This window comes from Pseudomonas sp. RT4P38 (assembly GCF_054897765.1).
The window spans coordinates 5,940,528-6,053,674 of sequence record NZ_CM142703.1 but is presented as its reverse complement, the minus strand read 5'-3'; the positions used below and the strand labels follow the sequence as shown (position 1 = coordinate 6,053,674).

The window sequence follows — 113,147 nt, the reverse complement described above, 5'->3', positions numbered from 1 at the left end:
TGACGTTGTTGCGATGGTCTGTGAGCGTAAAAATTGTCGGGTTGGTGGTGTCGGATTTTTTCGCGCCAAGAAGATCTAGTGCGCCTTTGCATATTATCTTATTGTGATAGTTGCCTTTATTTTTGATGGAAATAATATAGCCGTTATCCGTATGTCCAAAATGCAGCGTTAAGGATTCGAGGGTTTTGCCTTGGCCTTTCGGGCGCATGCCAAGCAGGCTAGAGTGATCGCTGGCGAAGGTGAAAGTGTTATTGGAATAGATGGGGGAAGTTTCAGCTGTTGTTGTGTTGTGGCGATAATCAGCGCAAAAAAATGCCCACATCGTTTGATGTAGGCATTTTTTATCGATCAACTGATTACAGTCTTTCGCCCGGCTTATTAAGCGCCGTACACCGGCAGCTTCTTGCAGATGGCTTTGACTTTCTCGCGAACGGCGTCGATCACCGCTTCGTTGGAAAGGTCAGCCAGGATGTCGCAGATCCAGCCGGCCAGCTCTTTGCACTCTGCTTCCTTGAAGCCACGAGTGGTCACAGCCGGAGTACCGAAGCGCAGACCGGAGGTGACGAACGGGGAGCGTGGATCGTTTGGCACGGAGTTCTTGTTCACGGTGATGAAAGCCTTGCCCAGAGCGGCGTCAGCGTCTTTACCGGAGATTTCCTGCTTGATCAGCGACAGCAGGAACAGGTGGTTTTCAGTACCGCCCGATACCACGTCGAAACCGCGCTCGATGAACACGCCGGCCATGGCCTTGGCGTTCTTCACCACTTGTTGCTGGTAGGTCTTGAACTCAGGCTGCAGCGCTTCCTTGAAGCAGATCGCTTTGGCGGCGATCACGTGCTCCAGCGGGCCACCCTGGGCGCCCGGGAATACTGCGGAGTTCAGTTTCTTCTCGATGTCGGCGTTGGCGCGAGCCAGGATCAGGCCGCCACGTGGACCGCGCAGGGTCTTGTGCGTGGTGGTGGTCACGACGTCAGCGAAAGGCACCGGGTTCGGGTAGACGCCAGCGGCGACCAGACCGGCCACGTGGGCCATGTCGACGAACAGGTAGGCACCCACCTTGTCGGCGATTTCGCGGAAACGCGGGAAGTCCAGGATCTGCGAGTAGGCAGAGAAACCGGCCACGATCATTTTCGGCTTGTGCTCAACGGCCAGACGCTCGACTTCGTCGTAGTCGATCAGGCCATTGGCATCGATGCCGTACTGAACGGCGTTGTACAGCTTGCCGGAAGAGGAAACGCTGGCACCGTGGGTCAGGTGACCGCCGTGAGCCAGGCTCATGCCCAGGAGGGTGTCGCCCGCTTGCAGCAGAGCCAGGTAAACGGCGCTGTTGGCTTGCGAACCTGCGTGCGGCTGAACGTTGGCGTAATCGGCGCCAAACAGTTCTTTTGCACGGTCGATGGCCAGTTGCTCAACCACGTCGACGAACTCGCAACCACCATAGTAGCGCTTGCCCGGGTAGCCTTCGGCGTACTTGTTGGTCAGTACCGAGCCTTGAGCTTCCATGACCGCAGGGCTGGTGTAGTTTTCCGAAGCGATCAGCTCGATGTGTTCTTCCTGGCGCTGAGCTTCTTGCTCCATGGCGGCAAAGAGATCGGCGTCGTACTTGGCAATAGTCAAATCACGGCTGAACATGGCGGTCCTCAAGGATCGGGGCAGAAAAGGGGGGCATTCTAACCCAATGGGTTTTAGATGGCATATGAAAGGACATCATGTCGCAGACAAGTGGGCTTCATGACGGGATATGCGGTGATCATGCTGGCCTCTTCGCGGGCAAGCCTCGCTCCTACGGTCGGTGAGATCTGTAGATACTCTGTTCACGGTCAAGCTTTCGCGAGATGTTTTTCGCTAAAAAGCTTGGCCGTATCAAATTCTTCGCCGGAGCGCATGCAAGCCCATAAACCCGTCAGGTACTTGCGCATCACTGCTCCGATGGCTTGCATTTTCTTCTTGCCCCGAGCCACCAGAGCTTCGTAGAAGGCTTTCACGTTCTCATCGCAACGGATTGCCGTCATTGCCGGCATGAACATCGCTGCGCGTAAGTAGGCGTTGCCACATTTCGACATTCGGCCAGGGCGGTTCACACTTGTTCCTGACTGGGTCAATCTCACGTCCAGCCCCGCATAACGGCTCACCTGTGCCGATTTGAGCGTTACAGGTAGCGTCGTCAACTCAGCCAGTGCAGCAATCGCTGAAGCCTCTCCCACGCCGGGTGCCGCCATCATGCAGCGAAACTGCAAGGTCAGGTTCGGGCACTTGGCGATGGCGTCGCGCGCAGCCTTTTTCAAACGGTCAACGCGTATATCCAATGCAGCAATCGCGTCTTTCTCATCTGCGATTAGCAACTCAATACTCGTATCTGTCGCTTGTAGCGCATGCAGCTCATTCTTGGCTCTGGTCCGATGGCCAATCAGTCGATTGATATGACGGCCAATCGCACGCAGCATCATTTGATCCGCCGTAGGCGGGACCCAAAGCCTGGGTGCCATGCGCTCGCCATATTCAGCCAGCAACTGCGCATCGATCTGGTCAGTCTTGCTGTTTTGCAACATCAACTTGGCAAAGTTGTGGAAGCTTTTTGGGTTGATCACCGAGACCGGTAAGCCGGCGGCATGCAACTCCAACGCAAGATCCAGGTAGTAAATACCGGTGGCCTCCATGACCACGCTCAGCGGTTTGAGGCCCATCATCTTATTCACCGCGGCCTTACGACCCTTGGGCGTGTGCTGAATGTCCCACTGGCCGACTGTTTTGCCGTTCTGCCGCCATCCCATGGCAGACGTTTTGGCACCAATGTCTATGCCGACATGAGTATTCATGCTTTTCACTTCCCTGACTTTAGGTAAGATTGCTTCCGGTTCCCCCGACCTCGAACTTCATGCCACTGCAACCTTGTAATGCGAAGTCCGACTTGTCGGCTTCTCGATACTCTTCGTGGTGGGCAATGAGGCGGGGGGGCCTCTCTACAGACAAGGTCAGGAGCAAATCCTGCCTTCAGGAGCGATCGGCCTCCCCCAGAAACGCACTTGCTGTTGAATGAATCCTTGAGCGTAACCTCTCTCGCTGGAGTCAGGGTCAACATACAAGGAGCGAGGCTTGCCCGCGAAGACGTCATGACAGACGCCGCTGAACTTCAGTCGAACATGAACAACGCATCATTGCTGAACTGCGCTTCAAACCGGCTCGCCGGCATTGGCCGCCCGAACAGATACCCCTGAACCTCATCGCAACCATGCTCTCGCAGGAAGTCGAGTTGCTCGTGGGTTTCCACGCCCTCGGCGATAACCGCCAGATTGAGGCTGTGGGCCATGGCGATGATCGCGCGGGCGATCTGCGCATCCTGCTCACCCGACGGCAGGCCGTCGACGAAGGTGCGGTCGATTTTCAGCACGTCGATCGGGAATTGCTTGAGGTAGTTGAGCGATGAGTAACCGGTGCCGAAGTCGTCGACCGCAATGCTCAGGCCGAGATTTTTCAGCCCGGCGAGAATCTGCATCGCTTCACTGACTTCGCGCATCAGAATACTTTCGGTCAGTTCCAGCTCCAGGCATGCCGGCGGCAGGCCGGTTTCCTTGAGGATGGTGGCGATCCGCGTCCCGAGTTGGCCGTCGGAGAATTGCCGGGCCGAAATGTTCACCGACACCTTCGGCACCCGGACCTTGGCCTGATGCCAGGTCTTGAGTTGACGGCAGGCCTCGCTGATCACCCAGTCGCCGACATCCACCACCAGACCGAGCTCTTCGAGCACCGGAATGAAGTCTCCCGGCGGCACCAGACCGCGTCGCGGATGGCGCCAGCGCAGCAAGGCTTCAGCGCCGGTCAGGCGTTTGCCATCGCCGCTGAACTGCGGTTGGTAGTAGAGGACGAATTCGTTCTGCTCCAGGGCGTGACGCAAGTCGCTTTCCAGCTCCAGACGCTCCAGGGCACTGGCGTTCATGTCGGCCTGATAGAACTGGAAGTTGTTCTTGCCACGCTCCTTGGCGTGATACATCGCGGTGTCGGCGTTTTTCATCAGCTGGCTGAGTTCGTTACCGTCCTGAGGGCTCAGGGCGATGCCGATACTGGCGGTGACGAAGAATTCGCGGCCTTCAAGCACGAACGGTTTCACCAGGCTGGCGAGAATCTGTTCGGCCACATGAATCGCCCGGTTCAAGGCAATTTCACGGTTGGCCCGCGGTTGTAGCAGCAAGGTGAATTCATCGCCGCCCATGCGCGCCACGGTGTCGTCATCGTCGACACAGCCGAGCAGGCGCGTGGCCATTTCCTTGAGCATGCGATCACCGGCGGCGTGGCCCAGGGAGTCGTTGATCGGTTTGAAACGATCCAGGTCGAGGAACATCAGCACCACCCAGGACTTCTGCCGTTCGGCGGATTGCAGCGCCGTGTGCAGGCGATCCTGGAACAGCGTGCGGTTCGGCAGGTGGGTCAGGGCGTCGTAATAGGCCAAGCGGTGAATCCGCTGCTCACTGGCCTTGCGCTCACTGATGTCGCTGAAGAAGCACACGTAGCTGGCCAGATCGCCTTCGTCATCCAGCACCGCCGTAATCCCGACCCAGGCCGGGTAATGCTCGCCATTGCGTCGTTTGAGCCAGACTTCACCTTCCCACGTGCTGTGCTGATGCAGCTGCTTGAGCACGTAACGCAGATGGGCTTCCTGCTGCTCATCGACCGTCAGCATGTTCGGCAACTGGTCGAGCACCTGCTCCACCGCATAACCGCTGACACGGCTGAAGGCTTCGTTAGCCTGGACGATGTAGCCGGCCGGGTCGGTGATCAGGATCGCAGACGTCGAATGCTCAAATACTGTCGCGGCCATGCGCAGGTCTTTTTCGGCCCGGCGTTGCTGGCTGATGTCGCGACCGACGCCCAGCACGCCTTCGAAGGCACCGTGTTCGTCCCAGACCAGCACCAGCCGCAGTTCGATGGGGATCTTGCGCCCGTCGGCCCGCAGGCAGTCGAACAAAAACAGTTGGGTCTGCACCTGACTGCGCAACAGCGCCAGTTGGTCGGGTTTATTCAGCGCTTTGCTGACCCGGTCCATCAGGTTGTAAATGCCGGTCAGTTGTTGCGGATTGGCTATGGTTGATTGCCAGCCGTTCTGGAAAATCCAGTCGGCGTCGTAGCCCAGCACGGCTTGCACCGACGGGCTGACGTAGTTGAGCGCCATCTTGCTGTCGGTTGAGAAAATCACGTCGCTGATGCTTTCGGCGAGCATCCGGTAACGCTGCTCGCTGTCGCGCAGGGACTCACTGGCTTCAATCTGATCAGTGATGTCCTTGGCCACGCCGATGATCCGCGTGACCTGATCGTGCTTGTCCCGCGCCAGCGCCTGTTCGCGGATGTCGAAGCGCCGCCATTTACCGTCCCGGTGGCGGAAGCGCAGCTGGCATTGCATCAATTGTCTGTAACCGGCCTGGCGCTGGGTTTGGCGAGAGCGGTGGTAGAAGTCGGCATCTTCGGGATGCAGGAGGATTTCCCAGAAATACTCGCCCATCTGGTGCAGTTCGGTACGGTTGTAACCGAGCGTCTGCCCCAGGTGGTGGTTGCTGTAAATCATTCGCTGGCTGATCACGTCCTGCACGTACAGATGATCCGGCACGGTGCGCACCACGTCGGACCAGAATCCTTCGCGCTCCAATAGCGACAGTTCGACAAGCTTGCGACTGGTGATATCGGTGATGCTCAGGATCACCGCTTTATAGTCGTCCTGGTCTTCCGGCAGACGCAGGACCAGCCACAAGTGCTGGTCGCGGCCATTGGCGTCCTGCAATTTGATTTCCAGTTCAAGCTGTTTCTGCTGGTTGAGCACCGCTTCGAGCACTTGATTGCCGATGGCGGTGCCGTCCTGCGGATTGCCGTCGATCAGCAGTTTCCAGGCTTGATCGCAAGCGTTGACGTTGAGCAGTTGCAGGGCGACCAGGTTGACCTCGGTGATGCGCAGTTCCTGCAGCAGGTGCTGGCGTTGTTGCGGCGTTTCGAGCCAGGCCTTCAGTTGTTCGCTGCTGTGCAGCTGAGCCTTGTCGAAGAGGCTTTTAAGCCCGGACACGTCGAGCACACACAGGGCGACGCCGGTGCCTTCGAAAATATCCTGGTAGCGCCGACGGCCTTCGTGCACCTGGCGCTGGCGGCGGCGCATGTTCAGCAGGGCGATGAACGGCAGGAGCGAGAAGGCCAGGCCCAGAAGGCATTTGCCGATGAACGCCGGCAACAGGTGTTCGATCATCCGTTGCCGGTCGAACAGCCCGCGCAGTTGCCAGTCGCTGCTGCTCAGGGGCACTGTCAGCACGCTGTTGGCCAGTTCATCCGGTGTCATCACCGCCGGAGTGGCCGAGGGCTGCCCATCGTCGCGGCTGATGATCTGGTGATTGACGCGGTTTTCCACCACCCACAGCGGGCGAATACCGGTTTCGTATTGTTTGCTCAGCGACGAGAAAAATGTCGGCGTCAGGCGCAGAACCCAGTAGCCGCGGGTGCTACCGCTGGCTTGATGCAGGAGCAGATGCACCACCGAGCCGTCATTGGCATTGCTGAAGTAATGGGCCTGGGCGTGACTGCGCCGGACCAGTTCGCTCAGGTAGTCGGCATCGTCGCTGTTGTCGGCGCTGTCGGTGAGGACTTTCCCGGAAGGGCTGAGCAACGCGAGGCTGCGCAGGTCAGGCAAGGATTTTTGCAGTTTGCGAAACAGCGCCTGCTGTTCGTCGGCGCTTTGCGGTTGTTCGACGATCGGTAGCAGGTTGAGGGCAATCTGGGCGTTGAGCGCCATGTTCAGGCTGACTTGCGAGGCTAGATCGGCGGTGTAGTCGATGGTGTACTGACGCTGGTGTTGTTGGGCATCGCGCAGCTGATCCAGCAACTGCCAGAACAGCAGCGCGAGCAACAACAGGACGAGCGCCGCCAGCGCGCCCTTCAAGGACCCACGCAGGGGTGAGCCGGTCGCAGGATTGAGTGCGCTCACGGAAGATGAGGGAGTGACATTAGACAAACTGTAATCCTGCGGTTTGGCTGGACTGGCGCGACGTGCACTATAAGCCGGACGCCCGGAGGGCGGCTAGCATGCCTTGAGTTGTGGCAAAGTGCCAGTCCCGCTCGGCTGGACTGCCTCTCGTCATTAAGGTAGCTTTGCCGGTTACGCGGGAGCGTTCCAGCTCCTAGAATCAGGCTTTTTCAGCGCGCACGTATTGATACCCATCAATCGGCCGACGCGCACAGCCTGGCCAGGCATCGCCTGCGCTCCAATCATTCATCAGTCACTGACCCTAGGTTCTCCATGGCTCAATACGTATTCACCATGCATCGGCTGGGTAAAGTTGTTCCGCCGAAGCGGGAAATCCTCAAAAACATTTCGCTGTCGTTCTTCCCGGGCGCCAAGATTGGCGTACTCGGCCTTAACGGTTCGGGTAAATCCACGCTGTTGAAAATCATGGCAGGCGTCGACACTGAGTTCGACGGCGAAGCTCGTCCGATGCCGGACCTGAACATCGGCTACCTGCCGCAAGAACCGATCCTGGACCCGACCAAGACTGTGCGTGAAGTGGTCGAGGAAGCGGTCAGCGTGATCAAGAACGCCCAGGCGCGCCTGGACGAGGTCTACGCGGCTTACGCTGACGAGGATGCCGACTTCGACAAACTGGCCGCTGAACAAGCCAAACTCGAAGCCATCCTGCAGGCCAGCGACGGTCACAACCTGGATCGCCAACTGGAAGTCGCCGCCGATGCGCTGCGTCTGCCAGCGTGGGATGCCAAGGTCGAATTCCTGTCCGGTGGTGAAAAGCGTCGTGTGGCCCTGTGCCGTCTGCTGCTGTCCGCCCCTGACATGCTGCTGCTCGACGAACCGACCAACCACCTGGACGCCGATTCCGTCGCCTGGCTGGAGCATTTCCTCCACGATTTCCCGGGTACCGTGGTAGCGATCACGCACGACCGTTACTTCCTGGACAACGTCGCCGGCTGGATCCTCGAGCTCGACCGCGGCGCCGGTATCCCGTACGAGGGCAACTATTCGGGCTGGCTTGAAGCCAAGTCCAATCGTCTGGCTGCCGAATCCAAGCAGCAGTCGGCCCATGAAAAAGCCATGAAGGAAGAACTGGAGTGGGTGCGCCAAGGCGCCAAGGCCCGCCAGTCCAAATCCAAGGCTCGTCTGCAACGCTTCGAAGAAATGCAATCGCAGGAATTCCAGAAGCGCAGCGAAACCAACGAGATCTACATCCCGGCCGGTCCGCGCTTGGGCGACAAGGTCATCGAGTTCAAGAACGTCTCCAAGGGCTATGGCGATCGCGTGTTGATCGACAACCTGTCGTTCTCCATGCCTAAAGGCGCCATCGTTGGCGTGATCGGCGGTAACGGTGCCGGTAAATCGACCCTGTTCCGCATGCTGATGGGCAAGGAAACTCCGGATTCTGGCAGCATCGAAGTCGGCGAAACCGTGCAACTGGCATGCGTCGATCAGAGCCGCGAAGACCTGGACGGCAGCAAGACTGTCTTCCAGCAAATCGCCGACGGTTCCGACCAGATCCGCATTGGCAACTACGAGATCCCGTCGCGCACCTACGTCGGTCGCTTCAACTTCAAGGGCGGCGATCAACAGAAGTTCGTCAAGGACCTGTCCGGTGGTGAGCGCGGTCGCTTGCACCTGGCCCTGACCCTGAAAGAGGGGGGCAACGTCCTGCTGCTTGACGAACCGTCCAACGACCTCGACGTTGAAACCCTGCGTTCCCTGGAAGAAGCCCTGCTGGATTTCCCGGGCGCTGCCATTGTGATCTCTCACGATCGGTGGTTCCTTGACCGCGTCGCGACTCACATCCTGGCGTACGAAGACGACTCGCAAGCGGTGTTCTTCGAAGGCAACTACACCGAGTACGAAGCCGATCGCCGCAAACGCTTGGGCGAAGCCGCGACTCAGCCGCATCGTGTACGGCACAAGAAACTGGCCTGATTTCAGGTTGGTTGCATGAAAGAACGGAGCCTTCGGGCTCCGTTTTTTTTGGGTATCAGATAGGCCGCAGCGCGGCCATCGTCGGAACGCCGCCCGGGGCAAGCTCGCTCCCACATGGATTTATGTAGGCCGAATATCTTCAATCCAGTGGAGATCTACTGTGGGAGCGAGCTTGCTCGCGATGGCGATTCTCAAATCAGTGCAGACCTGGATCTGATAATCCCTAATTGGGTGCAATAACGAGCTTTTCAGGTACGTATTTATATCAGGCGCACCATTTAATTTCACAATTGCGACATTTTGCGCTGTCATGGTGCGCAATCAGTTTGCTAAAGTCCGGCCCAATCTCTTCCAACGACAATAAATTTGCCGAGACTTTTCCATGATTGAATCCGTTGAATCCTTCCTTGCCCGTCTGAAAAAACGCGACCCTGACCAGCCGGAATTCCATCAGGCCGTGGAAGAAGTCCTGCGTAGCCTGTGGCCGTTTCTTGAAGCCAATCCGCACTATCTGACCTCCGGCATTCTGGAGCGGATTTGCGAACCGGAGCGAGCAATCGTTTTCAGGGTTTCCTGGGTCGACGATCAAGGCAGCGTGCAGGTCAATCGCGGATTCCGCATCCAGATGAACAGCGCCATTGGCCCGTACAAGGGTGGGCTGCGTTTCCATCCTTCGGTGAACCTTGGCGTGTTGAAGTTTCTTGCCTTCGAGCAGACCTTCAAAAACTCGCTGACTTCATTGCCGATGGGCGGAGGCAAGGGTGGTTCGGATTTCGATCCCAAAGGCAAAAGCGACGCTGAAGTCATGCGGTTCTGCCAGGCCTTCATGAGCGAGTTGTATCGTCACATCGGTGCAGACGTTGACGTTCCGGCCGGTGATATCGGGGTCGGTGCCCGCGAGATCGGTTTCCTGTTCGGCCAATACAAGCGCCTGAGCAACCAGTTCACCAGCGTGTTGACCGGCAAGGGCCCGAGCTATGGCGGCAGCCTGATTCGCCCGGAAGCCACCGGTTTCGGCTGTGTGTACTTCGCTGAAGAAATGCTTAAGCGCAGCGGTGAAACCGTCGAAGGCAAACGTGTGGCCATTTCGGGTTCCGGCAACGTTGCGCAATACGCGGCGCGCAAAGTCATGGACCTGGGCGGCAAAGTGATTTCGTTGTCTGACTCCGAAGGCACGCTGTACTGCGAAAGCGGTTTGACCGAAGAACAATGGCTGGCCGTACTGGAGCTGAAAAACGTCCAGCGCGGGCGCATCAGTGAACTGGCCGGCCGTTTTGGCCTGGAGTTCAAGGCTGGCCAGCACCCATGGGCGCTGAGTTGCGACATTGCACTGCCCTGCGCTACACAAAACGAACTGGACGCCGAGGCGGCCCGCACGTTACTGCGCAACGGCTGCATCTGCGTGGCGGAAGGCGCGAACATGCCGACTACCCTTGAAGCCGTAGACCTGTTTATCGAGGCGGGGATTCTGTTCGCGCCGGGCAAGGCTTCCAATGCCGGTGGTGTCGCGGTGAGCGGGCTGGAGATGTCGCAGAACGCCATGCGCCTGCTGTGGACCGGTGGTGAAGTGGACAGCAAGCTCCACGCGATCATGCAGTCGATCCACCACGCTTGCGTGCATTACGGCGAAGAGAATGGCCGGATCAACTACGTCAAAGGCGCCAACATCGCGGGCTTCGTCAAAGTCGCCGACGCGATGCTCGCCCAAGGCGTGGTTTAAGCCGGTTCGATACGGATGATCTCGATCAACTGATCGCCAGCCGGACGTTGCCACAGCACCTCGTCGCCGAGTTGCGCCCCGAGCAATGCCCGGCCCAGCGGTGAACCCCAATTGATCAGGCCCGCCGACGCGTCGGCCTGATCTTCACCGACCAGTTGTACGGTTTGCTCGGTGCTGTGTTCGTCGGCGAAGGTCACACGGCTGCCGATCTGCACTTTTTGTGTTGAGTTGGCGACGGTCACGACCTGAGCGCTTTGCAGACGCAGGTTGAAATACCGCAAATCGCGTTCAAGGTCCGCCAGGCGCTGCTTGTCGGCGTGCTCACCTTTGGCCGATTGCTCGCTGTGCAGGTGTTGCAATTCGGCGACTTTCACCTGCAACTGGGTTAGCCCCGTGGGCGTGACGTAATTGGGCTGCGCGCTGACTTGCCGTTCGACGGGCTGATCGGCTTGCGCGGCGGCATTATCTTCATTGACGAAGGCGCGACTCATGGTTTTCTCCCGTTATAGGGTTTGGGCCATGGTCGCAGGCTTTTAGTTTCGACAGATGTCTGTGGGCGACTTATTGCGAGCGAAAAGCACGAGCGGCGTCCTGATCCTTCTGCTGCTGCCAGGCCTTGTCCCGGTCGTCCCAATGGTGGCTGCGATAATCCTCACGGTCCTCGCTTTCGCGCATGGCCTGACACTGGCGGAAGCCATCGCTCCAGCCCTCGGCGTACTGCTTGTCCTTGAGATAACGCGGGACGTTTTTGCGAAACTCACCAGTGATTGCGCCAGCGGCTTGCCGGCCACTGCTGCAACCGTCATCGAAGCCATCGGCGAACGCCGGTGGATAGCCCTTGGCGATCAGATCCTCGTGGGTCGTCTGGCAACCCGCGATCAACATCAGCAAACCCGCCACACCCACGCAACGCCACATCTCAGACTCCCGACCGTCAACGGCCTATGGGAGAAGTCTAGGAGTGGAGTCGTGAGGCGTTTGTGTAAGGGGTGTGAAAAATCTATTGATCACCACAAAACCAATGTGGGAGCGAGCTTGCTCGCGATGGCGGCGTAACAGGCAACATAGATGTTGAATGTTATTGCCTCATCGCGAGCAAGCTCGCTCCCACAGGGGTAGTGGTGTGTCAGGTCAATAGTGATACCACTTCAACTCAAGCATTACTTCGTTCTCGGGCGAAGCCAGGTGGCTGAATTCGCGCTGGGCACTCAGGCGCAAACCCAGGTTGCGCGACAATTCCCACTGCTGATTCAGACTCACGCTACGGCGCACTTCGCCGTTGGTGAAAAAATCGCCCTTGGCTTCCAGACTGAAGTTGCCCAGCGGGTTTTTCCACAGCACGCCACTGTTGAAGCCCGCCGCCGGCGCGATGAAGCTGGCGAAGTCGTTGTTGTGTTCAACGCGCACGGTGCCCAAAGCAAAGCCAAGCATGTCGTCGCCCAGTTGCCAGGTCCCGCCGCCACCGCCATTGACGTGGCTGACCAGGGTTTCGTCGTCATGCTTGCCCGGCACGCGCTCCAGGCCGCCGGTGACTTGCCACGAGAGTGGTTGCAGCAATTCATTGCGCGGGGTCAGGGAGCGGATGGTCGCCAGGTCCAATTGCTGCAACTGCCAGTGATTGCCTTCGTACTGGCGAAGTTTCATTTGCAGGATTTCAATCTGCGCGCCGAGGGGGAAACTCTCGGCGTTGTCGTTGAGGTCGTGATAAGCCATGCGCAAGCCATACTCGCCAAAGGCCTTGTCGCCTCGAGTGCCGATGCCGGCCTGCCAGGTGCGCGATTCATGGCCGTCCTCGGGTAGACCGGGTTGCGGGATGTCCAGTTCCGGTGGCGGATTCTGGTTGATCGCCCGCAGCAGTTCGAAGCTACGCTGCGCCCGTTGCGGGTCGCGTTCCTGGCCGTTGGCGCGGTAGCGCTCCAGGCGATAGGCCGCGTCGATGATCAACGCCTGACGATCCTTGGGTTGAGTCTTGAACGCCGGTTCCTGCAACTGCTTCTGGTCGGCGCTGACTTTCAGTACCCAATCCTGTTCTTCATGGGTCAACGGCTCGGCGCGGCTCAGCAGTTCACGTTCGCGAGACGGTCGATACTGAATGGATTCCACCAGTCCGGCTTCTTTCACCGCTTTGACGGTGTCCGTAGGAATCGCGGTCAGCGGGAACTGTTCGGTTAATCGCAGGCTCGGGCGGGCGACTTGCAGCAATTCCAGCAGTCGATAAGAGCAGTTTTCGTCGAAGAAGAAATAGTCGAACTGGATCTGTTTCAGTTCCCAGACATGCTCGACCATGCGCTCGGTTTCTGCCTGGGTCAGGTTCAGGCGATATTCCCACAGATCGCGGTTCTCGAGACTGCGGTATTCCGAGAGCTTTTCCTGATAAGGCACCAGCGCAAACAGACCAGGATAGCCGCCCATCAAGCCTTTCCAGGCATACAGGATGCTGTTGTCGGAGCCTTCGATGTACGCGCCGAAGTTGATCGCATAACTGAGCAGGGCGGTTTGATCGCTCTGCACATTGGCCTGGTCGATGCGCAGCAACGTGTGGCCGAACATCGATGACGGGCTGTTCAGATACGCCGCCGGGAAAATCATCACCGCACTGTGAGGCGAAACATCCTTGAACCATTGCTTGAATTCAGTGCAGGGAAGCTTCGGCAGATCGCTCAGGTTGAGCTGTGCCTTCAGCCAGCGGGTGCGCGCGGGGTAGACGCATTGCGCATGTTTTTCGCCGGCACTGGCCGGGGCGTACAGCGCTTGCACGGTCGCCGCCAACTCACGGTCAGGGTGTTCATTGCCGTCGGCGGCTAGGAAGAATTTCTTGTCGCTGACATAACTGCGCCAGCCGCCGAGTTTGGCGGTTTCGTAGTGGACCAGGGAAATCCAGAAGGGGTCGTTGGCCAGTTGCTGCAAACGTTGATTGTCTATGTGAGGCGCGGCGGACAGCGGGGCGCAGACACAGAGCGCCAGCCAGGCAAGGCGTTTGAGCATAGTGGGCAACTTAAGTCGAAAGAAACAAAGACCCAAAGGGGCAGGCCAAAAAGGGCCAGGTTCAAAAAATAAAACCCGCTCCCCAAAGAGAGCGGGCGGGTCGAGCTTAAGCTTGAGTAGCGTACTTAGCCAGACGAGGATCGCTCTTCAGAACGGCGAGGGTGTTGGTATGCACGTCGTCAGCGGTCACGTCAGCCTTGCTGAAGATCTGCTGGAAGTGCTCATGAGTGACAGCGGCGAAATGCGCACGGTCTTCCGGCGCCACGCCCAGTACCACGGCGTAAGTGGTCAGCGCTTCGCCCTGACCTTTAGCCATGTCTTCAGACAGCTCGTTCATCATGCCATTCATGGCAATCCAGGATTTGCCGCCATAGGTCAGCGACGCATTGGTCGAGCAACCGTTGGTACCAGAGGTCATACCGAAAGTTGCGTTGCCGGAAGTGCCGTTGGTGGTGGATGCCAAGAAGTGAGCCGGGGTGCCACGCTGACCTTCGAACAGCATGTTGCCCCAACCGCAATCCGGGCCGCCTGGCGCCTGAGCCATGGCATTGAGGGATACAGCGGTGAAGAGAGTACCCAGAAGAATCCGTTTCATAGCTTTGTTCTCTTTATGTGCATACCAATGGAGAAGGGGTCTGGCCCGATCTGGCGCCAGTGGGCCGGTTATTGTTCCAGCCGCGCAGTTTGGAGTTTAGGCACGTTCCTGAGGTTCAGTTATTTTTTGCATAACATTCGTTGAAAACATTGATTTAGACCCGGCCCGCTTAGCGATACCGCTTTGTCTATGCTTTGGCTAGAGGCGCGCCTTGCAAGTGAGGTATGGGCAGCGCCAGAATGCCGCTATCTGCCCCGCCTGATGTAAGGAAGCCCGATGCCTGATCCTGTTGCTGCCAGCTTGCGTTTAGCGCCTGAAGCGCTGACCCGTCCGTTTTCCGCTGAACAGTTCAGCTTCTCTACCACCAATGATTTGGAGCCCTTCCGCGGTGTGCTTGGCCAGGAACGTGCGGTCGAAGCCTTGCAGTTCGGTGTGGCCATGCCACGCCCCGGTTACAACGTCTTCGTCATGGGTGAGCCCGGCACTGGCCGGTTCTCGTTCGTCAAACGCTACCTGAAAGCCGAAGGCAAACGCCTGCAGACTCCGGCGGACTGGGTCTATGTCAACAATTTCGATGATCCTCGCGAACCTCGCACCCTGGAATTGCCCTCGGGCACTGCCGGTGCCTTTATCGATGACATCAACGGCTTGATCGACAACCTGCTGGCGACTTTTCCGGCAGTGTTCGAGCACCCGTCCTACCAGCAGAAGAAAAGCGCCATCGACCGCGCCTTCAATCAACGCTATGACCGCGCGCTGGATGTGATCGAGCGCCTGGCGCTGGAAAAGGAAGTTGCGCTGTACCGCGACAGCACCAATATCGCCTTCACCCCGATGAGCGAAGGCAAGGCCGTGGACGAAGCCGAATTTGCCCAGTTGCCGGAAGCCGATCGCGAGCGTTTTCATGACGACATTGCGTGGCTGGAGGAGCGGCTGAACGAAGAGCTCGCCAGCCTGCCGCAGTGGAAGCGTGAGTCGAGCAATCAACTGCGCCAGCTCAACGAAGAAACCATCACCCTGGCCTTGCAGCCATTGCTCGCACCGCTGTCGGAAAAGTACGCGGAAAACGCCGGTGTCTGCGGTTACCTGCAAGCGATGCAGGTGTACCTGCTCAAGACGGTGGTCGAGCAACTGGTGGACGACAGCAAAACAGACGCCATCGCCCGCAAGCTGCTGGAAGAGCAATACGCGCCGAGCCTGGTGGTCGGTCATCCGTTCAGCGGTGGTGCGCCAGTGGTCTTCGAGCCACACCCGACTTACGAAAACCTGTTCGGCCGCATCGAGTACACCACCGATCAGGGTGCGCTCTACACCACGTATCGCCAGTTGCGTCCGGGTGCGCTGCACCGCGCCAATGGCGGCTTCCTGATTCTTGAAGCGGAAAAAATGCTCAGCGAGCCGTTCGTGTGGGATGCGCTCAAACGCGCCCTGCAATCGCGCAAATTGAAAATGGAATCGCCGCTGGGCGAGATGGGCCGTTTCGCCACCGTGACCCTGACTCCGCAACATATCCCGTTGCAGGTCAAAGTCGTCATCATCGGTGCCCGCCAGCTCTATTACACGCTGCAAGACCTCGATCCGGACTTCCAGGAGATGTTCCGCGTCCTGGTGGACTTCGACGAAGACATCCCGATGGTCGACGAAAGCCTGGAGCAGTTCGCCCAGTTGCTCAAGACCCGCACCTCCGAAGAAGGCATGGCGCCGCTGACCGCTGATGCGGTGGCGCGCCTGGCGACTTACAGTGCTCGCCTGGCTGAGCACCAGGGGCGTTTGTCGGCGCGGATCGGTGATCTGTTCCAACTGGTCAGCGAGGCGGATTTCATTCGCCAACTGGCCAGTGACGAAATGACCGACGCCGGGCACATCGAACGTGCGCTCAAGGCCAAGGCCACGCGTACCGGGCGCGTCTCGGCGCGGATTCTCGATGACATGCTGGCCGGGATCATCCTGATCGACACGGACGGCGCGGCGGTGGGCAAATGCAACGGGCTGACAGTGTTGGAGGTTGGCGACTCGGCATTCGGTGTGCCTGCGCGGATTTCCGCCACGGTGTATCCGGGCGGTAGCGGCATCGTCGACATCGAACGCGAGGTCAACCTCGGCCAGCCCATACACTCCAAAGGCGTGATGATCCTCACCGGGTATCTGGGCAGCCGTTACGCCCAGGAATTCCCGCTGGCGATTTCCGCGAGTATCGCCCTGGAGCAGTCCTACGGTTACGTCGATGGCGACAGTGCGTCGCTGGGCGAGGCTTGCACCTTGATTTCGGCACTGTCGAAAACCCCGCTCAAGCAGTGTTTTGCGATCACCGGCTCGATCAACCAGTTCGGGGAAGTGCAGGCGGTGGGTGGGGTCAACGAGAAGATCGAAGGCTTCTTCCGACTCTGCGAAGCGCGCGGGTTGACCGGGGAGCAAGGGGCGATCATTCCTCAGGCCAACGTTGCCACGCTGATGCTCGACGAGAAAGTGCTGGTGGCGGTGCGCGCGGGGCAGTTCCACGTCTACGCCGTGCGCCAGGCCGATGAGGCGCTGAGCCTGTTGGTTGGCGAGCCGGCCGGTGCGCCAGACGCCGATGGCCAGTTCCCTGAAGGCAGCGTTAACGCGCGGGTGGTGGAACGCTTGCGGGTCATCGCAGAAATGATCAGCGAAGAAGACCTCAAGGAAGCCGAGAAAGAAGCTGCGCAGGAAGCACTGGTCGAGGCCAAGCCGGCCTGACACAAACCTGAGCCCACCTCAATCCCCTGTGGGAGCGAGCTTGCTCGCGATGAGGCACTGACATTCAACATCTCTGTTGGCTGACAGTCCGCTATCGCGAGCAAGCTCGCTCCCACATTGACTTGGGTTAACCACAAAAATGTGCCGTCGGTCTGACGTCAATATTCACACAATGACCATTCGGCGCCTTTCGGTCTCACCTGACGTACAAGTCAGACTTTTCTTCTATTCTCAGCTCAAGGATATCGACAGTAATCACTGGATCGAGACAGTCCCCCCGTGGGGGCTGAATACCGGATCTACCGAGGGTCGCCGCCATGTCGCGCAACCTCTGCCTCACCCGTCAATGCCTGGGCCTTGTGACCCGTATCGAGTGTGCCATCCGCCCATTGGCGGGAGATACGGGCATGTGGACCTTACTCTTTGCCGCCGGAATGGCCGGCGAACAACCTTCTGCCATCAAAGCCCAGGGCCCGTTTCATGGCCCCTTTGTGGCTGAGTCGATCCTCGACACCATCGTTGAAAGTCTCACCCTGCACGGCTATGAGCTGGCCGATGATCCGCAAATCTGGTGCCTGCACCTGCAAGCTCAGCTGCGGGAAATCAATGGTGGTCGTTGCCGCAATCCTGGAGGTTTCGAGTTTCACCCCGAGCACTGAACAGGCTATTGGGCAAAGTGGGACGTGTCCGCCTTGTCGAGTTTGACCTCGAAACCATATTGCACGGTGGCGAGGTCGGTTCGTTGATAGGTTTCCAGTCGGGCAGGCTGCCCGTAGAAGTAATGCACGCCCAATAATGCCGGGCCTTCTGCGCTCGCATCGTGAATGACCGAAAGAATCTCCTTCAGATAATTGCCGCTGTCGTCCTTGGCGAAGAAACGCCAGTCCTGGGCGGGAAACAGCTTCAGATCAACCACCAGCGCATTGCCTTTGAGCGCCAGGCCTTTGGGCAACTGGTGGGCGTCGATGGTTTTCTTTTCGACGGTGGCGAGGAACAGCGGCATGGAGCCCACCGCGTAAGCCGGGGTTTGCGGGAACAAGTTCAAGTCGTAGGTAATGGTGCCGCGCAGGGGATCAACCTGGTAAGCCTCTGGCGGCAATTCAATCGGTTCATCGCGTTTGCCATTACCGTCCTCGGTAAAGAAGCTGACCGGACTCTCACCGGGGTTGAAGGATGTGCCGAGCAACTCGTCATTGAAGCTTTTGGAGTGATAGAACTCGATACGCGCGGCGCTGGGGTCTTCGACCGACTGACTGATACTGACATTCTTTTTCAGTTGTTCCTCGCCAAGCGTTGCGCCCTTGAGCCAGATCGGGGCCTGGTCGTCGTACACCACCACCGGCAAAGTCAGTGGCTGGATGGTCTTTTCCGTGGTGTGTGAGTCGAAGCGTCGGACTGACAGGTCCAGGTCCTTGCGGGTCACTGTGGCGGTTGAAAAGTCCAGTACGCTGACCTCGAGGGTCTCGATCGGCCCGTTGAAGTACACCTTGGAATAATGGTGGCTCTGTTGCTTCTCAAACGCGCGCTGCTCTTCATCGATCTGTTTTTCGAAGCTCTCGCTCCAGGCTTTCTGCTGCTGCATTTTCGCCAGTTGCTGTTGATAGAAAGCAATTTGTGCGCCGGTTTCATTGATCGAGCCTGAGCGCGAGAGAAATTGCCCGGTGCTGTCCTTGGCCTGAACGATCAGCGGGTTCAACGGTGTTTCGCTGACCTCGGGGGCCAGTGGTGCGCTGTTGTTGAATTCGATTTCGGCGTAGTTGTTGGCAAGGTTCAGCAGGGTGACGCTGAGGTTGTCGTTGGTGCGAGTCTGGCCAACGTCCTTTTTCGTCAGGTCGAAGCTGTAGAGTCGGCGCGGTGCGATCACTTCCACCTTGCCTTGCAGGCTCACCGGTTGTGGCTGGTTCTTGTTGTCGACGTCCAGGCCATCGATGAAGGGGTAGGTCACCGTCAGGTCGTCGGGGTTGGTCAGGTTTGAGCTCGACGGGCTTAACTGTATACCGGGATCGGTTTCCGACCATTCCGGCTGAAACGGGATGACGCGTTTGTTGCTCAGGGTCACCGATTGCCATTCCAGGCCATGGGGAAAGAGAAACGCAGCCGGAATGTTGAAGTTAAAAGGGAACACCGGTTGCAGATCGGTCAGGTAGTCGGAACTGGAGTCTTTGTGCAGCACGAACAGACCGTTGATGTACGTGTCGACCAAGGCTTGTGGCGTGGGGTAGTGCTTGAGCACGGCGAGGGCGTCTTCGCCGTATTCTGTTTCCACCGGTTTGCTGTCGAGCTTGAGTTGCGCGCGCTCGAACAACAACAGTGAGCCGCCGAGTTCAGCCACGGCATCCTTGAGTTTCGGATCCTGAATCGCATCCAGAGACTTCTCGAACTGCGCAGTCTTTTCCTCGAGGCTGACCTGGCGTTTCTCATCGCTGGGAGAACAGGCGCTCATCAGCAAAGCCAGGCAAATTCCGGCGCTCGTTAGAGGCAATCGCACATCCATTTCCCGTCTTCCTGTCCGATGTCGCTGAGCTGTCAATGCTTTGGACACTAGCAGAAAAACCTTGTCACACACGCGCAGGTTGCGGATTTCCCGACGGTTTCTGGGTGTAACGGGTGGCTGATATACTCGCGGCCATTTCCAGCCCACATGTGAGATTTAATGGAACGCTTTATCGAAAATGCAATGTACGCCTCCCGCTGGCTGCTGGCGCCGATCTACTTCGGTCTGTCCCTCGGGCTGCTGGCGCTGGCGCTGAAATTCTTCCAGGAAGTGTTTCACGTCATCCCTAACGTGTTCTCGATGGCCGAGTCGGATCTGATTTTGGTGCTGCTGTCGCTGATCGACATGGCGCTGGTGGGCGGCCTGCTGGTGATGGTGATGATCTCCGGGTACGAGAACTTTGTTTCCCAACTGGATATCGACGAAGGTAAGGAGAAGCTCAACTGGTTGGGCACCATGGATTCCTCTTCATTGAAGATGAAGGTGGCCGCTTCCATCGTGGCGATTTCGTCCATCCACCTGCTGCGGGTTTTCATGGACGCCAAGAACGTCGATCCCGAGCATTTGAAGTGGTACGTGATCATCCACATGACCTTCGTGATTTCGGCGTTTGCCATGGGTTATCTGGATAAGTTGACCAAGCATTGATCGCTTTTTATCGCTATGCCAAACCGCCCGTCTGTTGCGAAACAGACGGGCGGTGTCGTTTATGGCTTGTACTTTGATGCGCCGAGGCCTATGCCTGTAAGGATCTTGGCTCGCCCTTGCGTGAGGTGCGTTTATGGACCTGAAAGAGTTGAATGCTTATGCCATCGCCGGGAAGGTTGATGAGCTCAACCTGATCTCGATGGAAGGCGGGATCTACCTTTTAGAGGCGCGGATGCATGGCGCGGCGTATCCATTGAGTGATGCCCACGGCCAGATGTTTCACCTGCGTTCGGTCGAGCATGCGCGTGAAGTGCTTCATGCCTTTCCCAGCTTGCCATTCAACCTTGTGCACGTTTCGGTTCATGACGAGATGTGTGGACTCGGTGCTAGCTCCGAGGGAAGCCTGAAGGTACCGATCGCGTGGCAGCACTGACACCCCTCATCAACGCGATGGCATCTGTGCTAGTCTGCTGGCCCTTTTGGTTCCGGGCGCTCCGGGATGCGCTGTGCACGCACGGCAAGTTCCAGGGCCGTCCGCACAGCGGAGCAGTGTCATGTCCGAAGTAAATCTGTCCACCGACGAAACCCGCGTCAGCTACGGTATCGGCCGTCAGCTGGGCGACCAACTGCGCGACAACCCGCCACCGGGCGTTAACCTGGACGCGATCCTGACGGGTCTGACCGACGCATTCGCCGGCAAGGAAAGCCGTGTGGGTCAGGAAGAAATGTCCGCAAGCTTCAAGGTTATCCGCGAAATCATGCAAGCTGAAGCAGCCGCCAAAGCTGAAGCAGCTGCTGGCGAAGGCCTGGCATTCCTGGCTGAAAACGCCAAGCGTGACGGCATCACCACCCTGGCGTCCGGCCTGCAATTCGAAGTGCTGACCGCCGGTGAAGGCGCCAAGCCAACCCGTGAAGATCAAGTGCGTACTCACTACCACGGCACCCTGATCGACGGCACTGTGTTCGACAGCTCCTACGATCGTGGTCAGCCTGCAGAATTCCCGGTCGGCGGCGTGATCGCTGGCTGGACCGAAGCCCTGCAACTGATGAACGCCGGTAGCAAATGGCGTCTGTACGTGCCGAGCGAACTGGCTTACGGCGCTCAAGGCGTTGGCAGCATTCCACCGCACAGCGTACTGGTATTCGACGTCGAGCTGCTCGACGTTTTGTAATACATGAGCCTGTAGGAGCGAAGCTTGCTCGCGAATGCATCACCTCGGTTTCAAGTCGGAACCGAGTTGCCTGTTTCGCGGGCAAGCCTCGCTCCTACAAGGTTTTGTGTTTTTCATATCTCGATCTTGTGGTGCAGTTCGCTTGCCGGGCGCAATGCCCGGGCATAGCAGAACAGAAACAGATTGCGCACCAGTTCCTTGAGCACCACCGGCTCGCTGGAACTCAAGCCGTTGACGTCCAGATCACCCTGATCCTGCAGCTCGTTCAAGGCTTCTTCTTCAAGCACCGCACAGACTTCCCCGGTTTCCCGATGCAGGATCCTGAGGTAAGGGTGTGGCCGGTCCAGCCAGGCATCGATCAAATAAGTCATGGGTCTCATCTCCATTGATTGGTTTCAATGAGAATAATTCTTATTCATCAAATAGCAAGGACCTATTGGCGGTTTGTGTTTTTTTCCGGGTAAGGATTGCGTAAGGTCAAAACGGCTGGCGTTTGGCTATTGCGAAGGATTGTTGGGTATAGCGGGGGAGGTGAACTACCATCCCACGCAGGGCGCAGGATGGAAGACAACAGGCTCAGACTTTTCTGACGAACTCGGATTTGAGCTTCATCGGGCCGATGCCGTCGATCTTGCAATCGATGTCGTGATCGCCATCGCACAGGCGGATGTTCTTGACCTTGGTGCCGACCTTGACCACCAGCGACGTGCCTTTGACCTTGAGGTCCTTGATCACGGTGATGGTGTCGCCGTCCTGCAGGACATTGCCCACCGAATCCTTTTTCACGGTGTCATCGGACACTGCTTCGGTTTCGCCGCTGGCGGACCACTCGTGGGCGCACTCAGGGCAGATCAGCTGGGCGCCGTCTTCGTAGGTGTATTCGGAATTGCATTTTGGGCAGGGTGGCAACGTGCTCACTAAAGCTCCTTGGCGTCAGGGTCGCTAAAAGTCGCACATTGTATAGGGTTTTTAGGCGGAGGAGGGTGAGGGAGCAAACCTGTGGGAGAGGGCCCCCACAGGTTGAGGTCTGTCAGTGCGTGCGCGCGACCGCAAACTCGCTCAACTCGACCAGCGCATCGCGATACTCGCTGGCTGGCAGCGCATCGAGGCATTTGATCGCGCGGGCCACGTAGTCGCGAGCCAGTTGGGCGGTGTAATCCAGCGAGCCTGACGCTTCCACGGCTTCGCGGATGCTTTCCAGGTCTTCGATACCGCCTTTCTGGATCGCCTTGCGAACCAGTGCAGCCTGCTCCGGCGTACCTTCACGCATGGTATAGATCAGCGGCAGGGTTGGCTTTCCTTCAGCCAGGTCGTCACCGACGTTCTTGCCCAGGGTTTCAGCGTCACCTTTGTAGTCCAGCAGGTCGTCGACCAGTTGGAAGGCTACGCCCAGGTGATCGCCGAACGTACGCAGCGCTTCGCTCTGTTCCGGTGTGGCTTCGCACAGGGCTGCGGCGCTGTGGGTCGACGCTTCGAAGAGCATCGCGGTCTTGCCGCGGATGACTTCCATGTAGGTTTCTTCAGTGGTGCTGGCGTCACGAACCTTGGACAGCTGCAACACTTCGCCTTCGGCGATGATGCGCGTGGCTTGCGAAAGGATCTTCATTACCGGCATGGAGCCCAGTTCGACCATCATTTCGAAGGACCGCGAATACAGGAAGTCGCCCACCAGCACGCTCGGAGCGTTGCCCCACATGGCGTTGGCAGTCGAGCGGCCACGGCGCATGCCGGACATGTCGACCACGTCGTCATGCAGCAGGGTCGCGGTGTGCAGGAACTCGATGGTCGCGGCCAGCAGGCGCAGGTCATCGCCTTCGCGGCCCAGGGCCTTGCCACACAGCAACACTAACAATGGACGCAGGCGTTTACCGCCAGCCGAGGTTATGTAGTCGCCGATTTTCGATACCAGCGGCACTCGGGAAGTCAGCTGCTTCTTGATGATGCCGTCGACGGCGCTAAAATCGTCCGCCACCGCGCGGTAGAAAGCTTGGGGTTGCATCAGCGACAGTTGCTCCAGAAGGGTTGCGCGGCATGCTAGGACCCACGTCGGCGGGTGTCAAGGTACGATGGACGGCCTCTTGCAACGTCCCGGCAGCTTGCGTACAATCGCGCACCCTGAACTTCCTGGGCAGCACCTGCCTTACGCAATTGCAAACAGGCCTTCCAGCCTTATGCAGCCATGCCAGTCAATACCTCTTCTTATAAAGAGCTGGGTGAGCAGGATTATCGGAGAAATACCATGTCGTACGCAGTAATTGTTACTGGTGGCAAGCAATACAAGGTCGCCCCAGGTGAATACCTGAAGATCGAAAAACTGGAAATCGCTACTGGCGAATCCGTTACTTTTGATCGCGTTCTGTTGGTCGCCAATGGCGATGACGTGAACATCGGCGCTCCAGTTGTTGCTGGCGCTACCGTTGTGGCTGAAGTGATCTCCCAAGGTCGTCACGATAAAGTCCGCATCATCAAGTTCCGTCGTCGTAAGCACCACATGAAGCGTATGGGCCACCGCCAGTGGTACACCGAGATCAAAATCACCGGTATTCAGGCTTAATTTCAGCCTAATTCCTCACTAGGAGAATTGACTCATGGCACACAAAAAAGCTGGTGGTAGTACCCGTAACGGTCGCGACTCAGAAGCCAAACGCCTTGGCGTGAAGATGTATGGCGGCCAGGTTATCATTCCGGGCAACATCATCGTGCGTCAGCGCGGCACCCAATTCCACGCTGGCTACGGCGTTGGCATGGGCAAAGATCACACTCTGTTCGCTAAAATCGACGGCGTGATCAAGTTCGAAGTAAAAGGCGCTTTCAATCGCCGTTACGTAAGCATTGTCCCGAAGACTGAAGTCGTCGCGGCATAATTACGTAGATGCTGGAAAAGCCCTGTCTTGCGACGGGGCTTTTTCGTTTGTGGGGTGAGTCTCTTGCAAAGCTGTTTGTGATGGGCTCCAGCGCTGGATTTGCGGTCGTTGATTGAGGTCGCTGCGCTCATTTTTGCAAGAGTCTTATGTCTAGGTTTTTTCGGCTCGTCCGTATGGCGAGAGGCGTTGTGTTATGAAGTTTGTTGATGAAGTATCGATTCGAGTAAAGGCCGGTGACGGCGGCAACGGTTGCATGAGCTTCCGTCGCGAAAAATTCATTGAAAACGGCGGCCCGAACGGCGGTGACGGTGGTGATGGCGGCTCGGTCTATATGATCGCCGACGAAAACCTCAACACCCTGGTGGACTACCGTTACACCCGGCACTTCGATGCCGAGCGCGGTTCCAACGGCGGCAGCACTGACTGCACCGGCAAGAAAGGTGAAGAGCTGGTGCTGCGTGTCCCTGTCGGCACCACCGTCATCGACTCCGCTACTCAGGAAGTGATTGGCGACCTGACAAAAGCTGGTCAGCGTCTGTTGGTTGCTCACGGCGGCTGGCACGGTCTGGGTAACACCCGATTCAAGTCCAGTACCAACCGTGCACCGCGTCAGACCACTCCGGGTAAACCGGGTGAGGCGCGTGATCTGAAGCTGGAAATGAAGGTGTTGGCTGACGTCGGTCTGCTGGGCTTGCCGAATGCTGGCAAGAGTACCTTCATTCGTTCGGTGTCGGCCGCCAAGCCGAAAGTCGCCGACTACCCGTTCACCACGTTGGTGCCGAACCTGGGCGTGGTCAGTGTCGATCGCTGGAAAAGCTTCGTGGTCGCGGACATTCCGGGTCTGATCGAAGGCGCTTCCGACGGCGCGGGCCTGGGGATTCGTTTCCTCAAGCACTTGTCGCGTACCCGTTTGCTGCTGCACCTCGTGGACATGGCGCCGCTCGATGACGCCAGCGCGCCGGATGCTGCTGAAGTGATCGTCAGCGAACTGACCAAGTTCAGCCCGTCCCTGGCTGAGCGTGATCGTTGGCTGGTGCTGAACAAGTGCGACCAGATCCTTGAAGAAGAGCACGATGAGCGCGTCAAGGAGATCGTTGATCGCCTGGAATGGACCGGTCCGGTCTACGTGATCTCGGCCATCTCCAAGCTGGGCACTGAGCGTCTTTGCCACGACATCATGCGTTACATGGAAGATCGTGCCGATCGCCTGGCTAACGACCCAGTCTACAAAGAAGAGCTGGCCGAGCTCGATCAGCGCATCGAAGACGAAGCCCGTGCTCAGCTGCAGGCCCTGGATGACCAGCGTGCCCTGCGCCGTAGCGGCGTGAAGTCGGTCCACGACATCGGCGACGATGATTGGGATGAAGAAGATGTGGATGACGAAGACGGTCCGGAAATCATTTACGTGCGTGACTGATTCGGTAGGAGCGAGGCTTGCCCGCGAAGGCGGTCTATCTGCCTGATCGCGGTGTTATCATCGCTGGCAAGCCGGCACTTTAGGCGCCGCTCAATCGAGCGGCGTTTTAGTATCTGGAAATCGGTAGTCACGAATAACGTCACGGGCAGCGCTGGGTCGCGCTGTCCTCAAGCTAAGGTTGAAGATGATGCGGAGCAAGGTGACAGGTGCGCAGCGTTGGGTCGTGAAGATCGGCAGCGCTTTGCTGACAGCGGACGGCAAGGGCCTGGATCGCGCGGCAATGGGTGTTTGGGTCGAGCAGATGGTGGCTTTGCATGAGGCTGGCGTCGAGCTGGTGCTGGTGTCCTCCGGGGCGGTGGCGGCCGGTATGAGCCGCTTGGGCTGGACCGTACGACCCAGTGCGATGCACGAGTTGCAGGCCGCTGCCGCCATCGGTCAGATGGGGCTGGTGCAGGCCTGGGAGTCGAGCTTTGCCGAGTATGGCCGGCATACCGCGCAGATTCTCCTGACTCACGACGACTTGTCCGACCGCAAGCGCTACCTGAATGCCCGCAGCACCTTGCGAGCGTTGGTTGAGTTGAAAGTTATTCCGGTGATCAACGAAAACGACACCGTGGTCACTGACGAAATCCGTTTCGGCGATAACGACACCCTGGCGGCGCTGGTGGCCAACCTGGTCGAAGCTGACTTGCTGGTGATCCTCACCGATCGCGATGGCATGTTCGACGCCGATCCGCGCAACAACCCTGACGCCAATCTGATTTACGAAGCGCGCGCCGATGATCCGGCGCTGGATGCGGTGGCGGGCGGTACGGGTGGCGCGCTGGGTCGTGGAGGCATGCAGACAAAATTGCGTGCTGCGCGGCTGGCGGCTCGTTCCGGTGCGCATACCATCATCGTCGGCGGACGTATTGAGCGCGTGCTGGATCGCCTCAAGGCGGGCGAGCGCATCGGCACCTTGCTGTCACCTGAGCGCGGCATGTTGGCGGCGCGCAAGCAATGGTTGGCCGGGCATCTGCAAACCCGCGGCACGCTCGTGCTGGATGCCGGTGCGGTGACGGCGCTGTCACAAGGCAACAAAAGTTTGCTGCCTGTAGGTGTCAAGCTGGTTCAGGGCAGCTTCCGTCGTGGCGAGATGGTGGTTTGCGTGGCGCCGGACGGTCGTGAAATCGCCCGAGGACTGGCCAACTACAGCGCGCTGGAAGCACAAAAAATCATCGGTCAGTCGTCTGAGGCGATTGTCGGTCTGTTGGGTTACATGGCGGAACCGGAACTGGTTCACCGCGATAACCTGATCCTGGTCTGAGGGAATACCTGAATGCGCGTTGCAAAAGGATTGTTGGGCCTGCTGTTGGCGATGCCGCTGCTGGTCTCGGCCGAGGAGATTGGTCAGGTGTCGACGGTGTTCAAGTTTGTCGGCCCGAACGACCGTATCGTCGTTGAAGCGTTTGATGATCCAAAGGTCGAGGGTGTGACTTGCTACCTGTCGCGAGCCAAGACGGGTGGCGTGAAGGGTGGCTTGGGGTTGGCTGAAGATCGCGCTGAAGCGTCTATCGCTTGTCGTCAGGTCGGGCCGATCAGCTTCAAGGGCGAGTTGAAGGATGGTGACGAGGTGTTCAAGGAGCGCACGTCGCTGGTGTTCAAGACCATGCAGGTGGTGCGGTTCCTCGACAAGAAGCGCAATACGCTGGTGTACCTGGTCTACAGCGATCGGGTGATCGAAGGCAGTCCGCAGAATGCGGTGACGGCGATTCCGATTTTGCCGTGGGCGCAGGCACAGTAATCTAAAGAAGATCAAAAGTATGGGAAGGGGCTGCCCTTCCCATTTTTTTGGTGCGCCAGGCATGGCGCGTTGCGCGAAGCGCAACCAGCTTGGCTGTGGTGGCCACGCTGGTGACTTGGAGGTGAAAGTCCTCTACACACCCGGCAAGGGGAAGTGTTAGCCAGAGGCAAGGGTGTCGCGGGTGACTGCGAATCTGAAGGAAGCCCGAGGCAAAATGCTGGCCTGACGAACAGGAAGCGGATTAGGCGGTGCAGCGGGGTAAGGTAGCCAAAATTGCCAAAGCCCAATACTTGCGTGTGTCACGAACGCTGGCGTAAGCCAGCGATGCTGTATCGAAGATGGGAGTAGGCCTCCCGAAGTCCGCTTGCAGGAGCTGGCTTCAAACCGCCCGGTGCTGCTGCGTTCAAAAGGCGTGGTGGTGAGCGACCGTGGAAAAGGCGTCAATAAAGGCGTCAGGTACGTATTGAGCAGATGAGCGAAAGCAAACCGTCCGAAGACGCATCGTTAAGGGCTCAAGCGCTGTCAGAACCGAGGCTGGCAAGTAGCCTTGGGAGCAAGTCTGGAGGACACCTGCTTACCGTCCAGATGGCAGCCGGTGTATAGGCGGCATGAGCTCAATACAGGCTTTGATATGGAGCGTGAGAACCTCGCCTTTGATGCCAAGGGAAATGACAAGCGGCTATCACCGCAAGAAAGAATACCGATGCAAAGGCCGAGGGGCGGAGCCATTCGTAGTAGTGATGAAGTTCTTGTAATGAGAATGGAGCGAAGGGATGGCGTTGCCCAGCTCGCCTATGTCGTCAACCGGCTTCGGCGGGGAAGAGCGGCATGAGCGCAGCAAAGTCGTACAGCATTTCCAAACTGATAGTTTGGGAGGCCTTCCAGCGAGTGAAAGCCAATCGAGGAGCCGCTGGGATAGATGAACAATCTATTGCCCAGTTCGAGCAGAAGCTGCAACGGAACCTGTACAAGGTTTGGAACCGCATGTCGTCGGGTTCCTATTATCCGCCACCGGTTCGGCAGGTGGAAATTCCGAAGCAATCAGGAGGCAAACGCAAGCTGGGTATTCCGACAGTAGCCGATCGGGTGGCTCAGACCGCCGTCAAGCTGCTTATAGAGCCGCGTCTGGACTGTCTTTTTTCATTCGGATTCCTATGGATACCGGCCGGGAAAATCAGCCAAACAGGCGGTCGAGATCACTCGCAGGCGCTGCTGGAATATGAATTGGGTGGTGGAGTTTGATATCAAGGGGGCTTTTGATCATATCGATCATGAGCTGCTGCTCAAAGCTGTGAGGCATCATGTGAAGGATGTCTGGATTCTGTTGTATATCGAACGGTGGCTTAAAGCGCCGTTTGAGACTGCTGACGGCGTTCAGGTACCACGTGAAAGCGGTACACCCCAAGGTGGGATTGTCAGTCCCTTATTGATGAATCTGTTCATGCACTATGCGTTCGATGCCTGGATACAACGGACTTTTCCAGGTTGTCCATTTGCACGCTACGCCGACGATGCGGTGGTTCACTGCCGTAGCGAAAAGCAGGCGTGTGAGGTCATGGCGGCAATCAAGGCCCGTCTGGAAGAGTGCCTACTGACCATGCACCCGGAAAAGTCGAAGATCGTTTATTGCAAGGACAGTAACCGCAAGGCAGCGTACCCAACGACGCAGTTCACGTTCCTGGGGTTCACCTTCCGGCCACGGGAGGCATGGGGCAATAATGGACGCCGGTTTACCAGCTTTCTGCCCGGAGCCAGTAATGAGGCGTTAAAACGAATGCGTCAACGAACTCGCAGCTGGAATATCCAACGGCAAACACCAGCCAGCCTTTTTGAACTGTCAACGCAGTACAACGCCATTCTTCGTGGATGGTGGAATTACTATGGAGCTTTCTACAAAACGGTGATGCACAAGGTCTTCAATCACTTTGATTTGAAGCTGCAACGCTGGGCCCGTCGGAAATACAAGCCATTGGCGGGGCGCAAGCGCCGCAGTGCTGACTGGCTCAACCGAATGAAGGAAGCATGTCCATCGTTGTTCGTGCACTGGCATGTCTATGGAGATGAGTCTCGACTGGGCAACGGGAGCCGTATGAGTTGAGAGGCTCACGTACGGTTCTGCGAGAGGCTGAAGGTGAAACTCCTACGGCCTACTTACCACGGAACGCTGTGACGTAGATCCGACAGGCATAAGCAGGAAGGTCGCGCGAATTACCCTGGGAGATCTGCACGTTTGCCTGAGTGCTACCGAGCGCCGCGAGGATGGGCTTGGGGATCAACGAAGGACGTGCTCGTAGATCAGCGTCCAATGGGCAGGGCCCATGGTGGAACTCGGGAGCGTCACATATGAATCAGGCGCTGCCGAAGAAACTGTGGGATCGACTCGGTTTGATCTCGATACTGGATACGATAAACGGCTTAATCGCATAACCTGAACCGCCGTATACGGAACCGTACATACGGTGGTGTGAGAGGACGGCGGATGTAAATCCGCCTCCTACTCGATCGCTGTGTTTACTCAAATCGCAGGCAATAAAAAACCGACCTCAGGGTCGGTTTTTTAACAAGCTTATCGCTTATGCGGCAACAGCAAGGTTCAGAGCCTTGACGTGACCGTTCAGGCGGCTCTTATGACGAGCAGCCTTGTTCTTGTGGATGATGCCTTTATCGGCCATACGGTCGATAACTGGCACGGCCAGAACGTAAGCAGCTTGAGCTTTTTCAGCGTCTTTTGCGTCAATGGCTTTAACTACATTCTTGATGTAGGTACGAACCATGGAACGCAGGCTGGCGTTGTGGCTGCGACGCTTCTCAGCCTGTTTTGCACGTTTTTTGGCGGAAGGTGTGTTGGCCACCGTCGAGCTCCTCGAAAGACTTTTTAGGAAATAGCAAACAAAATAGGCCGCGAATCATGCCGATGAGTTGATGTCTTGTCAAGGGCGGTTGAGACGTTCCGCTAAGTGGTAGGTATAAAGAGGCGGGATATTTATTTCCGGCGCTTGACCTGTAAACTCGCGAGCTTTGGCTCTGTGCTGCTGCGGCGCGGAGTATCGCATAAGTAGGCGCTTTGTTCGCCTGCTGTTTATCGACAGGCACAAACTCTTTCAATGAATCTGCTCAAATCGTTGGCCGCCGTCAGCTCTATCACGATGCTTTCCCGGGTTCTGGGGTTCGTACGTGACACCCTTATCGCGCGTGCATTTGGCGCGGGGATGGCGACCGACGCCTTCTTTATCGCCTTCAAACTGCCCAATCTGCTGCGGCGGATCTTCGCCGAAGGGGCCTTTTCCCAGGCGTTCGTGCCGATTCTTGCTGAATACAAAAGCCAGAAGGGCGAGGAGGCGACGCGAACCTTCATTGCTTACGTATCGGGCCTGCTGACGCTGGTGCTGGCGCTGGTCACCGCTTTGGGCATGATCGCCGCGCCGTGGGTCATCTGGGCGACCGCGCCGGGTTTCACCAATACGCCGGAAAAATTCGAGCTGACGTCCGATCTGCTGCGGGTGACCTTTCCTTATATATTGCTGATCTCCCTGTCTTCATTGGCCGGGGCGATCCTCAATACGTATAACCGTTTCTCGGTGCCGGCCTTCGTGCCGACCCTGCTCAACGTCAGCATGATCATCTTTTCGTTGTTTCTGACGCCGTATTTCGATCCGCCGGTCATGGCGTTGGGCTGGGCAGTACTGGTGGGCGGCCTGGCGCAATTGCTCTATCAGTTGCCGCACCTGAAGAAGATCGGCCTGCTGGTGTTGCCACGACTGAACCTGCGTGACAGCGGCGTCTGGCGGGTCATGAAACAAATGCTTCCGGCGATTCTCGGCGTGTCCGTGAGCCAGATTTCGCTGATCATCAATACCATTTTCGCCTCGTTCCTGGTCGCCGGTTCCGTGTCCTGGATGTACTACGCCGACCGTTTGATGGAGTTGCCCTCCGGCGTTCTGGGTGTGGCGCTGGGTACGATTCTCCTGCCGACCCTGGCCAAGACTTACGCCAGCAAGGATCGCCAGGAATACTCGCGAATCCTCGATTGGGGTCTGCGTTTGTGTTTCGTGCTGGTGTTGCCGTGCTCGCTGGCGCTGGGGGTTCTCGCCGAGCCGTTGACCGTTTCGCTGTTTCAGTACGGCCAGTTCAGCGCGTTTGACGCCTCCATGACGCAACGGGCGCTGATCGCTTATTCGGTCGGTTTGCTCGGGATTATCGTGATCAAAGTGCTGGCGCCAGGCTTTTATGCGCAACAAAACATCCGCACTCCGGTAAAAATCGCGATTTTCACCCTGATCATTACCCAATTGTTCAACCTGGTGTTGATCGGCCCGCTGGCCCATGCCGGTCTGGCTTTGGCCATCAGCATCGGTGCGTGCATTAACGCCGGGCTCCTGTTCTATCAACTGCGCAAACAGCAGATGTATCAGCCGCAACCGGGTTGGGCGAAGTTCTCTGCCAAACTAGTGATCGCGGTGTTGGTGATGTCTGTTGTGCTACTGGTCGGGATGCACTTCATGCCGACGTGGGATCAGGGCCATATGCTTGAACGGTTCCTGCGTCTGGGCGCATTGGTCGTTGCCGGTGTGGTGGCTTATTTCGGCATGTTGCTGTTGATGGGCTTCCGTTTGCGAGACTTCAATCGCAAAGCGCTGAGCTGAGGTCACGACCTCGATAAACACGGGCGAATCGACGGTTTTGTCGGCTCGATCACTTTGGGTTACGGTGTTGCCTGTCGTCGGCCGCCGGGTGTGGTTATAATCGACCACTTTATGAGCAAGAAGCGCGTTATGCAGCTGGTTCGAGGCCTCCACAATCTGCGCCCCCAGCATCGGGGCTGTGTCGCCACTATTGGCAACTTTGACGGTGTTCACCGTGGCCACCAGGCGATCCTGGCGAGGCTGCGTGAGCGAGCGCTCGAGTTGGGCGTGCCCAGCTGCGTGGTGATTTTCGAGCCGCAGCCGCGAGAATTCTTCGCCCCTGACACGGCTCCGGCCCGTCTGGCCCGACTGCGGGACAAACTGCAGCTGCTGGCTGAGGAAGGTGTCGACCGGGTCCTGTGCCTGGCCTTCAATCAGCGCCTGAGCAAGCTCAGCGCCAGCGAATTCGTCGACACCATCCTGGTGGACGGTCTCGGGGTCCAGCATCTGGAGGTCGGTGACGACTTTCGGTTCGGCTGTGACCGGGTAGGGGATTTCGATTTCCTGCAACAGGCCGGCGTGATACAGGGCTTCACCGTCGAAGCGGCGCAAACCGTTGAACTGGACGGCATTCGCGTCAGCAGCACTCAGGTGCGAAATGCCTTGGCCGCCGCCGATTTCGCCTTGGCCGAACGGCTGCTCGGTCGTCCTTTCCAGATCACCGGGCGGGTCCTGCATGGCCAGAAGCTGGCACGGCAACTGGGCACGCCGACCGCCAACATACAACTCAAGCGTCGTCGCGTGCCGCTGACCGGGGTTTACCTGGTCAACGTCGACATCGACGGCAAGACCTGGCCAGGCGTCGCCAACATTGGCGTGCGGCCAACCGTTCAAGGTGATGGCAAAGCCCACCTCGAAGTGCATCTTTTAGATTTTGCCGGCGATCTGTATGACCGGCGTTTGACGGTGGTTTTCCACCACAAGCTGCGTGAAGAGCAGCGTTTCGCCTCTCTGGAGGCGCTTAAGACGGCGATCAATGCGGATGTTGCCGCCGCCCGTGCCCTGTCGCACCTAGCGCCAATCGCTAATGAAGAGCCTTAAATGACCGACTATAAAGCCACGCTAAACCTTCCGGACACCGCCTTCCCAATGAAGGCCGGCCTGCCTCAGCGCGAACCGCAGATTCTGCAGCGCTGGGACAGCATTGGCCTGTACGGTAAGTTGCGCGAGATTGGCAAGGATCGTCCGAAGTTCGTACTTCACGACGGTCCTCCGTACGCCAACGGCACGATTCACATCGGTCATGCGCTGAACAAGATTCTCAAGGACATGATCATCCGCTCGAAAACCCTGTCGGGTTTCGACGCGCCTTATGTTCCTGGCTGGGACTGCCACGGTCTGCCGATCGAGCACAAAGTCGAAGTGACCCACGGCAAGAACCTGGGAGCGGACAAGACCCGCGAACTGTGCCGTGCGTATGCCACCGAGCAGATCGAAGGTCAGAAATCCGAATTCATCCGTCTGGGCGTGTTGGGCGACTTTGCCAACCCGTACAAGACCATGGACTTCAAAAACGAGGCCGGTGAAATCCGTGCCCTGGCTGAAATCGTCAAGGGCGGTTTTGTGTTCAAGGGCCTGAAGCCTGTGAACTGGTGCTTCGACTGCGGTTCGGCCCTGGCTGAAGCGGAAGTCGAGTACGAGAACAAAAAGTCCTCGACCATCGACGTGGCGTTCCCGATTGCCGACGAAGCCAAGCTGGCTGCCGCTTTCGGTCTGCCTTCGTTGGGCAAACCCGCTTCGATCGTGATCTGGACCACCACCCCGTGGACCATCCCGGCCAACCAGGCGTTGAACGTTCACCCGGAATTCAATTACGCCCTGGTCGACGTCGGCGACAAACTGCTGGTGCTGGCTGAAGAGCTGGTCGAGTCGTGCCTGGCGCGCTACAAGCTGGAAGGCTCGGTTATCGCGACCACCACCGGTTCGGAACTGGAACTGATCAACTTCCGTCACCCGTTCTACGATCGTCTGTCGCCGGTTTACCTGGCCGAGTATGTCGAACTGGGCGCCGGCACCGGCGTGGTTCACTCCGCACCGGCTTACGGCGTGGACGACTTCGTGACCTGCAAGAAGTACGGCATGGTCAACGACGACATCCTCAACCCGGTACAGAGCAACGGCGTTTACGCAACGTCGCTGGAGTTCTTCGGCGGCCAGTTCATCTGGAAGGCCAACCCGGCCATCGTCGACAAGCTGACCGAAGTCGGTGCGCTGCTGCACACAACCGTCATCGAACACAGTTACATGCACTGCTGGCGTCACAAGACTCCGCTGATCTACCGCGCCACCGCGCAGTGGTTCATCGGCATGGACAAAGAACCGGTGACCGGCGACACCCTGCGCAAGCGGGCGATCAAAGCCATCGAAGAGACCAAGTTCGTCCCGGCGTGGGGCCAGGCGCGCCTGCACTCGATGATTGCCAACCGTCCGGACTGGTGCATCTCCCGTCAGCGCAACTGGGGCGTGCCGATCCCGTTCTTCCTGAACAAGGAAAGCGGCGAACTGCACCCACGTACCGCCGAACTGATGGAAGAAGTCGCCAAGCGCGTCGAAGTCGAAGGCATCGAGGCCTGGTTCAAGATGGACGCCGCCGAGTTGCTCGGTGACGAAGCGCCGCAGTACGACAAGATCAGCGACACCCTGGACGTCTGGTTCGATTCGGGCACCACGCACTGGCATGTTCTGCGCGGTTCGCACCCGATGGGCCACGAGACCGGCCCGCGTGCTGACTTGTACCTGGAAGGCTCGGACCAACACCGTGGCTGGTTCCACTCGTCGCTGCTGACCGGTTGCGCCATCGACAATCACGCGCCGTACCGCGAGCTGCTGACTCACGGCTTCACCGTCGATGAGTCCGGTCGCAAGATGTCCAAATCCTTGGGCAACGTGATCGCGCCGCAAAAGGTCAACGACACCCTGGGCGCCGACATCATGCGTCTGTGGGTTGCTTCCACCGATTACTCGGGTGAAATGGCGGTTTCCGAGCAGATCCTGCAGCGCAGTGCGGACGCCTACCGGCGGATCCGTAATACCGCGCGCTTCCTGCTCTCCAACCTGACCGGTTTCAACCCGGCCACCGACATCCTGCCGGCCGAAGAAATGCTGGCGCTGGACCGTTGGGCCGTGGACCGCACCCTGCTGCTGCAACGCGAGCTGCAAGAGCACTACGGCGAATACCGCTTCTGGAACGTCTACTCCAAGATCCACAATTTCTGCGTGCAGGAGTTGGGCGGTTTTTACCTGGACATCATCAAGGACCGTCAGTACACCACTGGCGCCAACAGCAAGGCCCGCCGCTCGGCGCAAACCGCGCTGTACCACATCAGTGAAGCGCTGGTGCGCTGGATCGCGCCGATCCTCGCCTTCACCGCTGATGAACTGTGGGAATACCTGCCGGGTGAGCGCAACGAATCGGTGATGCTCAACACCTGGTATGAAGGCCTGACCGAACTGCCGGACAACGTCGAACTGGGCCGCGCCTACTGGGAGCGGATCATGGCGGTGAAGGTTGCGGTCAACAAGGAAATGGAAATCCAGCGCGCGGCCAAGGCCGTCGGTGGCAACCTGCAAGCCGAAGTGACGCTGTTCGCCGAAGAGGCTTTGAGCGCCGACCTGGCCAAGCTGAGCAACGAACTGCGCTTCGTATTGATCACCTCGACCGCCAGCGTTGCGCCTTTTGTTCAGTCACCAGAGGACGCGGTAGTCACCGAAGTCAGCGGCCTGAAGTTGAAAATCGTCAAGTCGGCCTTCGCCAAGTGCGCCCGTTGCTGGCACTGCCGTGAAGACGTCGGCGTGAACCCGGAGCATCCGGAAATCTGCGGTCGTTGCGTCGACAACATCAGCGGCGCTGGCGAGGTTCGTCACTATGCCTAATGCTGCTGGCCGTTTTGGACGGCTGAGCTGGCTCTGGTTGAGTTTGCTGGTCCTGGTCATCGACCAGGCCAGCAAGTTCTACTTCGAAGGCAAGCTCGAGATGTACCAGCAAATCGTGGTGATCCCCGATTTGTTCAGCTGGACACTGGCCTACAACACAGGCGCGGCGTTCAGCTTCCTGGCCGACAGCTCTGGCTGGCAGCGCTGGTTGTTTGCCCTGATCGCTGTGGTGGTCAGTGCCGTGCTGGTGGTCTGGCTCAAGCGTCTGGGGCGCAACGAAACTTGGCTGGCCATTGCGCTAGCCCTGGTGCTCGGTGGTGCGCTGGGCAATCTGTATGACCGCATCGCCTACGGCCATGTGATCGATTTCATCCTGGTGCATTGGCAGAATCGTTGGTACTTCCCAGCGTTCAACTTTGCCGACAGTGCAATTACTGTCGGTGCTGTGATGCTGGCGCTGGACATGTTCAAAAGCAAAAAGACCGGAGAAGCCGTTCATGACTGAACAGGTATTGGCTGAGCAACGCATCCGCCAGAACACGGAAGTCACCTTGCACTTTGCACTGCGCCTGGAGAACGGCGACACCGTCGACAGCACCTTCGACAAAGCCCCGGCGACCTTCAAGGTCGGTGACGGTAACCTGTTGCCAGGTTTCGAAGCAGCGCTGTTCGGCTTCAAGGCTGGCGACAAGCGTACGCTGACGATTGCGCCGGAAAACGCTTTTGGCCAACCCAACCCGCAGAACGTACAGATCATCCCGCGCTCGCAGTTCAAGGACATGGACCTGTCGCCTGGCTTGCTGGTGATCTTCAACGATGCGGCGAATACTGAGTTGCCCGGTGTAGTGAAGGAATTCGATGACGAGCAAGTGACCATCGACTTCAACCACCCGCTGGCCGGCAAGACATTGACCTTTGACGTCGAGATCATCAACGTCATAGCGCTGTAACTGAAGGAACACGGTCAAATGTGGGAGCGAGCTTGCTCGCGATGGCTGAGTGTCAGTCAACATCAACGTTGAATGTTAGGCGCCCATCGCGAGCAAGCTCGCTCCCACATTGGTTTTTCACTGTTTTCGCGCGCAAGACACGAGGCACAGCATGCAAATCAAACTCGCCAACCCCCGTGGCTTCTGCGCCGGTGTGGACCGGGCGATCGAAATCGTCAACCGAGCCCTGGAAGTCTTTGGGCCGCCGATCTACGTGCGCCACGAAGTGGTCCACAACAAATTCGTCGTCGAAGACCTGCGTGCTCGTGGAGCGATTTTCGTCGAAGAACTGGATCAGGTGCCGGACGACGTCATCGTGATCTTCAGTGCCCACGGTGTTTCCCAGGCCGTGCGCACCGAAGCTGCCGGTCGTGGCCTGAAGGTGTTCGACGCTACCTGTCCGCTGGTGACCAAGGTGCACATCGAAGTGGCGCGCTACAGCCGCGACGGTCGTGAGTGCATCCTCATCGGTCACGCCGGTCACCCGGAAGTCGAAGGCACCATGGGCCAGTACGATGGCAGCAACGGTGGCGCGATCTATCTGGTTGAAGACGAGAAAGACGTCGCCGCCTTGCAGGTGAACAACCCTGAAAAACTGGCGTTCGTGACCCAGACCACCCTGTCCATGGACGATACCAGCCGTGTCATCGACGCACTGCGTACGCGCTTCCCGGCGATCGGTGGCCCGCGCAAGGACGACATCTGCTACGCCACGCAAAACCGTCAGGACGCGGTCAAGCAACTGGCCGACGAATGCGACGTGGTGTTGGTGGTCGGCAGCCCGAACAGCTCCAACTCCAATCGCTTGCGTGAACTGGCCGAACGCATGGCCACTCCGGCCTACCTGATCGACGGTGCCGAAGACCTGCAAAAGAGCTGGTTCGAGGGTGTCGAGCGAATCGGCATCACCGCTGGCGCCTCCGCGCCAGAAGTCCTGGTGCGTGGCGTGATCCAGCAGTTACAGGCATGGGGCGCTACCGGCGCCGATGAACTGGCCGGTCGCGAGGAGAACATCACCTTCTCTATGCCTAAAGAGTTACGCGTCCGCTCCCTGCTTTAACGCTTTTGCCCCCCGGGCACAGCGCCTGCTCAGCCTTATGGCTGCGCAGGCTGACGCGACCGGTCGCGGCCAGCACCACCTGGAGCTGAGTGACCGGTTCGCGGGCTGCGCAAATGTGCAATGTCCCCGCTTGAAAGGCCCGTCCAGGCATCTGTGGCTCGCCAATACTGTTGAAACGTATGTATCGCCTGACCGGCCAATTGCCGACAATCGGCACCCGAGTGCCACTCGCGCGCTCAACCAGCAGCGGATTGCTGTTGTCCTCCGCCCCTTTGCCACTGATATCCAGAATGATCCGCCAGCCCTGACTCCAGTCGCCGTTGATGGCGTGAATCACGACACTCTGGTTGCGTGTGATGGCAACGGTTCTGGCGTTGCGTATACCGCTGATAAGCGACTCTGCCACCTGCTCGCGATGGTTCGATTCAGTCAGTGCTGCAAACGCCGGACTGACCAACAGCAGAACAATCCCGACAATTGTCAGTCCCATGAGCAGTTCGATCAGGCTGAAACCTCGCTGATGCATGTCATCTCCCTCCCTGGAGTGCTGCGGCCCGCGCGATCCCAGCGCGAGTAATGGCAAAACAACCGAACCCCTGCCGGTCGAATGTTCTAGCGTGTAGAAGCAGGTATAGCCGACGGCGACGGAGGGCACTGATGGATCATCGTACAAAAGGTTTCACGCTGATCGAGTTGCTGATCGCGCTCGCGGTGCTTCTGATCCTGATCACACTGGCCGTACCAGCGTTTACCCGTTCGGTGCAAATCACCAAGGCCGACACCGAAATCGGCGATCTGCAACGTGGTCTGAATTTCGCCCGACTTGAGGCGATCAATCGAGGTATCACCACCCGGGTTCGTCCGACGGCGGGCGGCAGTGTCTGGACCGGGGATCTGTCGGTCTATGACGGTACTGGCAATCCGGCCAATGTATTGCGGGTTGTTCCAGCGATGAGCAGCGGGGCGACTCTGACGCTAACCTCAGGAGTGACCGCCATCGATTTCAACAATCTGGGCGGGTTGTCGGCACCGTCCACGGCGGTGGTGATCAGCTATGTACAGGGGGCGCAAAGCAGGACGCTGAATGTGTGTTTGAACGGACGAATTCTATTGGGTGGTAGTTGCGGATGAGGGGATGGAGCAAGCGTGCACAGGAGGGCATGACGCTGATCGAGGTTTTGGTTGCGTTGTTGATTCTGGGTGTGGGGCTGTTGGGGGCGGCGGCGATTCAGCTCAATGCGCTGAAGTACACGGACAGCTCGCGGATGACCAGCCAGGCGAGTTTTATCGCCTATGACATGATGGACCGCATTCGCGCCAACTCCGGCGCCGACTACACCGTCACGCCACCGACCTCGGGCAACTTGAGCGTCGCCCGGGATCAGGACCTCTACGACTTCACGACCAACATCGTCAATTTCGGCGGCGCCACGGCTACTGGCAGCGTTACGCTCAATCAGCGGGTGTACACCATCACCATCATCTGGGATGACTCGCGGGCCGCCAACACCGCCAATTCCCGTCGCAGCTTTGTGCTGACCAGTCGCGCCACCGTCGATCCGGTGGCGACGCCATGAACCGGCTCAATCGAGGTTTCGGCCTGATCGAAATGCTGATCGCCCTGGCGTTGAGCCTGGTCGTGGTGCTCGGTGTGGCGCAGATTTTCATTGCGGCCAAGAACACCTACGTCAGCCAAAACGCATCGGCCAACCTGCAGGAAGATGCTCGATTTGTGCTGAGTAAAATAATTCAGGAAATTCGCATGGTGGGGATGTTTGGTTGTCTGGGAACGATCACTGACGCAAGCGCCGGGGGGAGTTTCAATGCCAGCCAGGTAACGCCGATCAGTTGGGACAATGCCAATCTCAAGCTGACCTTGGTGACCGCCGATGTGGGAGCAGGTGGCGGTACGCCGACCTGGACGGTGGTCTCCGATTGTCGAAACACGGCGACGGCTTATTCAAATTTGCAGGCTCCCGCATCGGGACAGTTGGCGTTTCCGATTAGGCGACTGGTTTACAGCCTTAAGAACAATCAGCTGACGATGGGAAGCGGCACCACGCCTACCCAAGCGGTGCTGGTCGACAATGTCAGTGCCTTCAACGTGAGCTTCGGTCTTGCTAGTTCGGCTACCGATGCGTCCGCTTCCAGCTACAGCAGCAATCCGTCGGACCCTGCTCGAATCCGCAGCGTACGCCTGACGTTGACTCTCACCGACCCGAACAACCGGGTACGCAATCAAACCTTTAACGTGGTTGCCGCTCTGCGCAACCGCTTGCCATGAGGGGAGGGCCGGTGAGTATTTCTTCCGAGACCCCTCACTCCCAGCGCGGCATGGCGCTGCTGATCAGCCTGGTGTTTCTTCTATTGCTGACACTGATCGGCCTTTCATCGATGCAAAACGCCACCTTGCAGGAAAAAATGGCCGCCAGTGTGACCCTGCGCAATCAGTCGTTCCAGGGCGCCGAAGCCGCGCTGCGCATCGGCGAAAGCGCGGTGCAACTGGATACCTACGCATTGCCGGTTTGCAGCGGCACCAGCCAATGCGCACCGCCGGCCGAGGCGTCGGCCCTCACCGCCGCCGGGTTCAATTCCACCTCGGGTGTCACCTGGATCGCGGCCGCCAACGGTTTCTACGGGGTGCAAAACATAGGCGCCACGCTGAACGCCGTGAATGTGCCGAGCAACACGTCGGCAACGCTGTACCGGGTGACCGCTGTGGGCATCGTAGGCAACTCGCGCAGTGTGGTGGAGAGTATCTATGCGAAGTACTGAGGCCCGCACAGGCTGGCGCCGTTGGTTGTTGCAGCTGCTCTACGGCGCGTCGTTGAGTCTTTATCTGGCAGCGCCGGCTTACGCCTTCACGCCCTCGGATTCGCCGCTGTTGAGCGCCGCCGCCGTCGCACCCAATGTGATGCTGTTACTCGACGACTCGGGGAGTATGAACAACATTATCTGGGCGGCAGGCTTCAACCCGACGGTCGCACGCCCCACAGTGACTATTTGCCTCTCGAATGGTTCGTGCTTGAAAGGCCGCGAGCTTGACATGACCGATACCAATATTGCTTTGTCGAGTTTGACTCGAGGAAAATGTTCGAAAGGGTGGTACGGTTTTTATAACAACAGCTCTTCCGGTCCGGATTCGCTTTGCCTCAAACTTCCCGATCCGGTGGGGAGCGAGGACACGCGGTATACGGCAAATTACTTGTCCTATCTGATAAATCTGGCCAACAATTCAGATCGGGATTTCACTGATGGCTCGATCCCCAATGATTACCGGATGAACGTGGCGCGCAACGTTTCCAAGATGTTGGTGGCTGGCAACCGCGCGCTACGCATCGGCCTGTCGACGTTCAATCTGGCGGTCGGCAACCACAAGAATGACGGCGGTTACATTGCCCGTTCGGTCAGTGATATGTCGGTGGTCAGCGGCACCGTGACCCAGGCTCAGGCCAATACCAACTACAACGCACTGATCGACGCGATTGATGGACTGAGCGCGGAAGCCAATACACCGCTGGCAGAAGCCTATTACGAAATCACCCGCTATTTCCGTGGTATGGCGCCATACAACAACTCGACGCCCACCACCTATACCAGTCCGATTCAGTACCGTTGCCAGAAAAATTACGGGGTGGTGATTACCGATGGTCTACCGACCTACGACCGAACCTTTCCGACCAACGATCCGCTGGGTGGCAGCCGGTTACCGAACTGGGACGGGATCAGCAATAACGATGGCGCCAACCTCGCCGGCGACGATGAGGGCGACGATGAGGGCGACACCCTGTACCTGGATGACATCGCCAAGTTCGCCTTCGACATCGACATGCGCTCCACAGGGACAGATGCCGCGGGTAAAAGCTGGAACGAGGTGGATTTTTCCAAGCAGAACATGAACACCTACACTGTGGGTTTCGCCGTCGCTAACCAGATGTTGTCGGATGCGGCGACCTACGGACAGGGCCGATACTACCAGGCGAGCGATAGCGCGGAACTCATCAGTGCACTGGCTGCAGCCTTGAGCGACCTCACCGCCAAGGCCGGCTCAGGTGGCAGCGGCGTTGCCAGCGGCACCACTCTTGCCAGCAACTCAACCTACTTCCAGACCACCTACGACCCCAAGGACTGGCGGGGCACCATCAAATCCCTTGGCTTCACATCGGCGGGCGCGGTTAACACGGCCGCGGTGCTATGGACGACCGATACCACTATCGTGCCCGGTGCTACTGCGCCGACCTACCAGTCCTGGAACACCCTGACCAACGCCGCTGTTACTCTGGCCTACGGCAATTTTTCCCCGATCCAGCAGACTTCCCTCAGCCAGAACTTGCCCATCGGGATCACGGGCAGCGATTTGGTGGAGTGGAGCAAGGGCACCAACAAAACCGGGTTGAAAGCGCGTAGCGTGTTGCTCGGCGACATTATCAATTCGCCACTCGTGCTGGCCGCGCCCACGGACCAAACCGCGTCCGATCTGGTGGGGGATACTACCTACAGCACCTACCTGGCCACCAAAGCCGCCAACATGAATGCCAGCCTGGTGGTGAACGCCAACGACGGTTTTGTGAACGTCGTCAACTCGGCCAATGGTGTCAGGCGTTATGCCTACATGCCTTCCAGTGTGTTGCCTTCGCTGCGTTTGATCGCCGACACCAATTACATCAACGGCGTCAGCCACAAGTTTCTGGTTGACGGTCAGGTCGCGGTATTCGATGCCCAACTCAACAGCGCCTGGAAAACCCTGGCATTGGGTGGAACAGGGGCGGGGGGCAGGACCTTCTACGCGTTGCAGCTGTTCGACGCCTCGGTCGGTAACGTGACCAAGGCGTTGTGGGAGATCAGCGCACCGTCCACAGCAAATACGGCGAACGTTTTCAATGATCTGGGTTATGCCTATGCACGACCGGAAGTGGCACGCTTGGCCGACGGTCGATGGGCCGCATTCATCTCCAACGGTTATGGCAGCAACTCCGGGGTGGCAGCGTTGTACGTGGTCGACATTCGCGACGGCACGCTGATCAAGAAAATAGTGGTCGACGGCGCCGAGACTAACAACGGCCTGTCGTCGGTAAAACTTCGGGTCAACTCGCAGAATGTGGTGCAGGCCGCTTATGGCGGCGACTTGAAGGGGCGGCTGTGGAAGTTTGATTTGGGCGCCACCGCCCCGGAATCGTGGGATCTGGCGTTTTCCCGCAAACCGCTGTTTACCACCGCGGGTGGCGTCACCCAGCCGATTACCGCGCAACCATTGCTGGCGGATAACTCGTTGGGAGGGAAGGAAGTATTTTTCGGCACCGGTAAGTTCAACGAGACGGCCGACAAGACCAACAAAGACCTCCAGGCGTTCTATGCAGTGTGGGATGCGGAAGGTGGCTCCGGGCAAATCACAACGTCCAGTTTGCAGGCCCAGGCGGTGACCGGTGTGTTCTCCGGTAGCGGTGGGCAATTCATCACCACCAGCCAGAACGACGTGACCTATCCGGCGAAAAAAGGCTGGTACCTGCCGCTGGTGTACAACAACGTGCTAACTGGTGAGCGGGTGATCAATCAGGCCAGTCTGGTGGCCGGCCGGATCGTGTTCACCACGGCCAGCGTGGACACCACCGACCCTTGCGCCAGTTTCGGTACCGGCAAACTGGTCGAACTCGATGCATTCAGCGGTAAGATGCTCAACTACGCGGTGCTCGACACCAATGGCGACGGTCTGGTCGACATCAAGGATTCGATTTCCAGCGGGGTGATTTTCACCGGTGGTATTCCGACGCTGAACGCGATCGTCAACAATGCGTCCCGCAAGATTGTGAACGACTCCAGCGGCGGCATCAGCTCCCTGGTGGAAAAGCCCGGCGGTGGTGTCAACCGTCGCATCATGTGGCGACAAATACAGTAAGTGAGAGTTGAGGCATGCGCAGATCCAATCGAGGTTTTACCCTGATCGAAATCATGATCGTGATTGCGATCATCGGGATCGTCATCACCATTGGCTACCCGAGCCTCACCGAGTATGTGAAAAAGGGCCGTCGAACGGAGGTGGCCGGGCTGCTCTCCGAACAGGCGCAGATCCTCGAGCGTTTTTATTCGAAGAACAATGTCTACACCAACGTCGCAGGCCTGAGTGCCGGCAATGACTTTTACACCATTACCCAGACCCTGACCGATCAGACTTTCCTGCTGACGGCCGTGCGCAAGGCCGGCAGTGCCATGGCGACGGACAAGTGTGGGGATTTCACCATCACCAACACTGGCGTCAGAAGCATGGTCAATGCGACGGCCGCGACCAAGGATTGCTGGGGTCGCTGAGTTCCTTTTTCGGGCGCCTTTTGCGTCCTCTGTCTATTTAACGGTTGGATCAGAACATGACCAGGCAACAGCAAGTGGTGATTGTCGGCGGCGGGGTGATTGGCCTGCTGACGGCGTTCAATCTCGCGTCCGAAGTGCAAAACGTTGTGCTGCTGGATCGCTCGAACGTTGGTCAGGAATCGTCCTGGGCCGGCGGCGGTATTGTTTCGCCGCTCTACCCTTGGCGCTACAGCCCGGCGGTCACCGCGTTGGCGCATTGGTCCCAGGATTTTTATCCACAGCTGGGCGAGCGTTTGTTTGCAGCCACCGGTGTCGATCCTGAAGTGCATACCACCGGGTTGTACTGGCTGGATCTGGATGATGAGGCCGAGGCCCTGGCCTGGGCTGAGCGGGAAAACCGTCCGTTGCGGGCTGTGGATATCTCGGCAGCTCACGACGCGGTGCCGGTGCTGGGGAGCGGTTTTTCCCGGGCGATCTACATGGCCGATGTGGCCAATGTGCGTAATCCGCGACTGGTGAAGTCCCTCAAGGCTGCGTTGCTGGCGCTGCCGAACGTGACGATTCATGAGCAGTGTGAAGTCAGCGGGTTTATCCGTGAAGGCGCTACGGTGGTCGGGGTGCAGACCTCGGCGGGAGCGATTCATGGCGATCAGGTGGTTCTGACCGCAGGTGCCTGGAGCGGTGATTTACTCAAGAGCCTGGATCTGGAGTTGCCGGTCGAGCCGGTGAAAGGGCAGATGATTCTCTACAAATGCGCAGCGGATTTTCTGCCGAGCATGGTTCTGGCCAAGGGGCGTTATGCGATTCCTCGGCGCGACGGGCACATTCTGATCGGTAGTACGCTGGAGCATCAAGGCTTCGACAAGACGCCGACTGAATCTGCCCTGGAGAGCCTGAAGGCGTCGGCGGAGGAGTTGATTCCTGCACTGGCGGATGCCGAGGTCGTGGGGCACTGGGCCGGGTTGCGACCGGGCTCGCCGGAAGGCATTCCCTACATCGGTCGGGTGCCAGGGTTCGAAGGGCTTTGGCTCAATTGCGGGCATTACCGTAACGGCTTGGTGCTGGCGCCGGCGTCGTGTCAGTTGTTTGCGGATGTGATGCTGGGGCGTGAGCCGATCATTGATCCGGCACCGTATGCGCCGGTTGGGCGGATCTGAGACTCAATCGAGTCCCAGTTTTTTGAGCCTGTAGCGCATCGACCTGAATGAAAGACTCAACCGCTGAGCCGCCGCCGTGCGGTTCCAGCGGGTTTCTTCCAGGGCCTGGAGGATCAGTTTTCGTTCGACGTTTTCCAGGTAGTCTTCCAGGTTGTCAATCTGCGTCAGGTCCGGCACACCGCCTTCCGGGTTGCAGTTGCCTTCGGCCAGTCGCAGGTCGCTGGCTTCGATCTGCTTGTTTTCGCACAACGTGTGAGCCCGTTCGAGCACGTTCTCCAGTTCCCGCACGTTGCCGGGGAAGCGATAACTTTTCAGCGCGTCGAGGGCATCCGGGTGGAGTTTCACGGCGGGTTGGCCGGTGCTGATGGCCAAACGGTTGAGCACGTGGCTGGCGAGCAATTCGATGTCGTCACGGCGTTCGCGCAAGGGCGGCACCCGTAGTTCGATCACGTTTAACCGGTAGTACAAATCCTGACGAAAGCGTTCGGCGGCGACTTCGGCGTCGAGGTCTTTGTGGGTGGCGCAAAGGATACGCACGTCGACCACGGTTTCCTGCTGCTCGCCGACACCGCGAACGGCTTTTTCCTGTATTGCCCGTAGCAGCTTGACCTGCATCGCCAGCGGCAAATCAGCCACTTCGTCGAGGAACAGGGTGCCGCCATGGGCGGCCTGGAACAGTCCGGGTTTGTCTTCGATGGCACCGCTGAAGCTGCCTTTGCGATGGCCGAAAAATTCGCTCTCCATCAATTCCGACGGGATTGCCCCGCAGTTGATTGGAATAAACGGTTGGCTGGCGCGTGGTCCTTGCTCGTGGATCAGTCGCGCGACCAATTCCTTGCCGCTGCCGGATTCGCCGCTGATGTAAACCGGCGCTTGGCTGCGGGCCAGTTTGTCGATGTGTTTGCGCAGGGCGCGCATGGGCAGTGAGTCACCCAGCAGCCGGCGATCGATGGCCGTGCCAGTGCCGCCCGACGCAGGCAAACGCAGCGCACTGCTGACCAGCTCCCGAAGGCGGGTGAGGTCCACCGGTTTGGTCAGGAAGTCAAAGGCGCCGGCCTTGAGAGCGTTGATCGCGGTTTCCAGGTTGCCGTAAGCGGTGATCATTGCCACCGGTACTTGTGGGTGGCGTTGCTGGATGTATTGCACCAGCTCAAGGCCGGTGCCGTCCGGCAGGCGCATGTCGGTCAGGCACAGGTCGAACGTCTCCCGCGTCAGCAGGGCCTGGGCTTCGCCGAGGTTGCGGGCACTGAAGGTGTCGAGTTTCATCCGTCCCAGTGTGATTTCCAGGAGTTCGCGGATATCCGGTTCGTCGTCGACGATCAGGACTTTTTGCTGTGGGCTCATGTTCAACCTTGTTTCCGTCCGTGAGCAAAGGTGATGCGAAAGCAGCCGCCGCCTTGGCGTGGTTTGAAGTCTAGGCGGGCCTGGTTGCTTTCGCACAGCTCACGGGACAGATAAAGCCCCAGGCCGGTGCCTTGGGTGCTGGTAGTGAAGAACGGTTCGAACAAGTGCACGTGATGCTCCGGTGTTACGCCGGGGCCATCGTCCAGGATCTCGAGGATCGGCAGCTGGCTGTCCGGGTCGACAAACAACTCGAGCCAGACCTGTGCCAGGTCGTGATTCAAGGCGCTATGGCGCCAGGCGTTGCGCAACAAATTGTCGAGAATCTGGGTCAGCTGGTTTGGGTCCATCAGGGTCTTGAATTCTCCTGAACCGATGCACAGATGAATCTGCTGATGCTCGGTCGCCCCCTCGCGGGTTTCGTTGACGAACTGTTCCAGCCACGGCTTCAGATCAAGCCGTTGCGCTACGGTTTGCTGACGGCGGGACAGTTGCAGGACGTTTTCGATTACCCGATTCATTCGCTGAGAGTGGTCTTGAATAATCTGTGTCAGACGCCGATCCGCGCGGTTCAGTTCCTCAGATTCATGCAACAGCTGCGCGGCATGACTAATGGCACCCAGTGGATTGCGGATTTCATGGGCGATACCGGCGGTCAGGTGACCGAGCGCGGCCAGCTTCAATTGCTGGGCTTGTTGAGCGATTTGCGCGAGGTCTTCGAGAAAGACCAGGGTCTGGTGGTGTGGGCTTTGGTCCAGGGCAATGAAGCTCGGTTGCAACTCCAGGCCACTGCTGGCGACTTTCAGGCTCTGGGGGCGCAGCGTCGGGTTGTTGAGCCACAGTTGCAAGCGTTCAACCAGGGTGGGTAAGTAGTCGTCGATCAGCTGACTTTCAAGACTTTCCCTGCCTAACAGGTTCAAGGCGCTGTGGTTGGCCAATTGAACCCGCCGCTGGTCGTCGAGTACCAGGATGCCGGTACGCATGCGTTGCAGGATCAGTGCGTTGAGGGCTTCGAGACCGACGACTTCGCTGGCCCGTTGTTCGGCCAGTGTTTCGCTGACTTCCAAGCGTCGGATCAGCCCTTGCACCAGTAATGCCGCAGCAAAACACAGGGCGCCGAGCGTGCCGGCTTGCAAGTAATCATTGGGGGTGGCGGGATGGCTGAAACTCAGGAGGAAGCTCAGCCCCACGATGCCGAGCGCGCCGACGGCGGCAATCAACAGGCCTATGCGCCCTCGCAACAAAGTGTTGCTGATGGCTACCGATACGATCAGCAGGTTGCCGATGGCACTGGCCACACCACCGGCGGCGTAGAACAGACCGCACAGCAGCAGGACATCGGTCAGCGCCAGGCTGAACAGTTGCGCCGGGCGCCGGGTGTTCTCGAGGAACACCACCAGCAGGATATTCAGCACCAGGTATACCCAGCTGCCACTGCGCAGCAGGTTGTCATTGGTGAACGTCAGCAGCTGGTTGTCCATGTCGCTGGAGATCAACAGCACCAGGGTGATGCCGACGCTCAAACGGTAAAGATGATAGAGGCGCAGCAGTCGCTGGGCCTGTTTGTTGCCGGGACTGGACGTCTCAGCGATCACTTGAACCCGGGCCTTGCTCAAGATGAGCCTGGCTGCAATACCACTGTTGTTGAAGGCTCAGCGCGCGGTCGCGTGGCAGGTGTACGCCGCAATGGGCGCAGCGGACCATCGGGGCCGCTTCCAGCTCGGCAGGGGACTTGGGATTTGTAGACGATCCCTTGAACTTGCGCCAGAACCATACTGCAGCGGCAATCAGGGCGATCCAGAACAGTAAACGAAGCATGATGAGCGGCTACTTGACGAGTGATTAGCCAGTTTAGCCAAGGACATGACCAGCGCACAGCGTAATAATCGAGCCCATAAAAAAGGAGCCTCGAAAGGCTCCTTTTTGTACCGCGCGACGTGTCAGTCAAACATGCCGAAGGTCATGTAGCTGAACCACGAGCGGTCGCTGTTGTTGCCTTCCGCTTCGTGTTCCTCTTCCTTGATCACATCGCCATCTGCATCTTTAGGCTTGAGATCGCTCGGAATCGCGTCCTTGGCGTCCTGGAACTGCTTCTGCACGTCCTGGTTGGCGCGGGTTTCGCCCGGCGGCAGCGGTGGACGGGACTCGATCAGGCCTAGCGTCGCTTTGCTCAACCACGAGCGGTTGTCGGCTTCGTCTACCGAAGGCTTGAACTGACCGTCGACCAGGGTTGGATGGTTCGGGTAGTTGAGCTTCAGGGTTTCGAGGCTGGTGTTGGCCAGATCGTCCAGATGCAGACGCTGGTAGGCCTCTGTCATCACCGCCAGGCCGTCACCGACCGAAGGGGTTTCCTGGAAGTTTTCCACCACGTAACGACCACGGTTCGCGGCGGCGACATAGGCCTGACGGGTCAGGTAGTAGTCGGCAACGTGAATCTCGTAGGCCGCCAGCAGGTTGCGCAGGTAGATCATGCGCTGCTTGGCGTCCGGCGAGTAGCGGCTGTTCGGGAAGCGGCTGGTCAGCTGGGCGAACTCGTTGTAGGAGTCGCGAGCTGCACCCGGGTCACGCTTGGTCATGTCCAACGGCAGGAAGCGCGACAACAGGCCGACGTCCTGGTCGAAAGAAGTCAGGCCCTTGAGGTAATACGCGTAATCCACGTTCGGGTGCTGCGGGTGCAGGCGAATGAAGCGCTCGGCGGCGGACTTCGCAGCTTCAGGCTCGGTGTTCTTGTAGTTGGCGTAGATGAGCTCGAGTTGAGCCTGATCGGCGTAGCGACCGAACGGATAACGCGACTCCAGCGCCTTCAGCTTGGCTGTGGCGGCGGTGTAGCTATTGTTGTCCAGATCGTGCTGAGCCTGCTGGTACAGCTCGACTTCGCTCAGGTTTTCGTCTACGACTTCCTTCGATGAGCAAGCAGCGGTCAATGCGAGGATGGCGATCAGCAGCAGGTGTTTCACTTGCATGGCGGCTTGCGTCCCTATGACGGCCGCTGTCTTGGGCGGGGCCGTCCTGTTATGATGAGCGCCCCGTTGAGTAGCCTCGGGGCAAAAGACGCCGTATTTAACCACAAGCGCGCAGCCGAAACCAAAGGCTGTGCCGACGCCTAGTCCGAGCATGTCCGATAAAATTGAACTTCGCGCAGAGGTGCCGTCCGAATTGGGCGGCCAACGCCTCGATCAAGTCGCCGCACAATTATTCGCTGAGCACTCGCGCTCGCGCCTTTCCGCCTGGATCAAAGACGGCCGCCTGACTGTGGATGGGACGGTTATCCGCCCGCGAGACATCGTTCATGGTGGCGCCATTCTTGAGCTCACTGCCGAGCAGGAAGCTCAGGGCGAATGGATCGCTCAAGACATCGAACTGGACATCGTCTATGAAGACGACGACATCCTGGTGATCAATAAACCCGCGGGTCTGGTGGTGCATCCTGCTGCCGGTCACGCCGATGGCACCTTGCTCAATGCCTTGCTGCACCACGTGCCGGACATCATCAATGTGCCCCGCGCTGGTATCGTGCATCGCCTGGACAAGGACACCACCGGTCTGATGGTGGTGGCCAAGACCATTCAGGCGCAGACACAGCTTGTCACGCAATTGCAGAGCCGTAGCGTAAGCCGGATCTACGAATGCATCGTGATCGGTGTGGTGACTGCCGGCGGCAAGATCAACGCTCCGATTGGTCGTCACGGCCAGCAACGCCAGCGCATGGCTGTGATGGAAGGTGGCAAGCAAGCCGTCAGCCATTACCGCGTGCTTGAGCGTTTCCGCTCCCACACTCACGTGCGGGTGAAACTGGAAACCGGGCGTACGCACCAGATTCGTGTGCATATGGCTCACATCAACTTCCCGTTGGTCGGAGATCCTGCCTATGGCGGTCGTTTCCGTATTCCGCCCGCAGCCAGTGTGACCATGATCGAATCGTTGAAGGCGTTCCCGCGTCAGGCGCTGCATGCGCGATTCCTGGAGCTGGATCACCCGACCACTGGTAAGCGGATGAGCTGGGAATCGCCACTGCCGGACGATTTCGTCTGGTTGCTGACGCTGCTTAAGCAAGACCGCGAGGCGTTCATCGGATGAGTGACTGGCTGATTCCTGACTGGCCAGCGCCGGCCAGGGTGAAAGCCTGCGTTACCACCCGTGCGGGCGGCGTCAGCCTGGCGCCGTTCGACAGCCTCAACCTAGGCGATCATGTCGACGACTGCCCCGAAGCCGTTGTCGAAAACCGCCGTCGCCTCACCGATCTTTTCTCTATTCAACCGGCCTGGTTAAAGCAGGTTCACGGCATCGCCGTGGCCCACGCAGACCCAAGCCAGGTGGCCACTGCCGATGCCAGCTGGACGGCAACGCCCGGTATTGCCTGCACGGCGATGACCGCTGATTGCCTGCCGGCGCTGTTTTGTGACCGTGCAGGCACTCGCGTAGCGGCGGCCCATGCCGGTTGGCGCGGGTTGGCGGCGGGTGTGCTGGAAGCGACTCTGGACACGCTGGCCGTGCCGCCTGCCGAGGTGCTGGTCTGGCTTGGTCCGGCCATTGGCCCGCAAGCCTTTGAAGTCGGCCCGGAAGTGCGGGAAGTTTTTATTCAGCAACTGCCTGAAGCCGCTAAAGCCTTCGTCCCGAGCCAGAACGCCGGCAAGTTCATGGCTGACATCTATGAGCTGGCGCGTTTACGTCTGGCGGCTCGCGGTGTCACCGCTGTTTATGGTGGCGGTTTCTGCACTGTGACCGATCCACGCTTCTTTTCTTACCGCCGCAGTCCACGCACCGGTCGGTTTGCCTCCTTGGTCTGGCTCGAACGCTAGACTTAGCTGACCTGCATCAACGTCACGACGCTTGAAACTCCCAGAATCGACCGCATCTATAACGGTATCTGGCAGGTTTCTTCATTCAGGATGTTTTATAGGTCCGGCCTGCTCAAAAGGAAGGTGACCCATGCGTATAGACCGTTTAACCAGCAAGTTGCAGTTAGCCTTGTCCGACGCCCAATCCCTGGCCGTCGGCCTCGATCATCCGGGCATTGAACCGGCGCACTTGATGCAAGCCATGCTTGAGCAGCAGGGTGGTTCGATCAAACCCCTGTTGATGCAGGTGGGCTTCGACGTCAACAGCCTGCGTAAAGAGCTGACCAAAGAGCTCGACCAACTACCAAAAATCCAGAACCCGACCGGCGACGTGAACATGTCGCAGGACTTGGCGCGCCTGCTCAACCAGGCCGATCGTCTGGCCCAGCAGAAGGGCGACCAGTTCATCTCCAGCGAACTGGTGTTGCTCGCCGCCATGGACGAGAACAGCAAGCTCGGCAAATTGTTGCTCGGTCAGGGCGTCAGCAAGAAAGCCCTGGAAAACGCGATCAACAACCTGCGCGGTGGTGAGGCCGTCAATGACGCCAACCACGAAGAGTCGCGCCAGGCGCTGGATAAATACACCGTCGACCTGACCAAGCGCGCCGAAGAAGGCAAGCTCGATCCGGTGATCGGCCGTGACGACGAAATTCGCCGGACCATTCAGGTCCTGCAACGCCGCACCAAGAACAACCCGGTGCTGATCGGTGAGCCTGGCGTGGGTAAAACCGCCATCGCCGAAGGCCTGGCCCAGCGCATCATCAACGGTGAAGTGCCGGATGGCCTGAAAGGCAAACGCCTGTTGTCCCTGGACATGGGGTCGTTGATTGCCGGTGCCAAATACCGTGGAGAGTTCGAAGAGCGCCTTAAATCCCTGCTCAACGAACTGTCGAAGCAGGAAGGGCAGATCATTCTGTTCATCGACGAACTGCACACCATGGTCGGCGCCGGTAAGGGCGAAGGCTCGATGGATGCGGGCAACATGCTCAAACCGGCGTTGGCTCGTGGTGAGCTGCACTGCGTTGGTGCAACCACGCTCAACGAGTATCGCCAATATATTGAGAAGGACGCAGCCCTCGAGCGACGCTTCCAGAAAGTCTTGGTGGACGAGCCAAGCGAAGAAGACACCATCGCTATCCTGCGTGGCCTGAAAGAGCGTTACGAGGTTCACCACAAGGTGGCGATCACCGACGGCGCGATCATCGCTGCGGCCAAGCTCAGTCATCGCTACATCACTGACCGTCAGTTGCCGGACAAGGCCATTGACCTGATCGACGAAGCGGCCAGCCGCATCCGCATGGAGATCGACTCCAAACCGGAAGTTCTCGATCGTCTGGAGCGTCGTCTGATTCAGCTGAAGGTGGAATCCCAGGCACTGAAGAAAGAAAGCGACGAAGCGGCAATAAAGCGACTGGAAAAACTCCAGGAGGAAATCGTCCGCCTCGAACGTGAGTACTCGGACCTGGAGGAAATCTGGAACGCGGAAAAAGCCGAAGTCCAGGGTTCTGCGCAGATCCAGCAGAAAATCGAACAGTCCCGTCAAGAACTGGAAGCGGCCCGCCGCAAAGGCGACTTGAACCGCATGGCCGAGCTGCAGTACGGGATCATCCCGGACCTGGAGCGCAGCCTGCAAATGGTCGACCAGCACGGCAAAACTGAAAACCAGTTACTGCGCAGCAAGGTGACCGAAGAAGAGATCGCCGAAGTGGTGTCCAAGTGGACCGGTATTCCGGTGTCGAAAATGCTCGAAGGCGAGCGCGACAAACTGATGAAGATGGAAAGCCTGTTGCACCAACGTGTGATCGGCCAGGACGAAGCGGTCATTGCCGTTTCCAACGCAGTGCGGCGCTCTCGTGCCGGGTTGTCCGATCCGAATCGCCCGAGCGGTTCGTTCATGTTCCTCGGCCCGACCGGTGTCGGTAAAACCGAGCTGTGCAAGGCACTGGCCGAGTTCCTCTTTGATACTGAAGAGGCGATGGTACGGATCGACATGTCCGAGTTCATGGAGAAACATTCCGTGGCCCGACTGATCGGCGCGCCACCAGGCTACGTAGGCTATGAAGAGGGCGGTTACCTGACCGAGGCGGTGCGTCGCAAGCCTTATTCGGTCATCCTCCTGGACGAGGTCGAGAAGGCCCACCCGGACGTCTTCAATATCTTGCTGCAAGTGCTGGAAGATGGCCGACTGACCGATAGTCATGGCCGCACGGTGGATTTTAAAAATACCGTGATCGTCATGACCTCCAACCTGGGCTCGGTACAGATCCAGGAACTGGTCGGTGATCGTGAGGCGCAACGTGCGGCGGTGATGGATGCGATTTCCATGCACTTCCGGCCGGAGTTCATCAATCGGGTCGACGAAGTGGTGATCTTCGAACCGTTGGCTCGGGATCAGATTGCGGGCATTACCGAGATCCAGTTGGGTCGACTGCGCAGTCGCCTGACCGAGCGCGAGCTGAAGCTTGACCTCAGTCCTGAGGCCATGGATAAGCTGATCGCGGTGGGTTACGACCCGGTTTACGGTGCGCGGCCGCTCAAGCGAGCAATCCAGCGCTGGATCGAGAACCCGCTGGCGCAGCTGATTCTGTCGGGTCGTTTCATGCCCGGCGAGACCGCGAAAGGTGTCGTGGAAAACGACGAAATCGTATTCGTCTGATCCAGGGCGGCAGCAAATATGAAGAGGCCTCGCATTGCGAGGCCTTTTTTTCGTTAGGCTGTTGAACTGAAAGGAAAAGGCTTGTAAAGTGCGCCCCGCAGTAAGTCGCCCTGAAGGGTTTCTGCTCCCCAAGCAGGAATCTGAAATAAGTTGCAAATCATTAACTTGAAAGCAATTTAAGGGGTTGACAGAGGTGCTTAAGATTGTAGAATAGCGCGCCTCAGACACACGAACGCAGCGATGCGAACGGGTCGAAGAGGTGAAGCAAGCTTCACAGTTGTAATTGAAATGTGTAGTTCCGTGATAGCTCAGTCGGTAGAGCAAATGACTGTTAATCATTGGGTCCCAGGTTCGAGTCCTGGTCACGGAGCCAATTTCAAACCGGGGTATAGCGCAGTCCGGTAGCGCGCCTGCTTTGGGAGCAGGATGTCAGGAGTTCGAATCCCCTTACCCCGACCATTTTTGGGTCGTTAGCTCAGTTGGTAGAGCAGTTGGCTTTTAACCAATTGGTCGTAGGTTCGAATCCCACACGACCCACCATTTTTGAAACCAGTTAACGCTGGGATCAGATCTTAAGATCAGAGGCCAAAAGCACTGATCGAAGAAGGCGACTTGTAAAGGTCGCCTTTTTTTTACCGGGGTATAGCGCAGTCCGGTAGCGCGCCTGCTTTGGGAGCAGGATGTCAGGAGTTCGAATCCCCTTACCCCGACCATATTAAAAATCCTCGTATCGAAAGATACGGGGATTTTTTTTTGTCTGCCGAAAACGTGATTTTCTCAAGTCATGAGCATCACCGCTGGCCAAAGCCTTGCGTGGCATGGTGCGACGCTTTCAGCTTTAGATTTTCCAGACGCAAAAAAGCCGCGCTTTCTGAATGGAGAAGCGCGGCTGGTTCTCGGGTGCTTAGGCGCCGTCTTGGTCTTTCAAATGCTCGAACAGGCCTTTTGGCATTTTTTTGCCATTGGCTTCGAAGTTGGCTTTCACGTTATCGAAAGCCTCTTGTTCGTCGATGAAGCCGTCATGGTTGGTGTCGATCTTGTCGAAATTGGACTTCGGCGCCACTTTCAGGAATTCGGCACGGGATACCTTGCCGTCGTCATCAATGTCAGTTTTTGCCATCGAGGCATCGCCACACTTGCCTTCGCCACATTTGCCTTCAGGGGTCTTCACCACCTGTTCAGCCGAGGCCAGCAGGTAGCCTTGGGTCAGAGGTTGCGAAGCGAACACGGAACCGGACAACATCATGCCGCCGGCCAAAACAGCGCCGAGCAGACCAATAGTGTTTTTGGTGGTACGGGACATTTCAGATCTCCTGGGTTGCACGACACAACCGTTCGATAAAGGACGCCACGTGAGTGCGGCGACAAACCTGTGCAGGCGGGGTGCCTGTGCCGGGTGTGGCCATTTAGCGGGCGTGGTGTATCGCAACTGTGTCGCGCAAAGGGGAGTTTGTAAGCGAAGGGGATGAAACGGTTAGAGAGATACAGTGAGACACACAACTGCCCGAAAGTCGGAGCGGGGCGCCCCATTCGCGGGCAAGCCTCGCTCCTACAGTTCGGTGGTGACCTTGTAGGAGCGAGGCTTGCCCGCGAAGAGGCCCTAACTGACGCCGAAAATTTTAGTGCAGTTTGAGTCGGGGCTCAGTCCCACGCCCGATCTTGCTGCCCAGCATCAGCATCGCCGTGCGGAAGGCGCCATACAGCGCCATCTGGTGCATGCGGTACAGCGACACATAAAACATCCGCGCCAGCCAGCCTTCGAGCATCACGCTGCCGGTGAGGTTGCCCATCAAGTTACCCACAGCCGAAAACCGCGACAGTGAGATCAGCGAGCCGTAGTCGGTGTATTTGTACGCAGGCAGAGGCTTGCCTTCGATCCGCAGCTTCAGCGATTTGGCTAACAGCGAAGCCTGCTGATGCGCCGCCTGGGCGCGCGGCGGTACATTGCGATCGGTGCCAGGTTGCGGGCAGGCCGCGCAGTCACCGAAGGCGAAGATGTTCTCGTCGCGGGTGGTTTGCAGGGTCGGCAACACTTGTAGCTGATTGATCCGGTTGGTCTCCAGACCATCGATGTCCTTGAGGAACCCCGGTGCACGAATCCCGGCCGCCCAGACTTTCAGGCTGGCGTTGATGACTTTGCCATCGGCGGTAATCAGGCTGTCGGCCGTCACTTCACTCACGGCGGCATTGGTCATGACGTTGACCCCAAGCTTCTCCAGGGTTTTATGCACAGGCCCGCCGATACGTTCCGGCAATGCGGGCAGCACCCGTGGCCCGGCTTCGATCAAGGTAATGTGCATGTTTTCCGGTTTGATTCGGTCCAGGCCGTAAGCCGCCAGTTCATGGGCGGCGTTGTGCAGTTCGGCGGCCAGTTCGACCCCGGTGGCACCGGCACCCACGATGGCCACGCTGATCTGCTCGACCTTGTCGGTCTGCCCGGCGTGCGCGCGCAGGTAGTGGTTGAGCAATTGCTGATGGAAGCGCTCGGCCTGTTTGCGAGTGTCGAGGAACAGGCAGTGTTGCGCCGCGCCCTGAGTGCCGAAATCGTTGGTGGTACTGCCGACCGCGATCACCAGCGAGTCGTAACCCACTTCACGGGCTGGAACCAGTTCCAGGCCGGCTTCGTCGTAGGTGGCAGCCAACTGGATTTTCTTCTGTGCGCGATCAAGCCCGCTCATGCGCCCCAGCTGAAACTCGAAGTGGTTCCATTTCGCTTGGGCAACATAGTTGAGTTCGTCTTCGGAAGAGTTCAGCGACCCGGCCGCCACTTCATGCAACAGCGGTTTCCAGATGTGGGTCAGGTTCGCGTCGACCAGCATCACACTGGCCGTGCCGCGCTTGCCCAGAGTCTTACCCAGACGGGTAGCCAACTCCAGACCGCCGGCGCCGCCGCCAACGATGACAATACGATGAGTCATGGGGATATCTCGCAAGGCTAAAAGAAATCGGTGCAATTACCCGAGCGAGCGCGATGCAGCTCATAGCGTCAGGTAACTGATAAATCGGCTCAACAGGCCTAAACCAATGGTCACTGCCAACACCACCACCAGGAGCATCCACGGCCGGAAAGGCCGGCGCTCGACTTGGTGCTGGGACAGTTGCAGGTACTCTTCGACATGCTTTTGGTCGTCGGGGTTCAGGCGGCTGGTCATATTGGGCCTCGTCAGGGGGTAGACGTTGCTAAATGTGTAGAAGCTACAGCAGGCTGCTGTGTAACTCGTTAGCCCGCGTTGAACGGAGCATAGCCGCTGGCAGGAATGGGCTCGACGCTCACCGTATCGTCCAGGTGAATGATTCCACTTTGTAACACCCAGCGATCAACTCCTGCAACGGACTCACAGGCTGATCCCGACGTCGAAAACAATGCTGCGACCCAGGTTGCTGCGCAGGAAATCCGGGGCATCCGGGTGCGCGAACAGCACACGGGCGAAGGTCGGACCGACCAGCGACAATGAGCGCCAGCCCTGGCGCAGGTATTCGGTCGGTGGCGGGAAATGGCTGTTGAGGTCCAGTACTTCGCGCTTCAGGCTGGCGAAGGCGATGATGTCCAGTTCGCCCAGGTCCATGCCGCGTTCTTTGTAGTTGTGCGCTTTTTTGCGCAAGGTCGGCGCCAGTCTCAGCAGAAACTCATTGGCCGGGATGCGCCGGGGCTTGGCCTCGCGGCGCACCAGTGAACTCAGAGAAAACGCGCTGCGCCGGCGTTGCAGCTCATCGCGCCATTCATCGTTGAGGCGTCGGCCTTCATCGAGCACGAAAAACACTTCGAAACTGGCGTCACGAAACAGCACGTCCGGTGGCTCCCCGGCCGGGGCGAATTCGTCAGCGCGATAGGGAATGTTCAGGCCTTGCAGCAGGCGCTGACAGACCCAACGCTCACGCTCCCATTTGCGGGCATTGGACAGGAACGCGTTGGCTTGCTCGGCCGCGATGGTCAGCAGGCGTAAATAATCTGAGTCATCCATAAGCCCAAGCTTAGCGTTCAAATGCGATCGCAAAGAAGACAGTTTATCGGAGAGGGTCAGATCTGCCGGGTCTGCGGCGCGCCATGCCCGCAACAATCCGCATCCCGCGCCCGGTTCAGGGCATTGCACAAAACGGATAGCGATCTGCGCAAAGCGGATATTGCCCCGTGCCTGGCGACTCTACCCTCGGCTGTACGGACGTGAGCCGTGTTACCGACGCTTTTAAAAAATAACAACAAGAGATAAATGCCATGCGCAAGATCGACGTACATGAGGTTATCGACAACGCACGATTCAACCGCTTTCACTGGATGGTGCTGTTCTGGTGTGCCCTGATCATCATTTTCGATGGTTACGATTTGGTGATCTACGGCGTGGTGCTGCCGATGCTGATGAAAGAGTGGGGACTCAGTCCCCTGCAAGCAGGCGCACTGGGCAGTTATGCACTGTTCGGCATGATGTTCGGTGCGCTGTTTTTCGGTCCGTTGTCGGACAAGATCGGTCGCAAAAAAGCCATCACGATCTGCGTGATGCTCTTCAGCGGTTTTACCGTGCTCAATGGTTTTGCCCGTAACCCGACCGAGTTTGGCCTCTGCCGGTTCATTGCTGGCCTGGGCATTGGCGGGGTGATGCCCAACGTCGTGGCGCTGATGAACGAATACGCGCCGAAGAAAATCCGTAGCACGCTGGTGGCGATCATGTTCAGCGGCTACTCGGTGGGCGGCATGCTCTCGGCGGGGCTCGGTATCGTGCTGATCCCGAGTTTTGGCTGGCAATCGGTGTTTTACGTGGCGGTGCTGCCGCTGCTGTTGTTGCCGTTGATCATGTACTTCCTGCCCGAGTCGGTGGGTTTCATGCTGCGTCAGGGGCGCAATGAAGAGGCGCGCCACGTTCTGGAACGGATTGATCCGGCTTACGTCGCGCAAACCAGCGATCAGTTGCACATGAGCGAAGTGAAGGGCACCGGCACCCCGGTGTTGCAACTGTTTCGCGAAGGTCGTGCGCTGCGCACGCTGATGCTGTGGCTGGCGTTTTTCTGCTGCTTGCTGATGGTCTACGCCTTGAGTTCCTGGCTGCCAAAACTGATGGCCAACGCCGGTTACAGCCTGGGCTCGAGTCTGTCGTTCCTGCTGGTGCTCAACTTCGGTGCCATTTTCGGCGCGGTCGGCGGCGGTGTGCTGGGGGACAAACTCAACCTGCCGCGGGTGTTGGCGGTGTTCTTCGCCGTGGCTGCCGTGTCGATCACCTTGCTGGGTTTCAACAGCCCGATGCCGCTGTTGTACCTGCTGATCGCCATCGCCGGCGCCACCACCATCGGCTCGCAGATTCTGTTGTACGCCTGCGCCGCGCAGTTCTACTCCATGACCATTCGCTCTACCGGTTTGGGCTGGGCGTCGGGCATCGGGCGCAACGGTGCCATCGTCGGACCGCTGCTGGGCGGTGCTTTGCTCGGGATTAGCCTGCCGCTGCAACTGAATTTCATGGCATTTGCCTTGCCCGGTGCGGTGGCCGCGATCGCCATGACCGTGTTCGCCATCAGCAGTCGACGCAGTGCTAAACAAGCGCTGTCGGGCCTGCGCCACGGTTCGCCCGACGGGTCTGTTGGCGACGTTTCATGAGAGCGTTAGTCCGGGACTTTTCCCTGTCTGCGGCAGTCGCCGGATTTATCGCCACGGTGATTTCCTACGCAGGCCCATTGGTAATCATCTTTCAGGCCGCCGAGACCGCGCACCTCTCGCGGGAGGTGCTGTCTTCCTGGGTCTGGGCGATTTCCATCGGCAGCGCCGTACTCGGCATCGGTCTGAGCCTGCGTTACCGCGTCCCGGTGATCATCGCGTGGTCTGCGCCGGGTTCGGCGTTGCTGGTGGCGCTGTTGCCGGGAATCTCCATGCCGGAGGCGGTGGGTGCTTATCTGGTCAGCAGCCTGATTATCTTTCTGATCGGGGTATCGGGGACCTTTGACCGGATCATCAGCAAACTGCCCGCGGCGATTGCGGCGGCGATGCTGGCGGGAATTCTGTTCAGCTTCGGCGCCGGGTTGTTCGTCTCGTTGCAGGGCAAGCCGCTGCTGGTGTTGGCGATGTTTGCCACGTACCTGATTTGCAAACGGGTGATGCCGCGTTATGCGGTGTTGATGGTGCTGCTGGTGGGCTGCTCCATCGCCTTTCTCACTGGTGATTTGCACCGCGAAGCGCTGGTGATCGGCTTGGCCACGCCGGTATGGATCACGCCCGCGTTCAGCCTGAGCGCGACCCTGAATATCGCCTTGCCGCTGGTGATGGTGGCGCTGACCGGCCAGTTTGTTCCCGGCATGGCGGTGCTGCGGGCCAGCGGTTACCCAACGCCGGCAAGCTCGATCATCGCCAGCAGTGCGTTGGGCACAGCGCTGTTGGCACCGTTCGGTTGTCACGGGCTGAATCTGGCGGCAATCACCGCGGCGATTTGTACCGGGCGCGAAGCCCATGAAGATTCCGGCAAACGCTATGTGGCCGGGGTTGTGGGCGGGCTGTGTTACCTGGTGCTGGGGATCTTCGGCGCCACCCTGGTTTCACTGTTTTCGGCGTTCCCCAAAGAACTGATCGCAGCCTTGGCCGGGCTGGCGCTGTTTGCTGCGATTGCCGGGGCATTGGCCGGCGCAATGGCCGTGCCGAGTGATCGCGAAGCCGCATTGGTGACCTTTCTGACCACCGCGTCGGGCATGTCGTTGTTGGGTTTGTCCGCTGCATTTTGGGGGCTGATTTTCGGCATGGTCACCCACGTGTTGTTAAACGCCCGTCGTCCCGTTCCCCGCCGCGAGTCCGCGGCGGCTGAAGCACTTCAACCTGTCGATCAATAAAAATAAGAGAAAAAACGATGAAACAGATTCTTCCAACAACCGGTTCAGTGTTGTCCATGGCTGTCGTCTCGAGTTTCTCCGCCGGTGCGATGGCGGCCGAGGGTGGCTTCATCGAAGACACCACGGCGACCTTGCAAGCGCGCAATTACTACTTCAGCCGGGACTTCTCCGACATCGTTGGGGCCAACCAACAATCGAAGGCTGAAGAGTGGGCGCAGGGCTTCATCCTCAACGTCAAATCCGGTTACACCCAGGGCCCCGTCGGTTTTGGTGTGGATGTCATTGGCCTGCTCGGCCTCAAGCTCGATAGCAGCCCGGACCGGGTCAATACCGGTTTGCTGCCGGTGCAGGATGACGGGCGCGCGGCGGATGATTACAGCCGACTGGAAGGCGCGTTGAAGGTGCGTTTCTCTAAAACCGAACTGAAGGTGGGTGAGCTGCAACCCAACTTGCCAGTGCTGGCCTTCAGCGATATCCGTTTGCTGCCGCCCAGCTATCAGGGCGCGAGCATCAGCTCGAACGAGATCAATGGCCTGACCTTACAAGGTGGCCACTTGAACTCGACCAGCCTGCGCAACGAGGCTGGCGACGAAAAGATGCAAGCCATGCTCGGTCATGTACCGCAGCGTCAGGTCAGCAGCGATGGCTTCAACTTTGCCGGCGCCGATTACGCTTTCAACGATAAACGCAGCTCGGTCAGCGCCTGGTTCGGGCAACTGGAAGATATCTACAACCAGCGCTTTCTCGGCCTCAAGCACAGCGAGCCACTCGGTAACTGGATCCTGGGCGCCAACCTTGGTTATTACGATTCGCGCGAAGACGGCAAAAAATTGCTCGGCAACATCGACAACCAGGCGTTCTTCTCTTTGCTGTCGGCCAAGCGCGGCGGCCACACGTTTTATCTCGGCTATCAGGGCATGTTCGGCGACAGCGCCTTCCCGCGAGTGTTTGCCAACATCTCACCGCTGGGCAACGAAGTGCCGACCTACGAGTTCGCCTACACCGATGAGCGCTCCTGGCAGGCACGTTACGACTACGATTTCGCGGCTCTCGGCGTGCCGGGGCTGACCAGCACCGTGCGCTACATCACCGGCAACAATGTCGATACCGGCAAAGGGTTCGAAGGCAAGGACCGCGAGCGTGATCTCGATCTCGGCTATGTGCTGCAGAGCGGCAGCCTCAAGGGCCTCGGGATTCGCGTGCGCAACGTGATGGCGCGCTCCAACTACCGCAGTGATATCGACGAGAACCGTCTGATCCTCAGCTATACGTGGACACTGCTATGAGGCGCAGATCACAGATTGCTCATGCAGCTACCCATCACCTGATACGTCACGCGATGAGTCTGGCCCTGATGATCGATGTAGACCATGGTCGCTGGCACAACGTCGCAGGCCGTTGCGGTGTCTGTCACTGAAACCACTTCGGCGATGTCCAGCGGCTGTGCCGGGTTGTACGAGGTAGCGGTGGGTTCGTTGCCGGCGGCCATGGCCGAGGTGGCGACAACGGTCAGAAACAGGCTGATCAGGGTTTTCATTTTTGTGGGCTCGGGGTTGGTTCTGATGGTTGAAGTTTAGTCTTTGGCTGGGAGTGATAAAGGGGGCTGGTTTTGATTCAGCGTTGCAGGAAACGTAACAATCGCTGTTTTTGAATGCGGGCATATCCGTTTCTGCGGTAACGGCTTCTGGCGGTTTCGCTTTTACAGCGAGTCACTTGGAAAAGCCCCAAGTAACCAAGGGCTCTTGCCCCTTTCGTTCGGTGCCTCGCCTAGGCTCGGCATGCCCTCGCTCCGGTCCTGCTCCGTGGGCCCGCCGCCATCGGCCATCCATGGCCGGGGGCGGCTAACCCGGCATCCATGCCGGGTTGCCCACTGCGCAGAACCTCCACTCGGCCTCTCGAGGGGGCGTGCACCGCAAACGCCAAAGCGAGGCGGCCTACCGGCCGACCTGGCTTCAAGTGAACGTATTTCCCTGTAGGAGCGGTCGAGCGAAGCGAGGCTGCGATCTTTTGATCTTTTGATCTTGCCGTTGCCGTTGCCGTTGCCGTTGCTGTTGCTTTGCTTTGGCTTCAGATCTGCCGCCCCTTTCCCAGAGGCCGAACGCAGGCGTTGCGCAGGGGGCACCGCGGCAAGGATGCCGCGGTAGCCGCCCCCGGCCATGGATGGCCGATGGCGGCGGGCCCACGGAGCAGGACCGGAGTGAGGGCATGCCGAGCCTAGGCGAGGCACCGAATGGCGGGGCAAGAGCCCTTGGTTACTTGGGGCTTCTCCAAGTGACTCGCTGTAAAAGCGAAACCGCCAGCAGCCGCTACCGCAGCAACGGATATGCCCCAATCGTAAATCGACCCTCCGGAGCAAAGTCGAAGCCCATCCAAACCCCGGTGTAGACTGAGAACCTGTTCTCTTTCGGCAAGACAAGGGAGTGTGCCCAGCCATGATCGGCGCCGAGTTACTGTCACCTGAAACCCTCACGGCGGGGTGGTTGATCTATGTTTCGGTGCTGATCTGGGCCGTTGCGCGAGCACCGTGGGTCGAACTGTTCAGCGACAGCCGCCGCCAGCATCTGTTGTTTGGCACGGTGTTCGCGCTGTTCATGCTCTGGCTGGTGCGACAAGACTTCGACACCGGCGTGTCCTACCACTTTATCGGCATGACCGCCGTCACCCTGTTGCTCGACTGGCCGCTGGCAATTGTCGGCGGGTTGGTCGCGCAAGCGGGATTAGTGCTGCTCGGGCGACAAGATCTGGCGGCGATGGGGGTCAACGGGGCGCTGCTGATTCTGCTGCCGGTGCTGGTCACCGAGTGCTGCGCGATTCTGGTGGAGCGAGCGCAGCCGCGTAATCCCTTTGTGTATATCTTCGTGTCCGGTTTTTTTGCAGCGGCGCTGTCGGCGTTGCTGTGCCTGCTGTTGGCGCTGTGGTTGCTGTGGTTCAACGAACGTTTCGCCATGCCGTATTGGCTGGAAGATTTTGTCGGTTATCTGTGGTTGCTGATTTTCCCGGAAGCATTTATCAACGGCATGGTGGTCAGCGCGCTGGTGGTGTTTTGCCCCGAGTGGCTGGAAACGTTCAACCGCACGCGCTACCTTTCGGCGCCCTGGAAAGACGACGATCCCAAATCTTGATCCACATCAAATCCAAAAATCGCTCACGAATCCATGCTTGGGGAAACCTTCAGGAGCATCGAAATGAGTGTCTACGAATGGGCAAGGCAGGAGTTGCGCCAGAGTCTGGATGGGGCGCAGGAAGTGGGGTTTGATCCGGGGTTGAGCTTGCGCGCCTTGCTCAGCGCAGTGGTGCAACAGAGCAAGGCGGTGCGCAGCGCCGAAGACCTGGCCGATGAGTTGCGTTTTCTTGCGGAAAACCTCGATGACAACCAGGACTACGGTTTTATGCGGCCTTGAAGATCAGTGACGCGGGTCGAAGTCTTCGCTGAACAGTTCGTCTTCGGCATCCGGGCTGACTGGAATCTTGTGTTCTTCCGACGCCCAGGCGCCCAGGTCAATCAGCTTGCAACGGTCCGAACAGAAAGGCCGGAATTTGCTCTCAGGGCTCCATTCAACAGGGGCGCCGCAGGTTGGGCAATCGACGGTTGGGGTTTGGCTCATGACTGGCCTCCACACAAAGTAAGGTAAAAGTGATGCAGGCGTTCGACCTCGCTGTGCAGCCAGGCGAGGTCGCGGTCGTTGACCACCACCTCGTCGGCGTGGCTCACGCGGTCCTGTCGGCTGGACTGGGCCTTGAGGATCGCCTGGACCTGTTGCTCGCTGGTCTGGTCACGCTGCAGGGTGCGTTCGATCTGTAGCTGTTCGGGGGCATCGATCACCAGGACCCGTTGGACCATGGCGTACTGCCCGGACTCGATCAGCAGCGGCGAAACCAGAATCGCGTAAGGCGATTGTGCCTTGGCCAGATGATCGGCGATTTCCTTGGCGATCAGCGGGTGCAGCAGCGCTTCGAGCCAGCGGCGTTCCTCTGGTACTTCGAAGATCAGTTTGCGCAGCGCAGCGCGATCCAGTTGCCCGTTGGCTTGCAAGACGCCGGGGCCGAAGTGTTCGGCGATCGTTGCCAGCGCCGGGCGCCCCGGTTCCACCACCCAACGCGCCGCATGATCAGCGTCCACTACGTGCACGCCCAGGTCGATGAAGTGCTGGGCCGCCGCGCTTTTGCCGCTGCCGATGCCGCCCGTCAGGCCGAGAATCCAGGGTTTTTCCACAGGGGTATTCATTTCAAACCGACAAACTGCCAATAGAAGTCCGTTATTTGACCACCCCAGAGCAAGGCAATCCAGCCGGCAATCGCCAGAAAGGGTCCGAAGGGGATCGGTGTCGACGTTTTCTCGTTGCGCAGGCGCAGTAAAATCACCCCGATGATCGCCCCCACGAGCGATGACAGCAGGATAGTCAGGGGCAAAATCTGCCAGCCACCCCAGGCGCCGAGCATTGCCAATAATTTGAAATCGCCGTGGCCGATGCCGTCCTTGCCGGTGATCAGCTTGAACAGCCAGAACACCGACCACAACGCCATATAACCGGCCACCGCGCCCCACAATGCGTCATGCAGGGACACGAAGAGCTCGAAGCTGTTGACGATCAGTCCCAGCCACATCAGTGGCAGCACCAGCACATCCGGCAGCAATTGATGCTCGGCATCGATCAGGCTCATCGTCAGCAACCCCCAGCTCAGGACCAGCGCCATGCAGGCCTGCCAGCCGAAACCGAAATGCCACGCGATGAGCACCGAGAGCAGACCGCACGCCAGTTCGGTCAGCGGGTAGCGTTTGCTGATCGCTGCCGCGCAGTTCGAGCACCGACCCCGTAAAAACAGATAACTGAGCAGCGGAATGTTTTCCCAGACGCGGATTCGATGGCCGCAATGAGGGCACTGGGAATGGGGGAGCATCAGGTTGAAGGTCGGCAGCGGTGTCTCGCTTGGCAAGCCCAACACGTCATGAGCCTCCTGACGCCATTCGCGGTCAAGCATTTTTGGCAGGCGCCAGACCACCACGTTGAGAAAGCTGCCAATCAGCAGGCCGACCAACATGGCTGCGATCACGAAGACCAGCGGGTAGAGGGTCAGAATGTCGTTCAAGGGCATGTCAGATCGCTGAGCCAAGTTGGAAGATGGGCAGGTACATCGCAACCACCAGGCCGCCGACGATAACACCCAGCACCACCATGATGAACGGCTCCATCAGGCTGGTGAGGTTATCAACCATGTTGTCCACTTCGTCCTCGTAGAAGCTCGCGACTTTGTCGAGCATGTCGTCCAGTGCGCCGGACTCTTCGCCAATGGCGGTCATCTGAATCGCCATGTTGGGAAAGATGCCGGAGGTGCGCATGGAAAAATTCAGCTGCATGCCGGTGGATACGTCCTGCTTTATACGCAGCACCGCACGCTTGAATACGATGTTACCCGTCGCGCCGGCCACCGAATCCAGGGCTTCCACCAGCGGCACCCCGGCGGCGAAGGTGGTCGACAGTGTGCGGGCGTAACGGGCCACGGCAGACTTGTACATCAGCGTGCCAATCAACGGCAGTTTCAGTAACCAGGTGTCCATCCAGTCCCGGAAGCCCTGCGACGTTTTAAAGGCGTGGCGCACGCCGAAGATCAACGCGATCAGCACGCCGAGCATCGCCCACCACCATTGCTGCATGAACTCCGACAGGCCGATGACCATCACGGTGAAGGCCGGCAATTCAGCACCAAACCCTTTGAACACCGACTCGAACTGCGGCACCACTTTGACCAGCAGAATCCCGGTCACAATGATCGCAACAAACACCACCGCCAGCGGGTAGGTCATGGCTTTCTTGATCTTGGCCTTGAGGCTTTCGCTCTTTTCCTTATAGGTCGCCACTCTCTCCAACAGGGTATCGAGAGCCCCGGCCTGCTCGCCGGCATCGACCAGGTTGCAGTAGAGCTCATCGAAGTATTGGGGCTTTTTGCGCAGGGAAGCGGCGAAGCTGTTACCCGCCGCGACTTCCTGTTTTACCTCGTCTACCAGTGTGCGCATGGCAGGGTTATCAAAGCCTTCACCGATGATGTCGAAGGACTGCAACAGTGGTACACCGGCTTTCATCATGGTCGCCATCTGCCGGGTGAACAGGGCAATGTCCTGGGACTTGATGCGCTTGCCCATGTTGAAAATCGAAGTGGACTTCTTGCGTACCTTGCCGGGGTTTATGCCCTGCTTGCGCAACTGGGCCTTGATCAACGCCGGGTTCTGACCGCTCAACTCGCCTGTCATTTTGGTGCCTTTGCGGTCTGTACCTTCCCAGGTGTAGACGCCGATTTTTGCTGCTTTGACCGCCATATTCAGTCCTTGGTGACCCGGTTGATTTCTTCAAGGCTGGTGATGCCTTGCATGGCCTTGAGCAGGCCCGACGTACGCAGGTCGTTGAAACCGTCCTTACGCATCTGGATGTCGATTTCCAGTGAATTGCCTTCGGCCATGATCAGCCGTTGCAGGTCCGGGGTATTCTTCACCACCTCATAAATCCCTACTCGGCCTTTGTAACCGTTGTTGCAGTGATCGCAACCGACTGGCTCATAGATCGTGAATGAGCCGATGCGTTCCTCGGGGAAGCCTTCCTTGAGCAGCGCCTCCCGGGGGATTTCGATGGGTTTCTTGCAATGGCTGCACAATTTGCGCGCCAGGCGCTGGGCAATGATCAGGCTGATCGAGGTGGCAATGTTGAAACCCGGGATGCCCATGTTGTGCAGGCGGGTCAGGGTTTCGGCGGCGCTGTTGGTGTGCAGGGTCGACAGCACCAGGTGCCCGGTCTGGGCGGCCTTGATGGCGATTTCCGCGGTTTCGAGGTCGCGGATCTCGCCGACCATGATCACGTCCGGGTCCTGTCGCAGAAATGAGCGCAGCGCCTGGGCGAAGTCCATTCCCTGTTTTGGATTGACGTTGACCTGGTTGATGCCTTCCATGTTGATCTCCACCGGGTCTTCGGCGGTGGAGATGTTGATGTCCACAGTATTGAGAATGTTCAGCCCGGTGTAGAGCGACACGGTTTTGCCCGAGCCGGTGGGCCCGGTCACCAGAATCATCCCCTGTGGCTGCTTGAGGGCGGCCATGTACAGGTCTTTCTGATCGGGCTCATAGCCGAGGGCGTCGATGCCCATCTGAGCGCTGGACGGGTCGAGGATCCGGATCACCACTTTTTCGCCCCACAGGGTTGGCAGGGTGTTGACCCGAAAGTCGATGGACTTACTCTTGGACAGGCGCATCTTGATCCGCCCGTCCTGGGGCCGGCGCCGTTCGGAGATGTCGAGGCTGGCCATGACTTTCAGCCGCGCGGCGATGCGATTGGCCAGTTGAATCGGTGGTTTGGCGACTTCACGCAAAATACCGTCGGTACGCATCCGCACGCGGTAGGTTTTTTCATAAGGTTCGAAATGCAGGTCGGAAGAGCCGCTTTTGATCGCGTCCAGCAACATTTTGTGGACGAAGCGCACCACGGGCGCATCGTCGGCATCCTGGCCGGCGATGGCGTCCTGTCTGTTGTCATCGATCGACTCGATGTCCACGCCATCGAGGTCAACGTCGGCCATGTCTTCCAGGCCGGTACTTGGGCTGTCGAAGAATTTTTCGATGGCATCAGTGAGTTTGTCGTCTTCGACCAGAATGGCTTCGGTATTGAGCCCGGTGCTGAACTGGATATCGTTAATGACCTGGTGATGGGTCGGGTCGGAAATCCCCACGAACAGTTTGTTGCCGCGTCGCCAGAGGGGCAGGGCGTGGTGCTGGCGGATCAGTTTCTCGCTGACCAGACCCTTGGGTTGGGTTTCCTTGTCCAGGCAATCGAGGTCGAGCAAGGTCATGCCGAAGTGTTCCGACGCGATCTCGGCAACCTGGCGGCTTTTCACCAGCTTGTTCTGCACCAGGTAGCTGACGAGGGGGGTTTTATCACGTTGGGCTTGCTGATACGCCTGTTGCGCGCTTTTGTCAGTGAGCAGCTCGGCCAGGACCAATTGCTTGGCCAGACCGCTAAGGGCGATGTCATTCATGGGGATACCGGACGCAGACAGTTCATGACTTATAGCCTAGTCAAGCGGAGTAACCAAACCAGCGACGTTCAGGTGACAAAAAGTGTCAGATAGTGCGGATTCTGGGGGTAGGAAAGGACTGTGTGTCGCTCGCACGCCCCGCCAACACGGGGCGAAGGGCTTGGCATGGGCTGTGCTGCGGCTAGTTCAGATCATGAGATTTCGACTCATGCATGGAGCTTGTCTTTGAATACTCAAAAAGGTTTTACCTTGATCGAACTGCTGATCGTGGTGGCGATTATCGGAATTCTGGCGACGTTTGCGTTGCCGCAATATTCCAAGTACCAGGCCCGGGCCAAAGTCACGGCGGGGCTGGCTGAGATTTCTGCGTTGAAGGTTCCGTTTGAGGATCTTATGAATCAAGGGACCGATGTGACACTGGATAAGATCGGTGGTGCCTTAACGACCTCCAACTGTACAACGTCAGCGACCGGCAAAGCGGCTGACGGTACAGGCTCTATCGCTTGCAAAATTCTTAATGCTCCGGGTCCGGTGTTGAATAAGTCCATTACCCTGACGCGCGCGTTGACTGGCTGGACATGCACCACCGAAGTCGATGCGGAATATGCGCCTAAAGCTTGCACCGCTGCCGCTGCCCCCGCCGCATAAGGCTGAGTCATTGCCGTGTGGCCAATGCCCCGCCTTGCGGGGCATTTTTTTGTTCGCCGTTTGGGGCAAATGCGAGTAATTGAGAAAACTTCCAACAATTCATGGCCTTAGTCCGGCGGCAAAACCCGCAACTTGCATGTCGATAATTTCCAAGTCATGCAATTTGCATGATTACGAAAATTAGGTGTCTTTGTAAACTATTGATTTATATGTATTTATTGACTGTCTCAAAGTTGGCATAGCGTTCGCAATATCTCCAGTAACCCTGCTGACAAGACACGCAGCAGACTTTATGAAAAACAGGAGTTACTCGTATGAAGAAGTTCGCTATCGCTGCCGCTACTGCTACCGCGTTGACCCTGACCATGGCCAACGTCGCATTTGCACAGACCACCCAAACCACCCAGGCTCCGATGACTCTGGCGGCGGGTGAAGTCACCAAAGCCAAAGAAGCTACTTCCGATACCTGGATCACCACTAAAGTCAAAGCCGACCTGGTGACGGAAAAAGGCATTCCTGGCACCGACATCAAAGTCGAAACCAACAAAGGCGTAGTGTCTCTGTCGTCCACCGTTGCGGTAACTGACGCTCAGAAAGCCACCGCCGTGGCTATCGCCAAGAAAATCAAAGGCGTCCAGGCTGTTTCCGCTGACGGCCTGAAAGCCGAGTAAGGCAAGACTTCTCGCCTGGACTGGGAGAAGGCGCGACAGGCGGGCCGAGCAATACGTCTGCCGCTTCTGGAGAGTTCATGCGAAAGGCCATAAGGATGTGGCCATTACAGGCCTCGGGCATTCGTGTCAGGGGCCTGTTCTATTTGTGAGCGACGCAAAACAACTGTGGGAGCGAGCTTGCTCGCGATTGTGGTCTTTCATTCAACATAGGTGTCGAATGTTAGTCAGCAATCGCGAGCAAGCTCGCTCCCACATTGACTGGGGCTTACATAAGATTGTGGTGGGTTCAGTTACCGCGCTTGCTGGTGATCTGCTTCAAACGATTACCTTCAAAACGCAGGTACTGGTACATCCCGCCGTTGGGTCCGTAGGTCCATTCCTCGACTTGAAACTCTTCCCGTCGGTTAGCGCTGCGCTTGTAGCCCAACAGATCACGGCTGACCGGTTCACCGCATTTGTGCAGCACTTCACTGGACCGGTCCCCGACACTGACCAATTGACTGCCGCAGCGCAGGGTATCGGCTGCCGAGGCCTGACTGGCGGCCATTGCCAGTGCCAGGCTCATCAGCCATTTCGCGCCCATCACTCGGCATCCAGATGCAACGGCGTAACCACCCGGCCGTCACTTTCCGCTTCGCCAAGGTTAGCGTCGATGAAGTACACGCGGTCATCGGCCAACTGAGCCTTGTCGACCAGATAGTCCTTGATGCTGCTGGCGCGTTCCTGGCCCAGCTGGCGTAAGAGAACGTCGCTGGAACTCCAGAACTTGATCACGCCCTCGCGCATTTTTGCAGTGCGTTCTTCCTTGCCCAGGTCCTTCCATTCGGCAGGAGGTTGAGTTTTCAGGCGCGTGCGGTAGATCCCTTCCAGCAGCGGACCTTTCTCGCTGTCCGGCACTTGCACCAACGAAGCCTGGGCCGGCACCTTGTCACCGCGGCGCTGGAGCATCTTGTAGTAGTTGTATTGGTATTCCCGTTCCAAACGTTGCTCGGCGATCAGCGGGCCATCGCTGCTTGCGGCAGCCGTGCCTTCGATTTCCAGGCGCAAGGCCGGACGTTCCTTGAGGGCCTGGGACAGTTTGACCAACGAACCCTCGGTCTCCTTGCTCAGGTCGCTTGAACCTGGCGCAAACGAGACAGTGCCCAAATCTTGCGAACCACCGCCACTGACCAACCCGCCAATCATTTTGAACGGCGCCGCGGCGGCTTTGACGATCAGGTTGCGCAGGGTCTGCCAGACAATCGGCATGATGCTGAACTGCGGGTTGTTCAGGTCGCCGGTCACCGGTAGCTCAATGGAGATTTTGCCGTCGACGTCCTTGAGCAACGCGATCGCCAGTTTCAGCGGCAGGCTCACGGCGTCCGGACTGTCAACTTTCTCCCCCAGTTGCAACTGCTCGACCACCACTTTGTTTTCGGCCTTGAGCTGGCCCTTGGTGATCAGGTAGTGCAGGTCGAGATTGAGTCGGCCCTTGCGGATTCGGTAGCCGGCGAACTTGCCGGAGTAGGGCGTCAGCGTGGTCAGTTCCACCCGTTTGAAGCTGGTGGTGATGTCGAGGCTGGCCATCGGGTCGAACGGATTGACCGAGCCCTTGATGGTCACCGGCGCATAGCGGTCGACCTTGCCTTTGATGTCCACGGTCGCAGGTTTCGCCTGACGGCTGTCGATGGTGCCGATCTGCCCGTTGAGCTGTTGAACGGCAGTGGCGAAGTTCGGGGTCAGGCTGAAGTCGGCGAAGTTGGCCGAGCCGTCATTGATGGCAATGCCGCCAATGTGGATGCCCAGCGGTTTTTCCTTGCTGGCAGGTTTGACCGCCGCGGTCTTGGCACCGGAGTCGACCGGTTGCGGGATCAGCAAGTCATCGACGTTAGTGGTGCGGTCATCATTAATCATGAAGCGCGCATAAGGCTGGAACAGGGTGACCTTGTTGATCGACAGACTATCGCCGTGTTGATAATTCAGGCCTTCGAGCACCAACTGCTGCCACTTGAGAAAGTCGCGGGTTTTGAGGGTATCGAGGGTATGCAGTTGATCGACCTGGGCTTTGCCTGTGACGCTGAACGCCAGCGGCTCGGTGCTTTTCAGATCGACCGCCAGATCACTGCCAAGCATGCCGCTGCGCAGTTCCAGGCGAATGAACGGGTTGATGTAGGACTGGGCCACGCGCAGGTCGATGTCCTTGGTCTGCACGTTTAACTTGGCGCTGACGGGGGCGAGATTGACTACGCCATCTGCCGTGATCTTGCCTTGCTTGCCCAGACCGGTGTCGAGCCTGAGGTTAAAAGGCGAGCCATTCAGGCTGTCGAAATTCTGCAGGTCCAGGTTCAACGGGCCGACATCCAACGCGACGGCGGGTTGCGCCTTGCGATCAGCCAGATGCACTTGGTAATTGCGCAGTTGCACGTCTTTGAGCAGCACTTGCCATGGCTTGCTCGGTGGCGCCGGGTCGGGTTTCGGTGAATCGGCAGCTGCCGGGGTGCTGGCCGGTTCGGCGTTGGCCTTGGCGGCCGGTTTGGACGGTTGGCTGGCGAACAGTTTCTGCCAATCGAGTTGCCCGTCGGCTTCGAGGGCGGCCCAGGTTTCCAGTTTCTGGCTACGGATCTTGCCGACGACCACTTGCTGCTTGGCCAGGTCGACGGTGGTTTCGCTGATGTCCAGGCGCTCGAGTTTCGCCAGCGGTCGACCGTCTGGTGCTTTGATCGCGAACGGCGCGATGCTGACGGCGACGTTGCTCAACAGCAGTTCGGTTTCCTTGGACAGGTTGAGTTTGTAGTCGGTGCTGAGGCTCATGACGCCGTCTTCGAGTACCAGTGGCACCGAGTCACGCACATAGGGCCAAAAGGATTTCATCTTGCCATCGGTGATTTTCAGCTTACCTTCGGAGGCGATCGGGATCAGGCTGAAATTTCCGGTCCAGTCAAGCTGCCCGCCTCCCGGGCCAACGGCCATCAAGGTCATGTCGGCACTGTCTTCTGGCAGGGTGCTGAGGTTCTTCAACTCGAAATCGAGTTTGTCGTAGAGGAATTCAATGGGCTCGCTGGGCCGCGCATCCTGGAAGTGCACATAACCACTGGCGAGTTTGATGCGCTCGATGCGCAACGGGAACGGTTTGGCGTTCGGGTCGGCGGGTGTCGGCTCGCTTGCGGGGATTTTGAACAGGCCAAGCAGATTGAGCTTACCGTCCTTGCCGAAGAGGATTTCGGTTTTGGGTTTGTCTATTTCTATATCGGACAGGTGCAGCGCCTTGGTCCAGAGGCTGTCGATCTGCAGGTTGGCGTACAGGCGCTCGAAGCCGACCTGTTCCTTGCCCGGCTCGCCGATGATCAGTCCCCAAAGGGTGACTTCAAGGCTGAACGGGTTGAGTTCGATCCGCTGAATCGTGGCGGGCGTCGTCGCGTAACTGGCCAATTGTTGGTTGGCCACCCTTAACGCGATGCCCGGCAAAATCAGAAACCCCAGCAGGCTGTAGAGGGCTAGAGCGGTCAACAGAGCGCCAATAGCGCGAATCAATCCTTTGGGCATGTGCGGCTTCATCTGTCTGAATCGGAGTGCGTTGGAGTATGGCACGCGTTTCCGGTTCCGAAGTGATCATGCTTTATAGGATTTATCTGATTTTGCGGACGAATTTCAGAGCTGCAGAATCAGGGTTTTCAGCGGCGGCTGCTCATCCATTGACGGAAAATCGCCGCTCGGTTTCATCACTGTCCACTCGCGCACCGGCCGGCCGGCTTTCTCTGCACAACGCAAAACTTGCTCGCGCCAGTCGTCCATGCTGACTTTTGCCAGGTTATTGCAGCAGATCAGCACGCCATTGTCGGCGGTGGTCAGCAGTGCTGGCTTCAGTAGGCTCTGATAGTCGCGCAACAAGTCGACGGTGCCGAAAGCGCTCTTGGCCCAGGCTGGAGGATCCAGCAGCACCAGGTCGTACTGACGCTGTTCCAGACGTTGATAGCTTGGCAGTTTCTGCCCGCGGCGCTGGCTGATCGGCAGGCCGGCCAATTGGCGGATGGCCGGGAAATAGTCCGACTGGATGAATTCCATGGTCGGCAACTGGGGATTGAGCAGACCGTTCTCGCGGCCGACAGCCAGGTTGCCCTCAGCGAAGTCGAGGTTGCAGACTTCGCTCGCGCCACCGGCTGCCGCACTGAGGCCGACGCCACAGGTGTAGGCGAACAGGTTCAGCACACTTTTGTTTTTGCTGTGCTGCTTGACCCAGCCGCGTGTATTGCGCAGGTCGAGGAACAGCAGCGGATCCTGGCCGGCATGGCGACCGCGAACCCGGTAATTGAGCCCCCATTCGTGGCCGATCAGGTCTTGCAGGGCGGCCTCGTCGGAGCGGTAGACGGTGTCTTCGCGGACGATGCGCGAGTTGCCCCGGGAGCGATCGTTGTAGACCAGCAGCGTTTCGAGGCCCAGGTGTTGATTGATGGTTTCGTGCAAATGCAGCAACGCATCACGTTCCAGCGACTGGTGAAAGCTTTGCACCAGCAATTGCGGGCCGTAGCGGTCGATCGTCAGGCCGCCGGCGCCTTCCTGGCTGCCATGGAACAGGCGATAGCAATCGGTGCCTTGCTGATGCAGTTCGGCGAGCAAGTCCTGGCGACGATCGAGGGCGGCGCGCAGCGCCTGATTCAAGGAAGACATGCTGGGCGCCTTGCAGGAGGGAATTTGGCGCGGGAGTTTAACAGCTTGGCGCGGGACCGAGGTGCTGCCATCGCGAGCAAGCTCGCTCCCACAGGGGATTTGTGTCGTTCATCAGTCCAATGTGGGAGCGAGCTTGCTCCGGGCGGCGTTCCGACGAAGCTTTTAAGCGGTTTTCAGGTCAACAACCCCATCCGGCGTTTCGCCCGGTGCACCGAGCCGTTACGCACCGCCCAACGCAGCATCGGCGTGCTGCGGTTGACGCTGGCGCGGATCAGCTTGCGTTGCAGCGGGCTCTGTTGGACACCCAGCATGTCACTGGCCCAGTCCGGCAGCAGGTCGATCCCGGCCTGCATCATCAAACCGCCGAAAGGCCTGGCCAAACGACTGGGGGAGGGGGCGTTCAGCAACAGCCGCACCACTTCGCGACTGCGCTCGTCGCACAGCAGTTGTGGGCGAATGCGCTCAAGGTAATCAGCAATTTCCTGCCGCGAACGCGGCACGTCACGGGCGCCGAGCCGTTCGGCAACCAGCGCGATTTCCGCGTAGTAACGGTCCTGATCAGCAAGGGAAAGGTTGGGATTGCGGTAACGCAAATGGGCCGCGAGGAAGTTGCTGACTTCGGCCACGTGCACCCAGGTCAACAGATCGGGATCGCTGGCGGCGTAAGGCCGGCCATCCGGTGCAGTACCGGTCACTTGCAAGTGGACGGTGCGGACTTTCTCGATCAGCCAGTCGGCGTCCTTTCGCGAACCGAAGGTGGTGCCGGAAATGAACTGCCCGGTGCGGCGCAGTCGGCCAATCATGTCCTCGCGAAAATTCGAATGGTCCCAGATCCCGGCCAGGGCCAGTGGATGCAGGGCTTGCAGCATCAGGGCGCTGATGCCGCCGATCAGCATGCTGCTGAAGTCGCCGTGAACTTGCCAACTCACCGAATCCGGCCCGAACAGGCCGGGATCGCCCTTGGGGTTTTCCAGGTCGAGCTTGCCCAGGGACAGACCGGTCAGGCTCATGATCTGGGTTTCGATGCGGGTGCGGATGAATTCCATGGCGACTCAGTGGCGAAAAAAAGGCGCGGCTGTTATGGGCCGCGCGGGGAAGTTTAAAGCATGAACTTATTGATTCAGGCGTTTATCGACCAACTCCTGGATCACGCTCGGGTCGGCCAGGGTCGAGGTGTCACCCAGGCTGTCCAGTTCATTGCAGGCGATCTTGCGCAGAATGCGCCGCATGATCTTGCCCGAACGGGTTTTCGGCAAGGCCGGCGCCCACTGGATCAGGTCCGGTTTGGCGAAGCTGCCGATTTCCTCGCTGACGTGAGCGAGCAGTGCTTTCTTCAGTTCGTCACTGGGCTCGGTGCCGTTCATGGGGGTGACGAAGGCGTAAATGCCCTGACCCTTGACGTCATGCGGATAACCGACCACCGCCGCTTCGGCGATGCTGTCGTGCAGCACCAATGCGCTTTCCACTTCCGCGGTGCCGATGCGGTGCCCGGAAACGTTGATCACGTCGTCAATGCGACCGGTAATCCAATAGTCGCCGTCTTCGTCGCGCCGGGCGCCGTCGCCGGTGAAGTAATAACCGGGGTAGGGCTTGAAATAGGTGTCGACCATTCGTTGCGGGTCGCCGTAGACGCTGCGGATCTGCGCCGGCCAGCTGGACTTGATCGCCAGCACGCCGCTGCCGGCGCCTTTTATCTCCTTGCCCGTTTCATCCAGCAACACCGGTTGCACGCCGAACATCGGTTGCGTGGCGCAGCCGGGTTTGATCCGTTGAGCGCTGACCAGCGGGCTGAGCATGATGCCGCCGGTTTCGGTCTGCCACCAGGTATCGACGATTGGACAACGCTGTTCGCCGACGACGTTGAAGTACCAATCCCACGCTTCCGGGTTGATCGGCTCACCGACGCTGCCGAGTAGTCTGAGGCTCGCGCGGGAGGTTTCCTTCAACGGTTCGGGGCCTTCACGCATCAGCGAACGCAAGGCAGTCGGGGCGGTGTAGAAGATGTTGACGTGGTGCTTGTCGATCACCTGCCAGAAGCGCGAACTGCTCGGGTAGCTCGGCACACCTTCGAAAATCAGCGTGGTCGCGCCGTTGGCCAACGGACCGTAGACGATGTAGCTGTGGCCGGTGACCCAGCCGACATCGGCGGTGCACCAAAAAACTTCGTCGTCGCGGTAGTCGAGCACGTACTTGAAGGTCATCGCCGCTTGCAGCAGGTAGCCGCCGGTGGTGTGCAACACACCTTTGGGTTTGCCGGTGCTGCCGGAGGTGTAGAGGATAAACAGCGGGTCTTCAGCGCCCATCGGCTCAGGCGGGCAGTCGTCGCTGACGTCACGCAGCGCCTGGTGATACCAGATGTCCCGGCCCTCGACCCAGTCCACTTCGCCCTGAGTGCGCTCGACCACGATGACAGTGCTGACGTTCGGACAACTTTGCAGCGCCTTGTCGACTTTCTGCTTGAGCGGCACGAATTTACCGCCGCGCACGCCTTCATCGGCGGTGATCACAGTGCGGCAGTCGGCATCGAGAATCCGGTCACGCACGGAGTCCGGAGAGAAACCACCGAACACCACCGAATGCACCGCACCAATGCGCGTGCAGGCGAGCATGGCGTAGGCGGCTTCGGGGATCATCGGCATGTAGATGCACACGCGGTCGCCTTTCTTCACGCCACGGCTTTTGAGCACGTTGGCCAGGCGACAGACGTTGTGATGGAGTTTTTTGTAAGTGATCTGCGCGGATTCGGCAGGATCGTCACCTTCCCAGATGATCGCGATTTGATCACCGCGCTTTTCCAGGTGACGGTCGATGCAGTTGTAACTGACATTCAACTTTCCGCCGGCGAACCAGCTCGCCTCACCGGTTTTCAGGTTATAGCGCTGGACGGTATCCCACGGCTTACTCCAGTCGAGAAAGCGTGTGGCCTGTTCGGCCCAGAAGGTGCTGGGGTGTTCGATGGATTGGCGGTACAGGCGCTTGTAGTCGTCTTGACTTAATTGTGCAGCCCGGCGGACGGCATCGGCTTGGGGGAACGTGCTGATATCGAACATGACGGTTCCTTATTCTTGTTTTGCGACAAAGATAAAGATGCGCCGAGTGACCAACGGGTTCAAGTCATACACAAAACAACTGTGGGAGCGAGCTTGCTCGCGATGGCGGCATAACATTCAACTGAGATGTTGACTGTCAGTCCGCCATCGCGAGCAAGCTCGCTCCCACAGGGGATCGGGTCTAAGTAACTTAACCGCGGTGACGACCGCGGAAGTAGTTGATCAGGCCTTGGGTTGAAGCATCGTCAGCCGGGGTTTCTTCGCTGCCGACCAGGCGGTTGTAAACGCCTTTGCCCAGCTCTTTACCCAGCTCCACGCCCCACTGGTCGAAGGCGTTGATGCCCCAGATCACGCTTTGCACGAAGACTTTGTGTTCGTACATCGCCACCAATGCGCCGAGACGGCGCGGGCTGATGCGTTCGACCACCAACGTATTGCTCGGACGGTTGCCCGGGATCACTTTGTGTGGCGCGAGTTTTTGTACGTCTTCTTCGCTCATGCCTTTGTCGCGCAACTCGGCTTCGGCCTCGGCAAGGGTCTTGCCCAGCATCAGCGCCTGGCTTTGCGACAGGCAGTTGGCGTACAGCCACTGGTGGTGGTCGGACACCGGGTTGAAGCTGACGATCGGCACGATGAAGTCGGCCGGGATCAGTTGAGTGCCCTGATGCAGCAACTGGTGATACGCATGCTGACCGTTGCAGCCGACGCCACCCCAGATCACAGGACCCGTGTCGGTGGACACCGGAGTGCCGTCCTGGCGCACGCTCTTGCCGTTGGATTCCATGTCCAGCTGTTGCAAGTGCTTGGTGATGTTGCGCAGGTAATGGTCGTACGGCAGGATCGCGTGGCTCTGCGCGCCCCAGAAGTTGCCATACCAGATGCCGAGCAAGGCCAGTAGCACCGGCATGTTCTGATCGAAAGGCGTGCTCTGGAAGTGCTGGTCCATGGTGTAGGCACCGGAAAGCAGTTCCTTGAAGTTCGACATGCCGATGGCCAGGGCAATTGGCAAACCGATGGCCGACCACAACGAGTAACGGCCGCCAACCCAGTCCCACATCGGGAAGATGTTTTCTTCGCGGATCCCGAATGCCACAGCCGCTGCATTGTTGCTGGAGACGGCGATGAAGTGACGATACAGCTCGGCTTCCGAACCACCCTGAGCCAGGTACCAGGCGCGTGCGGCCTGGGCATTCTTCAGGGTTTCGAGGGTGTTGAAGGATTTCGACGAAACGATGAACAGCGTGGTTTCGGCGCGCAGTTTCATGGTCAGCTCGTGGAACTCACTGCCGTCGATGTTCGCCAGGTAATGGCAGCGCACGCCCTTCTGGGCGTAGGACAACAGTGCTTCAGAGACCAGCTCCGGGCCGAGGAACGAGCCACCGATGCCGATGTTTACCACGTCAGTGATCGGCTTCTCGGTGTAACCGCGCCACAGACCGTCGTGGATACGGCCCACGAGGTCGGTGATCTGGTTCAGGACCTTGTGCACTTCCGGCATCACGTTGACGCCGTTCACCGACAGCTTGTCGCCAACCGGACGGCGTAGCGCGGTATGCAAGGCGGGGCGGCCTTCGGAGGAGTTGACGATTTCGCCTTCGAACAGCGCTTTGATCGCGCCCTGGAGATCGACTTCGTTGGCCAGGCCCACCAGCAGATCGCGGGTCTCGGCGTTGATCAGGTTCTTCGAATAATCGAGAAACAGGCCGCAGCTGCTGAGGGTGAATTGGGTGAAGCGCTGCGGATCGGCATTAAACGCTTCGCGCATGCTGAAATCTTGCATGGCTTGGCGGTGATCATTCAACGCTTGCCAGGCGGGCAGAGCGGTAACGTCGTGAGGGGTGCGGTAATACGCCATCGCTGCGGGTTTCCTTTTTACTTGAACGGCCTTTTGAACACAAAAAATCCCGGAGCGCTGTGGGTGGGCGTCCGGTCAACTGCGTCGACACGATTTCATGACACAGGGCGAATACAGTAAACCTCGCGCTGCGATCTGTCTTGACTTTGTCTGACCCGTTCCCGGTACTTTTTTATACATTGAGCAGGGAACGGTCCGACAAACGGAAGGGGAATGGACTAAGACGGGATCAGGCGACCTGAACCGGAATGGCATTGCTGGTGTGGCTCAGTTCATTACCCGGCGCCATGTAGAGCATGCGTGGCTTGAAGTTGAGCAGTTCGGCTTCGCTGTAGTGGGCGTAGGCGCAGATGATCACGCGGTCGCCAACCTTGGCCTTGTGTGCGGCTGCACCGTTGACCGAGATCATGCGCGAACCTTCTTCACCACGGATCGCGTAGGTGGTGAAGCGTTCGCCATTGTCGACGTTGTAGATCTGGATCTGCTCGTATTCACGGATGCCGGACAGGTCCAGCCATTCGCCGTCGATGGCGCAAGAACCTTCGTAATCGAGTACAGCGTGGGTGACTTCGGCGCGATGCAGCTTGGCCTTGAGCATGATGGCGTGCATGAGTGTTTTCCCAGGTCGGAATCGAACGGCGGGCATTGTGCCCAAAGGCTTCAGGGCCAGCAATACGGGGTGTGGAGTCACCGCTGAACCCCTGTGGGAGCGAGCTTGCTCGCGATTGCGGAGGATCAGCCAACATCAATGTTGAATGTTAATCCGCTATCGCGAGCAAGCTCGCTCCCACAGGGATAAAGTGCGTTCAGTTAGATGCGTCGAGGTTGAGGTGGAGGTTATCGATCAACCGCGTAGTACCCAGAAATGCCGCCACCAGAATCACCAGATCCCGATCCACCGGGGTGGCCGGACGCAACGTCAGGGCATGACGAATTTCCAGATAATCAGGACGCAAACCGGCCGCTTCAAGCTGCTTGATCTGCGCGCCGATCAAGGTCGGGAAATCCCGCTCGCCCTGTTTGATCGCGTCAGCAATCTGGTTTAAACCGCGATACAGAACCGGCGCAACGGCCCGCTGTTCTTCGCTGAGGAAACCATTGCGCGACGACAGCGCCAGGCCATCGGCTGCACGTACCGTCGGTTCGCCGATGATCTGGATCGGCATGTTCAGGTCATGCACCAGGGCGCGGATCACTGCCAGTTGCTGGAAGTCTTTCTGGCCAAAGATTGCCAGGTCCGGCTGGACCATGTTGAACAGCTTCGTGACCACCGTCGCCACACCTTCGAAATGCCCGGGACGACTGGCGCCGCAGAGGCCCTCGGAGAGTTGTGGAACACTGACGCGGGTCTGCCCGGCGATGCCGTCGGGGTACATTTCTTCAGCAGTTGGCGCGAACAGCAAGTGGCAACCGGCCTGGAGCAGTTTCTCCTGATCGGCCGCGAGGGTGCGCGGGTACTTGTCGAGGTCTTCGCCGGCGCCGAACTGCAGCGGGTTGACGAAAATGCTCGCGACCACGAAATCCACCCGTTGGGTGGCTTTGGTAATCAGTGCAACATGACCGCTGTGCAGGTTGCCCATGGTCGGCACGAAGCCGATTCGCTTGCCTTCGCCACGGGCACGGGCCACGGCGGCCCGCAATTCGCGTACGGTTTTTACGGTGTTCATGCAGAGAATCCGTGTTCGATACCTGGGAAAGTCGCCGCTTTGACTTCAGTGACGTAAGCGCCAATCGCCGCTTGAATGTTTTGTTGCCCGGCCATGAAGTTCTTCACGAACTTCGGCACACGGCCAGTGATCGACAGGCCGAGCATGTCGTGCAGAACCAATACCTGGCCGTCGGTGCCGCTGCCGGCGCCGATGCCGATTACCGGAATGCCCACAGCCTGGGTTATTTCCTGAGCCAGTTCGCTCGGTACGCACTCGAGCAGCAACATGGATGCACCGGCCTGCTCCAGTGCGATGGCGTCGGCACGCATTTGCCGCGCCTGGTTCTCGCTGCGACCCTGGACTTTGTAACCGCCCAGAATGTTCACCGATTGCGGTGTCAGCCCCATGTGCGCGCACACCGGGATACCGCGTTCGGCCAGCAGACGGATCGAGTCCGCCAGCCACAGTGCACCTTCAACTTTGACCATGTGCGCACCGGCCTGCATCAACAGGGCGCTGTTGGTCATGGCTTGTTCGGTGGTGGCGTAGGCCATGAAGGGCAGGTCGGCGAGGATCAAAGCGTCGGTGTTACCGCGTTTGACGGCCGCCACGTGGTAAGCCATTTCTGCGGTAGTGACTGGCAGGGTGCTGTCGTGACCTTGCAAAACCATGCCAAGGGAGTCGCCCACCAGCAACACTTCGACGCCCGCTTCATTGCAGGCGTGGGCGAAGGTCGCGTCATAGCAGGTCAGCATGGTGATTTTTTCACCTTTTTGCTTGAGACCTTGCAGAGTGGTCAGGGTGATGGCTGGCATGAAAAGTTCCTCATTCAGGCGCTGTGGAAACTACTGCGAGTAACGCGCGTGATTCTTCGTTAAATACAGGCGCACGGTCTGTTGTCGTGCTTTTAAGGCCTGGATTGCGCCCTTCAGCGCCGTGTTGGCGGCAGCGGGACGCCTATAGTCGTGAGGAGAACTCGGGAAGTCAATTGCGTGTGTTACCGCGTTGTTACGCTAAGGGTGTTACCGGGGGAACTGATGCGATTCAGCAGGATTTGTGACGGCGCCCACTCAGCAGGCCGGAAGGCGTTCCAGCCCGACGAACGGGCAGGCAGCGAGTAAATCACTCAGGCTGCGACCATCGGCCAGACGCAAATCCGCAGGCGTCAGCTCGGCTAGTGGATAGAGAACAAAAGCTCGTTCTTGCATGTGGTAGTGAGGCACCTTGAGGCGAGGTTCATCGATCAGCCGATCACCGAACAATACGATGTCGAGATCCAGCGTACGCGGCCCCCAGCGTTCAAGGCGCTCGCGGCCCTGTCCGTTCTCGATTACTTGCAGCGCATCAAGCAGGTCCAATGGCGCAAGCGTGCTGTCGAGGGCGGCGACCGCGTTGGTGTAACGCGGTTGGCCGGGCAGCAGCGAGTCGCTCTGATAAAACCCGGATACCCCGATCAGTTTGGTCTGCGGCAACTGCGCCAGCGCCTCGACGGCGCTGCGCAATTGTTCGGCGGGGTCAGCCAGATTGCTGCCCATGCCGATGTAGATGCGTTCCATGGATTACTCGCCCGTGGTGCTCGGTGCGCCTGCGGTGCGTTTGCGCTTGGCGCCACCGCTGCGGCGACGTTTGCGTGGAGCGCCGGTGCCGTCATCCTTGCCGCTGAGGTCGCGGATCATGTCGCGACGTTCGCTGTCGTTGGCGTCCTGATAGTCCGTCCACCATTCGCCCAGGCCATCGGTCTGCTCACCGGCGCTTTCGCGCAGCAGCAGGAAGTCGTAACCGGCACGGAACCGCGGGTTGTCCAGCAACAGGTCGGCGCGCTTGCCGCTGCGGCGTGGCAGACGCTCCTGCATGTCCCAGATCTCGCGGATCGGCATGGTGAAGCGTTTCGGAATCGCGATGCGCTGGCACTGTTCGGCGATCAGCTCATGAGCGGCTTCCTGCATGGCCGGAATCGGCGGCATGCCACGTTCTTGCAGGCGCAGTACGCGGGCCGGCAGGGCAGGCCAGAGCAGGGCCGCAAACAGGAACGCCGGGGTCACCGGTTTGTTCTGTTTGATCCGCAGGTCGGTGTTGATCAACGCTTCGCTGATCAGCGTGTGGGTGTACGTCGGGTTATATTCCAGCGCCTCGGCACTGGCCGGGAACAGCGGATCGAACAGCTGCAGGTCGACCAGCATCTCAAAGGTGTCCGCGGCATGGCCGGAGAGGAACAGCTTGAGCACTTCTTCGAACAGGCGGGCCGACGGAATCTCGCGCAGCATCGACGCCAGGTCGCGGATTGGCGCGGCGCTGTGCTTTTCGATGCCGAAATTCAGCTTGGCGGCGAAGCGCACGGCTCGCAGCATCCGTACCGGGTCTTCCTGGTAACGTTGCTTTGGATCGCCGATCAGGCGGATCAGGTGATTGCGAATGTCGTGTACGCCGTTGGCGTAGTCGAGGATGCGCTCGCTGACCGGATCGTAATACAAGGCGTTGATGGTGAAGTCGCGGCGTTGCGCATCTTCTTCCAGCGTGCCGTAGACGTTATCGCGCAGGATGCGCCCGCTCTCGTTGCGCGAGGACTGGTTGCTGTCTTCCTCTTCATCGTTTTGCGGGTGATTGGCGCGGAAGGTCGCGACTTCGATGATTTCGCGGCCAAAGTGGATGTGCACCAGCTTGAAGCGACGACCGATAATCCGCGCGTTGCGGAACTCGGCCCGCACCTGTTCAGGTGTGGCACTGGTGGCGACGTCGAAATCTTTTGGCGTGATGCCGAGCAGCATGTCACGCACACAGCCGCCGACCAGATAAGCCTGGTAACCGGCGTTCTGCAGGCGTTCGACGATGTTCACCGCGTAGCGACTGAATTGGGCCTTTTGCAGCGAATGTTGGCCGCTGTTGAGCACTTCAGGCGTACTGCGAATGTGTTGCGTATGACGCTTGGGAGAACGGAATGACTGGAACAGCTTCTTCAGCATGGGATGCACTGTTTGAAGGAATGTTCGGCCAAAACGAAGAATGACCGCATGATGGGCGGGGATTCTAGCATTTAGTCGGGGGATGGTGTAGGAAGCTGCGCAAGCGCTTGAAGGGGGTGCCGATTGGCGTGTCTAAACGCCAGAAACTACAAGGGGAGCCGAAGCTCCCCAAGAAAGTAGTTGCATGCTCTATTTTTATTTTTGATTCGGGCTTCTTGTTTTTGTTGAGTGCCCTCGCCATGAAGTTTTTCCTTCATGACCCTCCCAATCGGGAGCCAAGAGCAAACGGATTGCTTTGGTCGCTGTGTTGCAGTGATCTTGCGATCCAACCAGTGCAGGCTCTGTCTTGTGACAGTTTTTATTGTTCTCGGCCTGGTCGTGGGGCAAGCCCCAAATACAACGCCTCTCCAAAAGAATCAGTTAGCTGCGCCTCTCGCCGTCTTGTTTTTATTGTGCGTGAGTCGATTCGTCTTATTTTTATTGTCTTGTGCATTGCTTGTTATTGTTCTTGTACTGAACATATAGCAGGGTGCGTGCCAACTTTTGTGAAGCCCAGCAAAACAAAGGGTTAGGCCGGCTGATGAGGTTTTCAGAGGCCAAAAAAAACCGGGGCTTCGTTACCGTAAGCCCCGGCTTCTGTTACGTGAAAAATCTGAGGTAACAGTTTTTTCACAAGGTCACGTGTTACCCACGCATCAGACAGGTGACATTCAGCTTTCGCTGGCGACCCCGGTCTTGCGCCTCGGGATGCCTAGGCGCTGACGACGTTCCCACAGGCATTTGCGGCTGACCCCGAGTTTGCGTGCCAATTCGGTTTCGGTCATGTGGTCCTGATGCTCGAGTACGAAGTGCTGGAAGTAGTCTTCCAGTGACAGGTCCTCGGTCGGCTCGTGGCTGGTGTTGTTTGCGTTGTTGCCCTGTTGGGGCGCCAGGCCGATGAAGTCATCGTCTTCCAGATCGCTCAGTTCGATGTCGATACCCAGCAGCTCGGCGGAAATTTCCGGGCTCTCGCACAGGATGACCGCACGTTCTACTGCGTTTTCCAGCTCTCGAACGTTACCCGGCCAGGCGTAATGACGAATCGCCTGCTCGGCATCCGGGGCGAACTTCAGGTCGGTGCGGTTGACCCGCGCGCTCTGCCGCGCCAGGAACGCGGTGGCAATTTCGTTGACGTCCGCGCCGCGCTCGCGCAGGGCCGGCAGCTTCAGGGCGATCACGTGAAGGCGGTAATACAAGTCTTCACGGAACTGGCCGATCTTCGCCAGGCTCTTGAGGTCGCGGTGAGTCGCGGCGATCAGGCGCACATCGACTTTCTGGGACTGCACCGAACCCACACGACGAATTTCACCTTCCTGCAGCACGCGCAGCAGGCGGGCCTGGGCTTCCAGTGGCAGTTCGCCGATTTCGTCGAGGAACAAGGTGCCGCCGTCGGCCGCTTCCACCAGACCGGCACGCCCGGCGCTGGCGCCAGTGAACGCGCCTTTTTCGTGGCCGAACAGTTCGGACTCGATCAGGCTTTCCGGAATGGCGGCGCAGTTCACCGAAATCATCGGCGCCTTGGCGCGTTTGGACAGATTGTGCAGGGCGCGCGCGACCAGTTCTTTACCGGTGCCGGATTCGCCCTGGATCAGGACATTGGAGTCGGTTGGCGCGACTTTGCGGATCTTGCTGTACAGATCCTGCATAGGCGGGCAGGAGCCGATGATGCCGATTTCGCCGTTGTTGTTGCTGGCGCCCGGTTTCGCGGCGCCATTACCGGCTTTGCCGGCGACCGGTTCACCGCTGGCTTGCACTGACTGCCGGTCGCGCAGGATTCGCGCGACGGCCTGGAGCATCTCGTCGTGATCAAAAGGCTTGGCGATGTAATCGACCGCGCCCATCTTCATCGAGTCGACCGCCGAACGCAGGCTGGCGTAGCTGGTCATGATCAGCACCGGAGTGCCCTGGCCGAGTTTGATCAACTCGGTGCCAGGCGCGCCAGGCAGGCGCAGGTCACTGACGATCAGGTCGAACGTGGGGATGGTGAAGCGTTCTTGTGCTTCCTGCACTGAACCGGCTTCGCTGACCTGGTACTGGTTACGTTCCAGCAGGCGGCGCAAGGCGGAGCGGATAATTGTTTCGTCTTCGACGATCAAAATGTGCGGCATTGATTCGATACTCTCGACGGTCTCAGTTCACAGCGGACGTCGCTTCGACATGACGCGGCAAGGTCACCCGGATACGGGTGCCGCGTTGGCTTTGAACATCAGCCGGGCTGTCGATGGTGATTTGTCCATAATGCTCTTCAACGATGGAATAGACCAGTGCAAGGCCCAGACCGGTGCCTTCGCCAGGATCCTTGGTGGTGAAGAAAGGTTCGAACAATCTATCCATGATGTTCTTCGGAATACCGCTGCCTTCGTCCTCCACGATCAAATCGACCGTGTGTTCGCCGGCTTCGCTTTTGACGCGCACCGCACTGCCGGGAGGCGAGGCGTCGCGGGCGTTTGAGAGCAAGTTGATCAGTACTTGCGCGAGGCGCTGCGGGTCGCCTTCGACCCAGTGATCGGGGTCGCACAGGTTGTAGAACTGCACCTCGAAATTACGTCGGTTCAGCGCCAGCAGGCCTATCGCATCCTGGGCCACTTCCGCCAGACAGACGGGCTCGTCGCTGTGCTGATGACTGCCAGCGTGGGCGAAACTCATCAGCGACTGAACGATACGCGACACGCGTTTGGTCTGCTCCAGGATCTGCCCGCTGATTTCCTTCAGTTCGCTGTCTTCTTCGCGCTCTTCGCGCAGGTTTTGCGCCAGGCAGGCGATACCGGTAATCGGGTTGCCGATTTCATGGGCCACGCCGGCGGCCAGTCGGCCGATGCTGGCCAAACGCTCGGAGTGCACCAGTTTGTCTTCGAGCATCTGGGTTTCGGTCAGGTCTTCTACCAGCAACACCAAACCGCTGTTACCCGGTGCGAGCGGTTCATCGATCGCCGCTTTGTGCAGGTTCAACCAGCGGGTCTGGCCGTCGAGGGCCAGGTGCTGTTTGTGCAAATGTTCGTCCGGCAGATTGATGAAGCCTTGCAGCAGCTCTTTCCACGGATCGGCGATGGTACTCAGGCGCGAGCCGACCACACGCTGCGCGGCAATCCCGGTCAGCTCCTCCATGGCTTTGTTCCACATGAGGATTTCCTGGTCCTTGGCCAGAGAGCAAACGCCCATCGGCAATTCCTGCAAGGTCTGGCGGTGATAGCGGCGCAGGGCATCGAGTTCGGCGGCAAGCCCGGTCAGGCGCGAGTGGTAGTCCTCGAGGCGACTCTCGATGAAGTGGATGTCTTCGGTGACGTAGTTTTCGCCACCGGCCTTATAAGGCAGGAATGTCTCGACCATGTCCTGAGCCACGCTCGGCCCCATCAGGCCGGAGAGGTTGGCTTCGATGCGGTCGCGCAATCGGCGCAAGGCGTAAGGCCGGCGCTCATCGAACGGCAGATAGAGGTCGCGCAGGGCTTGTTCGACTTCTTTCTGTGCTGCTTTCGCGCCCAATGGTTTTGCAAGCTGCGTAGCGAACTCCTGGGGTGAGGCGGCGTGCAGTTCGCGGCGTTGCGGCCGGCGCACGTTGTCCACGGCGCAGGCTTCCGCCGCGCTGGCCTCTTCGCTGCTGGCGTTGGTGAACAGCGAGATCAGGGTGAACATCAGCACGTTGGCGGCCAGCGACGCGATCGCCGCCATGTGCCAACTGGTGTCGTCCAGCACATAGATCATATTCAGCAGCGGAATGTAGAAACCCTGCAGGTTGCCCACCAGCGGCAGCAGCATGGTCACCAGCCATACCAGAATCCCCGCGAGCAAACCGGCGATAAAGCCACGGCGGTTGGCGGTCGGCCAATACAGAACCGAGAGTACGCCCGGCAGGAATTGCAACGTAGCCACAAACGCCACGATGCCGAGGTTGGCCAGGTCCTGCTCAGCACCCAGCAGCAGGTAAAAACCGTAACCGGCCATGATGATCGCAACGATCAGCGCCCGACGGGTCCACTTCAACCAACGATAGATGTTGCCTTCGGCCGGCGGCTGATAGAGCGGCAGCACCAGGTGGTTCAGCGCCATCCCGGACAGCGCCAGGGTGGTGACGATGATCAGCCCGCTGGCCGCCGACAATCCGCCGATATAGGCCAATAGCGCCAGGGCCTTGCTGTTGGCCGCGATGCCGATGCCCAGCGTGAAGTATTCAGGGTTGGTGGTGGCGCCAAGTTTCAGTCCGGCCCAGAGAATCAGCGGTACCGCCAGGCTCATCAGCAGCAGGAACAGCGGCAAGCCCCAGCTCGCACTGACCAGTGAGCGAGGGTTGAGGTTTTCGGTAAACGTCATGTGGTACATGTGCGGCATCACGATCGCCGAGGCGAAGAACACCAGTAGCAACGTGCGCCATGGACCTTCCTGCAATGGCGTGTGCAGCGCGGCGAGGGCGGTCTGGTTTTGCAGCAGCCACAGTTCCAGCTGTTGCGGGCCGTCGAACACGCCATAAAGGGCATACAGGCCGACGCCGCCAATGGCGATCAATTTGATCACCGACTCGAAAGCAATCGCGAACACCAGGCCCTCGTGTTTCTCGCGGGTGGCAATGTGGCGGGAGCCGAAAAAAATCGTGAACAGCGTAATCAGTGCGCAGAAGCTCAGCGCCACGCGATGCTGCACCGGCTCACGGGTGAGGATGCCGATGGAGTCGGCGACCGCCTGAATTTGCAAGGCCAGCAGCGGCAGCACCCCGATCAGCATGAAGATCGTGGTCAGCGCACCGGCCCAGGTGCTGCGAAAGCGGAAGGCGAACAGATCGGCCAGCGACGACAGCTGATACGTGCGGGTGATTTTCAGGATCGGATACAAAAGCACCGGCGCCAGCAGGAACGCGCCGGACACCCCGAGGTAACTGGACAGAAAACCGTAGCCGTATTGATAGGCCAGGCCCACGGTGCCGTAAAACGCCCAGGCACTGGCATAAACCCCCAGCGACAGGGTGTACGTCAGCGGGTGGCGAATGATCGCCCGGGGGATCATGCCCCGTTCGCTGACCCAGGCTACGCCGAACAGCACCGCCAGGTACGCGGCGCTGATCAGGATCATCTGGGTCAGGCTAAAGCTCATCGGCATCTTTTTGGCTCTGCAGAATGAAGGTCACGACGATCAGAATCAGCCAGAGCAGATAAGGGCGATACCAGGCGCCAGTGGCGTCGATCCACCAATCCATGATGGCCGGGGAGAACAGATAAATCCCCACTACCAGGAGCAGGACCAAGCGATAGATGTACATCCCGGCCTCTCTTTTTTATGCGCGTGCCCGAAAACGTGCGGGGATGGTAACGGATGGGCGCGCCACTGCAAGTGTGATCACTGTAATTGCGCTTCGGGCAGGTTGAGCGTGCGCGGAATCAATAATGCATCCCAGTGGGCAATACCCCAGTTCAGCACTTCCCGTGGTGTGGCATAAGCCAACTCGGCACCGGGGTTCTGCCCCAATGCGCGCAATGCACGCAGCAACAACGGGGTCGCCTGATCTTCGGTCAACGGCGGCGAACGGTAGGACTTGCCGAGTTTGTTGCCATCGGGCTGGGTAATCAGCGGGATATGCAGGTAGCGCGGTTGCGGCAGGCCGAGCAGTTCTTGCAAGTAGAGCTGGCGCGGCGTGGAGTCGAGCAGGTCGGCGCCACGAACAATGTCGGTGATACCTTGCCAGGCATCGTCCAGCACCACGGCCAACTGATAGGCGTAAAGCCCGTCGCGGCGGCGGATCACGAAATCGCCGACCTCCCGGCCCAGGTGTTGGCGGTATTCGCCTTGCACCCGGTCGATGAAGTGGTATTCAAGCTCGGGGACGCGCAGGCGAATCGCGGCATTTTCAGTGCCGTGGCCGGCATTGCGGCACAGTCCCGGATAAATCCCGTGATAGGGCGCAAGTGTTTTGCGCGAGCAGGTGCACGCGTAGGCCAGACCGTGATTGAACAGGCGATTGAGGACTTCGGCGTAGGCATCGTGCCGGTCGCTCTGTCGGACCATTTCGCCATCCCACTCGAAACCGTAGCTTTCCAGGGCGTTAAGGATTGCCGCTTGAGCACCGGGTTCTTCCCGTGGCGGATCGAGATCTTCCATGCGCATCAGCCAGCAGCCCCCCACCGAACGCGCATCGAGGTACGAGGCCAGCGCTGCGACCAGCGAACCGAAATGCAGATGTCCACTGGGCGTGGGGGCGAAGCGCCCGATGTAGGTGGGGGAAGCGATGGCGGTCATAAGGCGATGTCAGGCTGTCCAATCGTTTTGAGCATGGCTTGAAGCCGCCTTCGCGAGCAAGCTTCGCTCCTACAGAAGATTGCGCCAGCCTTTGTAGGAGCGAAGCTTGCTCGCGAAGGCAATTCCGAAGACGCAACAAATATCAGCGAATGCCGGAAACAAAAACGGAGCGTTCGCACGCTCCGTTTTTTCGTTCAAGTCGAGATTACTTACCGACTTGCTTTTCCTTGATTTCCGCCAGGGTTTTGCAGTCAACGCACATGTCGGCGGTAGGGCGGGCTTCCAGTCGCTTGACGCCAATTTCGACGCCGCAGGACTCGCACCAGCCATATTCTTCGTCTTCGATCAGTTGCAGCGTCTTGTCGATCTTCTTGATCAACTTGCGCTCGCGGTCGCGGGCACGCAGCTCGAGGCTGAATTCTTCTTCCTGGCTGGCACGGTCTGCCGGGTCCGGGAAGTTGGCCGCTTCGTCTTTCATGTGATCAACCGTACGGTCGACTTCCTGCATCAAGTCCTGTTTCCACTTATTCAGGATCTTGGTGAAGTGAGCGCGCATGGGTTTGCCCATGTACTCCTCGCCCTTTACTGCCTGGTAGGGTTCGAAGCCGCTGATCGACTGGTTTTGCTGCTTTGCTTGGGTGGGCATGAAATGGACCGCCTCTACTCTTGTAATCCATTGCGCAGGATTGCTCCATCACCGACACCTGCCGGCCCTGCGGCTGCAAGCGGGCGAACTTACCAGATCAAATCGGACCGCGCTACTCCCGGATGTCGAGGTAGTGGCCCGCGGTGCTTGCAAATGATTGCCAAGCCTTGTCTGGCGGTGCTGGAGACCTGATCAAATATTGATTTTAGTCAAACCTGGGGCACACGCTCGAGTCGTTTGTGGCCAGGGTTATAACGCGTCTGACCGCTTTAGGTTCTCGCTCGTTCCTGCGCTTGGGTAGAATCAATTTTTTCCCCCGTTGAAGGAAGGCTAATGGCTCAGCCCTACAGTGCCCGCAGTCGCGCGATCGAACCTTTCCATGTCATGGCGCTGCTGGCGCGGGCCAATGAACTGCAAGCGGCTGGCCACGACGTGATCCACCTGGAAATCGGCGAGCCAGACTTCACCACCGCCGAGCCGATCATTCAGGCCGGCCAGGCCGCATTGACGGCGGGGAAGACCCGTTACACCGCGGCGCGGGGTATTCCCGAGTTGCGCGTGGCCATTTCAGGCTTTTATCAGCAGCGTTATGGGCTGAACATCGATCCGCAGCGAATCCTTATCACCCCTGGCGGTTCTGGCGCGCTGCTGCTGGCCAGTGCCTTACTGGTAGACCCAGGCAAACACTGGCTGCTGGCGGACCCGGGTTACCCGTGCAACCGGCATTTCCTGCGGCTGGTGGAAGGCGCTGCGCAGCTTGTCCCTGTAGGCCCGGACGTGCGATATCAGCTGACGCCGGACCTGATTGCACGCCATTGGGATCACGACAGCGTCGGCGCCCTGGTGGCATCGCCGGCGAACCCGACCGGGACGATCCTGACCCGCGATGAATTGGCAGGTCTGTCTGCCGCGATCAAGGCACGCCACGGTCATCTGGTGGTGGACGAGATCTATCACGGTCTGACTTATGGCACTGATGCGGCCAGCGTGCTGGAAGTCGATGACAGCGCCTTTGTGCTGAATAGTTTTTCAAAGTATTTCGGCATGACCGGCTGGCGCCTTGGCTGGCTGGTGGCGCCGGAAGCGGCGGTCGGTGAGCTGGAAAAACTCGCCCAGAACCTCTACATCAGCGCCCCGAGCATGGCCCAGCACGCCGCGTTGGCGTGCTTCGAACCCGCGACCATTGCCATTCTCGAAGAGCGTCGCGCCGAATTTGGTCGTCGTCGTGATTTCCTCCTGCCAGCTCTACGGGCGCTGGGCTTCGGTATCGCTGTGGAACCCGAAGGCGCGTTCTACTTGTACGCCGATATCAGCAAGTTCGGCGGCGATGCCTTCGCGTTCTGCAGGCATTTCCTCGAAACCGAGCATGTGGCGATTACCCCCGGTCTGGACTTTGGCCGTTATCAAGCCGGGCATCACGTGCGGTTTGCCTACACCCAAAGCCTGCCGCGCCTACAGGAGGCGGTCGAGAGGATTGCTCGCGGCTTGAAGAGCTGGCAAGGCTGATGCGTTTTCATCCTCCCCTCGAAGAAGGCCGTTTGATTCGTCGTTACAAGCGTTTTCTCGCCGATATCGAAACCGTTAGCGGCGAGTTGCTGACCATTCACTGCCCGAACACCGGCTCGATGCTCAATTGCCAGGTGGAGGGCGGGCAGGTCTGGTTCAGCCGTTCCAACGACCCCAAGCGCAAGTTGCCTGGCACCTGGGAAATCGGCGAAACGCCGCAGGGACGCTTGTTTTGCGTGAACACCGGGCGGGCCAACGGCTTGATCGAGGAGGCACTGCGAGCCGGTGTCATCACCGAATTGAACGGCTTTTCCGAGTTGAAGCGCGAAGTGGCCTACGGTCAGGAAAGCAGCCGCATCGATTTCCGTCTCGATTACCCGAGCGGGCCTGCTTATGTGGAAGTCAAAAGCGTCACTTTGGGTTTCGATGGGTCTTCAGTGGCGGCCTTTCCCGATGCTGTGACCCAGCGCGGGGCCAAGCATTTGCGTGAATTGGCGCATTTGGCTCGGGACGGAATTCGTGCGGTGCAGTTGTATTGCGTCAATCTCAGCGGCATCGACGCCGTGCGTCCTGCAGAAGAAATCGATTCGGCCTACGCCGCAGCTTTGCGTGAGGCGGTGTCGTGTGGGGTCGAGGTGCTGGCCTATGGTGTGCACTTGACCCACGAAGAAATGGTGGTCGATCGGCGTCTGGGCGTGTTGCTCAACGATTAAAGGCTGATCCAGATCCCTTGCTCGTCTTCGTTGCACGCGACGGTGGTCAGGGACTGCCCGGCGCAAGGGCCAGCGACGCATTCCCCGTCTTCGATCAGAAACAGTGCGCCGTGGGTCGCGCACTGGATCAGGCTGTTGCTGGGGTCGAGAAACTGGTCGGGTTTCCATTCCAGTCCGACGCCACGGTGTGGGCAGCGATTGATGTAAACGTAAGCCTGACCGCCACGGCGCACGGCAAAGAGCTTCTGGCCGTCGATGTCGAAGCCGCGACTGCTGGCATCGGCCAGTTCAACGCCTGCACAAAGAAACTTCATGTCTATCCTCAAGTCCGGCGGCTCGTGACTGGATATGTCCGAGCTTGACGTTCAAATGCAAACAATTATCAAATGGCCGCCTTGCCTGTTGGGTTCAGGTGCCAGAGGCCGAGGATACTTGGCCTGTCATCTCGATGCCCGGGAAAACCCTTAAAGGAAGCTGTTTATGCGCCTGAGTACCCGCGTTGCTGCGCTCTGTGTCGGACTCCTCGTCAGTCACCACGCCGCAGCGGCCGAGTTGCCACAACGTTGGGTCAGTGCCGGTGGAGCTTTATCGGAATGGATCAGCGCGCTGGGCGGTGAATCGAAACTGGTCGGTGTCGACACCACCAGTCAGCATCCTGAATCGCTCAAGGCATTGCCAAGCATCGGGTATCAGCGGCAATTGTCGGCGGAGGGTATTTTGAGCTTACGCCCGCAAATACTGGTCGGTACCGAGGAAATGGGACCGCCACCGGTACTTTCGCAGGTTCGCAGTGCAGGCGTGCAGGTCGAACTGTTCTCGGCCCAGCCGGACCTGCCGACCTTGCGGGGTAATTTGCAGCATTTGGGCAAGTTACTCGGCGCTGAAGATCAGGCTTCGCAGGTGTTTCAGACTTATCAACAGCAACTCGATCAACAAAGGATCCGGGTCACTCGGGCGCAGTTGAAGGAAAAATCGCCGGGTGTGCTGTTGTTGCTTGGCCACGCGGGCGGTAAACCGCTCATCGCCGGCAAGGACACCGCCGCCGATTGGTTGCTGCAGCAGGCCGGTGGGCACAATCTGGCCACGCATACCGGCTACAAACCCTTTTCTGTCGAATCCCTGATCAGTCTGGATCCCGAGGTGCTGGTGTTTGCCGATCGTGCACTGACCGGCGATGCGGCCCGCGCGGCGTTGTTCAAGGAGAACCCGATGCTGTCCTCGACCCGCGCAGCCAAGTACGGGCGAGTCATGGAGCTTGATCCGACGTTGTTGGTCGGGGGCTTGGGGCCGCGGCTACCCGATGCGCTGAAAAAACTGTCTGGCGCTTTTTACCCCGGTACTGCCGGCCAATGACCATTCTGGTTAAACCCCGCGTTTTATTCATTGGTCTGATCCTGCTGTGTGTGTTGGCCATCTGGCTGTCGTTGGCGCTTGGGCCGGTGAGCTTGCCGTTGCTCGACACCTTGCGTGCAGCCCTGCGGCTGGTGGGTGTACCGATCGCGCCCGACGGACTGGAACAGGCTGAGCTGATCCTCGGGCAGATTCGCTTGCCGCGAACCTTGTTGGGCTTGGCCGTGGGGGGTGTGTTGGCACTGTCCGGCGTCGCGATGCAGGGGCTGTTTCGTAATCCTCTGGCCGATCCGGGGCTGGTCGGTGTCTCCAGCGGAGCGGCATTGGGCGCGGCCATTGCGATCGTCGGTGGTTCTGTGTTCGGCGGTCTGCCTGAAGCCTTCGGGCCTTATCTGTTATCGCTGTGCGCGTTTCTCGGCGGGCTCGGCGTGACGGCGCTGGTGTATCGACTGGGCCGGCGCAACGGGCAGACCAACGTCGCGACCATGTTGCTGGCCGGTATTGCGTTGACTGCGCTGGCCGGCTCCGCCGTGGGGCTGTTCACCTATCTGGCGGATGACGCGACGTTGCGCACCCTGACGTTCTGGAACCTGGGCAGCCTCAATGGCGCCAGTTATTCGCGGCTCTGGCCGTTGCTGCTGATCAGTGCCGGCGTGGCACTGTGGCTGCCGCGCCGGGCCAAGGCCTTGAATGCGTTGTTGCTGGGTGAGTCGGAGGCCGGTCACTTGGGCATCGACGTCGAAAGGCTCAAGCGTGAACTGGTGTTCTGTACGGCGCTGGGTGTGGGTGCAGCGGTGGCAGCCGCGGGGATGATCGGGTTTGTCGGTCTGGTGGTGCCACATCTGGTGCGACTATTGGCCGGTCCCGATCATCGGGTTCTGTTGCCAGCGTCAGTATTGGCGGGTGCCAGTCTGTTGTTGTTTGCCGATCTGGTGGCGCGACTGGCCCTGGCGCCGGCCGAATTGCCAATCGGGATCGTCACGGCTTTTATCGGTGCGCCGTTCTTTCTGTATTTGTTGCTCAGAGGACGTGCCTGATGTTGCGAGCGCAAAATCTGCAAATCCGTCGGGGTCGAAAGATTGTCCTGACGGACATCACGCTTGAGCTCAAACCGGGCGAAGTCCTCGGTGTGCTGGGGCCTAACGGTGCCGGCAAAAGCACCTTGCTCGGCGCCTTGTGCGGTGAACTGAAGGCTGATCACGGCAGCGTCTGGCTCGACGAGCGCGAGTTGAGCGATTGGGCCGGGACGACGCGAGCGCAGCGTTTGGCGGTATTGCCGCAGGTGTCGACCCTGGATTTCGCCTTTCGCGTCGAAGAAGTGGTCGGCATGGGTCGCTTGCCCCATCAAAGCGGCCGGGTCCGCGATGACGAGATCGTCGCCGCCGCGTTGCACGCAGCCGATGCCGGGCATTTGAGTGGCCGTAGCTATCTGGCCTTGTCCGGTGGCGAACGACAGCGGGTGCATCTGGCTCGGGTTCTGGCGCAGCTCTGGCCGGGCGAAGCAGGGCAAACGTTGTTACTCGATGAGCCCACATCGATGCTCGACCCGCTTCATCAGCACACCACTTTGCAAGCCGTACGCGAGTTCGCCAATCGCGGCGCGGCGGTGCTGGTGATCCTGCATGATCTGAACCTGGCGGCGCGCTATTGTGATCGCCTGTTACTGCTCGAAAGTGGACGCCCGGTGGCGCTCGATGTCCCGGAGCAGGTGTTGCGCCCGGAACCACTCAAGGCCGTGTTCGGGCTGGAAGTGCTGGTGCAGCAGCACCCGGAGCGTGGGCATCCGCTGATCATCGCCCGCTGAGCGTTTTATGGGGGTGAACACATGCGTGGATTTTTGATGCTGGCTTTGCTGATGCTGAGTGCCTGCCAGCATGTTTCGACTCCGCCGCCGGTTGTCGGCGAGATTCGGGACTTGCGCAGCGGCCAGACCCTCACGGCTCAGGAGTTGGTTGCGCGGTTGGAGAAGCCATCACGGCTGATCGTGGGTGAGCAGCATGACAATCGCGATCACCATCAACTGCAATTGTGGTTATTGCAGTCGCTGGGTGAGCGGCGAGCTCAAGGCAGTCTGTTGCTGGAAATGCTCACGCCGGATCAACAGCTGCGGGTCGACGACGTTCGTCGCGCCTCGCCGCCACCGGCGGATTTGCCCGGTGCATTGGCCTGGCAGTCTGGCTGGGACTGGAATGTGTACGGGCCGGTCGTTCGTTTCGCGATGGCCCAGTCATACCCGCTGCTGGCAGCCAATCTGGACACGCTTGAAGTCCGTACCTTTTATGCCAATCCCCCGACATTGAGCGGAACGCGCTCCAACGCTGCTTCAGTCAAGGGTGAGTTGCTGGAGCAAATCAGCGACTCCCACTGTGGCCTGCTGCCTGAATCGCAAATGCCGGCGATGCTGGCGGTCCAACAGCAACGTGATCGACGGATGGCCGAGCGCCTGCTGGCGGCGCCTACGCCTTCACTGTTGTTTGCCGGCGCTTACCATGCGCGCAAGGATGTCGGCGTGCCGATTCATGTGCTTGATCTGGGAGAACCCCAGGCGCCTGCAGTGTTGATGCTGGCGGAGCAGGGGCGCGAGGTCACCACGGCCATGGCTGATTACGTCTGGTACACGCCTGCCACACCGCCCCAGGATTACTGCGCGCAAATGCGTAAGCAATTTGGCAAGTGATCGAACGACTTTTCTCCAAGCAAAAAAAGACCCGGCAAGAGCCGGGTCAAATAACCGTGATTAGCCTGATGAGGAGATATCTGAGAGTCCGAACCAAGGGCTTTTCAAATATCGACCAGTCTCGCGACCAGTTGTGATAATCATAGCGATTCTCATTACCAAGTCAACCGCTGATTTCCCAATTATTTGGATTGCGCTGTCCACTGGTGGGAAACGCCCATAATCCTGGGTTTCAGCCTGTGCGGTTGAGTGAATTCAGCTGAGTGATCTGCTTGTTCAGCAGGTCGATGCGTCGGGCCATGCTCTCGATCAGGCTGTGGGCGATCTTCGGGTTGCTTTGGGTCAGACTGAGAAACTGGTCCTTGGGGATCAGCATGACGGTGCTGGGTTCGCTGGTGATCACGCTGGCGTTACGCTTCTCGCCGGTGAACACCGCCATGGCGCCGAAAATCTCGTCATTGGGAACATCGCCGACTTTATGCCCGTCGACAAAGGCTTCGGCATGACCATCAATGATGACGAATACCTGATCCGCTTCATCGCCCTGACGGATCAACACTTCGCCACTGGCCACGCGCTGAAAGCTATTGGTGCTTCGAAACTCGGGTTGTTTCAGACGGGCGACGGCGTCGGACAGCAGGGCGGACTGACCGGCCATGTATTGAAGGAACAGCTCCGAACGCTCCGGGTCAGCATAGATATGCTGAAAAACCTCGGATCGCAGGTAAGGCGTCAATGCCAGTGGGCTGTCGCTGCGAAAGCGGCAGCGCGGCAGTTCCGAGCCCCGGCGCAAGCCGATCAGATCTCCCTCGTGCAGATAGAACAGTGCCCGCTCGTCAATGCATCCATGCAGCAGGCCGTTATCCAGCACAAACAGTTGATTGCCGGGTAATAGGGCCGCCAGATCATCGACGGTTGAAAACGCCAGGGGCGGTCCGCAAGGCGTCAAACCTTCCAGTAGCCGGAAGGGAATATGTTGCAGTCGGTTAATCAACGCGTCGGCGTAAGCCGGTTGTTCCCCAAGTAGGTACATGGTTGCTGCGCCCGTTCAGTTCTTGTGACGTGACGAGATAGCCTCAAGCTGTTTGTTCAAAGCGTCCTTGCGCTCGGCGGGAATGTCGTTCCAGTGCACATCCATCAGGGCACCTTCGATGGCATACAACAACACCTTGGACGCGCGAAACCCGCGCGTGCGCACGGCCCGATAAGCATCCACCGCCCCCAGGCGACGCAAGTCCGAGGCGCTGTGGATGCCCACGGCATGCAGCCACTGCGCCGACGTCTTGCCAAGATTCTTCAGGTGCTGCAGTTCATCATTCATCAAGCCTCCTTGCGACGGCCGAACGGTGCGTGGGCGAGCTTCTCAGGAGTGTAGCCATCAGTAGGAAAAGCGTGATTGTTTGGTCGGTTTCGACGCAAAAGCTTCTAAGCGGCGAAGTTCCCAAGCAGCGTGAACGTCCGCGAGCGCGGTAAGAAAAGAGGGCGGTGGAATCAGGTCTCCAGGCAAAATATGCCCAGCGTTCAGCGCAAAGCGGGGGCGCCGAACGTGTCAGTCAAAGGTCGCTTTTAGCGGGTGCGATAACGCAGGCGTGTACCGAAATTCATCGACATCAGGATCTCGTCAGCACTCAGCTCTGGCGGGAAGTAGGCGCCGGAGATCTGTGCGTGAGCGAGGCTCGCGCCTTCCAGGGAGGCGTTGCGAAAGTCGATGCCGCGCAAGTCGGCGGAGCGGAAATAGGCATCGGTAAAGTCAACGCCGTCGGCGTTCAATTCACGCAAGTCCAGACCCCGAAAATCGCCACCGACCATGTCGATAGGTCCGTCTTTTGGGCGCTCGTTGTTGAAACCTGTGATGTCGTCTTTGTGCAACAAAGCATAAAGCGGGGTGTCGAGTAGTTTCGGCTGGCTCATGTCACATCACCTGTTGGTTTTATGACGCCAGTATAGTGCCACTATTTGGCAGCCGTGAAGCCGGCGAAGGCTTCCCGGCTGAAATAGTTTCTTACAGACCCGGCAGACGCTGGCGAATCTGTGCAACGACTGTGTCGAGGGTTCCGCTTTCATTGGTCTGAACGCGTTTGCTGCAGAGAATCTCTGCTGGCGTCAGGGCCTCACGCGTGGCTTGCTGGGCTTCGATAACGGTCAGGTTGGCGTCGGACGGATCCTTTTTGTCTGCCTGACGCAGGGCCAGCCAGCTCTCGATAACCGCCTGCGGCGCATTGCAATCGAGGATCAGGAATGGCGCGCCGGTGGCTTCGGCGATTTTCGCTGCGCCGTCACGCTGGTCGCGCTTGAGGTAAGTCGCATCGATCACCACCGGGAAACCAGCATGCAGGATCACCGCGGCAATTTCATGCAGACGGGTGTAAGTGGCGGCGCTGGCGTCGGCACTATAGATGCCGGCCTGGGGGTCATTTGGTACGGTTTGCTCGCCGAACAGACGTTTGCGCTCTACATCGGAACGCAGGCGAATAGCGCCCAACGCTTCCACCAGACGCATGGCCACGTGGCTTTTACCGACGGCAGAAACACCGTGGGTGATGGCCATAAAGCGCGAAGGAATGGTGCTGTAGCTTTCCGCCAGGTTGGCGTAATTGCGGTACTGGCGCAGGGTGGTGGCTCGCTGCACCGGGTCGGCCTCGGCCGGCATGCTGAACAGGCTGACCTTGGCGCGAACCAGTGCGCGGTAGGCTTTATAGAAATTCAGCAACTCAAGGCCCTGGTAATCACCGGTCAGTTCCAGGTACTGGCTGATGAAGCGACGCGCCAGACTCTTCAGTCCACGGTCTTCCAGGTCCATCGCCAGGAAACCGGTGTCGGCGTAAACGTCGGTGAAGCGGAACGGTTCGTTGAACTCGATGCAGTCGAAGATCACGACCTTGCCGTCGATCACGGTGGCGTTGCCCAGGTGGATGTCACCGTGGCATTCGCGGATAAAACCTTCGGCCTTGCGCTGGGCGAACAGTGGCTTGAGGCGTTCGAAGCTGCTTGCAGCCCAGGCTTGCAGGGCGTCGAGTTGCAGCAGATCAGCTTTGTCGCTGAGGAACGGACGGATCTGTTCGAAGTTCTGGCGTACCGGCGCCATCACGCTGTCCGGCGTGCCGGCTTCGTGCTCGGCAGGCACTTTCGGTGCGGTAAGGTGGAACTGGGCGATCTGCGCGGCCATCTCGTCGATGTGCGCAGTGGTCAATTCGCCGTTGGCTTGCAGCGTGCTGAGCAGCTGGCTCTGCGGGAATTGACGCATTTTCAGTGCGTAATCGACTGTCGGACCTTCACCGCCGAGTTGTGGTGCTTCGGCGCTGCCGGTGATTGGCAACACTTCGAGGTACAAATCGTTGGTCAGGCGCTGGTTAAGGCGCAGCTCTTCGCCGCAGAAATGCTCGCGAGCATCGAGGCTGGTGAAATCCAGGAAGCCGAAATTCACTGGCTTCTTCAATTTATAAGCAAAGGGGCCGGTGAGGATTACCCAGGAAATATGGGTTTCGATGACCTGGAACCCGTCTACGGGATGCGGGTATAGGGCCGGGTTTTGCAGGGCAGCGATCAGGGACTGGCTCACAGGCGATCCTTCAGAGTCTGGGGAAAATTCACGGTCGCCATTATGGCCGTAAGTCCGTCTGACGCAAACCTCGGAGGGCTCCTGTTGAGTATGAATAAAGTGCGTATAATCCGCCGCCATGACTCGTACTCGATCCCCCCGTACCCCAAAAAAACCACCTTCCAAGGGCCTGCGCCCCTGGCTGGGCTGGGCCCTTAAACTCAGTCTGGTCGGCCTTGTGGTGCTCGCCGGGTTTGCGGTTTACCTCGACGCCATCGTCCAGGAAAAGTTCTCCGGCAAGCGCTGGACCATCCCGGCGAAGGTGTATGCGCGCCCGCTCGAGCTGTTCGTCGGACAAAAGCTCAGTAAGGACGACTTTCTAACCGAGCTCGATGCCTTGGGCTATCGACGCGAAAGCGCGGCCAACGGCCCCGGCGCCGCCTCGGTCAATGGCAATACCGTCGATCTGAATACCCGTGGCTTTCAGTTCTATGAAGGCATGGAGCAAGCGCAGCCGGTACGGGTGCGTTTCTCTGGCGACTACGTGGCCGAACTTTCGGCGACCAACGGTTCGAAGCTTTCGGTCGTGCGCCTTGAGCCACTGCTGATCGGTGGCCTGTACCCGAAAAACCTTGAAGACCGGATCCTGATCAAGATCGATCAGGTGCCGCCGTACTTGCTCGAGACTCTGGTGGCTGTTGAAGACCGCGACTTCTATCACCACTTTGGCGTTTCACCGAAGTCGATAGCTCGGGCGATCTGGGTCAACGGTTCGTCCGGCCGGATGCGCCAGGGCGGTAGTACCCTGACTCAACAGTTGGTCAAAAACTTCTACCTGACCAATGAACGCAGCCTGAGCCGCAAGCTCACCGAAGCGATGATGGCCCTGCTGCTTGAGCTGCATTACGACAAACCCGAAATCCTTGAAGCTTACCTCAATGAAGTGTTTGTCGGTCAGGACGGTCAGCGCGCGGTGCACGGTTTTGGTCTGGCCAGTCAGTTCTTCTTCAGCCAGCCGTTGGCCGAACTGAAGCTGCATCAAGTGGCGTTGCTGGTGGGCATGGTCAAAGGGCCGTCTTCCTACAACCCACGTCGTTATCCGGAACGTGCCCTTGAGCGGCGCAATCTGGTACTCGACGTGTTGCAGGAGCAAGGCGTCGCCACTGCCGAACAAGTCGACGCCGCGAAGAAAATGCCGTTGGGCGTGACCAAGCGCGGTAGCCTGGCGGACAGCTCGTTCCCGGGATTCCTCGACCTGGTTAAACGTCAGCTGCGCGAAGACTATCGCGACGAAGACTTGACCGAAGAAGGCCTGCGGATCTTTACCAGTTTCGACCCGATCCTGCAGATGAAAGCCGAAGCGTCGGTCAACGACACCTTCAAGCGTCTGTCCGGGCGCAAGGGCTCTGATGAGGTTGAAGCGGCCATGGTCGTGACCAACCCGGAAACCGGTGAAGTGCAGGCCATGATTGGCAGTCGTCAGGCAGGTTTTGCCGGCTTCAACCGTGCGCTGGATGCTGTACGACCAATCGGCTCCTTGATCAAACCGGCGGTTTATCTGACAGCTCTGGAGAAACCGAGCCAGTACACTTTGACCAGTTGGCTGTCGGACGACTCCTTCTCTGTCAAAGGCGCGGACGGTCAAGTCTGGAAACCGCAGAACTACGATCGCCGATCCCATGGCACCGTATTTCTGTATCAGGGCCTGGCGCATTCCTACAACCTGTCGACCGCGCGTCTCGGGTTGGCGGTGGGCGTACCGAATGTCCTGAAGACCCTGGCACGTCTCGGTGTGAGTCGCGAATTCCCGGCGTTCCCGTCGATGTTGCTGGGCGCTGGCGGTCTGACCCCGATCGAAGTGGCGGCCATGTACCAGACATTGGCCAACGGTGGTTTCAATACGCCGATGCGCGGGATCCGTAGCGTATTGACCGCTGAAGGTGAACCGCTCAAGCGTTATCCGTTCCAGATTCAGCAGCGCTTCGATCCGGCCTCCATTTACTTGATCCAGAGCGCCATGCAGCGGGTCATGCGTGAAGGCACCGGCAGTTCGGTTTACAACGTGTTACCGAAAACCCTGACGCTGGCCGGCAAGACCGGCACCAGTAACGATTCGCGGGACAGCTGGTTCGCCGGTTTCAGTCAGGACCTGCTGGCAGTGGTCTGGCTGGGTCGCGATGACAACGGCAAGACACCGTTCACCGGTGCCACCGGTGCATTGCAAGTCTGGACCAGTTTCATGCGCAAGGCCGATCCATTGCCGCTGGACATGCCGCAGCCAGACAACATCGTTCAGGCCTGGGTTGATTCGCGCACTGGACAAGGCTCTGATGCCAACTGCCCAGGTGCCGTGCAGATGCCGTATATTCGCGGCAGCGAACCGCCTCCCGGTGCCGCTTGCGGTGGCGAAAGCCCTGTTTCCGGCGAAACGGTGATGGATTGGGTCAAAGGCTGGATGAATTAAGCAAAGAGGGTTTCAAGTGAACAAGTGGTTGATTCCAGCGGTTACCGCCGTGGCTTTGCTCAGCGGTTGCTCCTCCGTACAACGCGGTTCGATTCCAGTTGTGGATTCCGGCAGCGCTGTCTCCAACAGTGAGCGAGTGTCCGCGAATGGCGGTTTCCGTCAGACGACGACAAAACGTCCTGCGCAAGCTCAGACTCAGGCAATTCCACAAGGTGATACCGGCGTCGTCGTGATGGTTCCAGGTGGCGGCGCAGTGGCGTCCGCACCGATCAGCTCTTCGCCGATCACGCCAGGCCCGATTACCCCGGGGCCGATGGATACCGCGCCGGTCCAGTCGGCACCGATCAATCAGGGCAGCTACAGCATGCCGTCGACGCCGAGCGGGATTCCTTCGGCGAACTCCGGTGGCTTGTCTGCCGACGAGCAATTGGACGGTCCGGTTCTGGCCTTGCTGACTACCGCTCAGCAGCAACAGGCGAGCGGTGATCTCAACGGTGCGTCCTCCAGTCTTGAGCGCGCCCAGCGTGTCGCACCGCGTGAGCCACAAGTGCTTTATCGTCTGGCTCAGGTGCGCATGGCTCAAGGCGATGCGCCACAAGCCGAACAGTTTGCTCGGCGTGGCCTGACCTTTGCCAATGGTCGTCCGGCGCTTCAGGCCAGCCTGTGGGAATTGATCGCTCAGGCGCGTGAGAAACAGGGTGATTCCGCTGGCGCAGCATTGGCCCGTCAGAAGGCCAAGGTTTCGCTGTGATGGATGCACGCTTTCCGAAAATTGCCGAGCAGTTGCTGTTGATCGAGCGTGAGCTGCGGATTCAGGGGTGGTGGGACGAAGTCTCGCCATCCGCTGAAGCGCTTTCCAGCGTCGAGCCATTCTCGGTCGACACGCTGGATTTCGAGCAGTGGCTGCAATGGATCTTCCTTCCGCGGATGAAGGCGATCCTAGAGCAGGATCTGCCCTTGCCAAACGCTTCGGGAATTCAGGAAATGGCCGAAATGGTCTTCGCCGCCCGTAATGTCCAGGGCAAGGATCGACAGCTGCAGGTGCTGCTCAAAGAGTTTGATCTACTGATTACCGCCTCCCATTGAGCCGGAAGCTGCCAGTGTCTACTGGCAGTTACCCGCAATCTGTTTCTGTGCTTCGGTGATGCGCTCCTGACGTTGCTGATCGGTCAGACGACGCATCTCACCTTCGACATCCTCCCGTATTCGCGGATTGTTCTGCAGTTGAGCCAGGTTCGTTCGCGCCTGTTCGCAGAATACCTTCAACTGGGCTTGCTGCTCGGTGACCTGCTTTTTCACTTTTTTGTCGATGGCCTGTTGATCGCCAATGGCACCGCTGCGTGGCGGTGGTGCCTGGTTGCTGGCAGGCGCGGAGGGCGTGACCACAGTGGTGGCTTCCCGGCCTTGGGGCGGCTGGGCGTCGAAGTGGGTAACGCCCTGGGCGTCGACCCATTTGTAGATCTGGCCTGCCATGCATAAAGGGCTGATCAGCAGAGTGACCATGAAGAAGATCGTTCGCATGCCTTTTCCTTGTCATGGGTTGCGCAATTGAAGCTAACACAGTTGCTGTTTAGCGGTTTTTTCTTGCTTTCTCATGTGCTTAGTTCAATAAAGCACATAGACGACTTGACTTGGAGAGGACGAAACAGAAGAATCCAAAGTCCGCTGTAGAGGGACTGCCAGAAGCAGGCCCGCTCAGCAGATCATGAGGCGCACATCCGCGCCGACCTGTTACACCCGCAACGCGTTACCTCGCGCTGGGTGGGAAAGGCCCGCAACACTTGGGACGATCCCAATACTTGCTCAGTCAGTGCTGACGTAGTCGGCGACCACCGTCGCTCATGCTCTGCTGAGAAGTAAACCTATTAAGACCCGTCCTCTTTTATGTGGGCGGTATTCTGGCGTTTTAGAGGTGAACAACGTGGAGCTTTTATCTGGCGGTGAGATGCTCGTCCGCTTTTTGCGTGACGAAGGCGTCAAATATATCTACGGGTACCCGGGTGGTGCTCTACTTCATGTTTACGATGCCCTGTTCAAAGAACCGGAAGTAACCCACATCCTCGTTCGTCACGAACAGGCTGCGACCCATATGGCTGACGGCTATGCTCGTGCCACCGGTAAAGCCGGTGTGGTACTGGTCACTTCCGGCCCGGGCGCAACCAATGCCATCACCGGTATTGCCACGGCCTACATGGACTCCATTCCGATGGTGATCATTTCCGGCCAGGTGCCTAGCACCATGGTAGGTACCGATGCGTTCCAGGAAACCGATATGATCGGTATCTCCCGGCCGATCGTGAAGCACAGCTTCATGATCAAGCACGCGTCGGAAATCCCGGAAGTCATGAAGAAGGCGTTCTACCTGGCGCAATCCGGTCGTCCGGGCCCGGTCGTGGTCGATATCCCGAAAGACATGACCAACCCTGCCGAGAAGTTCGAATACATCTTCCCGAAAAAAGCGAAGCTGCGTTCCTACAGCCCGGCCGTTCGCGGTCACTCCGGGCAGATCCGCAAGGCGGCAGAAATGCTCCTGGCGGCCAAGCGTCCTGTAATGTACGCAGGCGGCGGCGTGATTCTCGGTGGTGGCTCCGCGCCGCTGACCGAATTGGCGAAGATGCTCAACCTGCCAGTGACCAATACGCTGATGGGTCTGGGTGCCTACCCTGGCACCGACCGTCAGTTCATCGGCATGCTCGGTATGCACGGCAGCTACACCGCTAACCTGGCGATGCACCATGCCGACGTGATCCTGGCAGTCGGTGCGCGTTTCGATGACCGCGTGATTAACGGCCCGGCGAAGTTCTGCCCGAATGCCAAGATCATTCACATCGACATCGACCCGGCTTCGATCTCCAAGACCATCAAGGCAGACGTTCCTATTGTTGGCCCGGTGGAAAGTGTCCTGACCGAAATGGTCGCGATCCTCAAGGAAATTGGCGAGACCCCGAACAAGGAGTCCGTGGCCAGTTGGTGGAAGCAGGTTGATGAGTGGCGGGGTGACCGCGGCCTGTTCCCTTACGACAAGGGCGACGGCAGCGTCATCAAACCGCAGACCGTGATCGAAACCCTGTGCGAAGTGACCAAGGGCGATGCTTTTGTGACCTCCGACGTGGGCCAGCACCAAATGTTCGCGGCGCAGTACTACACGTTCAACAAGCCGAACCGCTGGATCAACTCCGGTGGCTTGGGCACCATGGGCTTCGGTTTTCCGGCGGCCATGGGCATCAAGCTGAGCTTCCCGGATGACGACGTCGTCTGCGTGACGGGCGAGGGCAGTATCCAGATGAACATTCAGGAACTGTCCACCTGTCTGCAATACGGTTTGCCGGTAAAAATCGTGATCCTGAACAACGGCGTGCTGGGGATGGTTCGTCAGTGGCAAGACATGAGTTACGGCAGCCGTCACTCGCACTCCTACATGGAATCGTTGCCTGACTTCGTCAAACTGGCAGAGGCCTATGGTCACGTCGGCGTGCGCATCACCGAATCGAAAGATTTGAAGACGAAGATGGAGGAAGCGTTCGCCATGAAGGATCGCCTGGTGGTCATCGATATTTCGGTCGACACCAGCGAGCACGTCTACCCGATGCAGATCAAAGACGGCTCCATGCGCGATATGTGGCTGAGCAAGACGGAGCGTACTTAATCATGCGGCACATTATTTCCTTGCTTCTGGAAAACGAACCGGGCGCTCTGTCTCGTGTAGTCGGCCTGTTCTCGCAGCGCAACTACAACATCGAAAGCCTGACCGTGGCACCTACCGAAGACCCGACTCTGTCGCGTCTGACGTTGACCACGGTCGGTCATGATGAAGTGATTGAGCAGATCACCAAGAACCTTAACAAGCTGATCGAAGTGGTCAAACTGGTCGACCTGTCGGAGAGTGCTCACATCGAGCGTGAACTGATGCTGGTCAAGGTCAAGGCCACCGGCGCCCAGCGCGCCGAGATCAAGCGCACCACCGATATTTACCGTGGGCAGATCGTCGATGTCAGCGCTAGCGTGTATACCGTTCAATTGACCGGTACCAGCGACAAGCTCGACAGCTTCATTCAGTCCATCGGCACCGCCTCGATTCTGGAAACCGTCCGTAGCGGCGTAACCGGTATCGCCCGCGGCGACAAAGTACTCAGCATCTAAACCAAATTAGCGAATGGCCTGAACGGCCTGGATATATAGGGGAATTTCATGAAAGTTTATTACGAAAAAGACTGCGACCTGTCGATCATCCAGGGCAAGAAAGTTGCCATCATCGGTTACGGTTCCCAGGGTCACGCTCAAGCGTGCAACCTGAAAGACTCCGGCGTTGACGTTACCGTCGGCCTGCGTAAAGGCTCGGCGACTGTTGCCAAAGCCGAAGCTCACGGCCTGAAAGTGACCGACGTTGCTTCCGCTGTTGCGGCTGCCGACTTGGTCATGATCCTGACCCCGGACGAGTTCCAGTCTGCTCTGTACAAAAACGAAATCGAGCCGAACATCAAGAAAGGCGCCACCCTGGCCTTCTCCCACGGCTTCGCGATCCATTACAACCAGGTTGTTCCTCGCGCTGACCTCGACGTGATCATGATCGCGCCGAAAGCACCGGGCCACACCGTGCGTTCCGAATTCGTGAAGGGCGGCGGTATTCCTGATCTGATCGCTATCTATCAGGACGCCTCGGGCAACGCCAAGAACGTTGCACTGTCCTACGCCGCTGGCGTTGGTGGCGGTCGTACCGGCATCATCGAAACCACCTTCAAGGACGAGACCGAAACCGACTTGTTCGGCGAACAAGCCGTTCTGTGCGGCGGTACCGTTGAACTGGTCAAAGCCGGTTTCGAAACCCTGGTTGAAGCTGGCTACGCGCCAGAAATGGCCTACTTCGAGTGCCTGCACGAACTGAAGCTGATCGTTGACCTCATGTACGAAGGCGGTATCGCCAACATGAACTACTCGATCTCCAACAACGCTGAATACGGCGAGTACGTGACCGGCCCGGAAGTGATCAACGCCGAATCCCGTCAGGCCATGCGCAACGCCCTGAAACGTATTCAGGACGGCGAATACGCCAAGATGTTCATCAGCGAAGGCGCTACCGGCTATCCTTCGATGACCGCCAAGCGTCGTAACAACGCCGCTCACGGTATCGAAATCATCGGTGAGCAACTGCGCTCCATGATGCCGTGGATCGGTGCCAACAAGATCGTCGACAAAGCTAAAAACTAAGTCGCGCACTTGTACGGAAAACGCGGCTTAGGCCGCGTTTTTTCGTTTGGGTGACCGGTTCTGGTATAAAGCAGCATCGTTTGCGGCCGAACCGTCGTCCCAGACACCTGTCCAAACTTTCCACCCCGTTGCAAGGTAATGTCCATGAGCGAACGTCCCGAAGAGCCAAACCAGGCTTCTGACGCCGAAAGTCTGCTGCCCATCGATGAACACATCGAGGAAGGGCATGACGCTGAAGGTCGTAAAGTCCGGCATCGTGGTATCTATCTTCTGCCGAATCTGTTCACCACTGCGAATCTGTTCGCAGGGTTTTATTCCATCATCAATTCGATGAGCGCCCAGAGCGCCTTGAGTGCCGGTGATTCGATTGGTGCGAGCAAGTATTTTGCTTTTGCAGCGATCGCGATTTTTGTCGCGATGGTGCTCGACGGCCTCGATGGTCGCGTTGCCCGTATGACCAATACCCAGAGCGCCTTCGGTGCCGAGTACGACTCGCTGTCGGACATGGTCGCCTTTGGTGTTGCGCCGGCATTGTTGGCGTTCGGTTGGGCATTGGGTGACATGGGTAAGGTCGGCTGGATGGTCGCCTTCATTTATGTCGCTGGCGCGGCGTTGCGCTTGGCGCGTTTCAATACCCAGGTCGGCACCGCGGACAAACGCTACTTCATCGGCCTGGCCAGTCCGGCTGCTGCTGGTGTGGTCGCAGGCATAGTCTGGGCATTCAGTGATTACGGTATCCAGGGCTCCAAGATGTCCTTCCTGGTTGCGCTGATGGTCGCAGCTGCCGGCATGCTGATGGTCAGCAACATCAAGTACAACAGCTTCAAAGAGCTGGATTTGAAAGGGCGCGTACCTTTCGTGGCGATTCTCGCCGTGGTGTTGGTGTTTGCCGTGGTTTTCAGTGATCCGCCGCGCATTCTGCTGCTGGTTTTCCTTGCCTATGCGGCTTCTGGTCCGGTGCAGTACCTGTTGCGTCTTCGTCGGCACAAAAGCGCCGAGTGATGTAATTTCCCTCATACTCCGCAGTCTATTGGTACATCTGTCCTCCAATGCTGCGGAGTTGCCATGCTGATCAAAGTCTCCAAAGCGTCTGACTGCCATGAGTCGGACGTCACGCCTGAGTCCTTCTATCTATCTCGTCGCGATGTTCTTGGCGCCGCCGTTGCCGGTCTGGCCGTGAGCAGCCTGCCGCGTTGGGCCTCTGCCGACGATGCTGCGCGTTATGCTGATGTCGAGCCTGGCAAGGCGCCTTCCTGGTTTGCCGAAAAACTTCCTTCTACGAAGTGGGGCGCGGTCAACGTCAAGGATGAGGCGATCACGCCATTCAAGGACGCCACCCATTACAACAACTTCTATGAGTTCGGCACCGATAAAGGTGATCCCGCTGCCAACGCTGGCGCGCTGAAAACCGAGCCTTGGAGCGTGGTGGTGGACGGGGAGGTAGGCAAGCCGGGACGGTACGCACTGGAAGACTTCATGAAGCCTTATCAGTTGGAGGAGCGCATCTACCGTCTTCGCTGTGTAGAGGCTTGGTCGATGGTCATTCCATGGATCGGTTTTCCCATCTCGGCGTTACTCAAGGAAGTCGAGCCGACGTCCAAGGCCAAATTCATTCGCTTCGAAACCCTGGAGGATCCCAAGAGCATGCCCGGGCAGCGTTCCGGTTTTGCCTTGATCGACTGGCCTTATGTAGAAGGGCTGCGTCTGGATGAGGCGATGAATCCGTTGGCGATTCTTGCTGTGGGTATGTATGGGCGGGAGTTGCCTAATCAGAACGGCGCGCCTCTGCGTTTGGTGGTGCCTTGGAAGTATGGTTTCAAGAGCGTCAAATCCATCGTGCGGATCAGTCTGGTGAGTGAGCAGCCGAAAACCACTTGGCAGAGCATTGCCTCGGATGAGTATGGTTTTTACGCGAACGTGAATCCTACGGTCGACCATCCTCGTTGGACTCAGGCACGTGAGCGGCGTTTGCCGAGTGGGCTGTTCAAGCCCAATGTGCGGGACACGCAGATGTTCAATGGCTACTCGGACGAAGTCGCCTCTCTATACACAGGGCTCGATTTGCGGAAGAACTATTGATGCGATTTCCGTTTTGGCGAATTGGCGTCTTTATAGCGGCAGGGGTGTGGCCACTGCTTTGGCTGTACCAGGCCTGGGAGGATGTGCTTGGGCCTGACCCGGGCAAGGTGCTGGTTGACCGGCTGGGGCTGGGGACGCTTGTCCTGCTGCTCATTACTTTAAGCATTACACCTCTGCAGAAGCTTACCGGTTGGGCGGGGTGGATTGCTGTCCGGCGGCAACTGGGGTTGTGGTGCTTCGCTTATGTGGTTTTGCATTTGAGTGGGTATACGGCATTCATCCTTGGCTTTGATTGGTCGCAGTTGGGCGTCGAGTTGCGTAAGCGGCCGTACATTATTGTCGGGACGCTGGGGTTTCTCTGTTTATTGGCGTTGGCGGTGACCTCAAATCGTTATAGTCAGCGGCGGTTGGGTTCTCGCTGGAAGAAATTGCATCGGCTTTCCTACGTGGTTCTCGGGCTTGGTTTGCTGCACATGTTGTGGATTGTTCGCGCCGATCTGAAGGAGTGGGCGGTTTATGCCTCTATAGGTGCATTGCTATTAGTGTTGCGGATACCGCCTGTAACCCGCCGAATCCCCCGTTTAACTGCTAAAAAGGCGTCTTCTGCGAGAAAAGCGTAATTAGGTGTTGACGGCAGATTCTGGACGTCTATAATTCGCCCCACTTCCGGCGCAGTCGAAACGGAAAACTCCTTGGTAAACAATGAGTTGCGCAGTTTTCGACAGCGAGTTGCTTCAGGTCATCGAAGCCCAGAAGGAGTTGAAAGAGCGGGGTTGTTTGGCTCTTTTAACGGTTCGATCTTCTCGGTCGAAAGCGGTGTAAAAGAGGTGTTGACAGCAGCGAGTAACGCTGTAGAATTCGCCTCCCGCTAACGAGAGATCGAAAGCGCAAGTGGTTGAAGTTACAAAGGAAACTTTGAAAACTTCTGAAAATAACCGCTTGACAGCAACAGAGGCTGCTGTAGAATGCGCGCCTCGGTTGAGACGAAAGATCTTAACCAACCGCTCTTTAACAACTGAATCAAGCAATTCGTGTGGGTGCTTGTGGAGTCAGACTGATAGTCAACAAGATTATCAGCATCACAAGTTACTCCGCGAGAAATCAAAGATGTAACCAACGATTGCTGAGCCAAGTTTAGGGTTTCTTAAAAACCCAAAGATGTTTGAACTGAAGAGTTTGATCATGGCTCAGATTGAACGCTGGCGGCAGGCCTAACACATGCAAGTCGAGCGGCAGCACGGGTACTTGTACCTGGTGGCGAGCGGCGGACGGGTGAGTAATGCCTAGGAATCTGCCTGGTAGTGGGGGATAACGCTCGGAAACGGACGCTAATACCGCATACGTCCTACGGGAGAAAGCAGGGGACCTTCGGGCCTTGCGCTATCAGATGAGCCTAGGTCGGATTAGCTAGTTGGTGAGGTAATGGCTCACCAAGGCGACGATCCGTAACTGGTCTGAGAGGATGATCAGTCACACTGGAACTGAGACACGGTCCAGACTCCTACGGGAGGCAGCAGTGGGGAATATTGGACAATGGGCGAAAGCCTGATCCAGCCATGCCGCGTGTGTGAAGAAGGTCTTCGGATTGTAAAGCACTTTAAGTTGGGAGGAAGGGCATTTACCTAATACGTAAGTGTTTTGACGTTACCGACAGAATAAGCACCGGCTAACTCTGTGCCAGCAGCCGCGGTAATACAGAGGGTGCAAGCGTTAATCGGAATTACTGGGCGTAAAGCGCGCGTAGGTGGTTCGTTAAGTTGGATGTGAAATCCCCGGGCTCAACCTGGGAACTGCATTCAAAACTGTCGAGCTAGAGTATGGTAGAGGGTGGTGGAATTTCCTGTGTAGCGGTGAAATGCGTAGATATAGGAAGGAACACCAGTGGCGAAGGCGACCACCTGGACTGATACTGACACTGAGGTGCGAAAGCGTGGGGAGCAAACAGGATTAGATACCCTGGTAGTCCACGCCGTAAACGATGTCAACTAGCCGTTGGGAGCCTTGAGCTCTTAGTGGCGCAGCTAACGCATTAAGTTGACCGCCTGGGGAGTACGGCCGCAAGGTTAAAACTCAAATGAATTGACGGGGGCCCGCACAAGCGGTGGAGCATGTGGTTTAATTCGAAGCAACGCGAAGAACCTTACCAGGCCTTGACATCCAATGAATCTGCTAGAGATAGCGGAGTGCCTTCGGGAGCAT

Annotated in this window: 100 protein-coding genes, 4 tRNA genes, 1 rRNA gene and 3 pseudogenes (2 of these 108 cut by a window edge); 57 read left to right on the top strand and 51 right to left on the bottom strand. The window is 58.5% G+C overall.

From position 1 onward, the window contains the following. From ACYZT7_RS28135 to ACYZT7_RS28120, 4 genes are all read right to left on the bottom strand, one after another. Positions 1–352 carry the 5' portion of a hypothetical protein gene (locus ACYZT7_RS28135; RefSeq protein WP_462039048.1) on the bottom strand. It extends 308 nt beyond the left edge of the window, so 352 of the gene's 660 nt are visible here — the first part of the coding sequence; its start codon is at positions 350–352; its stop codon lies off the left edge, out of view. Positions 353–378: 26 nt separating this feature from the next. Beyond that, positions 379–1,632 carry a serine hydroxymethyltransferase gene (gene glyA, locus ACYZT7_RS28130; RefSeq protein ID WP_462039047.1) on the bottom strand — a complete coding sequence of 418 codons (1,254 nt, stop codon included), beginning with the start codon at positions 1,630–1,632 and terminating at the stop codon, positions 379–381. A gap of 188 nt (positions 1,633–1,820) precedes the next feature. After that, on the bottom strand, positions 1,821–2,816 hold the full coding sequence (locus tag ACYZT7_RS28125) for an IS110 family RNA-guided transposase (protein ID WP_462030744.1): 996 nt from the start codon (positions 2,814–2,816) through the stop codon (positions 1,821–1,823). A 314-nt stretch (positions 2,817–3,130) separates the two neighbouring features. Beyond that, entirely contained in the window at positions 3,131–6,979 is a 3,849-nt protein-coding gene (locus ACYZT7_RS28120; protein ID WP_462039046.1) for a sensor domain-containing protein, read from the bottom strand. A gap of 285 nt (positions 6,980–7,264) precedes the next feature. Between ACYZT7_RS28120 and ettA the strand changes: the two genes are divergently transcribed. Together ettA and gdhA are read left to right on the top strand one after the other, a co-directional pair. Beyond that, positions 7,265–8,929, top strand: coding sequence for an energy-dependent translational throttle protein EttA (gene ettA / locus ACYZT7_RS28115; protein ID WP_462039045.1), 1,665 nt, complete (start codon positions 7,265–7,267; stop codon positions 8,927–8,929). 382 nt (positions 8,930–9,311) lie between these two features. After that, complete coding sequence (gene gdhA, locus ACYZT7_RS28110) at positions 9,312–10,649, top strand: NADP-specific glutamate dehydrogenase (protein WP_462039044.1); 1,338 nt, start codon at positions 9,312–9,314, stop codon at positions 10,647–10,649. On the opposite strand, the gene ACYZT7_RS28105 is transcribed toward gdhA, so the two are convergent. The 4 genes from ACYZT7_RS28105 to ACYZT7_RS28090 all read right to left on the bottom strand — a co-directional run bounded on the left by ACYZT7_RS28105 (position 10,646) and on the right by ACYZT7_RS28090 (position 14,229). After that, complete coding sequence (locus tag ACYZT7_RS28105) at positions 10,646–11,140, bottom strand: GreA/GreB family elongation factor (protein ID WP_462039043.1); 495 nt, start codon at positions 11,138–11,140, stop codon at positions 10,646–10,648. The genes gdhA and ACYZT7_RS28105 overlap by 4 nt on opposite strands. Positions 11,141–11,210: 70 nt before the next feature. After that, complete coding sequence (locus tag ACYZT7_RS28100) at positions 11,211–11,567, bottom strand: hypothetical protein (RefSeq protein WP_462039042.1); 357 nt, start codon at positions 11,565–11,567, stop codon at positions 11,211–11,213. A gap of 213 nt (positions 11,568–11,780) precedes the next feature. Beyond that, entirely contained in the window at positions 11,781–13,634 is a 1,854-nt protein-coding gene (locus tag ACYZT7_RS28095) for an Lnb N-terminal periplasmic domain-containing protein (protein WP_462039041.1), read from the bottom strand. Between the two features lie 106 nt (positions 13,635–13,740). Further along, a complete protein-coding gene (locus ACYZT7_RS28090) occupies positions 13,741–14,229 on the bottom strand; it encodes a DUF3015 domain-containing protein (RefSeq protein ID WP_017340868.1) in 489 nt (162 codons plus the stop codon). 276 nt (positions 14,230–14,505) lie between these two features. On the opposite strand from ACYZT7_RS28090, the gene ACYZT7_RS28085 reads away from it, so the two are divergent. Both ACYZT7_RS28085 and ACYZT7_RS28080 read left to right on the top strand, forming a co-directional pair. Beyond that, on the top strand, positions 14,506–16,944 hold the full coding sequence (locus ACYZT7_RS28085) for a Lon protease family protein (protein ID WP_462039040.1): 2,439 nt from the start codon (positions 14,506–14,508) through the stop codon (positions 16,942–16,944). Between the two features lie 317 nt (positions 16,945–17,261). Next, entirely contained in the window at positions 17,262–17,603 is a 342-nt protein-coding gene (locus ACYZT7_RS28080) for a PA4575 family protein (protein ID WP_449645958.1), read from the top strand. Positions 17,604–17,608: 5 nt separating this feature from the next. Here ACYZT7_RS28080 and ACYZT7_RS28075 read toward each other — a convergent pair whose 3' ends face one another. Then, complete coding sequence (locus ACYZT7_RS28075) at positions 17,609–19,438, bottom strand: hypothetical protein (RefSeq protein WP_462039039.1); 1,830 nt, start codon at positions 19,436–19,438, stop codon at positions 17,609–17,611. A gap of 159 nt (positions 19,439–19,597) precedes the next feature. Between ACYZT7_RS28075 and ACYZT7_RS28070 the strand changes: the two genes are divergently transcribed. The 3 genes from ACYZT7_RS28070 to ACYZT7_RS28060 all read left to right on the top strand — a co-directional run bounded on the left by ACYZT7_RS28070 (position 19,598) and on the right by ACYZT7_RS28060 (position 21,258). After that, complete coding sequence (locus ACYZT7_RS28070) at positions 19,598–20,086, top strand: TIGR00645 family protein (protein ID WP_461974495.1); 489 nt, start codon at positions 19,598–19,600, stop codon at positions 20,084–20,086. A 133-nt stretch (positions 20,087–20,219) separates the two neighbouring features. Next, positions 20,220–20,519: a DUF6482 family protein gene (locus ACYZT7_RS28065; RefSeq protein ID WP_033054285.1), complete on the top strand. Its 300-nt coding sequence runs from the start codon at positions 20,220–20,222 to the stop codon at positions 20,517–20,519. 121 nt (positions 20,520–20,640) lie between these two features. Then, positions 20,641–21,258, top strand: a complete 618-nt coding sequence (locus ACYZT7_RS28060) for an FKBP-type peptidyl-prolyl cis-trans isomerase (protein WP_462039038.1) — start codon at positions 20,641–20,643, stop codon at positions 21,256–21,258. Positions 21,259–21,371: 113 nt separating this feature from the next. On the opposite strand, the gene ACYZT7_RS28055 is transcribed toward ACYZT7_RS28060, so the two are convergent. The 3 genes from ACYZT7_RS28055 to ACYZT7_RS28045 form a co-directional block, all read right to left on the bottom strand. Next, positions 21,372–21,629 (bottom strand): PA4570 family protein, encoded by a 258-nt coding sequence (locus ACYZT7_RS28055; protein WP_462039037.1) that lies wholly within the window; start codon positions 21,627–21,629, stop codon positions 21,372–21,374. A 205-nt stretch (positions 21,630–21,834) separates the two neighbouring features. After that, positions 21,835–22,176, bottom strand: coding sequence for a zinc ribbon domain-containing protein YjdM (locus tag ACYZT7_RS28050; protein WP_008052060.1), 342 nt, complete (start codon positions 22,174–22,176; stop codon positions 21,835–21,837). A gap of 112 nt (positions 22,177–22,288) precedes the next feature. Then, on the bottom strand, positions 22,289–23,257 hold the full coding sequence (locus ACYZT7_RS28045) for a polyprenyl synthetase family protein (protein WP_458510200.1): 969 nt from the start codon (positions 23,255–23,257) through the stop codon (positions 22,289–22,291). A 240-nt stretch (positions 23,258–23,497) separates the two neighbouring features. Between ACYZT7_RS28045 and rplU the strand changes: the two genes are divergently transcribed. From rplU to ACYZT7_RS28010, 7 genes and pseudogenes are all read left to right on the top strand, one after another. Beyond that, positions 23,498–23,812, top strand: coding sequence for a 50S ribosomal protein L21 (gene rplU / locus ACYZT7_RS28040; RefSeq protein WP_003176051.1), 315 nt, complete (start codon positions 23,498–23,500; stop codon positions 23,810–23,812). Between the two features lie 34 nt (positions 23,813–23,846). Beyond that, entirely contained in the window at positions 23,847–24,122 is a 276-nt protein-coding gene (gene rpmA / locus ACYZT7_RS28035; RefSeq protein WP_003215862.1) for a 50S ribosomal protein L27, read from the top strand. Positions 24,123–24,315: 193 nt separating this feature from the next. After that, positions 24,316–25,539 (top strand): Obg family GTPase CgtA, encoded by a 1,224-nt coding sequence (cgtA, locus tag ACYZT7_RS28030; RefSeq protein ID WP_461974485.1) that lies wholly within the window; start codon positions 24,316–24,318, stop codon positions 25,537–25,539. A 187-nt stretch (positions 25,540–25,726) separates the two neighbouring features. Beyond that, positions 25,727–26,845: a glutamate 5-kinase gene (gene proB, locus ACYZT7_RS28025; RefSeq protein ID WP_449646395.1), complete on the top strand. Its 1,119-nt coding sequence runs from the start codon at positions 25,727–25,729 to the stop codon at positions 26,843–26,845. A gap of 12 nt (positions 26,846–26,857) precedes the next feature. Next, positions 26,858–27,322: a CreA family protein gene (locus ACYZT7_RS28020; RefSeq protein WP_462039036.1), complete on the top strand. Its 465-nt coding sequence runs from the start codon at positions 26,858–26,860 to the stop codon at positions 27,320–27,322. A gap of 828 nt (positions 27,323–28,150) precedes the next feature. Further along, positions 28,151–29,420: pseudogene (gene ltrA, locus ACYZT7_RS28015) on the top strand (group II intron reverse transcriptase/maturase). 161 nt (positions 29,421–29,581) lie between these two features. After that, a pseudogene (locus tag ACYZT7_RS28010) lies at positions 29,582–29,749 on the top strand (group II intron reverse transcriptase/maturase); the annotation flags it as partial. 146 nt (positions 29,750–29,895) lie between these two features. Here the strand turns inward: ACYZT7_RS28010 and rpsT are convergent. Continuing rightward, complete coding sequence (rpsT, locus tag ACYZT7_RS28005) at positions 29,896–30,174, bottom strand: 30S ribosomal protein S20 (RefSeq protein WP_008154937.1); 279 nt, start codon at positions 30,172–30,174, stop codon at positions 29,896–29,898. A 252-nt stretch (positions 30,175–30,426) separates the two neighbouring features. Between rpsT and murJ the strand changes: the two genes are divergently transcribed. The 6 genes from murJ (at position 30,427) to ispH (ending at position 37,926) form a co-directional block, all read left to right on the top strand. Beyond that, entirely contained in the window at positions 30,427–31,965 is a 1,539-nt protein-coding gene (gene murJ, locus ACYZT7_RS28000) for a murein biosynthesis integral membrane protein MurJ (protein ID WP_462039035.1), read from the top strand. 129 nt (positions 31,966–32,094) lie between these two features. Then, positions 32,095–33,045, top strand: coding sequence for a bifunctional riboflavin kinase/FAD synthetase (ribF, locus tag ACYZT7_RS27995; RefSeq protein ID WP_461966293.1), 951 nt, complete (start codon positions 32,095–32,097; stop codon positions 33,043–33,045). Then, a complete protein-coding gene (gene ileS, locus ACYZT7_RS27990; RefSeq protein WP_462039034.1) occupies positions 33,046–35,877 on the top strand; it encodes an isoleucine--tRNA ligase in 2,832 nt (943 codons plus the stop codon). Further along, positions 35,870–36,382 carry a signal peptidase II gene (gene lspA, locus ACYZT7_RS27985; RefSeq protein ID WP_462039033.1) on the top strand — a complete coding sequence of 171 codons (513 nt, stop codon included), beginning with the start codon at positions 35,870–35,872 and terminating at the stop codon, positions 36,380–36,382. Before ileS ends, lspA begins: the two co-directional genes overlap by 8 nt. Positions 36,383–36,389: 7 nt before the next feature. Continuing rightward, complete coding sequence (fkpB, locus tag ACYZT7_RS27980; RefSeq protein WP_462041875.1) at positions 36,390–36,827, top strand: FKBP-type peptidyl-prolyl cis-trans isomerase; 438 nt, start codon at positions 36,390–36,392, stop codon at positions 36,825–36,827. Between the two features lie 151 nt (positions 36,828–36,978). After that, positions 36,979–37,926 carry a 4-hydroxy-3-methylbut-2-enyl diphosphate reductase gene (ispH, locus tag ACYZT7_RS27975; protein ID WP_348124531.1) on the top strand — a complete coding sequence of 316 codons (948 nt, stop codon included), beginning with the start codon at positions 36,979–36,981 and terminating at the stop codon, positions 37,924–37,926. Here the strand turns inward: ispH and ACYZT7_RS27970 are convergent. Continuing rightward, positions 37,895–38,452 (bottom strand): GspH/FimT family pseudopilin, encoded by a 558-nt coding sequence (locus ACYZT7_RS27970; protein ID WP_462039032.1) that lies wholly within the window; start codon positions 38,450–38,452, stop codon positions 37,895–37,897. The genes ispH and ACYZT7_RS27970 overlap by 32 nt on opposite strands. 131 nt (positions 38,453–38,583) lie before the next feature. Here ACYZT7_RS27970 and ACYZT7_RS27965 point away from each other — a divergent pair, with 131 nt between their 5' ends. From ACYZT7_RS27965 to thiO, 7 genes are read left to right on the top strand one after another with little or no spacing between them, the layout of a single operon-like run. Continuing rightward, positions 38,584–39,057 (top strand): GspH/FimT family pseudopilin, encoded by a 474-nt coding sequence (locus tag ACYZT7_RS27965; protein WP_462039031.1) that lies wholly within the window; start codon positions 38,584–38,586, stop codon positions 39,055–39,057. Continuing rightward, positions 39,054–39,503: a type IV pilus modification protein PilV gene (pilV, locus tag ACYZT7_RS27960; RefSeq protein WP_462039030.1), complete on the top strand. Its 450-nt coding sequence runs from the start codon at positions 39,054–39,056 to the stop codon at positions 39,501–39,503. The genes ACYZT7_RS27965 and pilV overlap by 4 nt, the downstream gene beginning before the upstream one ends. Then, positions 39,500–40,210, top strand: coding sequence for a PilW family protein (locus ACYZT7_RS27955; RefSeq protein ID WP_462039029.1), 711 nt, complete (start codon positions 39,500–39,502; stop codon positions 40,208–40,210). Before pilV ends, ACYZT7_RS27955 begins: the two co-directional genes overlap by 4 nt. A gap of 11 nt (positions 40,211–40,221) precedes the next feature. Further along, positions 40,222–40,701 carry a pilus assembly PilX family protein gene (locus tag ACYZT7_RS27950; protein WP_462039028.1) on the top strand — a complete coding sequence of 160 codons (480 nt, stop codon included), beginning with the start codon at positions 40,222–40,224 and terminating at the stop codon, positions 40,699–40,701. Continuing rightward, positions 40,688–43,819, top strand: a complete 3,132-nt coding sequence (locus ACYZT7_RS27945) for a pilus assembly protein (protein WP_462039027.1) — start codon at positions 40,688–40,690, stop codon at positions 43,817–43,819. Before ACYZT7_RS27950 ends, ACYZT7_RS27945 begins: the two co-directional genes overlap by 14 nt. Positions 43,820–43,833: 14 nt before the next feature. Next, entirely contained in the window at positions 43,834–44,229 is a 396-nt protein-coding gene (locus ACYZT7_RS27940; protein WP_462039026.1) for a type IV pilin protein, read from the top strand. Positions 44,230–44,285: 56 nt separating this feature from the next. After that, entirely contained in the window at positions 44,286–45,386 is a 1,101-nt protein-coding gene (gene thiO, locus ACYZT7_RS27935) for a glycine oxidase ThiO (protein WP_462039025.1), read from the top strand. A gap of 3 nt (positions 45,387–45,389) precedes the next feature. Here thiO and ACYZT7_RS27930 read toward each other — a convergent pair whose 3' ends face one another. The 4 genes from ACYZT7_RS27930 to ACYZT7_RS27915 form a co-directional block, all read right to left on the bottom strand. Further along, on the bottom strand, positions 45,390–46,730 hold the full coding sequence (locus ACYZT7_RS27930) for a sigma-54-dependent transcriptional regulator (RefSeq protein WP_462039024.1): 1,341 nt from the start codon (positions 46,728–46,730) through the stop codon (positions 45,390–45,392). A 2-nt stretch (positions 46,731–46,732) separates the two neighbouring features. After that, positions 46,733–48,322, bottom strand: a complete 1,590-nt coding sequence (locus ACYZT7_RS27925) for a sensor histidine kinase (RefSeq protein WP_462039023.1) — start codon at positions 48,320–48,322, stop codon at positions 46,733–46,735. Further along, positions 48,312–48,545, bottom strand: a complete 234-nt coding sequence (locus tag ACYZT7_RS27920) for a PP0621 family protein (RefSeq protein WP_449646394.1) — start codon at positions 48,543–48,545, stop codon at positions 48,312–48,314. Before ACYZT7_RS27920 ends, ACYZT7_RS27925 begins: the two co-directional genes overlap by 11 nt. A 122-nt stretch (positions 48,546–48,667) precedes the next feature. Then, a complete protein-coding gene (locus ACYZT7_RS27915; RefSeq protein WP_462039022.1) occupies positions 48,668–49,690 on the bottom strand; it encodes an outer membrane protein assembly factor BamD in 1,023 nt (340 codons plus the stop codon). A 151-nt stretch (positions 49,691–49,841) separates the two neighbouring features. On the opposite strand from ACYZT7_RS27915, the gene rluD reads away from it, so the two are divergent. The 7 genes from rluD to ACYZT7_RS27880 all read left to right on the top strand — a co-directional run bounded on the left by rluD (position 49,842) and on the right by ACYZT7_RS27880 (position 54,934). Continuing rightward, positions 49,842–50,804: a 23S rRNA pseudouridine(1911/1915/1917) synthase RluD gene (gene rluD, locus ACYZT7_RS27910; protein WP_449646456.1), complete on the top strand. Its 963-nt coding sequence runs from the start codon at positions 49,842–49,844 to the stop codon at positions 50,802–50,804. Next, a complete protein-coding gene (gene pgeF, locus ACYZT7_RS27905) occupies positions 50,801–51,526 on the top strand; it encodes a peptidoglycan editing factor PgeF (RefSeq protein WP_462039021.1) in 726 nt (241 codons plus the stop codon). The genes rluD and pgeF overlap by 4 nt, the downstream gene beginning before the upstream one ends. A 130-nt stretch (positions 51,527–51,656) precedes the next feature. Continuing rightward, positions 51,657–54,221, top strand: coding sequence for an ATP-dependent chaperone ClpB (gene clpB / locus ACYZT7_RS27900; protein ID WP_449646454.1), 2,565 nt, complete (start codon positions 51,657–51,659; stop codon positions 54,219–54,221). Positions 54,222–54,518: 297 nt separating this feature from the next. Next, positions 54,519–54,594 (top strand) — tRNA-Asn (locus tag ACYZT7_RS27895). 9 nt (positions 54,595–54,603) lie between these two features. Further along, a tRNA-Pro gene (locus tag ACYZT7_RS27890) sits at positions 54,604–54,680 on the top strand. A gap of 5 nt (positions 54,681–54,685) precedes the next feature. Further along, positions 54,686–54,761: transfer RNA gene (locus tag ACYZT7_RS27885), tRNA-Lys, on the top strand. A gap of 96 nt (positions 54,762–54,857) precedes the next feature. After that, positions 54,858–54,934, top strand: a tRNA-Pro gene (locus ACYZT7_RS27880). Positions 54,935–55,125: 191 nt separating this feature from the next. Here the strand turns inward: ACYZT7_RS27880 and ACYZT7_RS27875 are convergent. The 5 genes and pseudogenes from ACYZT7_RS27875 to ACYZT7_RS27855 all read right to left on the bottom strand — a co-directional run bounded on the left by ACYZT7_RS27875 (position 55,126) and on the right by ACYZT7_RS27855 (position 58,183). After that, on the bottom strand, positions 55,126–55,524 hold the full coding sequence (locus ACYZT7_RS27875; RefSeq protein WP_462039020.1) for an HvfA family oxazolone/thioamide-modified RiPP metallophore: 399 nt from the start codon (positions 55,522–55,524) through the stop codon (positions 55,126–55,128). Positions 55,525–55,840: 316 nt separating this feature from the next. Next, positions 55,841–57,139, bottom strand: coding sequence for an NAD(P)/FAD-dependent oxidoreductase (locus tag ACYZT7_RS27870; RefSeq protein ID WP_461974440.1), 1,299 nt, complete (start codon positions 57,137–57,139; stop codon positions 55,841–55,843). Positions 57,140–57,199: 60 nt separating this feature from the next. Then, positions 57,200–57,373, bottom strand: coding sequence for a DUF3094 domain-containing protein (locus tag ACYZT7_RS27865; protein WP_074870992.1), 174 nt, complete (start codon positions 57,371–57,373; stop codon positions 57,200–57,202). 68 nt (positions 57,374–57,441) lie between these two features. Next, positions 57,442–57,546 (bottom strand): annotated as a pseudogene (locus tag ACYZT7_RS27860) (MOSC domain-containing protein); the annotation flags it as partial. 10 nt (positions 57,547–57,556) lie between these two features. Then, positions 57,557–58,183, bottom strand: coding sequence for a DUF1780 domain-containing protein (locus ACYZT7_RS27855; protein ID WP_008154887.1), 627 nt, complete (start codon positions 58,181–58,183; stop codon positions 57,557–57,559). Between the two features lie 251 nt (positions 58,184–58,434). Here ACYZT7_RS27855 and ACYZT7_RS27850 point away from each other — a divergent pair, with 251 nt between their 5' ends. Genes ACYZT7_RS27850 through ACYZT7_RS27840 form a run of 3 tightly spaced genes read left to right on the top strand, consistent with a single transcriptional unit; the run spans position 58,435 to position 62,305 of the window. Further along, a complete protein-coding gene (locus tag ACYZT7_RS27850) occupies positions 58,435–59,802 on the top strand; it encodes an aromatic acid/H+ symport family MFS transporter (protein WP_462039019.1) in 1,368 nt (455 codons plus the stop codon). Continuing rightward, on the top strand, positions 59,799–61,019 hold the full coding sequence (locus ACYZT7_RS27845; protein WP_462039018.1) for a benzoate/H(+) symporter BenE family transporter: 1,221 nt from the start codon (positions 59,799–59,801) through the stop codon (positions 61,017–61,019). Before ACYZT7_RS27850 ends, ACYZT7_RS27845 begins: the two co-directional genes overlap by 4 nt. Before the next feature lie 17 nt (positions 61,020–61,036). Then, positions 61,037–62,305, top strand: a complete 1,269-nt coding sequence (locus ACYZT7_RS27840; protein ID WP_462039017.1) for an OprD family porin — start codon at positions 61,037–61,039, stop codon at positions 62,303–62,305. Between the two features lie 8 nt (positions 62,306–62,313). Here ACYZT7_RS27840 and ACYZT7_RS27835 read toward each other — a convergent pair whose 3' ends face one another. Further along, positions 62,314–62,556, bottom strand: coding sequence for a DUF2790 domain-containing protein (locus ACYZT7_RS27835; protein WP_462039016.1), 243 nt, complete (start codon positions 62,554–62,556; stop codon positions 62,314–62,316). Positions 62,557–63,451: 895 nt separating this feature from the next. On the opposite strand from ACYZT7_RS27835, the gene ACYZT7_RS27830 reads away from it, so the two are divergent. Next, positions 63,452–64,141, top strand: coding sequence for an energy-coupling factor ABC transporter permease (locus tag ACYZT7_RS27830; RefSeq protein ID WP_462039015.1), 690 nt, complete (start codon positions 63,452–63,454; stop codon positions 64,139–64,141). A 63-nt stretch (positions 64,142–64,204) separates the two neighbouring features. Then, positions 64,205–64,420, top strand: coding sequence for a hypothetical protein (locus tag ACYZT7_RS27825; protein ID WP_449645896.1), 216 nt, complete (start codon positions 64,205–64,207; stop codon positions 64,418–64,420). Between the two features lie 3 nt (positions 64,421–64,423). Here the strand turns inward: ACYZT7_RS27825 and yacG are convergent, their stop codons facing one another. Genes yacG through pilB form a run of 5 tightly spaced genes read right to left on the bottom strand, consistent with a single transcriptional unit; the run spans position 64,424 to position 69,035 of the window. Beyond that, on the bottom strand, positions 64,424–64,624 hold the full coding sequence (gene yacG, locus ACYZT7_RS27820; RefSeq protein ID WP_253418608.1) for a DNA gyrase inhibitor YacG: 201 nt from the start codon (positions 64,622–64,624) through the stop codon (positions 64,424–64,426). Further along, a complete protein-coding gene (coaE, locus tag ACYZT7_RS27815; RefSeq protein WP_462039014.1) occupies positions 64,621–65,244 on the bottom strand; it encodes a dephospho-CoA kinase in 624 nt (207 codons plus the stop codon). Before coaE ends, yacG begins: the two co-directional genes overlap by 4 nt. Then, the gene (locus ACYZT7_RS27810) at positions 65,241–66,113 is read right to left on the bottom strand and encodes a prepilin peptidase (protein WP_462039013.1); all 873 of its coding nucleotides are present in this window, start codon (positions 66,111–66,113) and stop codon (positions 65,241–65,243) included. Before ACYZT7_RS27810 ends, coaE begins: the two co-directional genes overlap by 4 nt. 1 nt (position 66,114) lies before the next feature. Then, entirely contained in the window at positions 66,115–67,332 is a 1,218-nt protein-coding gene (locus ACYZT7_RS27805; RefSeq protein WP_462039012.1) for a type II secretion system F family protein, read from the bottom strand. Positions 67,333–67,334: 2 nt separating this feature from the next. Then, positions 67,335–69,035, bottom strand: a complete 1,701-nt coding sequence (pilB, locus tag ACYZT7_RS27800) for a type IV-A pilus assembly ATPase PilB (RefSeq protein ID WP_462039011.1) — start codon at positions 69,033–69,035, stop codon at positions 67,335–67,337. 225 nt (positions 69,036–69,260) lie between these two features. On the opposite strand from pilB, the gene ACYZT7_RS27795 reads away from it, so the two are divergent. Together ACYZT7_RS27795 and ACYZT7_RS27790 are read left to right on the top strand one after the other, a co-directional pair. Beyond that, entirely contained in the window at positions 69,261–69,683 is a 423-nt protein-coding gene (locus ACYZT7_RS27795; RefSeq protein ID WP_462039010.1) for a pilin, read from the top strand. Between the two features lie 314 nt (positions 69,684–69,997). After that, positions 69,998–70,354 (top strand): BON domain-containing protein, encoded by a 357-nt coding sequence (locus ACYZT7_RS27790; RefSeq protein ID WP_462039009.1) that lies wholly within the window; start codon positions 69,998–70,000, stop codon positions 70,352–70,354. Positions 70,355–70,640: 286 nt separating this feature from the next. Here the strand turns inward: ACYZT7_RS27790 and ACYZT7_RS27785 are convergent, their stop codons facing one another. The 16 genes from ACYZT7_RS27785 to dksA form a co-directional block, all read right to left on the bottom strand. Then, positions 70,641–70,937 (bottom strand): DUF2845 domain-containing protein, encoded by a 297-nt coding sequence (locus tag ACYZT7_RS27785; protein WP_462039008.1) that lies wholly within the window; start codon positions 70,935–70,937, stop codon positions 70,641–70,643. Further along, positions 70,937–73,888 carry a DUF748 domain-containing protein gene (locus ACYZT7_RS27780; RefSeq protein WP_462039007.1) on the bottom strand — a complete coding sequence of 984 codons (2,952 nt, stop codon included), beginning with the start codon at positions 73,886–73,888 and terminating at the stop codon, positions 70,937–70,939. Before ACYZT7_RS27780 ends, ACYZT7_RS27785 begins: the two co-directional genes overlap by 1 nt. Positions 73,889–73,981: 93 nt before the next feature. Then, positions 73,982–74,998: a class I SAM-dependent rRNA methyltransferase gene (locus ACYZT7_RS27775; RefSeq protein WP_462039006.1), complete on the bottom strand. Its 1,017-nt coding sequence runs from the start codon at positions 74,996–74,998 to the stop codon at positions 73,982–73,984. Positions 74,999–75,171: 173 nt separating this feature from the next. Next, positions 75,172–76,044: an oxygenase MpaB family protein gene (locus ACYZT7_RS27770; RefSeq protein WP_462039005.1), complete on the bottom strand. Its 873-nt coding sequence runs from the start codon at positions 76,042–76,044 to the stop codon at positions 75,172–75,174. A 66-nt stretch (positions 76,045–76,110) separates the two neighbouring features. Continuing rightward, positions 76,111–78,048: an acetate--CoA ligase gene (acs, locus tag ACYZT7_RS27765; RefSeq protein WP_462039004.1), complete on the bottom strand. Its 1,938-nt coding sequence runs from the start codon at positions 78,046–78,048 to the stop codon at positions 76,111–76,113. Between the two features lie 190 nt (positions 78,049–78,238). Continuing rightward, the gene (gene pgi / locus ACYZT7_RS27760; RefSeq protein WP_462039003.1) at positions 78,239–79,903 is read right to left on the bottom strand and encodes a glucose-6-phosphate isomerase; all 1,665 of its coding nucleotides are present in this window, start codon (positions 79,901–79,903) and stop codon (positions 78,239–78,241) included. Positions 79,904–80,132: 229 nt separating this feature from the next. After that, positions 80,133–80,513, bottom strand: a complete 381-nt coding sequence (gene panD / locus ACYZT7_RS27755; RefSeq protein ID WP_003228271.1) for an aspartate 1-decarboxylase — start codon at positions 80,511–80,513, stop codon at positions 80,133–80,135. Positions 80,514–80,709: 196 nt separating this feature from the next. Then, a complete protein-coding gene (gene panC / locus ACYZT7_RS27750; RefSeq protein WP_462039002.1) occupies positions 80,710–81,570 on the bottom strand; it encodes a pantoate--beta-alanine ligase in 861 nt (286 codons plus the stop codon). Next, complete coding sequence (panB, locus tag ACYZT7_RS27745; RefSeq protein ID WP_449645882.1) at positions 81,567–82,367, bottom strand: 3-methyl-2-oxobutanoate hydroxymethyltransferase; 801 nt, start codon at positions 82,365–82,367, stop codon at positions 81,567–81,569. Before panB ends, panC begins: the two co-directional genes overlap by 4 nt. A gap of 255 nt (positions 82,368–82,622) precedes the next feature. Beyond that, positions 82,623–83,108, bottom strand: a complete 486-nt coding sequence (folK, locus tag ACYZT7_RS27740) for a 2-amino-4-hydroxy-6-hydroxymethyldihydropteridine diphosphokinase (RefSeq protein WP_462039001.1) — start codon at positions 83,106–83,108, stop codon at positions 82,623–82,625. A 3-nt stretch (positions 83,109–83,111) separates the two neighbouring features. Next, positions 83,112–84,512, bottom strand: coding sequence for a polynucleotide adenylyltransferase PcnB (locus ACYZT7_RS27735; RefSeq protein ID WP_462039000.1), 1,401 nt, complete (start codon positions 84,510–84,512; stop codon positions 83,112–83,114). Between the two features lie 710 nt (positions 84,513–85,222). After that, entirely contained in the window at positions 85,223–86,659 is a 1,437-nt protein-coding gene (locus tag ACYZT7_RS27730) for a sigma-54-dependent transcriptional regulator (RefSeq protein ID WP_462038999.1), read from the bottom strand. A gap of 22 nt (positions 86,660–86,681) precedes the next feature. Next, positions 86,682–89,636, bottom strand: a complete 2,955-nt coding sequence (locus tag ACYZT7_RS27725; RefSeq protein WP_185752803.1) for a sensor histidine kinase — start codon at positions 89,634–89,636, stop codon at positions 86,682–86,684. Beyond that, on the bottom strand, positions 89,620–89,796 hold the full coding sequence (locus ACYZT7_RS27720) for a hypothetical protein (protein ID WP_003176118.1): 177 nt from the start codon (positions 89,794–89,796) through the stop codon (positions 89,620–89,622). The genes ACYZT7_RS27725 and ACYZT7_RS27720 overlap by 17 nt, the downstream gene beginning before the upstream one ends. Before the next feature lie 77 nt (positions 89,797–89,873). After that, the gene (gene gluQRS / locus ACYZT7_RS27715) at positions 89,874–90,770 is read right to left on the bottom strand and encodes a tRNA glutamyl-Q(34) synthetase GluQRS (protein ID WP_462038998.1); all 897 of its coding nucleotides are present in this window, start codon (positions 90,768–90,770) and stop codon (positions 89,874–89,876) included. A 205-nt stretch (positions 90,771–90,975) separates the two neighbouring features. Then, positions 90,976–91,416 (bottom strand): RNA polymerase-binding protein DksA, encoded by a 441-nt coding sequence (dksA, locus tag ACYZT7_RS27710; RefSeq protein WP_045059401.1) that lies wholly within the window; start codon positions 91,414–91,416, stop codon positions 90,976–90,978. A 333-nt stretch (positions 91,417–91,749) separates the two neighbouring features. Between dksA and ACYZT7_RS27705 the strand changes: the two genes are divergently transcribed. Together ACYZT7_RS27705 and sfsA are read left to right on the top strand one after the other, a co-directional pair. Further along, a complete protein-coding gene (locus ACYZT7_RS27705) occupies positions 91,750–92,922 on the top strand; it encodes a pyridoxal phosphate-dependent aminotransferase (RefSeq protein ID WP_462038997.1) in 1,173 nt (390 codons plus the stop codon). Then, complete coding sequence (sfsA, locus tag ACYZT7_RS27700) at positions 92,922–93,635, top strand: DNA/RNA nuclease SfsA (protein WP_462038996.1); 714 nt, start codon at positions 92,922–92,924, stop codon at positions 93,633–93,635. Before ACYZT7_RS27705 ends, sfsA begins: the two co-directional genes overlap by 1 nt. On the opposite strand, the gene ACYZT7_RS27695 is transcribed toward sfsA, so the two are convergent. Next, positions 93,632–93,949 carry a Rieske (2Fe-2S) protein gene (locus tag ACYZT7_RS27695; protein ID WP_462038995.1) on the bottom strand — a complete coding sequence of 106 codons (318 nt, stop codon included), beginning with the start codon at positions 93,947–93,949 and terminating at the stop codon, positions 93,632–93,634. The genes sfsA and ACYZT7_RS27695 overlap by 4 nt on opposite strands. Before the next feature lie 166 nt (positions 93,950–94,115). Between ACYZT7_RS27695 and ACYZT7_RS27690 the strand changes: the two genes are divergently transcribed. Genes ACYZT7_RS27690 through ACYZT7_RS27675 form a run of 4 tightly spaced genes read left to right on the top strand, consistent with a single transcriptional unit; the run spans position 94,116 to position 97,662 of the window. Continuing rightward, on the top strand, positions 94,116–94,988 hold the full coding sequence (locus ACYZT7_RS27690; RefSeq protein WP_462038994.1) for a heme/hemin ABC transporter substrate-binding protein: 873 nt from the start codon (positions 94,116–94,118) through the stop codon (positions 94,986–94,988). Between the two features lie 50 nt (positions 94,989–95,038). Continuing rightward, positions 95,039–96,022 (top strand): FecCD family ABC transporter permease, encoded by a 984-nt coding sequence (locus ACYZT7_RS27685; RefSeq protein WP_282381871.1) that lies wholly within the window; start codon positions 95,039–95,041, stop codon positions 96,020–96,022. Then, a complete protein-coding gene (locus ACYZT7_RS27680) occupies positions 96,022–96,789 on the top strand; it encodes a heme ABC transporter ATP-binding protein (RefSeq protein ID WP_462038993.1) in 768 nt (255 codons plus the stop codon). The genes ACYZT7_RS27685 and ACYZT7_RS27680 overlap by 1 nt, the downstream gene beginning before the upstream one ends. Before the next feature lie 21 nt (positions 96,790–96,810). Beyond that, positions 96,811–97,662: a ChaN family lipoprotein gene (locus tag ACYZT7_RS27675; protein WP_462038992.1), complete on the top strand. Its 852-nt coding sequence runs from the start codon at positions 96,811–96,813 to the stop codon at positions 97,660–97,662. 232 nt (positions 97,663–97,894) lie between these two features. Here the strand turns inward: ACYZT7_RS27675 and ACYZT7_RS27670 are convergent, their stop codons facing one another. From ACYZT7_RS27670 to ACYZT7_RS27655, 4 genes are all read right to left on the bottom strand, one after another. Next, complete coding sequence (locus ACYZT7_RS27670) at positions 97,895–98,695, bottom strand: Crp/Fnr family transcriptional regulator (protein ID WP_462038991.1); 801 nt, start codon at positions 98,693–98,695, stop codon at positions 97,895–97,897. A gap of 15 nt (positions 98,696–98,710) precedes the next feature. Continuing rightward, the gene (locus ACYZT7_RS27665; RefSeq protein ID WP_003228231.1) at positions 98,711–98,983 is read right to left on the bottom strand and encodes a TfoX/Sxy family protein; all 273 of its coding nucleotides are present in this window, start codon (positions 98,981–98,983) and stop codon (positions 98,711–98,713) included. Positions 98,984–99,228: 245 nt separating this feature from the next. Continuing rightward, positions 99,229–99,573 carry a pentapeptide repeat-containing protein gene (locus tag ACYZT7_RS27660; RefSeq protein WP_008015079.1) on the bottom strand — a complete coding sequence of 115 codons (345 nt, stop codon included), beginning with the start codon at positions 99,571–99,573 and terminating at the stop codon, positions 99,229–99,231. A gap of 91 nt (positions 99,574–99,664) precedes the next feature. Further along, positions 99,665–101,221 (bottom strand): bifunctional aminoglycoside phosphotransferase/ATP-binding protein, encoded by a 1,557-nt coding sequence (locus tag ACYZT7_RS27655; RefSeq protein ID WP_462038990.1) that lies wholly within the window; start codon positions 101,219–101,221, stop codon positions 99,665–99,667. A gap of 118 nt (positions 101,222–101,339) precedes the next feature. Between ACYZT7_RS27655 and mrcB the strand changes: the two genes are divergently transcribed. From mrcB to ACYZT7_RS27640, 3 genes are read left to right on the top strand one after another with little or no spacing between them, the layout of a single operon-like run. Next, a complete protein-coding gene (gene mrcB / locus ACYZT7_RS27650) occupies positions 101,340–103,664 on the top strand; it encodes a penicillin-binding protein 1B (protein ID WP_462038989.1) in 2,325 nt (774 codons plus the stop codon). Between the two features lie 16 nt (positions 103,665–103,680). Beyond that, a complete protein-coding gene (locus tag ACYZT7_RS27645; RefSeq protein WP_462038988.1) occupies positions 103,681–104,415 on the top strand; it encodes a tetratricopeptide repeat protein in 735 nt (244 codons plus the stop codon). Beyond that, on the top strand, positions 104,415–104,750 hold the full coding sequence (locus ACYZT7_RS27640; protein ID WP_462038987.1) for a YqcC family protein: 336 nt from the start codon (positions 104,415–104,417) through the stop codon (positions 104,748–104,750). Before ACYZT7_RS27645 ends, ACYZT7_RS27640 begins: the two co-directional genes overlap by 1 nt. Before the next feature lie 18 nt (positions 104,751–104,768). Here ACYZT7_RS27640 and ACYZT7_RS27635 read toward each other — a convergent pair whose 3' ends face one another. Continuing rightward, positions 104,769–105,185, bottom strand: coding sequence for a DUF4124 domain-containing protein (locus ACYZT7_RS27635; RefSeq protein ID WP_461966172.1), 417 nt, complete (start codon positions 105,183–105,185; stop codon positions 104,769–104,771). A gap of 400 nt (positions 105,186–105,585) precedes the next feature. On the opposite strand from ACYZT7_RS27635, the gene ACYZT7_RS27630 reads away from it, so the two are divergent. The 7 genes from ACYZT7_RS27630 to ACYZT7_RS27600 all read left to right on the top strand — a co-directional run. Continuing rightward, positions 105,586–107,310 (top strand): acetolactate synthase 3 large subunit, encoded by a 1,725-nt coding sequence (locus ACYZT7_RS27630; protein ID WP_462038986.1) that lies wholly within the window; start codon positions 105,586–105,588, stop codon positions 107,308–107,310. 2 nt (positions 107,311–107,312) lie between these two features. Continuing rightward, positions 107,313–107,804: an acetolactate synthase small subunit gene (gene ilvN / locus ACYZT7_RS27625; protein ID WP_003176102.1), complete on the top strand. Its 492-nt coding sequence runs from the start codon at positions 107,313–107,315 to the stop codon at positions 107,802–107,804. Positions 107,805–107,852: 48 nt separating this feature from the next. Then, a complete protein-coding gene (ilvC, locus tag ACYZT7_RS27620) occupies positions 107,853–108,869 on the top strand; it encodes a ketol-acid reductoisomerase (protein ID WP_007948647.1) in 1,017 nt (338 codons plus the stop codon). 144 nt (positions 108,870–109,013) lie between these two features. Next, positions 109,014–109,871, top strand: a complete 858-nt coding sequence (gene pssA / locus ACYZT7_RS27615; RefSeq protein WP_462038985.1) for a CDP-diacylglycerol--serine O-phosphatidyltransferase — start codon at positions 109,014–109,016, stop codon at positions 109,869–109,871. A 63-nt stretch (positions 109,872–109,934) separates the two neighbouring features. Beyond that, positions 109,935–110,948 carry a protein-methionine-sulfoxide reductase catalytic subunit MsrP gene (gene msrP, locus ACYZT7_RS27610; protein WP_462038984.1) on the top strand — a complete coding sequence of 338 codons (1,014 nt, stop codon included), beginning with the start codon at positions 109,935–109,937 and terminating at the stop codon, positions 110,946–110,948. After that, entirely contained in the window at positions 110,948–111,568 is a 621-nt protein-coding gene (msrQ, locus tag ACYZT7_RS27605) for a protein-methionine-sulfoxide reductase heme-binding subunit MsrQ (RefSeq protein ID WP_462038983.1), read from the top strand. The genes msrP and msrQ overlap by 1 nt, the downstream gene beginning before the upstream one ends. A gap of 544 nt (positions 111,569–112,112) precedes the next feature. Further along, positions 112,113–113,147, top strand: a 16S ribosomal RNA gene (locus tag ACYZT7_RS27600) (it continues 504 nt past the right edge of the window).

Excerpts from the sequence above, each read along its gene's own strand:
- glyA (WP_462039047.1), bottom strand. The coding sequence starts at position 1,632 with ATGTTCAGCCGTGATTTGACTATTGCCAAGTACGACGCCGATCTCTTT.
- ACYZT7_RS28125 (WP_462030744.1), bottom strand. The coding sequence starts at position 2,816 with ATGAATACTCATGTCGGCATAGACATTGGTGCCAAAACGTCTGCCATG.
- ettA (WP_462039045.1), top strand. The coding sequence starts at position 7,265 with ATGGCTCAATACGTATTCACCATGCATCGGCTGGGTAAAGTTGTTCCG.
- gdhA (WP_462039044.1), top strand. The coding sequence starts at position 9,312 with ATGATTGAATCCGTTGAATCCTTCCTTGCCCGTCTGAAAAAACGCGAC.
- ACYZT7_RS28105 (WP_462039043.1), bottom strand. The coding sequence starts at position 11,140 with ATGAGTCGCGCCTTCGTCAATGAAGATAATGCCGCCGCGCAAGCCGAT.
- ACYZT7_RS28100 (WP_462039042.1), bottom strand. The coding sequence starts at position 11,567 with ATGTGGCGTTGCGTGGGTGTGGCGGGTTTGCTGATGTTGATCGCGGGT.
- ACYZT7_RS28095 (WP_462039041.1), bottom strand. The coding sequence starts at position 13,634 with ATGCTCAAACGCCTTGCCTGGCTGGCGCTCTGTGTCTGCGCCCCGCTG.
- ACYZT7_RS28090 (WP_017340868.1), bottom strand. The coding sequence starts at position 14,229 with ATGAAACGGATTCTTCTGGGTACTCTCTTCACCGCTGTATCCCTCAAT.
- ACYZT7_RS28085 (WP_462039040.1), top strand. The coding sequence starts at position 14,506 with ATGCCTGATCCTGTTGCTGCCAGCTTGCGTTTAGCGCCTGAAGCGCTG.
- ACYZT7_RS28080 (WP_449645958.1), top strand. The coding sequence starts at position 17,262 with ATGTCGCGCAACCTCTGCCTCACCCGTCAATGCCTGGGCCTTGTGACC.
- ACYZT7_RS28075 (WP_462039039.1), bottom strand. The coding sequence starts at position 19,438 with ATGGATGTGCGATTGCCTCTAACGAGCGCCGGAATTTGCCTGGCTTTG.
- ACYZT7_RS28070 (WP_461974495.1), top strand. The coding sequence starts at position 19,598 with ATGGAACGCTTTATCGAAAATGCAATGTACGCCTCCCGCTGGCTGCTG.
- ACYZT7_RS28065 (WP_033054285.1), top strand. The coding sequence starts at position 20,220 with ATGGACCTGAAAGAGTTGAATGCTTATGCCATCGCCGGGAAGGTTGAT.
- ACYZT7_RS28060 (WP_462039038.1), top strand. The coding sequence starts at position 20,641 with ATGTCCGAAGTAAATCTGTCCACCGACGAAACCCGCGTCAGCTACGGT.
- ACYZT7_RS28055 (WP_462039037.1), bottom strand. The coding sequence starts at position 21,629 with ATGACTTATTTGATCGATGCCTGGCTGGACCGGCCACACCCTTACCTC.
- ACYZT7_RS28045 (WP_458510200.1), bottom strand. The coding sequence starts at position 23,257 with ATGCAACCCCAAGCTTTCTACCGCGCGGTGGCGGACGATTTTAGCGCC.
- rplU (WP_003176051.1), top strand. The coding sequence starts at position 23,498 with ATGTCGTACGCAGTAATTGTTACTGGTGGCAAGCAATACAAGGTCGCC.
- rpmA (WP_003215862.1), top strand. The coding sequence starts at position 23,847 with ATGGCACACAAAAAAGCTGGTGGTAGTACCCGTAACGGTCGCGACTCA.
- cgtA (WP_461974485.1), top strand. The coding sequence starts at position 24,316 with ATGAAGTTTGTTGATGAAGTATCGATTCGAGTAAAGGCCGGTGACGGC.
- proB (WP_449646395.1), top strand. The coding sequence starts at position 25,727 with ATGCGGAGCAAGGTGACAGGTGCGCAGCGTTGGGTCGTGAAGATCGGC.
- ACYZT7_RS28020 (WP_462039036.1), top strand. The coding sequence starts at position 26,858 with ATGCGCGTTGCAAAAGGATTGTTGGGCCTGCTGTTGGCGATGCCGCTG.
- murJ (WP_462039035.1), top strand. The coding sequence starts at position 30,427 with ATGAATCTGCTCAAATCGTTGGCCGCCGTCAGCTCTATCACGATGCTT.
- ribF (WP_461966293.1), top strand. The coding sequence starts at position 32,095 with ATGCAGCTGGTTCGAGGCCTCCACAATCTGCGCCCCCAGCATCGGGGC.
- ileS (WP_462039034.1), top strand. The coding sequence starts at position 33,046 with ATGACCGACTATAAAGCCACGCTAAACCTTCCGGACACCGCCTTCCCA.
- lspA (WP_462039033.1), top strand. The coding sequence starts at position 35,870 with ATGCCTAATGCTGCTGGCCGTTTTGGACGGCTGAGCTGGCTCTGGTTG.
- ispH (WP_348124531.1), top strand. The coding sequence starts at position 36,979 with ATGCAAATCAAACTCGCCAACCCCCGTGGCTTCTGCGCCGGTGTGGAC.
- ACYZT7_RS27970 (WP_462039032.1), bottom strand. The coding sequence starts at position 38,452 with ATGCATCAGCGAGGTTTCAGCCTGATCGAACTGCTCATGGGACTGACA.
- ACYZT7_RS27965 (WP_462039031.1), top strand. The coding sequence starts at position 38,584 with ATGGATCATCGTACAAAAGGTTTCACGCTGATCGAGTTGCTGATCGCG.
- pilV (WP_462039030.1), top strand. The coding sequence starts at position 39,054 with ATGAGGGGATGGAGCAAGCGTGCACAGGAGGGCATGACGCTGATCGAG.
- ACYZT7_RS27955 (WP_462039029.1), top strand. The coding sequence starts at position 39,500 with ATGAACCGGCTCAATCGAGGTTTCGGCCTGATCGAAATGCTGATCGCC.
- ACYZT7_RS27945 (WP_462039027.1), top strand. The coding sequence starts at position 40,688 with ATGCGAAGTACTGAGGCCCGCACAGGCTGGCGCCGTTGGTTGTTGCAG.
- ACYZT7_RS27940 (WP_462039026.1), top strand. The coding sequence starts at position 43,834 with ATGCGCAGATCCAATCGAGGTTTTACCCTGATCGAAATCATGATCGTG.
- thiO (WP_462039025.1), top strand. The coding sequence starts at position 44,286 with ATGACCAGGCAACAGCAAGTGGTGATTGTCGGCGGCGGGGTGATTGGC.
- ACYZT7_RS27930 (WP_462039024.1), bottom strand. The coding sequence starts at position 46,730 with ATGAGCCCACAGCAAAAAGTCCTGATCGTCGACGACGAACCGGATATC.
- ACYZT7_RS27920 (WP_449646394.1), bottom strand. The coding sequence starts at position 48,545 with ATGCTTCGTTTACTGTTCTGGATCGCCCTGATTGCCGCTGCAGTATGG.
- ACYZT7_RS27915 (WP_462039022.1), bottom strand. The coding sequence starts at position 49,690 with ATGCAAGTGAAACACCTGCTGCTGATCGCCATCCTCGCATTGACCGCT.
- rluD (WP_449646456.1), top strand. The coding sequence starts at position 49,842 with ATGTCCGATAAAATTGAACTTCGCGCAGAGGTGCCGTCCGAATTGGGC.
- pgeF (WP_462039021.1), top strand. The coding sequence starts at position 50,801 with ATGAGTGACTGGCTGATTCCTGACTGGCCAGCGCCGGCCAGGGTGAAA.
- clpB (WP_449646454.1), top strand. The coding sequence starts at position 51,657 with ATGCGTATAGACCGTTTAACCAGCAAGTTGCAGTTAGCCTTGTCCGAC.
- ACYZT7_RS27875 (WP_462039020.1), bottom strand. The coding sequence starts at position 55,524 with ATGTCCCGTACCACCAAAAACACTATTGGTCTGCTCGGCGCTGTTTTG.
- ACYZT7_RS27870 (WP_461974440.1), bottom strand. The coding sequence starts at position 57,139 with ATGACTCATCGTATTGTCATCGTTGGCGGCGGCGCCGGCGGTCTGGAG.
- ACYZT7_RS27865 (WP_074870992.1), bottom strand. The coding sequence starts at position 57,373 with ATGACCAGCCGCCTGAACCCCGACGACCAAAAGCATGTCGAAGAGTAC.
- ACYZT7_RS27855 (WP_008154887.1), bottom strand. The coding sequence starts at position 58,183 with ATGGATGACTCAGATTATTTACGCCTGCTGACCATCGCGGCCGAGCAA.
- ACYZT7_RS27850 (WP_462039019.1), top strand. The coding sequence starts at position 58,435 with ATGCGCAAGATCGACGTACATGAGGTTATCGACAACGCACGATTCAAC.
- ACYZT7_RS27845 (WP_462039018.1), top strand. The coding sequence starts at position 59,799 with ATGAGAGCGTTAGTCCGGGACTTTTCCCTGTCTGCGGCAGTCGCCGGA.
- ACYZT7_RS27840 (WP_462039017.1), top strand. The coding sequence starts at position 61,037 with ATGAAACAGATTCTTCCAACAACCGGTTCAGTGTTGTCCATGGCTGTC.
- ACYZT7_RS27835 (WP_462039016.1), bottom strand. The coding sequence starts at position 62,556 with ATGAAAACCCTGATCAGCCTGTTTCTGACCGTTGTCGCCACCTCGGCC.
- ACYZT7_RS27830 (WP_462039015.1), top strand. The coding sequence starts at position 63,452 with ATGATCGGCGCCGAGTTACTGTCACCTGAAACCCTCACGGCGGGGTGG.
- ACYZT7_RS27825 (WP_449645896.1), top strand. The coding sequence starts at position 64,205 with ATGAGTGTCTACGAATGGGCAAGGCAGGAGTTGCGCCAGAGTCTGGAT.
- yacG (WP_253418608.1), bottom strand. The coding sequence starts at position 64,624 with ATGAGCCAAACCCCAACCGTCGATTGCCCAACCTGCGGCGCCCCTGTT.
- coaE (WP_462039014.1), bottom strand. The coding sequence starts at position 65,244 with ATGAATACCCCTGTGGAAAAACCCTGGATTCTCGGCCTGACGGGCGGC.
- ACYZT7_RS27810 (WP_462039013.1), bottom strand. The coding sequence starts at position 66,113 with ATGCCCTTGAACGACATTCTGACCCTCTACCCGCTGGTCTTCGTGATC.
- ACYZT7_RS27805 (WP_462039012.1), bottom strand. The coding sequence starts at position 67,332 with ATGGCGGTCAAAGCAGCAAAAATCGGCGTCTACACCTGGGAAGGTACA.
- pilB (WP_462039011.1), bottom strand. The coding sequence starts at position 69,035 with ATGAATGACATCGCCCTTAGCGGTCTGGCCAAGCAATTGGTCCTGGCC.
- ACYZT7_RS27790 (WP_462039009.1), top strand. The coding sequence starts at position 69,998 with ATGAAGAAGTTCGCTATCGCTGCCGCTACTGCTACCGCGTTGACCCTG.
- ACYZT7_RS27785 (WP_462039008.1), bottom strand. The coding sequence starts at position 70,937 with ATGGGCGCGAAATGGCTGATGAGCCTGGCACTGGCAATGGCCGCCAGT.
- ACYZT7_RS27780 (WP_462039007.1), bottom strand. The coding sequence starts at position 73,888 with ATGAAGCCGCACATGCCCAAAGGATTGATTCGCGCTATTGGCGCTCTG.
- ACYZT7_RS27775 (WP_462039006.1), bottom strand. The coding sequence starts at position 74,998 with ATGTCTTCCTTGAATCAGGCGCTGCGCGCCGCCCTCGATCGTCGCCAG.
- ACYZT7_RS27770 (WP_462039005.1), bottom strand. The coding sequence starts at position 76,044 with ATGGAATTCATCCGCACCCGCATCGAAACCCAGATCATGAGCCTGACC.
- acs (WP_462039004.1), bottom strand. The coding sequence starts at position 78,048 with ATGTTCGATATCAGCACGTTCCCCCAAGCCGATGCCGTCCGCCGGGCT.
- pgi (WP_462039003.1), bottom strand. The coding sequence starts at position 79,903 with ATGGCGTATTACCGCACCCCTCACGACGTTACCGCTCTGCCCGCCTGG.
- panD (WP_003228271.1), bottom strand. The coding sequence starts at position 80,513 with ATGCACGCCATCATGCTCAAGGCCAAGCTGCATCGCGCCGAAGTCACC.
- panC (WP_462039002.1), bottom strand. The coding sequence starts at position 81,570 with ATGAACACCGTAAAAACCGTACGCGAATTGCGGGCCGCCGTGGCCCGT.
- panB (WP_449645882.1), bottom strand. The coding sequence starts at position 82,367 with ATGCCAGCCATCACCCTGACCACTCTGCAAGGTCTCAAGCAAAAAGGT.
- folK (WP_462039001.1), bottom strand. The coding sequence starts at position 83,108 with ATGGAACGCATCTACATCGGCATGGGCAGCAATCTGGCTGACCCCGCC.
- ACYZT7_RS27735 (WP_462039000.1), bottom strand. The coding sequence starts at position 84,512 with ATGCTGAAGAAGCTGTTCCAGTCATTCCGTTCTCCCAAGCGTCATACG.
- ACYZT7_RS27730 (WP_462038999.1), bottom strand. The coding sequence starts at position 86,659 with ATGCCGCACATTTTGATCGTCGAAGACGAAACAATTATCCGCTCCGCC.
- ACYZT7_RS27725 (WP_185752803.1), bottom strand. The coding sequence starts at position 89,636 with ATGCCGATGAGCTTTAGCCTGACCCAGATGATCCTGATCAGCGCCGCG.
- ACYZT7_RS27720 (WP_003176118.1), bottom strand. The coding sequence starts at position 89,796 with ATGTACATCTATCGCTTGGTCCTGCTCCTGGTAGTGGGGATTTATCTG.
- gluQRS (WP_462038998.1), bottom strand. The coding sequence starts at position 90,770 with ATGACCGCCATCGCTTCCCCCACCTACATCGGGCGCTTCGCCCCCACG.
- dksA (WP_045059401.1), bottom strand. The coding sequence starts at position 91,416 with ATGCCCACCCAAGCAAAGCAGCAAAACCAGTCGATCAGCGGCTTCGAA.
- ACYZT7_RS27705 (WP_462038997.1), top strand. The coding sequence starts at position 91,750 with ATGGCTCAGCCCTACAGTGCCCGCAGTCGCGCGATCGAACCTTTCCAT.
- sfsA (WP_462038996.1), top strand. The coding sequence starts at position 92,922 with ATGCGTTTTCATCCTCCCCTCGAAGAAGGCCGTTTGATTCGTCGTTAC.
- ACYZT7_RS27695 (WP_462038995.1), bottom strand. The coding sequence starts at position 93,949 with ATGAAGTTTCTTTGTGCAGGCGTTGAACTGGCCGATGCCAGCAGTCGC.
- ACYZT7_RS27690 (WP_462038994.1), top strand. The coding sequence starts at position 94,116 with ATGCGCCTGAGTACCCGCGTTGCTGCGCTCTGTGTCGGACTCCTCGTC.
- ACYZT7_RS27680 (WP_462038993.1), top strand. The coding sequence starts at position 96,022 with ATGTTGCGAGCGCAAAATCTGCAAATCCGTCGGGGTCGAAAGATTGTC.
- ACYZT7_RS27675 (WP_462038992.1), top strand. The coding sequence starts at position 96,811 with ATGCGTGGATTTTTGATGCTGGCTTTGCTGATGCTGAGTGCCTGCCAG.
- ACYZT7_RS27670 (WP_462038991.1), bottom strand. The coding sequence starts at position 98,695 with ATGTACCTACTTGGGGAACAACCGGCTTACGCCGACGCGTTGATTAAC.
- ACYZT7_RS27665 (WP_003228231.1), bottom strand. The coding sequence starts at position 98,983 with ATGAATGATGAACTGCAGCACCTGAAGAATCTTGGCAAGACGTCGGCG.
- ACYZT7_RS27660 (WP_008015079.1), bottom strand. The coding sequence starts at position 99,573 with ATGAGCCAGCCGAAACTACTCGACACCCCGCTTTATGCTTTGTTGCAC.
- mrcB (WP_462038989.1), top strand. The coding sequence starts at position 101,340 with ATGACTCGTACTCGATCCCCCCGTACCCCAAAAAAACCACCTTCCAAG.
- ACYZT7_RS27640 (WP_462038987.1), top strand. The coding sequence starts at position 104,415 with ATGGATGCACGCTTTCCGAAAATTGCCGAGCAGTTGCTGTTGATCGAG.
- ACYZT7_RS27635 (WP_461966172.1), bottom strand. The coding sequence starts at position 105,185 with ATGCGAACGATCTTCTTCATGGTCACTCTGCTGATCAGCCCTTTATGC.
- ilvN (WP_003176102.1), top strand. The coding sequence starts at position 107,313 with ATGCGGCACATTATTTCCTTGCTTCTGGAAAACGAACCGGGCGCTCTG.
- ilvC (WP_007948647.1), top strand. The coding sequence starts at position 107,853 with ATGAAAGTTTATTACGAAAAAGACTGCGACCTGTCGATCATCCAGGGC.
- pssA (WP_462038985.1), top strand. The coding sequence starts at position 109,014 with ATGAGCGAACGTCCCGAAGAGCCAAACCAGGCTTCTGACGCCGAAAGT.
- msrP (WP_462038984.1), top strand. The coding sequence starts at position 109,935 with ATGCTGATCAAAGTCTCCAAAGCGTCTGACTGCCATGAGTCGGACGTC.
- msrQ (WP_462038983.1), top strand. The coding sequence starts at position 110,948 with ATGCGATTTCCGTTTTGGCGAATTGGCGTCTTTATAGCGGCAGGGGTG.